The 115,343-nt window shown below is 42.7% G+C and carries 111 protein-coding genes and 1 tRNA gene (2 of these 112 running past the window's edge); 48 read left to right on the top strand and 64 right to left on the bottom strand.

All coding sequences use genetic code 11. From position 1 onward, the window contains the following. Window positions 1-362: the final stretch of a bifunctional (p)ppGpp synthetase/guanosine-3',5'-bis(diphosphate) 3'-pyrophosphohydrolase gene (locus PSU72_RS06710; protein WP_300431538.1), read on the top strand. Its footprint begins 1,858 nt before the window's first position; the window shows 362 of its 2,220 coding nt (coding positions 1,859-2,220); its start codon lies off the left edge, out of view; it ends in the stop codon at window positions 360-362. 18 nt (window positions 363-380) lie between these two features. On the opposite strand, the gene PSU72_RS06705 is transcribed toward PSU72_RS06710, so the two are convergent. The 17 genes from PSU72_RS06705 to fmdA form a co-directional block, all read right to left on the bottom strand. Beyond that, window positions 381-1,328, bottom strand: a complete 948-nt coding sequence (locus PSU72_RS06705) for a response regulator transcription factor (RefSeq protein WP_300431537.1) — start codon at window positions 1,326-1,328, stop codon at window positions 381-383. Then, window positions 1,321-4,767, bottom strand: coding sequence for an ATP-binding protein (locus tag PSU72_RS06700; protein ID WP_300431536.1), 3,447 nt, complete (start codon window positions 4,765-4,767; stop codon window positions 1,321-1,323). Before PSU72_RS06700 ends, PSU72_RS06705 begins: the two co-directional genes overlap by 8 nt. 124 nt (window positions 4,768-4,891) lie before the next feature. Further along, window positions 4,892-5,473: a HupE/UreJ family protein gene (locus tag PSU72_RS06695; protein ID WP_300431535.1), complete on the bottom strand. Its 582-nt coding sequence runs from the start codon at window positions 5,471-5,473 to the stop codon at window positions 4,892-4,894. Between the two features lie 10 nt (window positions 5,474-5,483). Beyond that, window positions 5,484-6,119: an urease accessory protein UreG gene (gene ureG, locus PSU72_RS06690; RefSeq protein WP_300431534.1), complete on the bottom strand. Its 636-nt coding sequence runs from the start codon at window positions 6,117-6,119 to the stop codon at window positions 5,484-5,486. Further along, complete coding sequence (locus PSU72_RS06685) at window positions 6,116-6,829, bottom strand: urease accessory protein UreF (RefSeq protein WP_300431533.1); 714 nt, start codon at window positions 6,827-6,829, stop codon at window positions 6,116-6,118. Before PSU72_RS06685 ends, ureG begins: the two co-directional genes overlap by 4 nt. Then, window positions 6,822-7,319 carry an urease accessory protein UreE gene (ureE, locus tag PSU72_RS06680; protein ID WP_300431532.1) on the bottom strand — a complete coding sequence of 166 codons (498 nt, stop codon included), beginning with the start codon at window positions 7,317-7,319 and terminating at the stop codon, window positions 6,822-6,824. Before ureE ends, PSU72_RS06685 begins: the two co-directional genes overlap by 8 nt. Before the next feature lie 43 nt (window positions 7,320-7,362). Continuing rightward, the gene (ureC, locus tag PSU72_RS06675; protein ID WP_300431531.1) at window positions 7,363-9,066 is read right to left on the bottom strand and encodes an urease subunit alpha; all 1,704 of its coding nucleotides are present in this window, start codon (window positions 9,064-9,066) and stop codon (window positions 7,363-7,365) included. 10 nt (window positions 9,067-9,076) lie between these two features. Continuing rightward, complete coding sequence (locus PSU72_RS06670; protein ID WP_300431530.1) at window positions 9,077-9,385, bottom strand: urease subunit beta; 309 nt, start codon at window positions 9,383-9,385, stop codon at window positions 9,077-9,079. A gap of 11 nt (window positions 9,386-9,396) precedes the next feature. Beyond that, on the bottom strand, window positions 9,397-9,699 hold the full coding sequence (gene ureA / locus PSU72_RS06665; protein WP_013148061.1) for an urease subunit gamma: 303 nt from the start codon (window positions 9,697-9,699) through the stop codon (window positions 9,397-9,399). An 82-nt stretch (window positions 9,700-9,781) separates the two neighbouring features. After that, window positions 9,782-10,672, bottom strand: coding sequence for an urease accessory protein UreD (locus PSU72_RS06660; RefSeq protein WP_300431529.1), 891 nt, complete (start codon window positions 10,670-10,672; stop codon window positions 9,782-9,784). A gap of 37 nt (window positions 10,673-10,709) precedes the next feature. Next, entirely contained in the window at window positions 10,710-11,399 is a 690-nt protein-coding gene (urtE, locus tag PSU72_RS06655; RefSeq protein WP_013148059.1) for an urea ABC transporter ATP-binding subunit UrtE, read from the bottom strand. 51 nt (window positions 11,400-11,450) lie between these two features. Further along, window positions 11,451-12,194, bottom strand: coding sequence for an urea ABC transporter ATP-binding protein UrtD (gene urtD / locus PSU72_RS06650; protein ID WP_300431528.1), 744 nt, complete (start codon window positions 12,192-12,194; stop codon window positions 11,451-11,453). Next, on the bottom strand, window positions 12,191-13,381 hold the full coding sequence (urtC, locus tag PSU72_RS06645) for an urea ABC transporter permease subunit UrtC (protein ID WP_300431527.1): 1,191 nt from the start codon (window positions 13,379-13,381) through the stop codon (window positions 12,191-12,193). The genes urtD and urtC overlap by 4 nt, the downstream gene beginning before the upstream one ends. 18 nt (window positions 13,382-13,399) lie before the next feature. After that, entirely contained in the window at window positions 13,400-14,317 is a 918-nt protein-coding gene (urtB, locus tag PSU72_RS06640) for an urea ABC transporter permease subunit UrtB (protein WP_300431526.1), read from the bottom strand. Window positions 14,318-14,418: 101 nt separating this feature from the next. Next, window positions 14,419-15,663 (bottom strand): urea ABC transporter substrate-binding protein, encoded by a 1,245-nt coding sequence (gene urtA, locus PSU72_RS06635; protein WP_300431525.1) that lies wholly within the window; start codon window positions 15,661-15,663, stop codon window positions 14,419-14,421. Window positions 15,664-15,782: 119 nt separating this feature from the next. After that, window positions 15,783-16,121 (bottom strand): zinc ribbon domain-containing protein, encoded by a 339-nt coding sequence (locus tag PSU72_RS06630; protein ID WP_300431524.1) that lies wholly within the window; start codon window positions 16,119-16,121, stop codon window positions 15,783-15,785. 11 nt (window positions 16,122-16,132) lie between these two features. Beyond that, window positions 16,133-17,356 (bottom strand): formamidase, encoded by a 1,224-nt coding sequence (gene fmdA / locus PSU72_RS06625; RefSeq protein WP_300431523.1) that lies wholly within the window; start codon window positions 17,354-17,356, stop codon window positions 16,133-16,135. A 240-nt stretch (window positions 17,357-17,596) separates the two neighbouring features. On the opposite strand from fmdA, the gene PSU72_RS06620 reads away from it, so the two are divergent. After that, a complete protein-coding gene (locus PSU72_RS06620) occupies window positions 17,597-18,013 on the top strand; it encodes a surface-adhesin E family protein (RefSeq protein WP_300431522.1) in 417 nt (138 codons plus the stop codon). A 114-nt stretch (window positions 18,014-18,127) separates the two neighbouring features. On the opposite strand, the gene PSU72_RS06615 is transcribed toward PSU72_RS06620, so the two are convergent. Continuing rightward, entirely contained in the window at window positions 18,128-19,267 is a 1,140-nt protein-coding gene (locus PSU72_RS06615; RefSeq protein WP_300431521.1) for a porin, read from the bottom strand. Between the two features lie 252 nt (window positions 19,268-19,519). Between PSU72_RS06615 and PSU72_RS06610 the strand changes: the two genes are divergently transcribed. Beyond that, window positions 19,520-20,083: a hypothetical protein gene (locus PSU72_RS06610; protein ID WP_300431520.1), complete on the top strand. Its 564-nt coding sequence runs from the start codon at window positions 19,520-19,522 to the stop codon at window positions 20,081-20,083. Window positions 20,084-20,146: 63 nt separating this feature from the next. Here PSU72_RS06610 and PSU72_RS06605 read toward each other — a convergent pair whose 3' ends face one another. The 16 genes from PSU72_RS06605 to PSU72_RS06530 all read right to left on the bottom strand — a co-directional run bounded on the left by PSU72_RS06605 (window position 20,147) and on the right by PSU72_RS06530 (window position 32,780). Continuing rightward, a complete protein-coding gene (locus PSU72_RS06605; protein ID WP_300431519.1) occupies window positions 20,147-20,533 on the bottom strand; it encodes a hypothetical protein in 387 nt (128 codons plus the stop codon). A 100-nt stretch (window positions 20,534-20,633) separates the two neighbouring features. Then, window positions 20,634-21,398: an MBL fold metallo-hydrolase gene (locus tag PSU72_RS06600; RefSeq protein WP_300431518.1), complete on the bottom strand. Its 765-nt coding sequence runs from the start codon at window positions 21,396-21,398 to the stop codon at window positions 20,634-20,636. Window positions 21,399-21,414: 16 nt separating this feature from the next. Then, entirely contained in the window at window positions 21,415-22,188 is a 774-nt protein-coding gene (locus PSU72_RS06595; protein WP_300431517.1) for a TatD family hydrolase, read from the bottom strand. Window positions 22,189-22,269: 81 nt separating this feature from the next. Continuing rightward, a complete protein-coding gene (locus PSU72_RS06590) occupies window positions 22,270-22,641 on the bottom strand; it encodes a PilZ domain-containing protein (RefSeq protein WP_013148046.1) in 372 nt (123 codons plus the stop codon). A 60-nt stretch (window positions 22,642-22,701) separates the two neighbouring features. Then, a complete protein-coding gene (gene holB / locus PSU72_RS06585) occupies window positions 22,702-23,706 on the bottom strand; it encodes a DNA polymerase III subunit delta' (protein ID WP_300431516.1) in 1,005 nt (334 codons plus the stop codon). 14 nt (window positions 23,707-23,720) lie between these two features. Next, window positions 23,721-24,326, bottom strand: coding sequence for a dTMP kinase (gene tmk / locus PSU72_RS06580; protein ID WP_300431616.1), 606 nt, complete (start codon window positions 24,324-24,326; stop codon window positions 23,721-23,723). A gap of 24 nt (window positions 24,327-24,350) precedes the next feature. Then, window positions 24,351-25,346 (bottom strand): endolytic transglycosylase MltG, encoded by a 996-nt coding sequence (gene mltG, locus PSU72_RS06575; protein WP_300431515.1) that lies wholly within the window; start codon window positions 25,344-25,346, stop codon window positions 24,351-24,353. Continuing rightward, a complete protein-coding gene (gene pabC, locus PSU72_RS06570) occupies window positions 25,343-26,167 on the bottom strand; it encodes an aminodeoxychorismate lyase (protein WP_300431514.1) in 825 nt (274 codons plus the stop codon). Before pabC ends, mltG begins: the two co-directional genes overlap by 4 nt. Window positions 26,168-26,310: 143 nt before the next feature. Then, entirely contained in the window at window positions 26,311-27,543 is a 1,233-nt protein-coding gene (gene fabF, locus PSU72_RS06565; RefSeq protein ID WP_300431615.1) for a beta-ketoacyl-ACP synthase II, read from the bottom strand. 139 nt (window positions 27,544-27,682) lie between these two features. After that, a complete protein-coding gene (acpP, locus tag PSU72_RS06560; protein WP_013148035.1) occupies window positions 27,683-27,919 on the bottom strand; it encodes an acyl carrier protein in 237 nt (78 codons plus the stop codon). 109 nt (window positions 27,920-28,028) lie between these two features. Then, window positions 28,029-28,769 carry a 3-oxoacyl-ACP reductase FabG gene (fabG, locus tag PSU72_RS06555; RefSeq protein WP_300431513.1) on the bottom strand — a complete coding sequence of 247 codons (741 nt, stop codon included), beginning with the start codon at window positions 28,767-28,769 and terminating at the stop codon, window positions 28,029-28,031. A gap of 44 nt (window positions 28,770-28,813) precedes the next feature. Further along, window positions 28,814-29,740 carry an ACP S-malonyltransferase gene (gene fabD / locus PSU72_RS06550; protein WP_300431512.1) on the bottom strand — a complete coding sequence of 309 codons (927 nt, stop codon included), beginning with the start codon at window positions 29,738-29,740 and terminating at the stop codon, window positions 28,814-28,816. A gap of 76 nt (window positions 29,741-29,816) precedes the next feature. After that, the gene (locus tag PSU72_RS06545) at window positions 29,817-30,767 is read right to left on the bottom strand and encodes a beta-ketoacyl-ACP synthase III (RefSeq protein WP_300431511.1); all 951 of its coding nucleotides are present in this window, start codon (window positions 30,765-30,767) and stop codon (window positions 29,817-29,819) included. Further along, entirely contained in the window at window positions 30,764-31,819 is a 1,056-nt protein-coding gene (plsX, locus tag PSU72_RS06540; protein WP_300431510.1) for a phosphate acyltransferase PlsX, read from the bottom strand. Before plsX ends, PSU72_RS06545 begins: the two co-directional genes overlap by 4 nt. Window positions 31,820-32,025: 206 nt before the next feature. Further along, window positions 32,026-32,205: a 50S ribosomal protein L32 gene (rpmF, locus tag PSU72_RS06535; protein WP_013148030.1), complete on the bottom strand. Its 180-nt coding sequence runs from the start codon at window positions 32,203-32,205 to the stop codon at window positions 32,026-32,028. A 152-nt stretch (window positions 32,206-32,357) separates the two neighbouring features. Continuing rightward, on the bottom strand, window positions 32,358-32,780 hold the full coding sequence (locus PSU72_RS06530; RefSeq protein WP_300431509.1) for a YceD family protein: 423 nt from the start codon (window positions 32,778-32,780) through the stop codon (window positions 32,358-32,360). 199 nt (window positions 32,781-32,979) lie between these two features. On the opposite strand from PSU72_RS06530, the gene PSU72_RS06525 reads away from it, so the two are divergent. From PSU72_RS06525 to PSU72_RS06505, 5 genes are all read left to right on the top strand, one after another. Continuing rightward, window positions 32,980-34,398: an acetyl-CoA carboxylase biotin carboxylase subunit gene (locus PSU72_RS06525; RefSeq protein ID WP_300431614.1), complete on the top strand. Its 1,419-nt coding sequence runs from the start codon at window positions 32,980-32,982 to the stop codon at window positions 34,396-34,398. Window positions 34,399-34,511: 113 nt separating this feature from the next. Next, a complete protein-coding gene (oadA, locus tag PSU72_RS06520) occupies window positions 34,512-36,368 on the top strand; it encodes a sodium-extruding oxaloacetate decarboxylase subunit alpha (RefSeq protein WP_300431508.1) in 1,857 nt (618 codons plus the stop codon). Window positions 36,369-36,505: 137 nt separating this feature from the next. Continuing rightward, window positions 36,506-37,087: a Maf family nucleotide pyrophosphatase gene (locus PSU72_RS06515; protein WP_300431613.1), complete on the top strand. Its 582-nt coding sequence runs from the start codon at window positions 36,506-36,508 to the stop codon at window positions 37,085-37,087. 121 nt (window positions 37,088-37,208) lie between these two features. After that, complete coding sequence (locus PSU72_RS06510; protein WP_300431507.1) at window positions 37,209-38,672, top strand: DUF4139 domain-containing protein; 1,464 nt, start codon at window positions 37,209-37,211, stop codon at window positions 38,670-38,672. Between the two features lie 94 nt (window positions 38,673-38,766). After that, window positions 38,767-39,480 carry an SAM-dependent methyltransferase gene (locus PSU72_RS06505; RefSeq protein ID WP_300431506.1) on the top strand — a complete coding sequence of 238 codons (714 nt, stop codon included), beginning with the start codon at window positions 38,767-38,769 and terminating at the stop codon, window positions 39,478-39,480. Here the strand turns inward: PSU72_RS06505 and rnhB are convergent. The 15 genes from rnhB to rpsB all read right to left on the bottom strand — a co-directional run bounded on the left by rnhB (window position 39,469) and on the right by rpsB (window position 54,220). Then, a complete protein-coding gene (gene rnhB, locus PSU72_RS06500; protein WP_300431505.1) occupies window positions 39,469-40,053 on the bottom strand; it encodes a ribonuclease HII in 585 nt (194 codons plus the stop codon). The two genes, PSU72_RS06505 and rnhB, sit on opposite strands and share 12 nt — an antisense overlap. Further along, window positions 40,054-41,187 carry a lipid-A-disaccharide synthase gene (lpxB, locus tag PSU72_RS06495; RefSeq protein ID WP_300431504.1) on the bottom strand — a complete coding sequence of 378 codons (1,134 nt, stop codon included), beginning with the start codon at window positions 41,185-41,187 and terminating at the stop codon, window positions 40,054-40,056. Window positions 41,188-41,196: 9 nt separating this feature from the next. Next, window positions 41,197-41,979: an acyl-ACP--UDP-N-acetylglucosamine O-acyltransferase gene (gene lpxA, locus PSU72_RS06490; RefSeq protein ID WP_300431503.1), complete on the bottom strand. Its 783-nt coding sequence runs from the start codon at window positions 41,977-41,979 to the stop codon at window positions 41,197-41,199. 3 nt (window positions 41,980-41,982) lie between these two features. Next, window positions 41,983-42,459 carry a 3-hydroxyacyl-ACP dehydratase FabZ gene (gene fabZ, locus PSU72_RS06485; protein WP_013148020.1) on the bottom strand — a complete coding sequence of 159 codons (477 nt, stop codon included), beginning with the start codon at window positions 42,457-42,459 and terminating at the stop codon, window positions 41,983-41,985. A 66-nt stretch (window positions 42,460-42,525) separates the two neighbouring features. Beyond that, a complete protein-coding gene (gene lpxD / locus PSU72_RS06480) occupies window positions 42,526-43,563 on the bottom strand; it encodes a UDP-3-O-(3-hydroxymyristoyl)glucosamine N-acyltransferase (protein WP_300431502.1) in 1,038 nt (345 codons plus the stop codon). A 48-nt stretch (window positions 43,564-43,611) separates the two neighbouring features. Then, window positions 43,612-44,115, bottom strand: coding sequence for an OmpH family outer membrane protein (locus tag PSU72_RS06475; protein ID WP_300431501.1), 504 nt, complete (start codon window positions 44,113-44,115; stop codon window positions 43,612-43,614). 105 nt (window positions 44,116-44,220) lie between these two features. Beyond that, window positions 44,221-46,569: an outer membrane protein assembly factor BamA gene (bamA, locus tag PSU72_RS06470; protein WP_300431500.1), complete on the bottom strand. Its 2,349-nt coding sequence runs from the start codon at window positions 46,567-46,569 to the stop codon at window positions 44,221-44,223. A 4-nt stretch (window positions 46,570-46,573) separates the two neighbouring features. Then, on the bottom strand, window positions 46,574-47,962 hold the full coding sequence (rseP, locus tag PSU72_RS06465) for an RIP metalloprotease RseP (protein WP_300431499.1): 1,389 nt from the start codon (window positions 47,960-47,962) through the stop codon (window positions 46,574-46,576). Beyond that, the gene (gene ispC, locus PSU72_RS06460) at window positions 47,959-49,176 is read right to left on the bottom strand and encodes a 1-deoxy-D-xylulose-5-phosphate reductoisomerase (protein ID WP_300431498.1); all 1,218 of its coding nucleotides are present in this window, start codon (window positions 49,174-49,176) and stop codon (window positions 47,959-47,961) included. The genes rseP and ispC overlap by 4 nt, the downstream gene beginning before the upstream one ends. Beyond that, entirely contained in the window at window positions 49,166-49,993 is an 828-nt protein-coding gene (locus tag PSU72_RS06455) for a phosphatidate cytidylyltransferase (RefSeq protein WP_300431497.1), read from the bottom strand. Before PSU72_RS06455 ends, ispC begins: the two co-directional genes overlap by 11 nt. A gap of 64 nt (window positions 49,994-50,057) precedes the next feature. Further along, window positions 50,058-50,816, bottom strand: a complete 759-nt coding sequence (locus PSU72_RS06450) for an isoprenyl transferase (protein ID WP_300431496.1) — start codon at window positions 50,814-50,816, stop codon at window positions 50,058-50,060. A 72-nt stretch (window positions 50,817-50,888) separates the two neighbouring features. Then, window positions 50,889-51,458, bottom strand: a complete 570-nt coding sequence (gene frr, locus PSU72_RS06445; protein WP_367186080.1) for a ribosome recycling factor — start codon at window positions 51,456-51,458, stop codon at window positions 50,889-50,891. 93 nt (window positions 51,459-51,551) lie between these two features. Beyond that, window positions 51,552-52,268, bottom strand: a complete 717-nt coding sequence (gene pyrH, locus PSU72_RS06440) for a UMP kinase (RefSeq protein WP_300431493.1) — start codon at window positions 52,266-52,268, stop codon at window positions 51,552-51,554. A 181-nt stretch (window positions 52,269-52,449) separates the two neighbouring features. Further along, window positions 52,450-53,325, bottom strand: a complete 876-nt coding sequence (gene tsf / locus PSU72_RS06435) for a translation elongation factor Ts (protein ID WP_300431492.1) — start codon at window positions 53,323-53,325, stop codon at window positions 52,450-52,452. A 148-nt stretch (window positions 53,326-53,473) separates the two neighbouring features. After that, window positions 53,474-54,220 carry a 30S ribosomal protein S2 gene (gene rpsB, locus PSU72_RS06430; protein WP_013148009.1) on the bottom strand — a complete coding sequence of 249 codons (747 nt, stop codon included), beginning with the start codon at window positions 54,218-54,220 and terminating at the stop codon, window positions 53,474-53,476. Window positions 54,221-54,617: 397 nt separating this feature from the next. Between rpsB and PSU72_RS06425 the strand changes: the two genes are divergently transcribed. From PSU72_RS06425 to PSU72_RS06415, 3 genes are all read left to right on the top strand, one after another. Next, window positions 54,618-55,469 carry an HDOD domain-containing protein gene (locus PSU72_RS06425; protein WP_300431491.1) on the top strand — a complete coding sequence of 284 codons (852 nt, stop codon included), beginning with the start codon at window positions 54,618-54,620 and terminating at the stop codon, window positions 55,467-55,469. 74 nt (window positions 55,470-55,543) lie between these two features. Continuing rightward, window positions 55,544-56,371 (top strand): type I methionyl aminopeptidase, encoded by an 828-nt coding sequence (gene map / locus PSU72_RS06420; protein ID WP_300431490.1) that lies wholly within the window; start codon window positions 55,544-55,546, stop codon window positions 56,369-56,371. A 4-nt stretch (window positions 56,372-56,375) separates the two neighbouring features. Beyond that, window positions 56,376-59,042: a [protein-PII] uridylyltransferase gene (locus PSU72_RS06415; protein WP_300431489.1), complete on the top strand. Its 2,667-nt coding sequence runs from the start codon at window positions 56,376-56,378 to the stop codon at window positions 59,040-59,042. 98 nt (window positions 59,043-59,140) lie between these two features. On the opposite strand, the gene PSU72_RS06410 is transcribed toward PSU72_RS06415, so the two are convergent. The 5 genes from PSU72_RS06410 to PSU72_RS06390 form a co-directional block, all read right to left on the bottom strand. Continuing rightward, window positions 59,141-59,419 carry a cupin domain-containing protein gene (locus tag PSU72_RS06410; RefSeq protein ID WP_300387802.1) on the bottom strand — a complete coding sequence of 93 codons (279 nt, stop codon included), beginning with the start codon at window positions 59,417-59,419 and terminating at the stop codon, window positions 59,141-59,143. A gap of 212 nt (window positions 59,420-59,631) precedes the next feature. After that, window positions 59,632-60,255 carry a trimeric intracellular cation channel family protein gene (locus PSU72_RS06405; RefSeq protein WP_300431488.1) on the bottom strand — a complete coding sequence of 208 codons (624 nt, stop codon included), beginning with the start codon at window positions 60,253-60,255 and terminating at the stop codon, window positions 59,632-59,634. A gap of 10 nt (window positions 60,256-60,265) precedes the next feature. Beyond that, window positions 60,266-61,951 (bottom strand): choline dehydrogenase, encoded by a 1,686-nt coding sequence (gene betA, locus PSU72_RS06400; protein WP_300431487.1) that lies wholly within the window; start codon window positions 61,949-61,951, stop codon window positions 60,266-60,268. Window positions 61,952-61,996: 45 nt separating this feature from the next. Then, window positions 61,997-63,469, bottom strand: coding sequence for a betaine-aldehyde dehydrogenase (gene betB, locus PSU72_RS06395; protein WP_300431486.1), 1,473 nt, complete (start codon window positions 63,467-63,469; stop codon window positions 61,997-61,999). A 160-nt stretch (window positions 63,470-63,629) separates the two neighbouring features. Continuing rightward, window positions 63,630-64,568: a TorF family putative porin gene (locus PSU72_RS06390; RefSeq protein ID WP_300431485.1), complete on the bottom strand. Its 939-nt coding sequence runs from the start codon at window positions 64,566-64,568 to the stop codon at window positions 63,630-63,632. A gap of 388 nt (window positions 64,569-64,956) precedes the next feature. Between PSU72_RS06390 and PSU72_RS06385 the strand changes: the two genes are divergently transcribed. From PSU72_RS06385 to PSU72_RS06305, 17 genes are all read left to right on the top strand, one after another. Then, window positions 64,957-65,979, top strand: a complete 1,023-nt coding sequence (locus PSU72_RS06385) for a GlxA family transcriptional regulator (RefSeq protein WP_300431612.1) — start codon at window positions 64,957-64,959, stop codon at window positions 65,977-65,979. A gap of 200 nt (window positions 65,980-66,179) precedes the next feature. Beyond that, window positions 66,180-67,169: a choline ABC transporter substrate-binding protein gene (locus PSU72_RS06380; protein ID WP_300431484.1), complete on the top strand. Its 990-nt coding sequence runs from the start codon at window positions 66,180-66,182 to the stop codon at window positions 67,167-67,169. 251 nt (window positions 67,170-67,420) lie between these two features. Next, on the top strand, window positions 67,421-68,674 hold the full coding sequence (locus PSU72_RS06375) for a sarcosine oxidase subunit beta family protein (RefSeq protein ID WP_300431483.1): 1,254 nt from the start codon (window positions 67,421-67,423) through the stop codon (window positions 68,672-68,674). Window positions 68,675-68,716: 42 nt separating this feature from the next. Then, window positions 68,717-69,016 carry a sarcosine oxidase subunit delta gene (locus tag PSU72_RS06370; RefSeq protein ID WP_300431482.1) on the top strand — a complete coding sequence of 100 codons (300 nt, stop codon included), beginning with the start codon at window positions 68,717-68,719 and terminating at the stop codon, window positions 69,014-69,016. Then, the gene (locus PSU72_RS06365) at window positions 69,013-72,045 is read left to right on the top strand and encodes a sarcosine oxidase subunit alpha family protein (protein WP_300431481.1); all 3,033 of its coding nucleotides are present in this window, start codon (window positions 69,013-69,015) and stop codon (window positions 72,043-72,045) included. Before PSU72_RS06370 ends, PSU72_RS06365 begins: the two co-directional genes overlap by 4 nt. Next, window positions 72,038-72,676, top strand: coding sequence for a sarcosine oxidase subunit gamma (locus PSU72_RS06360; RefSeq protein ID WP_300431480.1), 639 nt, complete (start codon window positions 72,038-72,040; stop codon window positions 72,674-72,676). The genes PSU72_RS06365 and PSU72_RS06360 overlap by 8 nt, the downstream gene beginning before the upstream one ends. A gap of 4 nt (window positions 72,677-72,680) precedes the next feature. Beyond that, window positions 72,681-74,087, top strand: a complete 1,407-nt coding sequence (locus PSU72_RS06355) for an L-serine ammonia-lyase (RefSeq protein WP_300431479.1) — start codon at window positions 72,681-72,683, stop codon at window positions 74,085-74,087. A 72-nt stretch (window positions 74,088-74,159) separates the two neighbouring features. Beyond that, window positions 74,160-75,437, top strand: a complete 1,278-nt coding sequence (locus tag PSU72_RS06350; RefSeq protein ID WP_300431478.1) for a serine hydroxymethyltransferase — start codon at window positions 74,160-74,162, stop codon at window positions 75,435-75,437. A 63-nt stretch (window positions 75,438-75,500) separates the two neighbouring features. Then, window positions 75,501-76,091 (top strand): DUF5943 domain-containing protein, encoded by a 591-nt coding sequence (locus PSU72_RS06345; protein WP_300431477.1) that lies wholly within the window; start codon window positions 75,501-75,503, stop codon window positions 76,089-76,091. Between the two features lie 10 nt (window positions 76,092-76,101). After that, the gene (locus PSU72_RS06340; RefSeq protein ID WP_300431476.1) at window positions 76,102-78,180 is read left to right on the top strand and encodes an NADH:flavin oxidoreductase; all 2,079 of its coding nucleotides are present in this window, start codon (window positions 76,102-76,104) and stop codon (window positions 78,178-78,180) included. Between the two features lie 14 nt (window positions 78,181-78,194). Next, entirely contained in the window at window positions 78,195-80,120 is a 1,926-nt protein-coding gene (locus PSU72_RS06335) for a (Fe-S)-binding protein (RefSeq protein ID WP_300431475.1), read from the top strand. Further along, window positions 80,117-81,247, top strand: coding sequence for an electron transfer flavoprotein subunit alpha/FixB family protein (locus PSU72_RS06330; RefSeq protein ID WP_300431474.1), 1,131 nt, complete (start codon window positions 80,117-80,119; stop codon window positions 81,245-81,247). The genes PSU72_RS06335 and PSU72_RS06330 overlap by 4 nt, the downstream gene beginning before the upstream one ends. A gap of 18 nt (window positions 81,248-81,265) precedes the next feature. Then, window positions 81,266-82,051: a hypothetical protein gene (locus PSU72_RS06325; protein ID WP_300431473.1), complete on the top strand. Its 786-nt coding sequence runs from the start codon at window positions 81,266-81,268 to the stop codon at window positions 82,049-82,051. 33 nt (window positions 82,052-82,084) lie between these two features. Further along, window positions 82,085-83,392 (top strand): aromatic ring-hydroxylating dioxygenase subunit alpha, encoded by a 1,308-nt coding sequence (locus tag PSU72_RS06320; protein ID WP_300431472.1) that lies wholly within the window; start codon window positions 82,085-82,087, stop codon window positions 83,390-83,392. Further along, the gene (locus tag PSU72_RS06315) at window positions 83,392-84,531 is read left to right on the top strand and encodes a hybrid-cluster NAD(P)-dependent oxidoreductase (RefSeq protein ID WP_300431471.1); all 1,140 of its coding nucleotides are present in this window, start codon (window positions 83,392-83,394) and stop codon (window positions 84,529-84,531) included. The genes PSU72_RS06320 and PSU72_RS06315 overlap by 1 nt, the downstream gene beginning before the upstream one ends. A gap of 99 nt (window positions 84,532-84,630) precedes the next feature. Continuing rightward, window positions 84,631-85,869 (top strand): glycine betaine/L-proline ABC transporter ATP-binding protein ProV, encoded by a 1,239-nt coding sequence (gene proV / locus PSU72_RS06310; protein WP_300431470.1) that lies wholly within the window; start codon window positions 84,631-84,633, stop codon window positions 85,867-85,869. Beyond that, complete coding sequence (locus PSU72_RS06305) at window positions 85,866-86,711, top strand: proline/glycine betaine ABC transporter permease (RefSeq protein ID WP_013147983.1); 846 nt, start codon at window positions 85,866-85,868, stop codon at window positions 86,709-86,711. Before proV ends, PSU72_RS06305 begins: the two co-directional genes overlap by 4 nt. Window positions 86,712-86,766: 55 nt before the next feature. Here PSU72_RS06305 and PSU72_RS06300 read toward each other — a convergent pair whose 3' ends face one another. Then, window positions 86,767-86,979, bottom strand: a complete 213-nt coding sequence (locus PSU72_RS06300; protein WP_041359905.1) for a DUF3820 family protein — start codon at window positions 86,977-86,979, stop codon at window positions 86,767-86,769. A 192-nt stretch (window positions 86,980-87,171) separates the two neighbouring features. Between PSU72_RS06300 and PSU72_RS06295 the strand changes: the two genes are divergently transcribed. The 19 genes from PSU72_RS06295 (at window position 87,172) to mqo (ending at window position 106,795) form a co-directional block, all read left to right on the top strand. Next, entirely contained in the window at window positions 87,172-87,441 is a 270-nt protein-coding gene (locus PSU72_RS06295; protein ID WP_041359372.1) for a hypothetical protein, read from the top strand. 174 nt (window positions 87,442-87,615) lie between these two features. Next, window positions 87,616-89,319 (top strand): GspE/PulE family protein, encoded by a 1,704-nt coding sequence (locus tag PSU72_RS06290; RefSeq protein WP_300431469.1) that lies wholly within the window; start codon window positions 87,616-87,618, stop codon window positions 89,317-89,319. A 15-nt stretch (window positions 89,320-89,334) separates the two neighbouring features. Beyond that, window positions 89,335-90,561: a type II secretion system F family protein gene (locus tag PSU72_RS06285; protein WP_300431468.1), complete on the top strand. Its 1,227-nt coding sequence runs from the start codon at window positions 89,335-89,337 to the stop codon at window positions 90,559-90,561. Between the two features lie 23 nt (window positions 90,562-90,584). Further along, window positions 90,585-91,055, top strand: coding sequence for a hypothetical protein (locus tag PSU72_RS06280; RefSeq protein WP_300431467.1), 471 nt, complete (start codon window positions 90,585-90,587; stop codon window positions 91,053-91,055). A gap of 35 nt (window positions 91,056-91,090) precedes the next feature. Next, complete coding sequence (locus PSU72_RS06275; protein ID WP_300431466.1) at window positions 91,091-91,666, top strand: prepilin-type N-terminal cleavage/methylation domain-containing protein; 576 nt, start codon at window positions 91,091-91,093, stop codon at window positions 91,664-91,666. Between the two features lie 78 nt (window positions 91,667-91,744). Beyond that, complete coding sequence (locus PSU72_RS06270; RefSeq protein ID WP_300431465.1) at window positions 91,745-92,224, top strand: prepilin-type N-terminal cleavage/methylation domain-containing protein; 480 nt, start codon at window positions 91,745-91,747, stop codon at window positions 92,222-92,224. A 63-nt stretch (window positions 92,225-92,287) separates the two neighbouring features. After that, complete coding sequence (locus tag PSU72_RS06265) at window positions 92,288-92,767, top strand: Tfp pilus assembly protein FimT/FimU (RefSeq protein WP_300431464.1); 480 nt, start codon at window positions 92,288-92,290, stop codon at window positions 92,765-92,767. Further along, window positions 92,757-93,371 carry a type II secretion system protein gene (locus tag PSU72_RS06260; protein WP_300431463.1) on the top strand — a complete coding sequence of 205 codons (615 nt, stop codon included), beginning with the start codon at window positions 92,757-92,759 and terminating at the stop codon, window positions 93,369-93,371. The genes PSU72_RS06265 and PSU72_RS06260 overlap by 11 nt, the downstream gene beginning before the upstream one ends. After that, complete coding sequence (locus PSU72_RS06255; RefSeq protein WP_300431462.1) at window positions 93,355-94,314, top strand: type II secretion system protein; 960 nt, start codon at window positions 93,355-93,357, stop codon at window positions 94,312-94,314. Before PSU72_RS06260 ends, PSU72_RS06255 begins: the two co-directional genes overlap by 17 nt. Then, the gene (locus tag PSU72_RS06250; RefSeq protein WP_300431461.1) at window positions 94,311-94,763 is read left to right on the top strand and encodes a hypothetical protein; all 453 of its coding nucleotides are present in this window, start codon (window positions 94,311-94,313) and stop codon (window positions 94,761-94,763) included. Before PSU72_RS06255 ends, PSU72_RS06250 begins: the two co-directional genes overlap by 4 nt. 124 nt (window positions 94,764-94,887) lie before the next feature. Next, window positions 94,888-98,007 (top strand): DUF6701 domain-containing protein, encoded by a 3,120-nt coding sequence (locus tag PSU72_RS06245; protein ID WP_300431460.1) that lies wholly within the window; start codon window positions 94,888-94,890, stop codon window positions 98,005-98,007. A 31-nt stretch (window positions 98,008-98,038) separates the two neighbouring features. Beyond that, the gene (locus PSU72_RS06240; RefSeq protein WP_300431459.1) at window positions 98,039-98,977 is read left to right on the top strand and encodes an agglutinin biogenesis protein MshI; all 939 of its coding nucleotides are present in this window, start codon (window positions 98,039-98,041) and stop codon (window positions 98,975-98,977) included. After that, window positions 98,974-99,765, top strand: coding sequence for a PilN domain-containing protein (locus PSU72_RS06235; protein WP_300431458.1), 792 nt, complete (start codon window positions 98,974-98,976; stop codon window positions 99,763-99,765). Before PSU72_RS06240 ends, PSU72_RS06235 begins: the two co-directional genes overlap by 4 nt. Continuing rightward, window positions 99,762-100,487: an MSHA biogenesis protein MshJ gene (locus PSU72_RS06230; RefSeq protein ID WP_300431457.1), complete on the top strand. Its 726-nt coding sequence runs from the start codon at window positions 99,762-99,764 to the stop codon at window positions 100,485-100,487. The genes PSU72_RS06235 and PSU72_RS06230 overlap by 4 nt, the downstream gene beginning before the upstream one ends. After that, window positions 100,484-100,915 carry a hypothetical protein gene (locus tag PSU72_RS06225; protein ID WP_300431456.1) on the top strand — a complete coding sequence of 144 codons (432 nt, stop codon included), beginning with the start codon at window positions 100,484-100,486 and terminating at the stop codon, window positions 100,913-100,915. Before PSU72_RS06230 ends, PSU72_RS06225 begins: the two co-directional genes overlap by 4 nt. A gap of 23 nt (window positions 100,916-100,938) precedes the next feature. Continuing rightward, window positions 100,939-102,708, top strand: a complete 1,770-nt coding sequence (gene mshL, locus PSU72_RS06220; protein ID WP_300431455.1) for a pilus (MSHA type) biogenesis protein MshL — start codon at window positions 100,939-100,941, stop codon at window positions 102,706-102,708. A 3-nt stretch (window positions 102,709-102,711) separates the two neighbouring features. After that, window positions 102,712-103,617, top strand: coding sequence for an AAA family ATPase (locus PSU72_RS06215; protein WP_300431611.1), 906 nt, complete (start codon window positions 102,712-102,714; stop codon window positions 103,615-103,617). Between the two features lie 27 nt (window positions 103,618-103,644). Then, window positions 103,645-104,916, top strand: coding sequence for a tetratricopeptide repeat protein (locus PSU72_RS06210; RefSeq protein ID WP_300431454.1), 1,272 nt, complete (start codon window positions 103,645-103,647; stop codon window positions 104,914-104,916). A gap of 322 nt (window positions 104,917-105,238) precedes the next feature. Beyond that, complete coding sequence (gene mqo / locus PSU72_RS06205; RefSeq protein WP_300431453.1) at window positions 105,239-106,795, top strand: malate dehydrogenase (quinone); 1,557 nt, start codon at window positions 105,239-105,241, stop codon at window positions 106,793-106,795. A gap of 88 nt (window positions 106,796-106,883) precedes the next feature. Here mqo and rlmB read toward each other — a convergent pair whose 3' ends face one another. After that, window positions 106,884-107,633 carry a 23S rRNA (guanosine(2251)-2'-O)-methyltransferase RlmB gene (gene rlmB, locus PSU72_RS06200; RefSeq protein WP_300431452.1) on the bottom strand — a complete coding sequence of 250 codons (750 nt, stop codon included), beginning with the start codon at window positions 107,631-107,633 and terminating at the stop codon, window positions 106,884-106,886. Between the two features lie 64 nt (window positions 107,634-107,697). Continuing rightward, the gene (gene rnr / locus PSU72_RS06195) at window positions 107,698-110,178 is read right to left on the bottom strand and encodes a ribonuclease R (protein ID WP_300431451.1); all 2,481 of its coding nucleotides are present in this window, start codon (window positions 110,176-110,178) and stop codon (window positions 107,698-107,700) included. Between the two features lie 87 nt (window positions 110,179-110,265). Here rnr and PSU72_RS06190 point away from each other — a divergent pair. Further along, window positions 110,266-110,350, top strand: a tRNA-Leu gene (locus PSU72_RS06190). A 261-nt stretch (window positions 110,351-110,611) separates the two neighbouring features. Here the strand turns inward: PSU72_RS06190 and PSU72_RS06185 are convergent. The 7 genes in view from PSU72_RS06185 to PSU72_RS06155 are tightly spaced (at most 16 nt apart) and all read right to left on the bottom strand, a layout consistent with a single transcriptional unit that may run on beyond the window. Further along, on the bottom strand, window positions 110,612-111,112 hold the full coding sequence (locus tag PSU72_RS06185) for a type II secretion system protein (protein ID WP_300431450.1): 501 nt from the start codon (window positions 111,110-111,112) through the stop codon (window positions 110,612-110,614). After that, complete coding sequence (locus PSU72_RS06180; protein WP_300431449.1) at window positions 111,099-111,500, bottom strand: type II secretion system protein; 402 nt, start codon at window positions 111,498-111,500, stop codon at window positions 111,099-111,101. Before PSU72_RS06180 ends, PSU72_RS06185 begins: the two co-directional genes overlap by 14 nt. Beyond that, entirely contained in the window at window positions 111,500-111,982 is a 483-nt protein-coding gene (locus tag PSU72_RS06175; RefSeq protein WP_300431448.1) for a type II secretion system protein, read from the bottom strand. The genes PSU72_RS06180 and PSU72_RS06175 overlap by 1 nt, the downstream gene beginning before the upstream one ends. A gap of 16 nt (window positions 111,983-111,998) precedes the next feature. After that, on the bottom strand, window positions 111,999-114,056 hold the full coding sequence (locus PSU72_RS06170; RefSeq protein WP_300431447.1) for a secretin and TonB N-terminal domain-containing protein: 2,058 nt from the start codon (window positions 114,054-114,056) through the stop codon (window positions 111,999-112,001). Continuing rightward, window positions 114,053-114,598, bottom strand: a complete 546-nt coding sequence (locus PSU72_RS06165; protein ID WP_300431446.1) for a hypothetical protein — start codon at window positions 114,596-114,598, stop codon at window positions 114,053-114,055. Before PSU72_RS06165 ends, PSU72_RS06170 begins: the two co-directional genes overlap by 4 nt. A 5-nt stretch (window positions 114,599-114,603) precedes the next feature. Continuing rightward, window positions 114,604-115,191: a type 4a pilus biogenesis protein PilO gene (pilO, locus tag PSU72_RS06160; protein WP_300431445.1), complete on the bottom strand. Its 588-nt coding sequence runs from the start codon at window positions 115,189-115,191 to the stop codon at window positions 114,604-114,606. Then, on the bottom strand, window positions 115,179-115,343 hold the end of the coding sequence (locus PSU72_RS06155) for a PilN domain-containing protein (RefSeq protein ID WP_300431444.1). Its footprint extends 375 nt past the window's final position; the window shows 165 of its 540 coding nt (coding positions 376-540); its start codon lies beyond the right edge, outside the window; its stop codon occupies window positions 115,179-115,181. Before PSU72_RS06155 ends, pilO begins: the two co-directional genes overlap by 13 nt.

Genomic DNA, 115,343 nt, shown 5'->3' with positions numbered 1-115,343 from the left:
TCATTGTTGGCTACCTCACGCGCGACCATGGGGTAACGATTCATCGTAAGGCATGTACATTTATCGCACGATTACCAGAGGAACGGCACGATCGCGTGCTCAATGCCCAGTGGGGTAACTCTCAGAGTGTCCGCTCGGACGTGGATATCGAAGTGGAAGCACATGACCGTCAAGGCCTGCTTCGAGACATCAGCGACCTATTTGCTCGTGAAAAAATCAACGCCACCAAGGCCAACACAATGAGTAGGAATCATCTGGCGTTAATGCAGTTTTCGATCGAGATCTCTGATTTGGAACAACTAAGCCGCCTACTGGGCTTGATACAGCAGGTGCCAAATGTTATCGCAGCACGGCGGCGATAATCTATGGTTTGATTTTGATTACTTTATAGTACGAATTTTGCTAGAGGCTAATGCCGCCGCCGCAGTTCTTGTTTCTACGCCTAACTTAACAAACACATGCTCTAAGTGTTTATTGACGGTGCGTGGGCTGGAGCCAAGAATGTCACCAATATCGCGGCTGGTTTTACCTTTGGTGGCCCAGTACAAAACTTCTGACTCTCGGCTGGTTAACTTAAATATTGTCATCAATGCCTCTATCTGAGCAGCATCAGACTCTTCTCGCAGCAAAATTACCCACTGTTCACTATCGTTAAGTTCTGCTGGAACAAAGTTCAAACGCCCTCTTGGTAAAACAATCGTCAAGAGTGGTATGTCAGCTTGCGTTTCTCGAGCGAGTGATACTTTTTCAATCCAAGATAATACTTGTGGCGGCGTTTTGGATTGAAAATGCGCATAGTGCTCTGGAAAATATCGCTGCATCCACTCTCTTGCTAGCGGCGTTTGCCATACAACCTTGCCATTACTTGGCGTAATGGCAATAGCAGCCTGACCAAATGCATCTAAGGCCCCACGCGCCTGACTCATTAATCGCGAAGTTTGCATGTGTGCATCAATTCTTGCGAGTACCTCTATTGCACGTATAGGCTTCGTAATATAATCCGTCCCCCCCGCCTGAAACGCTGCAACCACATGCTCAGACTCAGTGAGCCCGGTCATAAAAATGATTGGAATATGACGAGTATTAATATCTGCTTTTAGCTTTCTGCAGACCTCAAAACCATCCATGCCAGGCATGATAGCATCGAGCAATATAATGCCAGGTTGCGCTTCTATCGCTGCCACTAGGGCGGCTTCGCCGTTATTAGCGACTAATACAGTAAACCCTGATTCATCTAATGCATCGTGTAACACCGCTAAGTTATCGGGCACATCATCGACGATGAGCACAATAGGCGCACCGTCTCTGCTTGGCTTAAGGTTACTCATAAGTGTTAATCTCTTCCACAAATTTCTTCATGGCAGCTAACTGGAACTGTTGCGCAAACTTTCTCATCGCAATAGCAAATACTTTATATTCGACATCTAAACTCTCTATTTCATCTATTTTTTTAGAAATACCCCGAACATACCCTATTTTCATTAACGCTAACAACTCATCTAGATAGATTTTAGGTGGTGCAACCAATACAGGCGTAGAGTTTGGCTCTTCGACAGGCAATAGCTGATTTTCTGACGCGGTAATCCATTCTAAATTAAGTTGTTTACCTAGCCAATCTAACAACTCAGATAGCTCTACAGGTTTTAATATAAAGTCTTCGGCACCTATGCCTGCAGTATTCTCTAAACCTTTATCGAAAGCATTGGCCGATACAATACCAATTGGCACATCAGACTGCCGTACTTTACGTATGACATAACTTGCTTCCCAGCCATCCATCATAGGCATTGCAAGATCCATTAAAATCAGATCAGGGTTAAATGTTGTGTGTTGTTCAAGGCACTCTAGTCCGTTGGCGGCTTCGGCCATTTCAAACCCTAGCGGCTGGAGCAGAGTAACTAACATTTCTCTATCAATATACTCATTATCTACCACCAGTATTTTCTTTCTTGCGCCAACATAGCCAATACGTTGGGCGGCTAATACTGCTTCTATTTCTTGAGTTTGGTGTATTTGTGGTAAAAATAACTTAATTTTAAATATGGTACCTTTCCCTACCACGCTGTTCACACTGATTTCACCGCCCATTAATTGCGTTAACAACTTACTGATAGTGAGGCCTAAACCCGTGCCGCCTATTCTATCGTTGGCAGCTGCGCTACCTCTTGCGAACGGTTCAAATACAGTATCAATTTCATCGGTTTGTATGCCAGGGCCAGTATCTTCAATCTCAATTTGCACAAGTTCACGTGCATATTGCACCCGAAATACCACGCCGCCATGTTGAGTAAACTTGACGGCGTTACCCAAAATATTAATGAGTATTTGGCTTAAGCGTTTTTGGTCAGCACGCACCATTTTTGGCAGCTCGCTTGTCACTTCATAGGCAAAATTAATACCTTTGTTACGCGCTTGCAATTCAAACATACTGACTATTTGCTTAATAAACTCTGGAAATCTTAACGGTTTGATATCAAAAGTGAGTTTGCCGCCTTCAATACGGGCAATATCTAATGTACCTTCAATGAGTGATAGCAAATGTTCGCCGCTACGACGTATCACACGTATCGCTTGTAAACGACTATCTGGAATAGACGTATCGTTATCTAACAATTGCGCATAGCCTAAAATGCTATTGAGTGGCGTACGAAGTTCGTGGCTAATACCGGTAATGTAGCGACTTTTAGCTTGGTTAGCTTGATCTGCAACCTGTCGTGCAAGTTGAAGCTCAGCATCGGTTTTTTGGTGCAGCTCTATTTCACGTTGCAATAAACCTGTCTGACGGTTAGATTCTTCTTGTGCTACTCGTCTGCTTTGACCAGTCAATACCAACCACCAAGCAATAATGGCGCTTGCAAACACAAGTGCGGAAAATATCTTCAGATAGCCAGAACGTAATTGTGGCAATAAGCTAGCAGCGGTTTGCGCCAGCACTTGGCTTTCATGGTAATAAATTAGCCATAGCAAGGTAGCTAAAAAAGTTAAGGTAATACTCATCAAAAGTAAGTAGGCACTTAAACCAGAGTTCAGATAGGTCCAAAGCGTTTTAGGTAATACTTTCTTTAGGGTAGCTTCCCATTGGGTAGAAAATTTGGCATCAGGCTTGCAAGCATCATTACAACGTGCATCTAGGCAACAGCATAGTGAACAAATATAGCCTTGATATGCTGGGCAATGCGCCATATCTGGCGTTTCATATTCGCGCTCACAAACGGTGCATTTAGCGATACGCGTCGTTGGGCTAAAGACAATTGGTTTGCGCGCAATATAGTATTTACCCTTGGTAAGCCAAGCAATTATTGGAGACGCAATCAAGGCGGTAAATAATGCGATAAAAGCAGAGAATGCTTGAGGTACAACGCCAAAAACACCTGAAAACGCAGTGATAGAAAACAACGAAGCCAGCAACATAGCACCCACGCCCACAGGGTTAATGTCGTATAAATAAGCGCGTCTAAATTCAATGCCCTTCGGGCTTAAGCCAAGTGGCTTATTGATGACTAAATCAGCCACGACAGCAGCAATCCATGCAATAGCGATGTTTGAATATAAAGCCAATACCTGCTCTAATGCTTTAAATACATCTAACTCCATTAATACGATTGCGATACTGGCATTAAAAACCACCCAAACCACGCGCCCTGGATGGCTATGTGTTAACCGAGCAAAAAAATTAGACCATGCAAGTGAACCTGCATAAGCATTGGTCATATTTATTTTGACTTGGGAAATCACAACAAATAACGCAGTCATACCTAAAGCTAATTCTTTTGAGCTAAATAAATACTGATAACCCACTAAATACATTTGTGTAGGATTAGTTGCCTGTAAAAATGACATGTCACTTTGAATCACCAGATAAGCCAGTAAAACACCTGCTGACATTTTTATCATGCCTACAAATACCCAACCAGGTCCAGCCGTCAGCACGCCTAAATTCCATCGCCAACGATTTTCAGGTGTTTTTTCAGGCATAAAGCGAAGAAAGTCTACCTGCTCACCAATTTGGGGAATTAAGGCCACCCCTACCGCAGTTGCAGCACCAAAAAGAAGCAGATTAAACTCACCGCGCTCGCCAGATGCACCTGCAAAGAGCATCATGCGAGAGATTACTTCTGGATCTTGATAAAGGATTGCAATAAAAGGCATGCACATGAGTATCAGCCAAATAGGCTGTGTGAACATCTGAATTCGATTGATTAATGTAACGCCGTGAATCACAAAAGGAATGACGACCAGTGCGCTAACTAAGTATCCGAGGTAAAGAGGTAAATGAAAATATAGCTCTAGTGCATAAGCCATAATGGCGGCTTCTAATGCAAATAAAATAAACGTGAAAGAGGCGTAAATAAAAGATGAAATGGTGGAGCCAATGTAGCCAAAACTAGCGCCACGGGTGAGTAAATCCATGTCTAGGCCATATTTAGCCGCATAAAAGCTAATAGGTAGCGCGGTCAAAAATATAATGACACCCACAGCTAAAATCGCCCACAGCGCATTTACTGCGCCGTAATTAACCGCGATAGTGCCACCAACGGCCTCTAAGACCAGAAAAGAAATGGCGCTTAAAGCGGTATTTGAAACGCGAAAAATTGACCACTTACGAAATGATCGAGGTGTAAAGCGAAGGGCAAAATCCTCTATCGATTCATTCGCCACCCATGTGTTGTAGTCCCGGCGTATTTTAATGATGCGCTGCGTTGGCTTGGCATTTTCTGGCGGCGCCAATGACAAATTATTAGGGTTCAATTCAACATCCGATTGCATCAATATTCATAAAGTATATTGTTGTAAGCAACAAACATACCTTGGGATGATATCTCCCTCATATATTTAAAACCTAGATATTTAAAACCTAGATGCTTAGAACCTAAGGCAGATAAATACCCGACTAACCTAATAATAAGTAGCCACCTACCAACAGCAATAACCAAGCAAAAGAGTTGTTAAGCACATGAGCCATCTTAACGCGCTGAGATGCCATCAAAAGGCCTAGGCTATGTAGCATAGCCGTTGCGACTAACATTCCACCTAACGCAGCTAAACTTGATTGTGATTGAAGCTCTATACCATGCGCCAACCCATGAAATAAGGCAAATAGAGCTGTAATACTCAATTGCATCATCTTGTTTATTGGCAAGCTCATCATCAAAAGTACGCCCATCGCCATGACACTGGCGGCAATCGCGGTTTCTGCGAAGGCGAAATTTAAACCTGATAAACCCAATACAGCACCCGTCGCCATGATGGCGACAAACGTCAGTGGCAGCTGCCAGCGTGCTTTGCCACCCAACTTAGCGGCCCATACACCAATTGCCAGCATCACCAGTAAATGATCCCAACCTGTGAATGGGTGCATAAAGCCTGCATATGCACTGTCTAAACCATGTCCTGCTAAACCATGCCCAGGGTGCGCGCTAGCGATTCCAGAAAACAGTGAAAATAAAGCCGCTATTGTGATTTGTTTTTTCATATCATTACTCCTAAAGCATTAAGCCTTGCTTTTCAATAAATTTAACGATTTCTTCTAAACCTTGCCCAATTTTTAAGTTAGTAAAAATAAACGGGCGCTCACCTCTCATACGCTTTGCATCTCTGTCCATCACTTCTAAAGAAGCGCCAACCATAGGCGCTAAATCAATTTTATTGATAATAAGTAAGTCAGACTTAGTAATGCCCGGGCCACCTTTGCGTGGAATTTTTTCACCCGCGGCAACATCAATCACATAAATAGTTAAGTCTGAAAGTTCTGGGCTAAATGTTGCCGCAAGATTATCACCACCACTTTCAATAAACACAATATCTAGCGCCTCAAAACGTTCGCACAATTGCGATACCGCCTCTAGGTTCATAGAAGCATCTTCGCGAATCGCGGTATGTGGGCAACCACCAGTTTCTACGCCAATAATGCGATCTGGCGTGAGCGCTTCATTACGTGTTAGAAACTCGGCATCTTCTTTGGTGTAAATATCGTTAGTGACCACGGCAATGTTATAAACATCACGTAAACGCTGACACAGTGCCAATGTTAAAGCCGTTTTGCCAGAGCCTACTGGCCCACCTATGCCTACACGTAAGGGTTCTGATTGAGTATTGGGTTTTATTTTCGTAGGGGTCATGATCTGAATAATCGACTATATTGGGTTTCATGGCGACACCCAGCAACGCTGAGGCCGGGAACAAAGTTACTAATTGCAAAATCTTCTAAGCACATCGCTTGTGCGACACATTCTGGTAGAGACTCCCCTACTTCCAGCAGGATTCTTTGGCCAGCCACCTGCCCAAGCGGCACAGCTTTCATGGCTGCACTGACTTGATTTTCCACCCAAGACCAAGCGTAGGCATGTAACAAATCTTGTGCAGAAATATGCCAATGATAGGCAATGCCTGCATATATTGTAGGAAAAGCTGGGGTTTCGAGCGCATTGATTTTTTCTAGAAACTCTAATGGTAACGACCCAACATCATTTAATAAGCGACGCAGTGAATAGCCCATTTGACGGCTCTCTGCTAGCGCTTCAGCGGTATCACGGCCAGCTTGAAATTTTGCATCCCAGTCACTAATGGCAGCCATATCATCAGCCTGCCAAGCTTGATATATGCGATATAAAATTGGCAGTTCATAACGCTGTTGATAGATATCTAGCACATCGGCTATCCAAGTTTTAGCGCTTGCTTGATGGGTTACATCACCACACTCAATGGCCCATTCTAAGCCTTGTGAATAGCTGTAAGCTCCGACTGGCAGCATGGGGCTGGCAAGTTGCAGCAAACGGCTTAACGCAATATTGGGTGCAATATGAGTCGCGATATTCGGTTGCTTAAGCATTTGGTTTCAACCGTTTAGAGGGCAAACGCTGATAATTGTCATCATCCCCACCATGTCTGTGACCGCCACCGTAGGCGCCAGCTTCAGGCTCAAATGGAGCAGTTTGATCTGTAGTGATCATGCCCAAACCCACTAACATTTCATTTAACACGTGATCTTGCTCCAATCGCAGCCAGCCGTCACCCACTTGCAAGGGTACATGCCGATTGCCTAAATGATAAGCGGCGCACATTAAGGCTTGCGGCGTTTTGGCGGTGACATCGGTAACGGCTTGTGGTGCAGCAACAATTTCTACAACATAGCCATCTTCGGTTTCAAGTAAATCACCGCCACGCATGATAGTTCCACGATCAAGCAATAATGCGGCTTCACGACCTGATGATAAAGTCACACGTAAGCGACTTCTTTGGCGTAAATCAAAAGGTAGCACCAATTGATCATCGACTTTGCTTTGCTGAAAATGAGCAAGACGTTTGTTAATATTAATCATCAAATAAACCCAGAAATAGACCTAGAATAAAACCAGAATAGACCTAGAATAAGAAATAGCGCTGTGCCATAGGCAAGATACTTGCTGGTTCACAAGCAAGTAAAATACCATCAGCTCGAACAATATAGGTTTCAGGGTCTACATCAATTTTTGGCATATAGCCGTTATGTATCATGTCTACTTTTCTGACAGTGCGCGTGCCTCGGACCGGTACTAGCGTCTTATTTAAATTAAGCGCAGCCAAAGCCGGATTGTGCAAAGCCGCTTGCGATACAAAAGTGACGGAGGTTTTAAGCCCTCCACCATAGGCGCCGAACATATGGCGATAATGCACTGGTTGTGGCGTAGGAATAGATGCATTCGGGTCACCCATCGCAGCAGCAGCTATCATTCCACCTTTTAGAATAGTGGAAGGTTTCACCCCAAAAAACGCTGGTCGCCACAGAACCAAATCTGCTAACTTTCCAACTTCTATTGAGCCTACGGTATCGGCAATACCATGCGTGAGCGCAGGATTAATCGTATATTTGGCAATATAGCGTTTCACACGAAAATTATCATTGCTAGCTGAATCTTCAGCTAGGGCGCCACGCTGTATTTTCATTTTATGTGCAGTTTGCCAAGTACGAATAATCACCTCCCCCACGCGCCCCATGGCTTGCGAGTCAGATGACATCATAGAAAATGCGCCTAAATCATGCAAAATATCTTCTGCGGCAATAGTCTCGCGACGAATACGACTTTCGGCAAAAGCAATGTCTTCTGCAATGGCTGGGTCTAGATGATGGCAGACCATGAGCATATCCAAGTGCTCATCGATAGTGTTGACCGTAAATGGACGCGTAGGGTTAGTGGATGACGGCAGCACATTAGCGTAACCAGCCGCTTTAATAATGTCTGGTGCATGACCGCCGCCCGCGCCTTCGGTATGAAAGGTATGTATGGTGCGGTCTTTAAAGGCTGCAATCGTCGTTTCTACAAAGCCAGATTCATTCAAAGTATCCGAGTGAATCGCCACTTGAATGTCCATTTCCTCCGCCACATTCAAGCAGTTATCAATCGCAGCAGGTGTAGTACCCCAGTCTTCATGCAGCTTTAATCCAATGGCACCAGCTTCAACTTGTTCACGCAACGGCTCTGGCAAGCTCACATTACCTTTACCTAAAAAGCCCAAGTTCATCGGAAATGCATCTGCCGATTGCAACATACGGTGAATATGCCAAGGGCCTGGTGTACAAGTGGTTGCAAAAGTCCCAGTGGCTGGGCCTGTGCCACCGCCCAACATGGTTGTCACGCCAGACATCAAAGCTTCTTCGATTTGTTGCGGACAGATAAAGTGAATATGTGTATCCACCCCGCCTGCAGTCACTATCATGCCTTCGCCCGCAATAATCTCTGTGCCTGCGCCCATAGGAATCGTCACAGCTGACTGAATATCAGGGTTACCCGCTTTACCAATGGCAGAGATTCGTCCATTTTTAATGCCGATGTCGGCTTTAACAATACCCCAGTAGTCAATAATCAATGCGTTAGTAATGACCGTATCAGCAACGTCTTTAGCACACAACTGACCTTGACCCATACCATCACGAATGACTTTACCACCGCCGAATTTAACTTCTTCGCCATAGAGCGTGTAATCTTTCTCTACTTCTATCCAGAGTTCGGTATCGGCTAGGCGCACTTTATCGCCCACAGTCGGACCAAACATCTCGGCATAGGCACGCTTGTCTATGTTTATACTCATGGTTTTACGCTCATTTGAGTGACCCCATCACTTTACCTGCGAAGCCATATACTTTTCTTTCGCCAGCCAGCGCCACTAACACTACCGTACGCGTTTGACCCGACTCAAAACGGACAGCCGTACCTGATGCAATATTTAACCTAAAACCATAAGCCGCTTGTCTATCAAAACTCAAAGCTTCGTTAGTTTCAAAAAAGTGATAATGCGAACCGATTTGTATTGGTCGGTCACCCATATTAGATACGTCAATTGTCACAGTGGCTCTGCCAGCATTTATTGTGATGTCACCGTTAGCGATTTTCATTTCACCTGGAATCATTTGAGCAGCCTTTACGGAATTGGATGGTGAACGGTGACAAGCTTAGTGCCATCTGGAAAAGTTGCCTCGATCTGAATGTCCGGAATCATCTCAGCAATTCCTTCCATCACATCATCACGTGTCAGCAAAGTTGTGCCGTAGCTCATCAACTCTGCGACGGTTCTGCCGTCGCGCGCACCTTCCATAATGGCGGCTGAAATAAGGGCAATCGATTCTGGATAATTAAGCTTTAAGCCTCGCGCCTTGCGACGTTCTGCAAGTAAGCCAGCAGTAAAGATGAGAAGTTTATCTTTCTCTCTAGGGGTTAATTCCATACATTCAATTCCATGCAAAAACTCTCTTTTTAATCGGCATTAGTCTATTATTGTGAGGGCACAAGTTACTTTTTAAAAAAATTTAGGTGTTCCAAATTCGCGGTCTTGTCGCTTCTAGACCTGCATACCAAGGGCGTAAAATCTGCCATAACGACTCAAAATATTGCCTTGCACATTGTGCTGACTGACCGATATATCTTGCAGAAAAAATTTCTGGCATCGTAGTCACACCATATCTGGCCTGCATATCTAAGGCTAATTTAGGCTGTATTTCTCTACATGCCGCTAACACTCCATCTGGAACTTTACCTGCCGCAATCACAAAACTTGCTGACACTGCATTACCGTGTAAACCCACTATCGACTGCATGACTTTTTGTTCTGGCTCCAAAAAGCTAAGCTCATTCCAAATCAATTTACCATTTCTACGAATACTCAAATTTTGATGCAAGTGACCCGTTTGCCATACTTCTTTTTGTGCCTGGCGACCAAAACACAATACTTCCCAACCAGCATACTTAGCTTCAGCATCTAAACTAACCTCAGAGTTAAACTTAACTTGAGCACCATCAAACAAAATATTCTCTTGTGGTAACCATTCAAAACAGGTGTTTTTTCCTAGATTGAACTTCAAATACTGGCAAGCTTGTTGCCCATTGGCTTTATACCATTTACCTGCGCCAGGCGTAGTGAGTAAAGCATATGCGCCCTGATTAAGACTCACATTAAGTGTGAGTGAGTCTCCGCCAGCTACGCCACCTGGCGGGTGCACCACCACACCATGACACACCGCATCACCTTCTGGGTGCAAAGATTTTTGCAAAACCAGTGGGCCTACGTGCAAGTTTTTAGCTAAATAACTGCGATCATGTCGTTTAGAAAAATCTAAACTTAAGCTTGCTTCCCAGCACTTGAGTGCAGGCTGCTCTTGAGCTAATGGGCTAGTGCTTTGTAATATTGTTGCGTCATCCATCACTCCATGATGCCATAAATTTTTTGCATAAAATATTTTAAACTGACAAATAACCTTTAATTTTAGCAGCATCTACATTATCGCGAGTATCTTCATGAATGAACTTACCTTTGTCTATCACAATAATGCGATCTGCAATTTCCATGGTAAAGCTCAATACTTGCTCGGAAACGATAATGGTAATTTCTCGCATTTTACGAATCTCGTTCAAGACTTTAGCGATGTCTTTAATGATAGACGGCTGGATTCCTTCAGTTGGTTCATCTAGCAACAATACTTTAGGATTAGTCACCAGCGCCCGAGCAATCGCGAGTTGCTGCTGCTGTCCCCCAGATAGATTACCGCCCTTGCGTTTACGCATGTCGTATAACACAGGAAAGAGCGCATAAATATCTTCTGGAATCTCACGCGTTTTAGACTTTTCTAACCCTGTTTCAATGTTTTCTTGCACTGTCATATTAGGGAAAATCATACGTCCCTGTGGTACATAAGCTAAACCTTTGGCAACTCGCTGGTAGCTATCATTCCCTTCTAAGCTAACACCGTCGACAACAGCTTTTGTTGTTTTGCTTGGCAAAATACCCATCAGTGATTTAAACAGCGTAGTTTTACCCATGCCGTTACGACCCATAATAGCAAGCGTTTCATTTTTATTAGCGGTAAAGTTAAGTCCATGTATCACTTGGCTTTGACCATAGCTTACTTGCAGATTTTCAATTTCAAACATATCAAGTTTCCTTAATGGGCTGGATTACTGGCTTGTATTAATAAACTGGACTTAATGTCCAAGATAAACTTCAATCACTTTTTCATCTTCTTGTACTTGGTCCATAGGACCTTCAGCCAAGATCTTTCCTTGATGCAGCACAGTGACTTTATGAGCGATTTTCTTTACGAACTCCATGTCATGCTCAATCACCAATACTGAACGGTTATTGCTGATTTTATTAAGCAACTCAGCCGTTTGATCACGCTCTTTAGCACTCATTCCAGCGACAGGCTCATCTAACATTAACAACTGAGGATCCTGCATCAACAGCATACCTATCTCTAACCATTGCTTTTGACCATGGCTCAATAAGGCAGCCTCCATATCTAAAAAATTAGTGAGCATGATTTCTTCTGCAATTTTAAATACTTGCTCTTTCACCTCTGCCGTACGTTTAAAGAATAAGCTACCCCAAACGCTACGACCTTTAGGATAGGACACCTCTAAATTTTGATACACCGAAAGGTTTTCATAAATTGACGGTGTTTGAAATTTACGCCCAACCCCTTCGCGAACAATTTCATGCTCTGAAAGCTTAGTTAGCTCTTTATTCATAAATTTGATAGAGCCGTTAGTCGATTTAGTTTTACCACAGATTAAATCTAATACCGTCGTTTTGCCTGCACCATTTGGCCCAATCACGACACGAAGCTCATTTTTATCTATGTACATTGTCAGATTATCGACCGCCTTAAAGCCATCAAACGATACCGTTAAATCTTCAATGGCTAACACAAAGTCTGTATTACTCATGCTTTCGCTCCCTTAATGTTAGTCACATCAATCTCTTTCACTGTTTTTTTACCGGCATCAATTTTTGTTGAATCGGTGACTGCTGCAGTAGTCAACCTAGACTTTTTTTTAAAGAAGTTAAGTTTATGGCTATATTTAGCCCAAACTCCAGCTAAACCGTCAGGAAAAAACATCACTACAGCGATAAACAATCCACCCATGATGAAAAGCCATAGCTCTGGGTAACTTTCTGAAAAGAATGTTTTACCAAAATTCACAAATAACGTACCGTAAACCGCACCAATTAAAGATGCCCGACCACCCACCGCACAGAAAATAACCATTTCAATGGACGGCACAATACCTACAAAAGATGGCGACATAAAGCCAACTTGTAGGGTAAACATGGCTCCACCAACTGCTGAAATCATCGCGGCTAGACAGAAAATGAATATTTTAAAGTTTGATACGTCGTAACCAGAGAAACGTACACGCTCTTCTTTATCACGCATAGCTAATAACAACATACCGAATTTACTGTTCAACACATATTTTGAAAGCAAGATTGCACCAAACAACAGAAAGCCATTGAGGTAATACAAAATGTATTTCGCGCTATCGTTACGTGTATCCCATCCCCAAACAGTTTTAAGATCAGTAATGCCATTCACACCACCAGTAAAACCTTGTTGACCTACAATCAAAATACTTAATATAAGGGCAATAGCTTGCGTGATAATCGCGAAGTAAACACCGCCTACACGACGTTTAAACATCGCAAATCCGATTAAATAAGCAAATAAAGCGGGGATTGTCAGTATGATCAGTATCGTTAATGGCAAGCTCTTGAACGGCTCCCAGAACCAAGGGAGAGATGTGATTTGATTCCAATCCATAAAGTCAGGAATACCAGGGGTTGTTTGTATTTTGGTAGTAATAGGGTCTGATGCCTCAAGCTTCATAAACATCGCCATGCCATACCCGCCTAAACCAAAAAATATGCCTTGCCCTAAGCTTAAAATACCGCCATTACCCCATAGCAATACCAAGCTCACTGCTACAAAAGCGTAAGTGAGGTATTTGCCAACCAAATTTAACCTAAAGATATCTACGCCTAGCGGCAACACTACAAAGATAATTGCGGCAAGTACAGCTAAGCCAACCAGCCCTTCTTTGCCACCAACTAATTTACTTAAGGATGCGTTCATGTGGATTCTCCTGTCTGTTTACTTACGAAGCTTAGAAGCAAACAAGCCTTCTGGTTTCATCATTAATATGCCAACAATCACTAATAAGGTAGAGACCTTACCCATAGAGCTGGTCATAAAAAATTGCAATATAGATTGTGCTTGCGCGATACCAAATGCTGAGGCAATCGTACCCATCAAGCTAGCTGCGCCACCAAACACCACCACCATGAAGCTATCTACAATATAAAGCGTACCTGTTGTTGGTCCGGTAGAGGCAATCGTGGTAAATGCAGCACCTGCAACACCAGCGATTCCGCAACCTAAGGCAAACGTCACGCGATCTACTTTTTGCGTATTGATACCCACTGCGCCAGCCATTACACGGTTTTGAACCGTTGCACGGACTCTAAGGCCCCAGCGAGAACGGTACATAAACAGGTAAACGCCAGCAGTCACAAACAGTGCAAGCACCATTACAAAAACTCCGTTAATCGGTATGTCAATATCAGGTGTAGGCTTAAATGAACCCAACATCCATTCAGGTAATTCAGCACTGACTTCTTTTGCGCCAAAGGTCGAACGAAATGATTGCTGCATGACTAGACTCAAACCCCATGTCGCTAATAGCGTGTCTAGTGGGCGCTTGTAGAGATGCCGAATCATAATAAATTCAATGAAATATCCCAGCGCAAAGGCCAGAATAAATGCCAAAATAATGGCAAAAACAAAGTAATAATTAACGAAACCATACGTCGTTGCGACTTTAGAAAGCATGACTGTGGTGTAAGCTCCGATGGTCATAAACTCACCGTGTGCCATATTGATTACACCCATTTGCCCAAAAATAATGGCTAGGCCAAGTGCCATCAGCAGCAATACCGTAAACATACTCAGGCCAGAAAATCCCTGCATTACCATGATATTGCCTATATCTGCCATCGAATATCCAAACATACGGCCTCCTACTTAATCGCTACTAAGATAAAAACTGCTTTAACATTCAGATGGCAGCAGCTTATTCACTAAGCTGCTGCATCTTTCAAACTAACTCACTATTATTGATAACCTTTTGGAAATGGATCTGGTTTGATGTAAGCAGAGGTGTATACCACTTTAGCTTGACCATCTTTGCCCCATTGACCAATACGTAACTTGGTTGTTAAGTGATGGTTTTTCTCAACAGTAACAGCACCTTCAGGAGCGTCTTTAAATACATAGCCTGGTAATGCTGCTTGTACTTTATCTACGTCAAAGCTACCAGCTCGCTCAACTGCCGCTTTATATAACCATGGGCCTAAGTAAGCAGCTTGTGTTACATCACCAATCACAGATTTTTCACCCCATTTTTTCTTAAATGCTTCTACAAATTTAAGATTTTCTGGATTTGTTTGTGATTGGAAGTACTTCATTGCTGAATAGAAACCAGCTAAGTTTTCACCGCCAATGCCTAATACTTCATCTTCTGTTACAGAGATCGTTAACATGGTTTGTTTAGTTGAATTTAAACCTGCTGCATTTAATTGTTTAAACCATGCAACGTTACTACCACCAACCACTGCTGCGTAAATCACATCAGGTTTTTTCAGTTTGATTTTGTTAATCACAGAACCAAATTGCGTGTCACCCAAAGCAATGTACTCTTCACCCACAACTGAGCCATGCAAATGTTGCTCAATATGTTTACGTGCAATTTTCATTGAAGTACGTGGCCAAATGTAGTCAGAACCGATTAGGTAGAAAGTTTTAGCTTTTTTCTCTTTAGCAATCCAATCTAAGCCAGCAAGAATTTGCTGTGTCGCTTCTTGGCCTGTATAGAAAACGTTTTTAGATTGCTCTAAACCCTCGTAGAAAGTTGGGTAGAACAATAGACCATTTTCTTTTTCAAACACTGGCAATGCCGCTTTACGTGATGCTGATGTCCAGCAACCCATGACCGCAGCTACTTTGTCTGAAGCCAGTAGTTTTTTTGCTTTTTCAGCAAAGGTTGGCCAGTCTGATGCGCCATCTTCTTGAATCACTTCAATCTTACGGCCCAAAATACCACCCATGGCATTAATTTGCTCAATCGCTAACTTCTCAGCTTGAATAGAGCCTGTTTCACTAATGGCCATCGTGCCTGTAGCAGAATGTAAAATACCAACTTTAACTGTCGTGTCTGTTACCGCTAGACCCGTAGTCATCACTTTGGCTGTTGAAGTGTCAGCAGCCAAAGCTGTGTTAGTTAAGATACCTGCTGAAAGCAGTGCCGCAGCTAGCGCGCCACCAACTTTCATAAAGTTACGCCTATTTAAAGTACTCATCACTCTGTCTCCTCATTTAAAAATCAAAAAAACCACAATTAAAATAAAACTAAACTCACCAACTTTTTACTAAGTTTTTATAGTGCTTTTGCACCAATTAAACAGCGCTCTTGCACTAATTAATGCGATAACATCCAAGGTCTTGCTGTCTTTTTAGTTTGCATTTGCAAAGCCGCTTTGCCTGTTTCTGGGTTCACCTTTGTGCTTGTTTTGCACGTGTGAGAACCAGCACAGCCACAACTTGAACGTTTTGCTACTTTCGGGTCATGCGCAGATTTTTCATTTCGTTCATGTGCTACACGCTGTGTTCTATCCATTACTGCTAAGCGAGGTGCTGAAAGAATGCGTGGGCTTTCGCAACCACATTCATCACAAAACGCAGGCTCACTAGACTCACTCATTTTTCTAAGTGCAGTAAAAACACCGCAGGTATCACATTCATATTCATACACTGGCATGCAAATGCTCCTTAGCTGGTTTTAGCGGTATCAATGCCCTGTTTCACCATGACTTTTGGTCCGTCCGCATTTGGCTTCATATCGAAGTCAAATATCTCTGTTGGTAGCCATAAAGTGGCACAGGCGTTAGGAATATCCACAATGCCGCTGATGTGACCTTCTACTGGCGCAGTGCCTAAAATAGAGAGGGCTTGTGCGCCGGTGTAGCCAAATTTCTTCATATACTCAATGGCGTTTAAACAAGCTTGGCGATAAGCCTCATTCACATCTAAGTAAAGTTGCTTGCCTTGCTCATTTACTGAGATACCTTCAAAAATGATGTAGTCTTTATAAGTTGGCGTAAGCACGCTAGGTTCGAAAATTGGATTCTTAATGCCATATTTCTTCACGCCCTCTTTAATCAAGCTGACTTTAATATCTAAATAACCTGCCATCTCAATGGCACCACAGAAAGTAATTTCACCATCGCCTTGTGAGAAGTGAAGGTCACCCATAGAGAGCCCGCCATCTTTCACATATACTGGGAAATAAACCTTTGAACCTTTGGTTAGGTTTTTAATATCGCAATTGCCGCCATGTTCACGTGGTGGCACAGTGCGAGCGCCTTCTAAAGCTGCCTTTTTGGCGGCTTCACCAGACATTTTGCCCATCACAGCTGATTTTTGATTGGGAGGTAATGCTAAAGCTGGTTCACGATCAGGTTCTGTTGCAATCAAATCACCCTCACGCTTATTCCATGTGTCTAATAACTCTTTTGAAGGTAAGCAGCCGATTAAGCCTGGGTGCATAATGCCAGCGAATCTAACATTGGGTACGTGACGTGAAGTCGTATAAATGCCATGAAAATCCCAGATGGATTTACGCGCTTCAGGGTACTGATCTACTAAAAAACCACCGCCATTTTCTTTAGCGAAAATACCGTTAAAACCCCACTGACTATCTTCAAAAGTACCCACATCTAATATTTCAACTACCATTAAATCGCCTGGCTCAGCACCTTCCACACCAATTGGGCCGCTCAAATAATGTACTTGTGTTAAATCCACATCGCGTACGTCATTAGCACTGTCGTTGTTGCCAATTTGGCCCCCTGTCCAGTCCATACATTCAACACGAAACTCGTCGCCCGGTTTAACCATGGCGATCATAGGTAAATCAGGATGCCAACGATTATGAATCTGGCCTTCCTGCTCCCAAGGTTTTTTATCTAAATCTAATTTAACTAACGTTTTCATTGGCACCCTCCAGCTTATATTTCAATTAAATTCACAAGTAAACAAATCTGCACAGTTAAATGCTTCAATCAATACCAACTTGCAGTGATATAGCGTTTTGCAATGGTGTTAGATTAAGTGCTTGGGGGATGGAATGAAATACGTCAAATTGCGTAGGTAATTAATAGCTAATTAACACTTTTATAAGATAGATTTGTGCTAATTTAATACCAATACTTTAATGCGGAACGATTCAACTCTATGATTAAAAAACAACTTCTAATGGGTGCTGTTTTGTTAACAATATCTATCAATACAATGGCTGTGGAGTGGGATTCCATTATTAAGAAGGCCGATTATGAGATTTTTGTCGATATTGATTCTTACAATGTTGCGAATGGCTTTCCCTACTTTTTAACTAAAACTATTTTTAAAAAGAGCCAATCATTGACTAGCAACAAAAGTTTAATCAGCTATCAATATGTAGTTAAAAATACCCTGTTCAATTGCAAACAACCCTTGTTCAAGGTCACTTCAATTGACTTTTACAGCCAGAAAAATAAATTATTATCGTCAGAAAAATTAACACCTGAATTTAGACCTATTTCTTTTGGTTCAGATGAATATGCCGTTGCTCAACTCGCCTGCCAAGTTCATCAAATGGTAGGTGGTCAATAAGGCTAGTAATTTTTAACCAATAATCATCAATAAGCAGTGCAATGCAATTAGAAAAGGCGCAGCAACATAAAATGTTACCGCGCCTTAGCATTATCTTAGGAGATAAATTCTGGTTTAAAACTGAAACTGCATAGACACATTAATCGCATTTACATTGCTTGCACCATCTGTTTTTGTATCCGAGTACACAGCTGTAATTAATGCGTTGTACGGCGCAATAACGTAATTAGTGCCAACTTCGTATTTTTTCACATCAATATTGGTGTCTGGTTGAAATGTTTGATAGCGAACAAATGGCATAAACTTACCCCAACCCACTTGTTCATTAAACAAGTAAGCTGCGCCTGCTGAGTAGGCAGTACCTTGCTCGCTTAAGAATACGTCATCAGTATCGTAGTCATAGTAAGCTGCCTCTAGTGAAGCTGTACCTGGACCCACATCTTTTTTCTCTAATAAGAAATCCACACTGTATGAGCTGTAATCACCAGCTTTAGTTAAACTAATAGCACCATCAGATTTTTGTCTACCTGCAATACCAATAGCTAAAATATCTGCTGCGCCAAAATAGTTACCTGTTCCATAGTAACCTGGTTCAGCATCCCAGAAGTCAACCTGTAACCGACCTGCATACATGAGTTTGTCATCCGCATTTAGTGCTTTTGCCGCCGCACTAGATTGTGATTGAGCGCCTACACCACTAAATCTGAAAATATTTTCGCCTTCAAATGCACCGAATGAATAGCCAATTTTGTTATCCATGGCACTACCAACAATTGCTACACCTTCATCACGACCAATAATGCCGCCGTTCCACCCGTAGCGTGAGGCAATGTTAGACCAATATCCACCACCCATTGAGTAATACGGTCCAGCCATGTTAGCGCGATCACTTGGTGATAAGAATCGACCTGCCCAAATAGCGATTTCTGGTGTCATTTGCAACTGGACGTTAGCATCAATAATTTCCCAGCTTTCACCATTACTTTTTTCAGTGTTCAACATACCTTTAATGTATTTGTTAAACGAACCTGATAAGTACAAACGTGCACTGTCTAAAGTAAAATCGTTTGAACGACTTCCATTAGCGGCAGCGTCTTCAACCGAGCTATAACCACCGCGCATACCAAAACCAACGCTCACAGACTTATCTTCACCAAATGAAATAGTTCCGCCAGCCTGCGCACTCATGGCTGGTAGCAACAGCGCAGCACTTACAGCAGTTGCTAATAGGCTTGTCTTAAGTTTAAATGTCATTACAACTCTCCATTAATAAAAATATTTTCAATAGATACAAAAAATTATCGTTTTGATCTGTAGTTCTGGCAGATTATTTCCTGCATATTTCCGCATCACTTTTAAAACATGTTGCTAGATTAACGAGACTCTAATGACTGTGAAATACGCAATATTGCGTAGGTGATAGCTAAGTGTTGATTTGAAAAATGTGCTAACTTTGCTAACAATTCGATGTTGTTTAAATTGTTTACTGGTGAAGGGTTAGCAGAGATGATGCATAGTTATGCAAAAAGATGGATTCAAACGAGTGTGCTATTGGCTACATTGTTACTAAGCGCCTGTGGTGAGCTTGCTTATAAACGTGGCGCCACAGCTAATGATTTAGAAGCTATGAAGAAAACTTGTACGTCGAAAGACTCTTCCAAAGTGGCCGTTGCAAAATGTATGGCTGATAATGGATGGACTGTTCAAAACCTAGATGGAACAGAGCCCATAGCCTCAATGCAAAATGAACCTGATCCTGTGATAGAAGCCACTGAGAATAAAGATAATCGCCAAACAGCAAAACCAGCTGTTGTTAGCAAGCCCAATACTGCCAGCGTAGAAAACCCCTCTCCAGAAAAAAAGAAGCCTGCTGACCCTATGGATACCTTCAAAATAAGCTCATGGTGGAAGTTAGGCGGCAGCCCTGACAATCTAAAGAGCTCAATTCAAGAATGTGTCAAATCACTTGGAGAAGCTCATGAACCGAATGTGGAAAGCAAAAAAGTAACTAGAGGCTTATTGCTGTGTATGCAAAAGAAAGACTGGCATGGCTTACGTGATAAACAGTAAGTTACAATAAATAAAGCCGAGAATTATCTCGGCTTTATTTATAAAAAACGCACGTATTTAATGTTATCTATTATTAAAAAATGCAATATTCATGACTTTGTCGTTTACAAAAGTAATCTCTGTTTCTTTGTAAGCATGTTTTGGATCATATTTAACTAAGTTTTTGTAGTACCACATTTCTACGTTTACACGTTTAGAGTCTTTCTCATCAGCACCTACTTTGCCCAGAAAGCCTGTAGCACCAGCGGGTTTGACTGATAGTTCTTTTTTAAATGGGGCGCCTAATTTATCAGAAATCACCTTTTTAGTTTTACCGCTAAATGAGTTAAGAAACTGATCTTCGGTATAAGTTTTACTGGCAGAAGCTGCATTAACTTGGCTTAAGCTTACGGTGACTAACATTGCTGCAGTTAGTAATACTTTAACGGTTTTATTGATGGTGGATTGCATTGATTAAATCTCCTAAACGACTTGTAATTATCTCACTTATAGCTTTTTTACGCACTAATAGAACGTTTAAGTTTAACGTTCGTAAACAACTTTCGCTGACTCAATCAGCAAATACTTTTAATCCATCATAACCAACAAATACATTTTTTGGCAACCGTTCACTTAAGGCTGCAAATTCAAGTTCATGCGTCATATGAATCAAATAAGTTGAATCAGCTTGAATAAGACTGGCGTAGTGCAAGCTTTGTTCCAAATTAATGTGCGTGTAGTGTGTTGTATATCTAAGGCAGTCTAATAATAGAACTTTTAAACCTTGCAGTAAGGCCAACGAGGCCTCAGGAATGCTTGATACATCAGTCAGGTAAGCTATGTCACCGATTCTATAACCATAAATATCACTATTTCCATGCTTAAGTGGAATTGGTATGACAGTTTGTTCAAAAAGCTGGAATGGTGCGCTGATTATATGCGTTTTTAATACAGGTAAATCCCAAAAGTTACTGGGTTCACGCAAGGTGTAGCCAAACTTATCAGCGATATGTTGCATAGCATCGTGGCTACCATAGAGCGGGATCTGCGTGCGTTGAATTTGACAAAACGCTCGCAAATCATCAATGCCATGTAAATGGTCAGCATGAGTGTGGGTATATAGCACGGCATCAATGCTGTTAAGCTTTTCCCTAAGTGCTTGCTGACGTAAATCAGGCCCTGTATCTATTAAGATCGACTTGCCATTTTCCAGATGAATAATGCTGGAACAACGCGTGCGATTGTTGCGAGGGTCAGTTGAAGCGCATGTGGGACATTTGCAGCCTATCATAGGCGTTCCGGCGCTTGATCCTACCCCTAACATCGTCAATTGCATAAAATTTTATCTGTAGCTAGTTAGCTACAGCGTGCCTAAATAAACGGAAGAAATTATTGGTGGTAGCTTGTGAAACTTCTTCCAAAGAAATACCGCGCAGCCGAGCAATCTCTTCTGCCACATGCTTTACGTAACTTGGTTGATTGGTTTTGCCGCGATAAGGCATGGGCGCTAAGTATGGAGAATCTGTTTCCACCAACATTCTGTCTAATGGGACTTGCCTTGCAACCTCTTTAATCGTGAGTGCATTTTTAAAAGTCACAATGCCTGAAAATGAGATATAAAAGCCCAATTCAATCGCTTGCAGTGCCACATCTAGATTTTCAGTAAAACAATGCATAACGCCGCCCACCTGCTGCGCATTCTCTTCACGCATAATACGCAAAGTGTCTTCAGCTGAATTACGTGTATGAATAACTAAGGGCTTTCCACAGGCAATAGCTGCACGAATATGTTTACGAAAACGTGTACGCTGCCATTCTAAGTCGCCGGTTAATCTAAAGTAGTCCAACCCTGTTTCACCAATTGCGATAATCTTTGGATGATCTGCAAGCTTCAGAAGCTCATCCACACTGGGTTCATCAATATCTTCGTAATCTGGATGCACGCCAACTGACGCATAGAAGTTATCGTTAGCTTCAGCCAAAGCCAGTACTTGCGGAAAATCTGGCAGCGTGACTGATATGCACAATGCATGCCCCACTTCATTTTCTTGCATTGCCTGTTTGATAGCAGGCAAGTTTTCTAGAAGTTCAGGGAAATTAAGATGGCAGTGGGAATCAACAAGCATGTTTGGTTTTCGTAATTACTTCACGTAAATAAATTTATAAGTGGCGTCGAAACTACGATGCGAATTGCACCGTAATTAGTATTACATCGTATGTGTTGCGCGAGATGATTTTAATGCGCTTCCAAGTAAGCCTTCAATTTTATTTTTAGCTTCAATACCGCCATCTTTGTCGCTAAACTGCACACCAACACCTTGTGGCCGGCCCGCTTGAGCCGCTGGTGTAACCCATACCACGTGACCTACAACCTTAAGTTTCATCGGATCATCAATCAAACTTAACAGCATAAAAACTTCTTCGCCAATTTTAAAGGGCTTGTTAGTGGGGATAAATAACCCGCCACCTTTAACATACGGCATATAAGCAGCATAGAGCGCTACTTTCTCCTTAATTGCGAGCGATAAAACGCCTGGTTTTGGAATGTTATTAGTATTTTCTGCTAGGTCTTCAGCCATTATTGATCTCTACAAATACTAGTTATAAATGTCGTCTTTTGAGTTTAATTGAAAGTTTAACTAAAAAACTCGAGTGTATTCAAGAAGTAAGCTTTCCATTTGCAATTCATGATTCAAAGGATGCAGCGCTAGTTTACGCAGTGCTTCAATTTTCTTTTGCAACTGAAACAAGCTACTCAAGTTTACCTTGTCTGCTAACACTTGCAAAGCTGTGGTATGCATTGCATGGTAACGTACTTGGCGAGATAACCGCATTGCAACAATATCATAAATCCATTTTTGCAAGGCAATTATGCCCGACTCCACTGAGCTCGCAATTAATGTAGGCGCAGCAATATGTGGCTGTAACTTGCTACCAAGGGCTAATAGCCGCCATATTTCACCTAGTTGCGAGAATTGTAATTGTTCATTAAACACTTTAATTGGCGAGCCATCTAAGTAAGCAAGCTGCTCTTTAGCATTTTGCACGCCTTGTTCACTAAGCCATGCTAGTGATTGCGTATCAGTAGGCATAGGCATGTTTATTTTTTGGCAACGACTGATAATAGTTGGTAATAACCGCTGTAGTTGATGTGCCACTAGAATGAATACAACACCCTCCGCAGGCTCTTCAAGCATTTTAAGTAGCGCATTGGCTGAAGCCAAATTAAGTGCTTCTGCAGGGTGAATAAGTACGATACGCGCCCCATCACTACGGTGGCTAGACATACTTAGAAAGTCACTTAAATCGCGGATCTGCGTGACAGAGATTTGTGTTTTCTTTTTGGTTTTCTTTGCGGAGATGCCTTCTTCATCGGCCTCAGATTCTTGTTCTGGGCTTAAAAGACGGAAGTCTGGGTGGCTTTCTTCTTTAAACCAATTGCAACTTGAACAAGCACCGCAAGCGTGCCCTAAGTCATCTTGATGCGCACATAAAAGCGACTGACTAAGCTCTCTAGCGAAGTCATATTTACCAATACCAGCTCGACCATGTAATAACAAAGCATGTGCTCTACGCTTGTCATCTTGGTTTACAAGCTGCCAAGTTTTGGTTTGCCATGGGTAAATTTTTACTTTTGAAATCATTTATTTTATATTAATCATAATGTTGAAACTATTTCTTCAACTGATCGTTTAACTTCTTCCAAAGGCCTGTTAGCATCAATCACTCTAAATCTTCTTGGATTTTCTTTAGCACGCCGCAGATAAGCATTCCTAATACGTGCGAAAAAATCTGCGTTTTCACGCTCAAATTTATCTGGCTCGCGAGCATTGGCTAGTCTTTGTATGCTGACCTCTACTGGTACATCAAACAATAGTGTGACATCTGGCTGCAAATCTCCCTGCACCCATTTTTCTAAAAGTTGAATCTTATCCACATCCACGCCTTTTGCACCGCACTGATAAGCGTATGTGGCATCAGTAAAACGGTCGGACAGCACATAAGCCCCTCGTAACAATGCGGGCGCTATCACGTTAGAAATATGTTCACGCCTTGCAGCAAACATTAGTAGCGTTTCAGTTTCAGCATGCATATTTTCATGCAGTAAAAGCTCACGTAATCGCTCTCCTAGCGCTGTTCCGCCTGGCTCGCGGGTTGATACTACTTCGTGTCCACACGCTTGAAGAGTAGCGATAATGCTGTCGATGTGCGTGCTTTTTCCCGCACCATCCATGCCTTCTAAAGTGATAAATTTAGGTTTAATGAGTTGATTAGTCATAAAGATTGCTTATTTTTTTAATTGATACTTCACTACCGCTCGGTTATGTTCTTCCAAGCTGCTTGAGAATGCATGGCTACCGTCGCCCTTACCCACAAAATACAAGGCTTTAGTATTGGCTGGATGCAAAGCCGCCTCAATAGAAGCTAAGCCTGGCATGGCAATTGGCGTGGGAGGCAAGCCGTTGCGTGTGTAGGTATTATAAGGCGTGTCAGCAATTAAATCTTTCTTGCGAATATTGCCGTTATATTGTGCGCCCATACCATAAATAACGGTTGGGTCGGTTTGCAATCGCATCCCTATACGCATTCTATTGATAAACACTCCCGCAATCATTGGACGCTCAGCCGCCTTGCCAGTCTCTTTTTCGACAATGGACGCCATAATCAATGCTTGGTAACTATTTTTATACGGCAATCCTGTAACACGCTTACTCCAAGCATCATCAAGCTTATTTTTCATCGCATCATAGCTGCGTTGTAGCACAATGGTATCTGCAGTATTGCGATCAAAATAATAGGTATCTGGAAAAAACAAACCTTCTGCCACGTTATATTCAGACCCTACTTTTCTTAATATTTCAGATTCAGAAAGTACGCTAATCGTTTGTTTTACCGCATCATTTTTTTCAAGCTTACTACGCATTTGCGCAAATGTTCGCCCTTCAATGAACGTTACACTACCTTGGGTTGCCTTACCATGATTCAGCGAAAGCAATAATTGATAAGGTGTTACGTTTCTGTTTAAGGTGTAATCACCCGCTTGCAGATATGATTCTTTGTGTAGTACTTTTGCAATCATGATGAATCGCCAAGGCTCCGTTAATACGCCCTGCTGCACTAACTGATTAGCAATACTTTTTAAACCACTTTTAGGCTGAATAGTAATTTCTTGGCTATTTGGCTGTAGTTTTAATGACGAAACTGCATAATAAGCCAGCCATCCCGCCAACGCCAAACTCACCAATAAGCTTAAAAACAACCACTTTTTTATTCGCTTGATCATGTCTTCAATGCATCTCTAATATTTTTAGCTAAATTTTGTACTGGGAATTTTTTATGATCAATTTTACTTACTGATAGCGCGCCATATAAACTATTGCAGATAATAACTTCATCAGCCATAGCCATTTTGGTAAACAGTAACGGTTTAACCTCGACTTTTAAGCTGAGTGTACTGGCAAGCCAAATAATTCGTTGCCTTGTGATACCTGCAACACCGCAAGCACTTAAGTCTGGCGTAATTAATATATTATCAAAACGTGCGAAAATATTGCTCATCGTGCACTCTATAGCATTGCCTTGTTGGTCCAGCATTAAGCCATCGAATAAGCTTTCATCATTCCACTCCATGCGTGCTAACACATTTTCAAGCCGATTAAGATGCTTAATGCCTGCAAGCTTATTTTGTTCTGGTAATCGTGTTTCACACAGGTGTAAATTCACACCTTTTACGAAAATATCCGGCGCATATTTAGGAATAGCCGATTTAATAACAACACGGGTCGGATTGGTAATCGCTGGCGGCGCATAACCACGCGCGCCCTCACCTCTGGTAACGATGATTTTAGCTACTTCTGGCTGATTTTCAGTCACTGAAAACAGCTGCTGCATATCACTAATCAGCAGCTCTGCACTTGGACAAACAATACCGATCGCCGCGCAATCTGCCACCAACTTTTGATAATGTAATGGCCAATTGTCCGGCTGACCACTACGAATTAACATCGTACGAAAAACGCCATCGCCATAAGCAAAACCACGATCTAACGGTGAGATTCCTTGGTTAAAGTCACCGTTAATCAAATAAGTATTTTTATGATTCATAAGCCCTAATTAAACCATAGCAACAGCCAATTACATAGTAGAAGCTACCTTACTACGAAGCAATTGGAATAAAAAAGCCTGCGAAATAAAGTTCGCAGGCTCGTTATAGCTTTAAAGAATTATCTAAACAGTTAAAACTATAGCTATACCTTCTTAAACACCAGACTACCGTTAGTACCACCAAAGCCAAAGTTATTCTTTAACGCATAGGTGATTTTCATATCGCGCGCTGTGTTTGCACAATAGTCTAAGTCACACTCCGGATCTTGATTAAAGATATTGATAGTTGGTGGTGACACTTGATTGTAAATAGATAGCACAGTAAATACTGATTCTAAACCACCAGCACCACCAAGCAAGTGACCTGTCATGGATTTAGTTGAGTTAACCACTAGGTTTTTAGCGTGGTCACCAAATGCCGCTTTAATCGCATTGGTTTCGTTAGAATCGCCTAACGGCGTAGACGTGCCGTGCGCATTGATGAATTGAACTTCACTAGGATCTATTCCAGCGTTGTTCATCGCATTACGCATCGATCTACGCGGCCCATCCATGTTTGGAGCGGTCATATGATAAGCATCTGCGCTCATGCCATAACCACTTAATTCAGCATAGATTCTAGCGCCACGTGCTTTGGCATGCTCATACTCTTCAAGTACTAAAACACCAGCGCCCTCTCCAATAACAAAGCCATCACGGTCTTTATCCCAAGGGCGACTAGCAGTTGCAGGATCGTCATTTCGAGTAGATAACGCGCGTGAAGCAGCAAAGCCGCCAACACTTAAGCGCGTAATAGCAGCTTCTGCTCCACCAGCAATCATCACGTCGGCATCACCATATTCAATCATGCGTGAAGCGTCACCAATCGAGTGCGTACCTGTTGTACAAGCCGTCACAATCGCTACGTTTGGACCTTTTAACCCGAACATAATCGATAAATTACCTGAGATCATATTAATAATCGTGCCAGGAATAAAAAATGGTGAGATTTTGCGTGGGCCTGATTCTTGATAAAGAATGTCTGTATCTTCAATAAATTGCATACCACCAATGCCAGAACCAATCGAAACGCCGATACGCTCAGCATTCTCTTCTGTCACTTCAAGACCTGAATCCTTAAACGCCTCAATTCCTGCAGCTAAGCCGAATTGAATGAATGTATCCATGCGTCTAGCGTCTTTCGCTGAAATAAAATCTTCAGCATTAAAGTTTTTTACTTCACCGGCAATAGTTGAAGAAAAAGCGCTAGCATCAAATTTGGTAATTTGTGTAATGCCAGATTTACCAGCAATAATGTTATCCCAAGCAGTTTTAACACCAATACCTACTGGTGAAACCACACCAAGACCTGTAACAACGACGCGACGTTTATTTATAGCATTAGACATAAGAAGAGTCTCTTAGAAATGATTAACCCAGAAACCTTTTACAAAAAATTGTTAAATGATTTCTGGGTTTTGCAGCAATTGCAAGGCGTTAGCCACTAATAACAGTGCTCTCAACGCCTATGTGAATTTATTTTAAGTTCGTATTGATGTAATCAATCGCTAGTTGAACTGTAGTGATTTTTTCTGCTTCTTCATCAGGAATTTCACAATCAAACTCTTCTTCTAGTGCCATTACAAGCTCAACGGTATCGAGCGAATCAGCACCTAAATCATCTACAAATGATGATGAGTTTTTCACATCAGCTTCATTTGCACCAAGTTGCTCAGTAACAATTTTTTTAACACGTTGTTCGATGTCAGACATCTAAATACCCCTTTAAATTAAAAATAGCCATATATAAAATCTATATGTAAAAATATAGTACAGCTAAGACGATATTCTACCAAAACTCAAGCAGAATATAAAAAAACTTTTACACCATTAACATGCCGCCATTCACATGAATTGTTTCACCAGTAATATAGGCTGCATTTGGTGAAGCAAGAAATGCCACGGTAGCCGCAATCTCTTTTACGTTACCTAAGCGCCCTGCTGGAATCCTTGCAAGCATTTTAGTGGTCACTTCTTCAGGCAATTCAGCCGTCATATCGGTATCAATAAAGCCTGGTGCTACACAATTTACAGTAATGCCGCGACTACCAACTTCTGCGGCTAATGACTTGGTAAAGCCTGTCATGCCAGCTTTTGCGGCTGCATAATTTGTTTGTCCTGCATTGCCCATATGTCCTACTACAGATGAAATGCTGATAATACGACCTGTACGAGCTTTCATCATTGGGCGCAATACGGCTTGGCTCATGCGGAAAACAGAAGTCAGATTAGTGCTTAGGACGTCATCCCAGTCTTCATCTTTCATGCGCATCAATAGCGTATCACGAGTGATCCCCGCATTATTCACCAAAATGCTCACATCACCATATTTTTCACTGATTGTTTTTAATATCATTGCGACCTGTGCAGCATCATTGACGTTTAAGGCAATGCCTTCGCCTTTGATATTTGCGCTAGCAAAAGTGCTGCTGATTGAAGCTGCACCATTATCTGAGGTTGCTGTTCCAATAACAATCGCACCTTGTTCGCCAAGTGCTTGTGCAATAGCAGCACCAATGCCACGACTCGCACCAGTGACTAAAGCAATTTGTCCAGTTAACATGTTAAGCCTTTGTATAAATTATATTTTTATTAAATAGAACTATCTTAGAGCTGGCTTTGAAACTCATTCAAAGTCTCATTAGTAGTCAGCGCTATGCATGACAACTCAGCCACTATCCGTTTAGTCAAACCCGCTAGAACCTTGCCAGGACCACATTCTGCTGCCTGCGTTATGCCTTGTGCATGAATGGCTTGTACAGTTTCTACCCAACGCACGGGACTATATAACTGGCGCACCAGAGCATCTTTAATTTTTACTGCATCTTGGTATGCTGCAACATCTGCATTTTGTATGACTGAGATTTGTGGCGCATTTACCGTTACATTTTTCAAGTATTCTGCAAGCTTTACTGCAGCTGGTTTCATCAGCGCACAATGAGATGGCACACTGACAGGCAATGGTAATGCACGTTTAGCGCCTTTCACTTTTGCTAATTCCATACCGCGTTCTACAGCTGCTTTATTGCCGGCAATGACTACCTGTCCCGGTGAGTTAAAATTTACCGCCTCAAGCACTTCATTTTGCGCGGCTTCTGCACACACTTCACGCACTAGAGCATCATCTAAACCCAATATTGCCGCCATCGCACCAACACCAGCAGGAACTGCGCTTTGCATTACCTCAGCGCGGTAGCGAACTAATGGAAGCGCATCAGCAAATGATAAAGCGCCAGATGCAACCAAGGCCGTATACTCACCGAGACTGTGACCAGCTAAAACGCTTGGAAGCTTGTCAGTAGAGGCTTGCCAAACGCGCCAAGTAGCAATGCCAGCAATCAGCATAATAGGTTGAGTATTAGTTGTTTCGTTAATAGCCTCATTAGGCTCAGTAGTCATAGACCAGAAATCAAGACCCAGAATATCTGAGGCTTCGGTAAATGTATCGCGAATAATAGCTGACTCGCCAAAACCATTCATCATACCAACTGATTGAGAGCCTTGCCCAGGAAATATAAATGCAAATTTATTCATAATATTTTTACTGCTAATTTATTTTTATATAGTTACTTACAGCAACTGGTGAACCGACAATACTTCTGGCACGAAGTTAATACTTAATTAAGGCAGAACCCCAAGTAAAACCGCCACCAAAAGCTTCCATTAAAATAGTTTCACCACGTTTAATACGACCATCGCGCACTGCCGTGTCTAACGCTAATGGTATAGATGCAGCGGAGGTATTACCATGCTTATCCACGGTAACCACTACATTATCCATGCTCATATCTAGTTTCTTGGCAGTAGCTTGCAAAATGCGAATGTTCGCTTGATGCGGCACTAACCAATCAATATCGGATTTTTGCATGCCATTGGCTTCTAGCGTTTCATCCACAATCGCATCTAAAGTATTCACAGCCACTTTAAATACACCATTGCCTTCCATCACAACGGTATCGCGACCATTTGGATCTTCGTTGCGAGGTACGTGCAACATTTTTTCATAATTTCCATCAGCGTGCAAATGCGTAGAGATGATTCCCTGCTCTTCGCTTGCTTGCAGAATGACCGCACCTGCACCATCGCCCCACAAGATGCAATTACCGCGATTGGTCCAGTCAACAATTCGTGAGAATGATTCAGCGCCAATCACTAAAGCACATTTAGCAGCGCCAGCTTTTATAAAGTTATCGGCTGTAGCGATTGCATAAACAAAGCCACTACAAACAGCTTGAATATCAAATGCAGGGCAGCCGGCAATACCAAGTTTATTTTGCAATATCACCGCAGTGCTCGGAAAAATCTTATCTGGCGTTGTGGTAGCAACAATAATTAAATCAATATCGCTAGCTTGAATACCTGCAGCCTCAATGGCATTACGTGAAGCATGCAATGCTAAATCGCTTGTAAATTCGTCATCTGCAACAATGTGACGTTCGCGAATACCAGTACGTGAAAAAATCCATTCATCCGTGGTATCAACCATGCTTTCCAAATCAGCATTGGTAAGTATTTTTTTTGGGAGATAGCTCCCTGTTCCTGCAATTCTGGAATTCGTCATTCGTTGTCCGAGCTATTTGTATTAGCGAAAGCAATCTGTTGAGATTGTATATGCTCAATTTCTAATTGTTCAGTAATGCGCTTGAGAACGCCACTGCGAGATTCTTCAACGGCAGTATGAATGGCATTTAAAAACGCGATGCTATCTGCCCCACCATGGCTTTTCACCACAATACCACGTAAACCTAAAAAACTCGCGCCATTATAATTGCGCGGGTCCATACGGTTTTTAAAAGCTTTTAATACTGGCATTGCAACCAAGCCCATTAGCTTGGTCAGCCAGTTACGTTTAAATTCCTGTGCAAGAAAACGACTCATCATTTGCGCCAAGCCTTCAGAAGCTTTTAACGTGATATTGCCAACAAAGCCGTCACAAACAACGACATCGGTCGTACCTTTGAAAATATCATTGCCTTCTACGTTACCGTAAAAATTAAGGTGGCTTTTGTGCAATAACTCGCCTGTTTGCTTAACAACCTCATTGCCTTTAATATCCTCAGACCCAATGTTTAGCAAGCCTACTGTTGGCTTTTCTTTATGTTCTACGCAAGAAACCAACATACTTCCCATGACAGAAAATTGTAATAATTGTTCCGGCGTGCAATCAGCATTTGCGCCTAAATCCAGTATATAGGTTTTACCTTTTTGGCTAGGGAATATGCCTGCGATAGCTGGTCTATCAATTCCTGGTAAGGTTTTTAGCACGAATCTTGCTGTTGCCATCAAGGCACCTGTATTACCGGCACTGACACAAGCTGATGCTTCACCGCTTTTAACCAAGTTAATGGCAACGCGCATGGAAGAGTCTTTTTTATTTTTTAACGCGCTCTGAGGCTGCTCATCCATGGTCACCACTTCGCTAGCATGATGAATACGTAAGCGTGTGCTTGTTGTTGCTTTGCGCGCTTTCAACTCAGCTTCAATAGCATCGCTTAAGCCAACCAATACGATATTAAGCTCATCGTCATCTTTAAGCGCTTTAAGCGCGGCTGGTATTGTTACATGCGGGCCGTGATCACCACCCATTGCGTCAATTGCGACAGTTATGTCCATAGCTCTACTCGGTTTTTAAGGGGCTAATGCGTATGCATTGAATTCAAAATTCATTTGCGCCACGCATACACCAACGCCGCACCAGTACTGGAGCGGCGTCAATGATATCAATGCACTATTTAACAAATTTATCTTTATATTTAATCTAGTAAACTTAATCGAACTGATTGAATTTAATTAGACTTAAAAGAAATTAAATAGGGTAATTATTCGCCTTTTGATGGCATAACTTTACGACCACGGTAGTAGCCGTTTGGGCTAATGTGATGACGTAAATGAGCTTCACCTGTTGTAGGCTCCACTGCTAAAGCTGGGTTAGTTAAAAAGTCATGTGAACGGTGCATACCACGTTTAGATGGTGACTTTTTGTTTTGCTGAACTGCCATAATAAAACTCCAATAAAATGATTAAAACATCATCTCAATTACATACAAACTGATGCACAAATATTGCGTTGCATCGCTAATTTAAGATTACGTAAAACTTCAAGCCCGCTACTATAATATAAAACCTAGCTTTTGTCAGCTTTTAATACGCTTTAGGACTTAATTAACCCCTTAAGCACTGCAAATGGATTTGGCTTCTCGCCACTTTGTGTCGTTAGCTCAGTACAACCCTCTTCATGCATAGGTGCAATTGGCATGGCCATGATGATCTCATCTTCAATTAAGGCGATTAAATCCATCGCTTTATTCGCCTGCTGCAGGTCGTAATCATCACTATTATCAATATCAACCGCTTCCACATCAGTATCACTTACTTCGCCAATTAAATAGTTGAAATTTAAATTGATATTAAGTGGCATAGCATTTAAGCAGCGTTGACATGCTGCGGTAAGGCTGGAGAGTATAGTCAACTGAAGAATATGCTGCCCAGCTTCATTAGTTTTACCTTGCAGCACATAGCTTATCAAGCCTGTGTGGTTTATTTTTGTAGGGTTTGTTAAATTTGATGATTGCATTAACTCCTCTAACCTAGGGCAGTCTTGAAGAGACAGCTCACCTTCTATACGCTCGTTTTTTTTCGAAAAAGCAATGTTGTCTATTAATAATGTGTTCTGACTCATTTTTTAGTACTCAAAATTTAGTGTTGGGGATTTAGCTATAGCGATACACATGTTACAATTGCTGGGTTTGAGTATCAAATTTAAGGGCTGTAACGTGTTCAAAAAAATTCTTGTAGCTAACCGTGGTGAAATCGCAGTGCGTATTGTACGCGCTTGCTCAGAAATGGGCATTAAGTCTGTCGCGATTTATGCGGACGCAGATCGCCAAGCTTTGCATGTTAAAAAGGCAGATGAAGCTTACAACATAGGCGCAGACCCAGTTGCAGGCTATTTAAACGCTCATAATATTGTCAATCTTGCAGTTGCTTCTGGCTGTGACGCGCTGCATCCTGGCTATGGTTTTCTGTCTGAAAATCCTGAGCTAGCTGAAATATGCGCGCGCCGCGGCATTAAGTTTATTGGACCAAACGCATCAGTAATTCGTCAAATGGGCGATAAGATTCAAGCCAGAAACGCCATGACAGGTGCTGGTATTCCATGCACTCCAGGTAGTGACGGCAATTTAAAAGACTTAAATGAAGCCGTAGCTTTAGCTGCAAAAATTGGTTACCCCGTGATGTTGAAGGCCACTAATGGTGGTGGCGGTCGCGGTATTCGTCGTTGTGATAGTGAAAAAGAATTATTAGGTAATTATGACCGCGTGATTTCAGAGGCAAGTAAGGCTTTTGGTAAACCTGAAGTATTCTTAGAAAAATGTGTTGTGTCACCACGCCACATTGAAGTACAAATTCTGGCCGACTCGCAGGGCAATGTGATTCACTTATTTGAGCGCGATTGTTCGATTCAGCGTCGCAACCAGAAACTAATTGAAATTGCACCTTCACCACAGCTTACACAAGCTCAGCGTGATTATATTGGTGGCTTGGCTGTAAAAGCGGCAAAAGCTGTTGGTTACGAAAATGCAGGTACTGTAGAGTTTTTATTAGACTCAGATAATACGTTTTACTTCATGGAAATGAACACGCGCTTGCAAGTTGAGCACACCGTGACTGAAACCATTACTGGTATTGATATTGTACAAGAACAGATTCGTGTTGCTTTTGGTTTACCCTTGCAATATGAACAAAAAGAAGTGCAGTTCCGTGGCTACGCGATGGAGTTTCGTATCAATGCAGAAGATCCAAAAAATGACTTCCTGCCTAGCTTTGGCAAAATTACACGATACTATGCCCCTGGCGGCCCTGGTGTGCGTATGGATGCTGCGATTTATAGTGGTTATGTCATTCCGCCCTATTATGATTCTATGTGCGCCAAACTGACTGTCTGGGCGCTAGACTGGGAAAGCGTTATTGAACGCGGTCGCCGCGCGCTGGATGACATGTTGATTTATGGTGTGAAAACCACCATTCCATATTATCAAGAGATTTTAAAACATCAAGATTTTAGGGATGCTAACTTTAATACCAGCTTTGTTGAGTCACATCCTGAACTCACCAATTATGCAAATGAAATTCCGCCAGAGATGATTGCTGCAGCGATTTCAGCCGCGATTGCTGCACATGAAGGAATTTAAGTTATGTAGGTCGGGGTTTAACCCGAGTTGCTAAGCTAAAGCCCTACACGCATAAATAGTTAATCAATATAAAACATATAGTTAAACGTAATAATTAAAGTAAAGAGTTAAATATGAGCCAAACACCAAAAGTACACGTCACCGAGCTTGTTTTACGCGATGGGCATCAATGTCACATTGCAACGCGCATGCGCACCGAAGATATGTTGCCTATTTGCAGTAAGTTAGATGCGATTGGCTTTTGGTCGCTTGAAGCTTGGGGTGGTGCTACTTTTGATGCTTGTGTGCGCTACTTAAAAGAAGATCCTTGGGAGCGTTTACAGAAATTACGTAAAGCGCTGCCAAACTCACGCATTCAAATGCTTTTACGCGGTCAGAATTTGCTTGGTTATCGCCATTATTCTGATGATGTAGTACAAGCTTTCGTGCAGAAATCTGCTGATAACGGTGTTGACGTGTTCCGTGTTTTTGATGCGCTCAACGACACACGCAATTTAGCAGTTTCTATTCAAGCTGTAAAAAAAGCGGGCAAGCATGCTGAAGGTACCATTAGCTATACAACAAGCCCTGTGCATGATGTAGCGCATTTTGTCGGCATTGCTCAAGAACTTGAGGCGATGGGCTCAGATACCATTGCCATTAAAGATATGGCGGGACTACTTACACCACAAGCTACTGTTGATTTAGTTAAAGCCTTGCGTGCAAACGTAAACTTGCCTATTCACATCCATAGCCATTCAACAAGCGGCTTAGCTAGTATGAACTTGCTGCGTGCACTTGAAAATGGCGCCGTCATGATTGATACCTGTAGTGCAGCATTCTCAGAAGGTGCAAGTCACCCAACAACTGAAAGCATGATTGCTGCGCTGCAAGGTACCGAGTTTGATACAGGATTGGACATTGCCGCAGTGCAAGAAGTCACAGCCTATTTCCGTGAAGTGCGTAAAAAATACTGGCAGTTTGAAAGCGAATTCTCAGGTGTTGACACTCGCGTACTATTGAATCAAGTGCCAGGCGGCATGATTTCAAACCTGAGCAATCAATTAAAAGAGCAAGGTGCACTAGACCGCATGGATGCTGTGCTGGCTGAAATTCCTCTAGTACGCAAAGACCTTGGCTACATTCCATTAGTAACGCCAACTTCACAAATTGTTGGTACACAAGCGGTACTTAATGTGATGACAGGTCAACGTTACAAATCTATTACCAATGAAGTTAAAAACTACTTCTTAGGTCAGTACGGTAAAGCGCCAAGTGCGGTGAATGCAGAAGTCAGAAAACTAGCAATCGGCGACGCAGAACCAATTACCTGCAGACCTGCTGATTTATTAACACCTGAAATGGCAAAGCTCACCAGTGAATCTGAACGCTTTGCACAATCCGAAGAGGACGTGCTGACATTCGCAATGTTCCCAGATATTGGTAAAACTTTCTTGCAAGAGCGTATTGCAGGTTCACTACAACCTGAGCCACTGCTTGATAAAGCCGCGGTAAATGCTTCTGCATCACGCTTTGCTCCAAGTGAATTTAAAGTCACATTGCATGGCGAGACGTTCCATATCAACCTTACTGGCAGCGGCCACGCGGGTGAAGAAAAACGCCCATTCTATGTTTCTATCGATGGCATTGCTGAAGAGGTTATTGTTGAAACTTTGAGCGAGATCGAGGTTTCAGGCGGTGTTAACAATGGTACCGGCAAGAAAAAAGCGACTTCTGGCACAGCTAAAAGTGGCCGCCCACGCCCTACACATGCGGGTCATGTCACTACATCAATGCCAGGTACAGTAGTTGCGGTTAAAGTAAAAGCGGGTGATAAAGTCACAGCTGGCGACGGTGTACTAGTAATTGAGGCAATGAAAATGGAGAATGAAATTCAAGCTGCCGCAACTGGCATCGTAGTTGCAGTGCATGTAGTTAAGGGTGACTCTGTGACTCCCGATGAATCATTGCTTGAAATTCAACCTGAGTAAATGCTTTAAAATTTAACCTTAAAGCCGACAGAGTAACCCTGTCGGCTTTTTATTTATCTGGTTATTTATATAGAATCAATCATCAATAAAACACAAATAAAATACTAATCAAACACGAATAAGCTATGAAAAAAACGATGAAACCAACGCTAATATTAGCCTCTTCCTCCGAATTCAGACGGGAACTTTTGCAGAAGCTACAAATTCCATTTAGCAGCATTTCGCCACGCGTGGATGAAACTCCATTTGAAAACGAAAAGCCACATGAAACAGCTTTAAGGCTAGCACAAGATAAGGCTAGGAAAATTGGGGCTGATTATCCGCATGCTCTAGTGATAGGCTGCGACCAAGTTGCGACATTAGATGGCGAGCAACTAGGCAAGCCGCTCAATCATGCCAATGCTACAAAACAGCTAAAATCGATGCGTGGGCGTGAAGTCACTTTCCACAGCGCGCTTTGCTTATACAATGCTGCTACAGGTAATATGCAAGCCGAAGTTGTGCCTTATATAGTACGTTTTAGGCAACTAAGTGATGAACAAATCGAAAATTACCTAAATAAAGAGCAACCCTACCAATGTGCAGGTAGTGCAAAATCTGAAGGCTTAGGCATTGCCCTTATGGAGCGCATGATAGGTGAGGACCCGAATGCATTAATTGGTCTACCACTTATCAAGCTAATTAACATGTTGGAAAACGAAAATATTTCGGTTTTATAAATAACTTAAAAAATTATTTTAATAATTTAACCCTTTTTGCTGCTTGCCACGTTTAATGAATCATAGCGTATTGAATTTAACACTCACACGCTCATCATTTAACTAATTTTGGAGATTAAATATGTCACGTAAACACCAGCCAATGAAGCACAAGCTCATTTTGCTCGCTACACTTTCTACAATGTATACAGGAGCATTTGCGATGGATTTGGATGAAACGCGCAGCACATTAAACGATCAGCAAAATGTAGCCGTCACCATCTACAACGGTGATCTAGCACTCGTCAAAGATACTCGACATGTGAAGCTTAAGACTGGCTTAAATGCTTTAGCGTTACGCGATGTGAGTGCGCAAATTCGCCCAGAAACCGCGCTGTTACGCAGCATCAACGCCCCCGGCAGTCTGACTTTATTCGAGCAAAACTTTGATTTTGACTTACTAACACCGCAAAAACTACTTGAGAAATATGTAGGTAAGTCTGTCAGCATTGTGAAAACTCATCCAACAACTGGCGCAGAAACTACAGAAAAAGCCACTGTACTTTCAGCCAACAACGGCGTTGTACTGCAAATTGGCAATCGTATAGAAACAGGTATTCCAGGCAGAATTGTTTATGATGACGTACCAGAGAATCTACGTGATAGACCAACGCTAGTTACACAAATCAATAACAAAGGCGCAACAGACCAAACAATTGAACTGAGCTATTTAACTGGCGGACTTGGCTGGAAGGCAGACTATGTAGCAGAGTTAAGCCCGAAAGAAGACAGTATTGACTTGTCTGGCTGGGTAACGCTCACAAACACGAGTGGCGCTAGTTACAAAAATGCTAAATTGCAATTAGTGGCTGGTGATGTTAATCGAGTGCAATCCCCACAAGTGTTTCCTATGGCAAAAGCAATGCGTGGAGATGTAATGATGGCAGAAGCTGCTGCACCGATGGCAGAAGAATCCTTACTCGAATATCATCTCTATACCTTAGATCGTCCAACCACTATTGCTGAGAACCAAACCAAGCAAGTCGCCCTGCTCTCTGCATCGAATATACCAGCACGTAAAGAGTTAGTCTTACGTGGGGCAGATTATTACTATCAAAGCAGCTATGGCGACCTTGGCACTAAAATGAAAGTCGGCGTATTTGTTGAGTTTGATAATAAAGAGGCGTCAAAACTAGGTATGCCATTACCTAAAGGCATATTGCGCGTTTATAAGAAAGATAACGCAGGAAATGCTCAATTTGTGGGTGAAGACAACATCGACCATACGCCTAAAAATGAAGTAGTACGTTTAAAATTAGGTGAATCGTTTGATGTAACTGCTGATAAAAAGCAAACTAACTTCAAAGTACTGCCTAACCCACAAAAAGGTCACAATTCGTATGAAAGTTCGTATGAAATTGTCTTAAAAAATGCGAAGAAAGAAAAAATGACCGTTGTCGTACAAGAGCCTATTTCTGGCGATTGGACTATTACTTCTGAAAGTCAGCCTCACAAAAAGGTGAATAGTCATTTAGCAGTTTGGAAAGTGGAAGTTCCTGCTGAAAGCAATACGACATTAAGCTATAAAGCTGTTGTTAAATACTAAATCCATCTGTAAAAACTCCTTTCACCTTAAGTATGGAGGGAGTTTTAAATGACAGACTCAATACCAACCATAAAAATACAGTGAAATCAACAACATGCTAAAACTAGGCACACTCTACTTAATCCCAGTCACTCTTGGAGAAGACAATATCACCAAAGTGTTGCCACCTGATGTCGTAAGCATTGCACAGCAACTGGATACATTTGTGGTGGAAAGTGAAAAATCAGCACGGCATTTCTTAAGCACGATTAAAACGGCTAAACCAGTCCGCGAACTCACGTTAAACTTGCTTAACGAGCATACTGAAGACAAAGCTTTACCTGATTTATTAAAACCACTCTTAGCAGGTAAAGATGTAGGTTTAATGAGTGATGCAGGCTGCCCTAGCGTGGCAGACCCCGGCGCAAAACTAGTCGAATTAGCTCACCAAAAAGGGATACGTGTTGTACCTTTTGTCGGGCCAAGCTCAATATTATTAAGCATAATGGCCTCTGGCCTTAATGGTCAGCAATTTGCGTTTCTAGGTTATTTACCAGTCGACAAAACACAACGTAACCAAAAACTAAAAGAAATTGAAAAACGCTCTATCTCACACAAAGAAACACAGCTATTTATAGAAACACCATATCGCAACCAACACATGCTAGAAGCCATATTAAGCGTCTGCCAGCCCAATACAAGGCTGTGCGTAGCATGTGATATTAGTTTAGAAAATGAAATGATCGCCACTAAAACGATAGCTAATTGGAAAAAATCACCGCTGCCAGATTTGCATAAACGGCCAACGGTATTTTTGTTACTGGCTTAAGCGCCTCACGGGTGCATAGCTAAGCCTATGCACTGGTGTAACTCCATGTGCATTCAACATTTCCAGATGAAATGCCGTAGGGTATCCCTTATGCTGTGCAAAGCCATACTGCGGATAAATTTTATCTAGCTCATACAACTCGGCATCTCGCGCCACTTTGGCAAGTATAGACGCGGCGGAAATAGCTTGTACTTTGCTATCGCCTTTCACTATAGCTTCGCATGGCAGGCTGATTTTTGGGCATTTATTGCCATCTACTTGTACTAAATCAGGGGTGATGCCGAACTGCGTTTGCATGGTTTCTATGGCGCGTTTCATGGCTAACAAGCTGGCTTGTAGGATATTGATTTCATCAATCTCTTGGGCGCTGCAACTGGCAATTGCCCAAGCCAGTGCGTGTTGTTTGATTTCAACGCTGAGTAAATTACGTTTCTTTTCAGAGAGTTTTTTAGAGTCTGCCAAACCTATGATTGGTCGGTCTGGATTTAAAATGACTGCAGCCGCATAAACCTCACCAGCTAAAGGCCCTCGTCCAGCTTCATCTGCACCACAAATTAACACTGCTGCTGACATTTAGGACAAGTAAGCAAGAATAGCATTTGCAGCTTTTTCTGCAGTATTCTGTTTTAAACTATAGTGAATCTTAGTAAATTCAGTTTTAATTTCCACAATATTGTCAGCGTCGCTCAACAGCTTAATAGTTGCCTCTGCAAGCTTTTCAGGCGTTGACTCATCTTGCAATAACTCAGGCACTACAAACTTTTCAGCTAATACATTAGGCAAGCCTACATAAGGTTGCAAGCGCATGCGCTTAAGAATTTGCCAACTTAATTTAGACATCCGATAAGTAATCACCATTGGCTTTTTTAACAGCGCTGCTTCTAATGTGGCTGTACCTGAGGCTACAATCACAACATCTGCAGCTTCCATTGCATCATGCGCATGACCGAATAATATTTGAATCGGTAAACTTTCATTCTCATGGAAGATAGCCAACTCAAAAATCTGCCTAGTTTCTCGTGTAATAAGTGGCACTAAAAACACTGCATTAGGAAAGTCTGCATAGATTAGTTTTGCAGTCTTAACAAATAATTCCGCATGTTGCTGCACTTCACTTTGACGGCTACCAGGCAACATAGCAATCACCAAGGCAGATGGTTTTAACTTTAAGCCCTCGCGTGCTGCAGTAGTATCAGGCTCCATCGGCAATATATCCGCTAACGGGTGGCCAACGTAAGTAACAGGTATACCTGCATGCTGATACAACGCAGGCTCGAATGGAAACAATGCCAAGATATGTGACACGGCATGTTTGATTTTCTTGATTCTATTTTTACGCCAAGCCCACACAGATGGACTGACATAATGAATAGCGGTAATACCTTTGTTCTTTAATTTTTTTTCAAGCCAAAAATTAAAGTCTGGGGCGTCAATACCGATGAATAAATCAATCCGATTCGCGAGTAAATGATTCAGTAATTGACGGCGTAATCTAAGCAGCCCAAACAGATGTTTGATAACTTCTACATACCCACGTACGGATAATCGCTCAATAGGAAAAAGCGACTGGGCGCCCTCTCCCATCATTTTGGGTCCTGCGATGCCGACAAATTCAATATCAGAGCGCTTTAACTTTAACGCCTGCATAAGATGACTGCCAAGCAAATCACCTGAAGCTTCTCCAGCTACAATGCCTATTCTCACCATAATGATAACTTAACGGACGATGCCGCGCGTTGAGACATTCAAGAAATCAGTCAGTAGGCCGATTTCGGGGGTTGTAACTTGCATCGCTGCAAGTTCAATTTTAGCTTCTTCTAAAGTAAGCCCATTGCGATATAAAGCTTTATACGCACGTTTGATTTGCAGGATGCTGTCAGCACTAAAGCCACGACGCTTCAAGCCCTCAGCATTAATGCCATGTGGTTTAGCATCATAGCCTGCAGCTGTTACATAAGGAGGAATATCTTTGAACACTACCGAACCTACAGCGGTAATCACATGCGAGCCGACTTTACAAAACTGATGAATCAGCGTGAAGCCGCCCAAAATTGCGTGATCTGCAATATCAACATGGCCAGCAAGTGACGAGTTATTCGCGAGAATTGTATGATTACCAACATCACAGTCGTGCGCAATATGCACGTAGGCCATAATCCAATTATCGCTACCAATTTTAGTCGTGCCTTTATCTTGAATTGTGCCGCGATTAAACGTACAAAACTCGCGAATAGTATTATTATCCCCTATCTCTAATAACGTCGGCTCATCTATGTACTTCTTATCTTGAGGCGCTTCACCAAGTGAAGAATATTGAAATATATGGTTATTTTTGCCGATTGTTGTCGGGCCATTAATAATCACGTGACCGGCTACGCGTGTACCCGCATCAATTTTGACGTTCGGGCCAATAATGGAATATGGGCCAATTTCTACACTAGGATCAAGTTCTGCCTTGGCATCAATGATTGCCGTTGGGTGGATTTTTGTTACTTGCATCTCTTATTTTTCTTTTTTTTCTATCGTTTTTAAAATACACATCATTTCCGCCTCGGCAACTACTACGCCGTCAACACGCGCCACACCAGAGTATTTCCATATACCTTTTAAAATACGATCAATCTTAACGTTTAGAATAACTTGGTCGCCTGGAGATACTGGTTTTTTAAAGCGAGCGCTATCTATACCCGCAAAATAATAAACAGAATCATCGCTCGGTTTTGCACCCATTGTTTTAAATGACAGTACTGCAGCAGCTTGTGCCATGGCTTCTACAATTAACACGCCAGGCATGACAGGGTGGTGAGGAAAATGACCTGGGAAGAAAGGTTCGTTAATAGTCACGTTCTTTAATGCAGTGATTTCTTTACCTAACTCCAATGAAACAATGCGATCTATCAGTACAAAAGGATAACGATGAGGTAGATGTTCAAGGATTTCATGGATGTCCATGCTGGTAGATTCGATATTAGTGGTCATTATTGCCTCAACTTACTTCTGATAGATTATGCTTCTTATAGATGATGACTATATTTTATATAGTGCTTAATTATTAGATTTTAACAGAGCTAGCGCTTTTTCAAGCTGTTTAATTTTATCTGATAGATCATCTAAATGACGAATTTTTGCTGCAGTACTTAGCCATGCTTTATGTGTTTGAAATGGCATGAGCGCTGTATAGGTGTCTGCAGCAGGTAATGAACGTGTAATCATACTACCAGGCGAGATAGTAACGTGGTCAGCAATCTCCAAATGCCCCAATATCATAGCCGCGCCACCAATCTTACAATGCTTACCAATTTTTGCGCTACCAGCAATGCCGGTGCACCCTGCAATCACCGTATGCGCACCAATCACGCAGTTGTGACCAATCTGAATGAGGTTATCCAACTTTACGCCCTCTTCAATAATCGTGTCATCTAATGCGCCACGATCAACCGTAGTATTGGCGCCTATATCAACATCATTATGGATGACAACTCGCCCAACTTGTGGGATTTTTAGCCATCTACCAGCTTCTTCAGCATAGCCAAAGCCATCTGAACCGATAACTGCACCTGAGAATATATGGCAATTTTGCCCAATAACACAATGGTGTTTAATCGTGACATGCGGCTCTAGGCGGGTATTGTCGGCAATGATTACGTCATTTTCAATGATGCAGCCACTACCAATAATGACATTATCACCTAACACGACATTAGCCCCTATCACAGCTAATGTTGAAACACTGCATGATTCTGGAACAGTAGCACTTGCATCAACAACTGCACTTGGCGCAATACCTAAAAAATGTTCTGCTGGTGGATTTAAAAATGCTGATACCTTAGCAAAATACGCATAAGGGTTTTCCACGATAATTCTTGGTATTGAAGTTAATTCAGCGTCTTTTTCTCTTAGAACAAAGGCGCTGGCTTGGCTAGCAGACAGCGCTTTTAAATATTTCGCATCATTAATGAAGCAAATGTCGCCAGAACTGGCATTTTGTAGAGAGGAAACACCTGAAATAATGGTCGCATCATCACCGACAATACGACCACCTAATGCATCTACGATATCACTAAGCGCGTAATTTTTACCCATAACTATTACCTTAAAAATTACTTATAGTGATTAAAGACTGACTTTAAACTATTTTTTACCTAACAATTTCAATACTTTATCAGTAATGTCGATTTTATCCGCAGCATAAGCAACGCCGCTGTACATCACTAAATCATAGCTCTCAGCTTTAGCTACGGACTGCACGGCTTTGTTAATGCGATCTTGTAAACTGCCTAACTCTTCGTTCTTACGTAGATTAATGTCTTCACGTAACTCACGTTGCTTGCGTTGAAACTCTGTTTTAATATTTTGCACATCGCGCTCTTTACTGCGACGATCTGCCTCTGCAGTAGTCAAACCGTCTTTATCTAATGCAGACTCTAAGTCCTTGATTTGCTTAGCCATACGGTCTAATTCTTGCGAACGCGGACTAAACTCTTTCTCCAACTTTTTACCACTCTCAGCAGTTTGCGGTGCTTCTTGTAGAATTTTGTCTACTTGCACGTAACCCACCTTCAACTCTGCAGCATGCACGTTCATGGCAAAGGTCATCAAACTTGCTATCACTAATTTTTTCAAGATACTGCTCACTTAAAATCTCCTAGAACGACTACTTTTATTTATTTAGATATTATGCCACAAGGCTCTACAACACAGCATCACGATTATACTAACTTACAGCAATAATCCACGAACCTAGAATTGAGAGCCCAACTGAAATTGTATGCTCTGGGTATTATCCGTAGACTTGCTATTCAATGGTTTAGCATATACTAGCTTTAATGGCCCAAACGGTGAAAGCCAACTAATACCAAGTCCTGTTGAATAACGAAGATCACTTAAACTGTATGAAGAGTCTGATCCCCAGACATTACCAGCATCAACGAAAGCACTTAATCTAAATTGTTTAGAATCTTTTAAACCAGGCACAGGCAGAAACAACTCAGCATTACCTAATAAACGTTTCGTTCCACCTACAGCAAAGCTTGTTTGTGTAATGGGGTCAATGTCTCTAGGACCTAATGAGCCATTATCGTAGCCTCGTACCGAGTTTACGCCACCCATAAAGTAATTTTTAAAGAATGGGAAGTTTTTATTGCCATAAGAATCTGCATAACCTATTTCACCGTTCAGCATAAAGGTAAAGTCTTTATAAACATTCTTGAACCATGCTTGTTTATAATCAATTTTGTAGTAGTTCAAATCTAGTACAGGTAATGAAATTTCAGCACTTAGCTTTTGTAATACACCATTATTAGTAAACATAATGCTGTCGCGGGTATCGTGAGCCCACCCACCAGATACAACTATAGAGTTACTGCTACAGCCTGTAGTATTTCCACAGAATTTTTGATATTGGATTGGACTGTTTGTATTTAAATCTACTGTTGTAAAATCTGCAGCAAGACCGAAGTTAATACCATCACGCTCATTCAAAGGAATACCAAATCGAACACCACCTCCATAAGATGAGGTGTTATATGATGCAACATTGAGTGAGCTTGTATCCACATCACGACGGTATATATCAAATCCTCGGCTTACGCCATCTGGTGTGAAATAAGGGTCTGTATAAGAGAGTGAATATGTAGTATTGACCTTACCCGTATTAATTTGAGCACTAACACGGTTACCAGTCCCAAGGAAATTGTTTTGGTTAACGGTAATACCTAATACCACACCTTCACTACTAGATAAACCTGCACCAAACTGGATACTGCCAGTAGACTTCTCGGTAACGCTAATATTTAAATCCACTTGATCCGTGGTGCCTGGTACAGCGGGTGTTTCTACATTCACGTCAGAAAAGAAGTCTGTGCGAATTAAACGTTCTTTTGAGCGATTAATTTTATCAGAAGCATACCAAGCCGACTCTAGCTGGCGTACTTCACGGCGAAGCACCTCGTCACGTGTTCTAGTATTACCTGCAATATTAATACGTCGAACATACACGCGTTTACCGGGGTCTACAAAGAAAGTAAATGCAGCAGTATGCTGCTCTTTATTGACTTCTGGCACAGGGTTTACGTTTGAAAACGCATAACCTTCATTGCTTAGCCTGTCACTAATTGCTTTGCTAGACTCAGTGATTTTTTCACGACTGAATGTATCGCCCTTTTTAACTGTGATCAGTTGCTGCACTTCAGCATCAGGCAAAATAGTATCGCCAGCCAATTTCACTTCTGAAATTGTATACTTTTCACCTTCAGTCACGTTTACTGTGATGTAAATATCTTTTTTATCTGGTGTAATAGAAACTTGTGTTGAGTCGATATTAAATTCAAGATAGCCGCGATTCAAGTAAAAAGAACGTAACGCTTCTAGGTCTGCGTTAAGTTTTTGTTTGGAATATTGATCATCTTTATTCCACCAACTCATCCAATTAGGCGTCGTGAGTAAAAATTCAGCGCGTAAATCATCCATGCTAAAAGCTTGGTTACCCACGATATTGATGCTGCGGATTTTTGAAACTGCACCTTCTTCAATATCAAAACGCACCGCCACGCGATTACGCTCTAATGGTGAAACAACAGCTTTGACCGTTGCACCATATTTACCTTGAGATAAATATTGACGCTTCACTTCCTGCTCAGCTCTATCTAATTGCGATTTATCAAAAATCTGACCTTCAGCAATGCCAATCTGCTTCAAGCCTTCTTTCATTTTGTCGGTTGGAAATGACTTATTACCACTAAAATCGATTTGTGCGATTGACGAGCGCTCTTGCACAGTCACTACTAAAACATCTCCTTCAGCTTCTATACGCACATCTTTAAAAAACCCTGTGTTGTATAGTGATTTAATGGCTTGCGAAGCAAGGTCATCATTCATGGTTTCGCCAACTTTAACTGGCAGATAAGTAAACACGGTACCAGCCTCGGTACGCTGCAAACCTTCTACGCGGATGTCTTTTACAACAAAGGGTTCAAGCGCCAATGCTGAATTTGCAAATAATCCAGAAACTAACATTAGAACAGACTTAAGTTTAAGGTTCTTGAAAATATGGTCTGTATTTTTTGAGTGTTTTAATTTTTTTAATGCCATGCAATCAGCCTGTTATTAATCTGTTTATGTCGTTGTAAAACGCTAAGATCATCATACAACCTAGCAGTAAAAAACCAACTCTTTGCCCAATATTTAAGGCAAAATCAGAAGTTGGCTTTCCAGTAAAAATTTCAACTATATAATACATCAAATGCCCGCCATCTAATACTGGTATAGGTAATAGATTCAGAACTCCTATACTGATACTAATCAGCGCTAAAAACCCTATGAACACATTTAAGCCCATTTGAGCACTCTGCCCAGCATAGCTAGCAACAGTCAATGGCCCACTTACGCCTTTTAGTGACGTTTGCCCGGTGAGCATTTTCCCCAACATTTTTAGTGTAAATACTGAAATGTCCCAAGTTTTTTCAGTGGCTTTCATCAGTGCAACAGATGGACTGTAGTGAGTAGTCACAAAAAGTTTATCTTGTTCAGCTTTATCCATTTTAAATGCAACACCAATACGACCAAATGTTTTACCGTTTTCAGTAAATGACTCAGGCTTAACAGTGATGTTTAACACGTTGGAATTTCTTAAAACTTCAATATCTAATGTTTTGCTAGGATTACGTCTAACGTCTTGTACAAAATCCTCCCAAACGCTCACTTTGGTTTTATCGACACTTAGTACCAAATCATTCGCCTTTAAGCCAGCCAAAGCGGCGATACCATTTTTAGTGACTTCACCTATTTTCGCTGGAATATCTGGTTGATTAACAGTTAAGCCTGATGCGGTTAAAATATCCTTAGCAGCGGCTTCTGGGTCAATATTTGATAAATTTAGTAGATGAGTACGAACCTCTTGATTGCTATTTACTGCTTCAATTTCTGCACTATTATTTTTCAGCGATTCATTTAAGAGTATCCAGCTGACTTCTTGCCAAGATACTACCTCTTTACCATTAATTTTTTGTATGGTTTCGCCATAGGTGAAGTTTGCAACTGCGGCTGGACTATGCTCGATTACCTTGCCTAGTATGGGCTTCATGCCTACGATGCCCATCATGAACAATACCCAATATAAACTAATGGCGAGTAATAAATTAGCCATAGGCCCTGCCAACACAATAGCGATGCGCTTAGCAACTGACTGCCTATTGAATGCGCGTGTTAGCTCCGCTTCAGAATATGTTGCTGGTAGTGACCCTGATGTTAATTCTGCGGACACCTCACGCTCATCAAGCATTTTCACGTAACCGCCTAATGGAATTGCGGCAATCAAAAACTCAGTTTTATCTTTTCCAAAAGACTTAATCCATAGTGGTTTACCAAAGCCGATGGAAAATTTCAGTATCTTTACACCACACCATTTAGCCACTTGATAATGACCGTATTCATGTACGGTCACCAATATGCTCATGGTTAACAAAAAGGTGAGCGCCATTATCATAATGCGTTAATCTGTTTTCTAGCCGCTAGTCTTGCATACGCATCGACAGCCACGAGCTGCTCTATAGACTCTACTTGTTCAACATTAGAAGCTGCCAAAACGGCTTCAATGGTATTGGGAATATCCATAAAACCAATTTTTTCAGCTAGAAAAGCTTCAACAGCAACTTCATTGGCAGCATTCAAAATAGCGGGTGCTGTGCCGCCCATATTCAAGGCTTCATAGGCTATACGTAGACAGGGGAAACGAATTAAATCTGGTGCACAGAAGTCCAATCTTGCTGTGGTTAGCAAGTCTAAACTACTCACTCCGCTAGCAAGCCTGTCTGGATAACCTAATCCATAAGCAATTGGTGTACGCATATCAGGGTTACCAAGCTGCGCTAAAACACTGCCATCAATATACTCCACCATCGAATGGATCACGCTTTGTGGGTGCACTACTACATCAATTTGATTTGGCAATGCATTGAATAACCAATGTGCTTCAATAACCTCCAAACCTTTGTTCATCATGGTGGCTGAATCTACCGTAATTTTAGGCCCCATCACCCAGTTTGGGTGATTTAAAGCCTGAGCGCGCGTAACAGTTTTAAGCTCTTCCAAGCTGGCATTACGGAAAGGTCCGCCAGATGCGGTTAGTAGCACACGCTTTACACCTAAGCTGCTTAAGGTTGCATTCGACAAGCTTTTTGTACGTTGATGCGGCATCACTTGAAATATAGCGTTATGTTCACTATCAATAGGTAGCAAACTAGCACCGCCATCAATCACCGCTTGCATAAACAGATTGCCAGCCATGACTAAGGTCTCTTTGTTCGCAAGTAAAATACGCTTACCGGCCTTTGCGGCTGCCATAGCCGGATGTAAGCCTGCAGCACCAACAATCGCCGCCATGACAATGTCTACTTGCTCATGTGCAGAAATGTCATTCAGTGCGGCTTCACCATGCTTCACGATGGTTTTTGAGCCTATGCTCTTTAGTTCAGCACCTAACTCTACAGCAGCAGCTTCTTGCAACATCACCGCATATTCTGGTGCATAGGTATTGCACAGCGCCAACATGGACTTAACGTTGCTATTAGCAGCTAAAGCAAATACGTTAAAGCGGTCTGGATGTTGGGATATAACATCTAAGGTTTGCAGACCAATGGTGCCAGTCGCGCCAAGGATTGTTACATTCTGCATTTGGTGACCTACAGATTTAGCGCACATGTAGTTGCAGGCTTGAAAATAAAGGATAGTAAATATAAAACAACACCAAAGGTAAAGTCGGTATTAGGCCATCGATTCTATCTAAAACACCGCCATGCCCTGGTAATAAATGACTACTATCTTTCACACCTGCTTGGCGTTTTAACAGCGACTCAAATAAATCGCCCATGACACTCAATACCACAATCAGCCATAAGCCAACAATAAGCCAGCGACTATAATGCATGTAATAACAAAACACTAGGCCATAAATAGTTGCGGCTAATATTGCACCAGCAACCCCTTCCCAAGTTTTTCCCGGGCTAATTTCAGGAGCAAGTTTATGACGGCCGAAACGCTTGCCTGCGAAATAGGCGGCAATGTCTGCCAGCCAAACGATAGCAAGCACCCCAAGCAACAGCCACGGACTTTTACTTTGCAAGCCAATTAATCCTATCCAAGTGGCCAATAAGAGTATCAAACCTAAGCATGCCATGAGTAATTTTTGATTAATTTTTTTTCGAGAAATTAGCCAAATTGGTGAAAATACAATCCAAAACAAAGCTGATAATTTCAGCAAACCATCTATGATTTTATCGCGATATAACGCAAAAGACGTATCAATTGTAAAAATCAATAACAATCCAATTGCTAGCGCAAAGCTCACATAAATATGCGTTTCTTGCTTATTGAGCTTAATGAGTTTGGCCCACTCCCAAACGCCAACTAGTGTCGCCACTAGCGTAAAACAAGTCCAAACCATTTTAGAGGCTAAAAACAATACCATTAGGAAACCAATGGTTAAAATGACAGCTGTGATGACTCTAGTTTTTAGCATAAGTATAAGTTGTGATTGTTGAAATTAGCGCTTTGTGAATTCTTTTGAAATAAGGTTAGCGCGATTAAGCTTTAGGTTCAACCAACTGCTCGCTAGTACGGCCAAATCGACGTTCACGGTTTTGGTAAGATTGAATAGCCAAATTAAAGGCCACCTCATTGAAGTCTGGCCACAGCGTATCCGTAAAATATAACTCGGTATAAGCCAGTTGCCATAAAAGAAAGTTACTAATGCGCGTTTCGCCACCAGTACGTATAAACAAGTCTGGCTCTGGTGCGTAACTCATGGAAAGATAAGGGGTAAGGTGATCTTCTCGATAAAAACCTGTGAGTTGCGGTGTCGCTAATTGCATTTTGTTAACGGCCTGCAAGACATCCCAACGACCACCATAATTAGCGGCAATCGTTAATACCAACCCTGTATTACTTGCAGTTAACTGCTCAGAAGCCTCAATTTGAGCCACTAATTCTGCATCAAAGCGGCTGTGGTCACCAATCATAATAAGCTTGATATTGTTTTGATGTAATTTTGCAACTTCACGCTTAAGTGCGTGCATGAACAATCCCATCAGGTATGAGACTTCTTCTGTTGGTCTGCGCCAATTCTCACTACTAAAAGCGAATAGTGTTAAATACTCGACTTTTAGTGTTACGCAATACTTAACAAGATCACGCACAGTTTCCACTCCGCGTTTATGACCTGCAACTCTAGGTAAAAACCGCTTACGAGCCCAACGGCCATTACCATCCATAATAACGGCGATGTGCTTAGGAATTTCGGCCGCAGTCGGAATAGTTTGGGTCGCGCTAGTAAAAAAACCCACGTGGGCTCCAGTCGATTTGAGCTGACTCTTTAAATTGATGAATAGTTTGCAAGTGTATATTCGCTATTTTTCTTACACAGCCATCAATTCAACTTCTTTAACTTGCAACATTTTATCAATTTCCGTCACAGCTTTGTCGGTTGCTTTTTGAACATCATCTTGCGCGCGACGCTCTTCATCTTCAGAAATTTCTTTATCTTTTAGTAATTTTTTCAAAGTGTCGTTGGCATCACGACGCGCATTACGCACAGATACTTTAGCGCCTTCAGCTTCAGAACGTACAATTTTGGTCATATCGCGACGACGCTCTTCAGTGAGCATAGGCATAGGTACGCGAATCAAATCGCCGTTAGTTGCAGGATTTAGACCCAAATCACAATCGCGAATGGCCTTTTCAACTTTACCTATCATGCTTTTTTCAAAAGGCTGAACATGAATTGTGCGCGAATCACCCAAATTAACGTTCGCTACTTGATTGACAGCAACCATAGAGCCGTAATATTCAACCATCACATGATCCAACAAGCCTGTGTGAGCTCGACCTGTACGCACTTTGGCTAAATCAGTCTTCAATGCCTCTAAAGCTCTCTGCATTTTCTGATCTACCGTTTTTTTAATATCGTCTAACATTTCTTTCTCCAACATAATACTTATAATTTTTATACATTCACCACTATGCCGCAGCTTCAACTTTTAAAGCGAAACATTTATGCTGCAACGCTTATGGAGTCACCGCTAAGGAGTCACCATCGTACCTTCGTCTTCACCCATCACCACTTTTTTAAGCGCACCTTGCTTAAAAATACTAAAGACTGAAATCGGCAACTTCTGATCTCGACATAACGTGAGTGCTGTGGCATCCATTACTTTAAGGTTTTTATTGATAGCCTCATCAAAAGTAATGGTTTTATAGCGCATCGCCTCCGGGTTGGTTTTTGGGTCGTCGGTATAAACACCATCAACCTTCGTTGCTTTAATGACGATTTCTGCATTCATTTCCATGCCACGCAAAGCAGCAGCTGTATCTGTAGTGAAAAATGGATTACCAGTGCCCGCACCAAATATCACCACACGCCCTTCTTCCAAATAACGAATGGCTTTGCCGCGAATATACGGCTCGGCAACTTGTTCGATGTTTAACGCACTTTGCACGCGTGCGTTCAAACCAATATTTTTCATGGCGTCTTGCAGCGCCATAGCGTTCATGACCGTTGCCAGCATGCCCATGTAATCAGCCGTTGCCCTGTCCATACCTTCGGCTGCAGGTGCAACACCACGGAATATATTTCCGCCTCCAATAACTACTGCTACCTGAACACCTAAATCAACAACCTCTTTCACTTCTGTGACAATTCTAGTAATGGTGGCACGATTAATACCGTATGCATCATCACCCATTAAAGCTTCGCCAGATAGTTTAAGTAAGATGCGTTTGTAGGCTGGTGTGGCCATAATATTCCTCTTTTTTAAGTTTGCTTATTTAAGCATAAAAACCACTATTCATGGGCAAAATAAGCGCGATAATTCTTAATTTTTCGCTAAAAAAAATGGACTAAGCCACTCGCTTAGTCCATAATTTTTGAATCTAGCAATCAATCAAGCAGCGTTTGCAGCCTGATAATCACGCTTAGATTTATACTTTTGCAGCAGCAGCAACTTCCGCTGCGTAATCTACAACAACCTTCTCAATACCTTCGCCTACAGTGTACATTGTGAATGAAGCTACTGAAGCGCCTTTAGATTTAAGCAATTGCTCAATCGTCATTTTGTCATCTTTAACAAAAACTTGGCTTAACAAAGTCACTTCTTTTAAGAATTTTGCAACAGTACCGTCAGCAATTTTTTCTAACATCGCTTCTGGCTTGCCAGCTTCTTTTGCCTTTTCAATCGCAACACGACGTTCAGCTTCAATCAAACTAGCATCAATACCTGAAGCATCTAATGATTTTGGTTTAGCTGCGGCAATGTGCATTGCAATATCTTTAGCTAATGCATCGTCACCACCAACTAAATCAACTAAAACACCGATTTTAGCACCGTGAACGTAGCTAGATAATTTACCTTGTGTCGCTGGGCGCACAAAGCGACGTGGCGTAATATTTTCGCCAATTTTACCAACCAATTGAGCACGTGTTTCTTCAACAGTTGCGCCACTCATAGGCAGAGCTGCTACAGCTTCGATATCAGCGGCAGTGCTGTTAGCAATAATGCCAGCTAATTCGTTAACAAACTTCAAGAAGTCTTCATTTTTAGCACAGAAGTCTGTTTCAGAGTTAACTTCAACCATTGCACCAGTTTTACCATCAGCACTGATTGAAATTCCTACTGTACCTTCAGCAGCTACGCGACCTGCCGCTTTACTTGCTTTATTACCGAAACGTACACGTAGAATTTCTTCACCGCGTGTCATATCGCCTTCTGCTTCAGATAACGCCTTTTTACAATCCATCATAGGCGCATCAGTGCGCTCACGTAATTCTTTTACCATACTTGCGGTAATTTCAGCCATTTTAAGCTCCTAAATTTCACAAGTCACATTAGATTTATGACTTAGTTTATTGATTTTAATGTTTAATTATTATTTAGAACGTTAATTTCATCAAGTAAGTTCTAAAATTAAAAAAGGGGCTCTTAAGCCCCTTTTAAGGTGTCGCTAATTACGCAGCTGCAACTTCAGCAACTTCTGCAGTCTCTTCACTTGCTGATTTAACAAGCTCAGTAATCACAGAGTTACGGCCTTCTAATACAGCATCCGCAATACCACGAGCATACAAGCGAATTGCACGGCTTGAGTCATCGTTTCCTGGAATCACAAAAGCTACGCCATCTGGTGAGTTGTTTGTATCAACAATACCAATCACTGGAATGCCTAATTTAGCAGCTTCAGTAATCGCACCGCTTTCATGACCAACGTCAATGATGAAAATAGCGTCTGGCAACCCGCCCATTTCTTTAATACCACCGATTGAACGCTCTAATTTTTCAATTTCACGCTTGTAGCCTAAAGCTTCTTTTTTACCGAATTTTTCTAAGCTGCCATCTTCCAACATCACTTCAAAGTCGTGAAGGCGTTTGATAGATTGTTTAACTGTTTTAAAGTTAGTTAACATACCGCCCAACCAACGGTGATTCACGTAAGCGCAACCAGCACGGCTAGCTTCTTCTTTAACGATATCACGGGCTTGACGCTTTGTACCAACGAATAAGATACGACCTTTGTTTGCAGCCAATGTACGCACGTGTTTAAGCGCGTCTTCAAACATTGGTAATGTTTTTTCAAGGTTAACAATATGGATTTTGTTACGATCGCCGAAAATGAACGGTGCCATTTTTGGGTTCCAGTAACGGGTTTGATGGCCGAAGTGAACGCCGGCTTCTAACATATCACGCATAGTGACTGACATAATAATTCTCTTTTCAAAAGGGTTATATATTCACACAACTCCAAAAACACCTTAATTAACAAGCAATTACTTTAAAGTAATCGTCAAAATTTTAGGCACCCTTGATTGGGTTGTATGTAAATTTTAAAACTGCATTCAAACATTACATTTTTACAAATGCATTTCTGCCAAATTGCAGAGGCGAAATGATACCACTAAGCATATGAGTTTACTAGCTTATTTCTTCACTTTATTCAAAAGTAGATTCAGACTTAACTTAATTAACGTGAACTCAGTTGGGCGACATTTTAATTTAAAGTATAGCAATTGCAAGGTAAGCACTATTTTTTCAGCTCTTTTTATCGCATATAAACTTAATTGACTAGCGTATGTTACGAAGCTACTGAAGGAGATTGTAATGACATCAACACCCCAAGAACTTGCCTCAAAAGACATCCACACTTGGATTAGCTTTATTAGGAACGCAGAAATTCCTGTTCTTAAGCATACCGCACGAGAAATCGCACGCCTCAAAGAAGATGAGGAAAATTTAAGCGCACGCGCTATTTCTACAGCCGTTCTGAATGACCCTATGATGGTGTTTAAAGTACTGAGCTTTTCTCAAAATCATAGAGGTAAAAAACAACTGCAAGATTTAGTCCAAGCTGACCAAGCCATATTAATGATGGGAATAACGTCATTTTTCACAAATCTATCGCCTAAAGTTTTGGTTGAAGACATGTTAAAGACTAACCTTCCAGCTTTGATGCATTTACTTAAACTAGTCCGCCGCGCGCATCAAGCCGCTCATTTTGCTGCAGATTGGGCTACGCATTTGGCCGATTTACATGCGGAAGAGGTACGGACTGCGGCGTTGTTGCATGATTTATCTGAAATGTTGATGTGGTGTTTTTCGCCAGACAAAATGAATGCAATATATGCCATGCAACATGCGGATAAATCGCTACGAAGTGCAGCGGTGCAAGAAAAGGTGCTAGGCTTTAAATTACTAGATTTACAAAAAGAGTTAGTTGAAGCATTTCAGCTACCGCCACTACTTTCCAAACTCATGCAAGATGGCGCATCAAGTGAGCAGCGTGTGCGCAATGTGACACTAGCAGTGAATCTTGCACGCCACTCAGCTAACGGCTGGGATGATGCCGCCTTGCCAGATGATTACTCTGATATCGCCGAACTCTTACGCATGGATGTTGCCAAAGTAATGCGGATTGTAGGTACACCAACTGTAGCCGCTTCAAACATTCCGTAGGCATTAGCTATAAATTAAAATTATGAATAATTGCTATGCTAAAATAGGTTTAATATTCACAAGTTAGCAAGCTCATGGCAATCTCAATCAAAAATCAGCAAGATATAGAAAAAATGCGCATCGCAGGCAAGCTTGCCTCTGAAGTGCTTGATTTCATTACACCACACGTTGTACATGGCGTGACAACAGACCAATTAGACAAGCTTTGTCACGATTATATTGTTGATGTACAAAAAGCAATCCCAGCGCCGCTTAATTATGCGCCTGATGGACACAGACCTTACACTAAATCGATTTGTACTTCGATTAACCAGCAAATCTGCCATGGCGTGCCTAGCGATAAAGCACTTAAGAATGGCGACATTGTAAATATTGATATTACCGTGATTAAAGACGGTTACCACGGCGACACAAGCCGTATGTTTTATGTGGGTGAAGTCACCAGCCAAGCCAAGCGATTATGTGAAATCACTTATCAAGCCATGTGGCTAGGCATTAGTAAAGTCAAACCTGGCGCTACCTTAGGCGATATTGGTTTTGCTATTCAAACGTTTGCCGAGAAAAGTGGCTATAGTGTGGTGCGTGAATTTTGCGGACATGGAATCGGCAAAGTCTTTCATGAAGATCCTCAAGTATTGCATTACGGCAAACCTGGCATGGGGGTCGTGCTTAAAACCGGCATGATGTTTACCATTGAACCAATGATTAATGCAGGCAAACGTGACATTAAACACATGCCAGACGGCTGGACCATCGTTACTAAAGACCGCAGCTTATCTGCACAATGGGAACATACGATTTTGGTCACGGAAACAGGCTATGAAGTGATGACTTTATCTAGCGGCTCGCCAGCAGCCCCAGAGTTTGGGCAAAAACTAGAGTCTTCTCAAAAGCCAATCTAAGCAAATGTTATTGGATGATCAGAACAGTCAAGTAAATACGGAAAAGGTGTCTGAAAAGAACAATATAGCCGCGTTGCGGCAATATTTGAAAGATGGCTTTCTCGCGTTAAAAACTGATTTTCTAAAAACGCCAAATAACACTCGCCTATTTAAGCAGCACTGTAAGCTGATAGATCGCATACTTGTTAACATCTGGGAGCAAGCAGATATTGATAAGCGCTGCTGCTTAATAGCCGTGGGTGGTTATGGCCGTGGTGAGCTATACCCCTACTCTGACATTGACTTACTTATCCTATTACCAGAGTCTGATCTACACAAGCCCGATGATCTACAAGCTAATGCTAGTATCAATGCCAAGCTAGAAGTACTGGTAGGTTTATTGTGGGATATTGGCTTAAATGTTGGCCATAGCGTACGCAGTTTAAGCGAGTGTGTCCACGAAGCAGAAAAAGATATTACGGTACAAACAAATTTAATCGAATCTCGCCTAATTACCGGCGAAGCTAATTTTTATGAAAATTTTTTAGATGGAATTAATCACACACTAAGCAGCCCATCAGCAATTGCCGGCTTCTTTGCAGCCAAACTAAAAGAGCAAAACAATCGTCATGCGAAATTTAATGATACTGCCTATAATTTAGAGCCCAATATTAAAGAAAGCCCTGGCGGCTTACGCGACTTACACATGATATTGTGGATTGCGCAAAGCTTGAACATGGCTAGTGCACGCCAATCAGCAGCTAATAATATTTGGGCTTTGCTCACCAAGCAAAATATTATTTCCGCACTAGAAGCCAGACAGATTCAGCAACATCAAAGCAATTTACAATTATTACGCATACGCTTGCATTTCATCAGCAAACGTCGTGAAGACCGCTTATTGTTTGACTTTCAGAACGAATTAGCCGACTCGCTCGGCTACGTAAATACACCACGCAAACGCGCCAGTGAGCAGCTAATGCAAAGTTATTACCGCAGCGTAAAATTTGTTAGCTTGATGAACGAAGTATTGCTCAAGTCTTTTCAGCAAATTATTTCTGTTAATCCACCAATCGTAAAATCTATCAATGCGCACTTTGAGTCGCATGACCAATTATTAGAGGCTAAAACAGCAGGATTATTGCAACAACAGCCGTCAGCAATTTTTGAAGCTTTTTTATTATTGCAACAGCATCCAGAACTCGATGGGATGGGCGCGACATTGCTACGCAATATGCAAAGAGTTAAACGCTTAGTTAACCGTGATTTCAGGCAAAATATTGTTAATAAAAAACTATTCATTGAAATCATCTCGCAGCCAAGTGGCGTCAATCACGCACTTCGCGCTATGAATCGTTATGGTATTTTAGGTAGCTATATTCCAGCATTTGGCAAAATTATTGGCCAAATGCAGCATGATCTATTCCACGTATACACGGTGGACGAGCATATTCTTAATGTACTGGCTAATCTGCGCCGCTTTGCTAAGCCTGAGCTTAAACATGAGTTTCCATTGTGCAGTAGGTTATTTGCAGAGTTTGACGCACCACATTTATTATATTTAGCGGCTTTATTCCACGATATTGCAAAAGGCCGTGGCGGCGATCACTCAACTCTTGGCACGGTAGACGCGATTAAATTTTGCAAGTTACATGGGCTTTCTAAAGCAGATAGCACATTTGTTGCATGGCTGGTAGCCGCACATTTACAAATGTCCTCTACCGCACAAAAATCAGACTTATCAGATCCCAGTGTGATCGAAACATTCTCACGCTTTGTTCAAAACGAGCGTCGATTGATAGCACTGTATTTACTTACCGTTGCTGACATTCGAGGCACAAGCCCATTAGTATGGAATGCATGGAAAGCAAGGCTATTAGAAAGCCTATTCAATGCGACCAAGCACGCATTAGCTAACCAATTGCTCTATGTTCAACAAGCCATTGCAACACGTAAGTCAGAGGCTGCAGAGCGACTCAATAAGTTTGGCTTAAGTAAACACTCTTACGAGCATTTGTGGGAAAAGTTCGGCTCCAATTATTTTATTCGCCATGAAAGTGATGAAATCGCTTGGCACAGTCGCCTTCTAACGCCGCATCTGAATACGACACAACCAATTGTTCGCGCTCGTTTGAGTCCAAGTGGTGATGGCATTCAAGTAATGATTTACAGCAAAGATCAAAACGACCTATTCGCAAGAATATGTAACTTTTTTGATCGCATGGGCTATAACATTGTTGAAGCCAAGATTTACACCACCGATCACGCCTATGCTCTAGATAGCTTTATTGTTTTAGATCAATCAGGTAAGTCTGTAAGTTACAGTGGTTTATTAAAGTTTATTGAAGTAGAACTCACACAAAAACTTGATAAAACTCAACCATTAGAGTCACCACTGAAAGGCCGTATCAGTCGTCAAGTAAAACATATGCCTATTTTGGCGCAAGTCACGATTACACAAGAAGCAGATAATAATAATCACAAACTAGAAATCATCGCCAACGACCGCCCTGGCCTACTCGCCACCTTGGCGCATCAGTTCCTAATACTGGAAGTTGAACTGCATAATGCAAAAATTAACACCCTAGGTAATCGTGCTGAAGACACCTTCTTAATCTCAGCAAATAAAGGCCAAAAACTTGATGCTTTACGCATCATCGCACTGAAAGAAGCCATTACTTCAGAAATTTAATTTTCAATAGTTTGCTACCAGGTTAATAAACTAATCATTTAAGCAATAAAAAAGCCTTGAATCATCAAGGCTTTTTTAATTAACAAACTCTCACACAACTATGAGTGTTTGTAGTGTTTTTTCAATTGTTTAGTTACTTCCCAGTTTGATTTCAAACCTTTTGGAAACACAACAAAGTCGCCTGCTTTAACTACAACAGTTTCGCCACCAACTGGAGTAACGTGAATTTCACCTTCAAGCAAGTAAGCGCTTTCAGTTGCTGAATCAAAGTTCAATGGGAATTTTGATGGTGCGCAATCCCAGATAGACCAGCTAGAAACGCCTAGCTCTTTTAATTTAGCTTCAGATGGGTTATGGTCAATGATGATTTGAGTCATTTTTTAGTCCTATATAAAATGGTTTGATTTAAAAACAAATGCCGCAAGAGGCGGCATTAAAAAATTTGGCGAAAACTACTTACTAAACGCCATCTAAATTGCAACAAAAATGCATTTGTCACGACTGTATCGCACGATTATAACAACCAACACAATTATCGTCAAAACTAATAAAAATTAAATTGGCTTTAATTTTTATGTAACAACACGATTTAAAAAGGTAATTTAACCTGGTATTTTATTGAGATTATTCTTAAAGCAGTTGTAAAAAAAATGGCGACTAGCGTGCTAGGAAGCTCATCTATACCTAAGTATAGGCATATTAAGAATACCGCGCTTCCTAGCGCAGCACATGTTGCGTAAAGCTCGTTGCGACGAAAGACATTGGGAATCTCGTTGCAAATAATGTCGCGAATAACTCCGCCAAATACGCCTGTGACTACGCCCAGCAGCATTGAGATGTAAAAATCACAACCTACTTGGTGAGCCATACTGGCGCCTACTGTGCTAAATAAACCAAGACCAAGCGCATCTAATGTGACAAAAATTTTGGTAACCGTTGGATTTTCATAAAACATGGTTGAAAGTGGCGCGGATGCTATTGCAAAACCTAGCAGCATTAAAGCGTAGCCTGAGTGTTGCATCCAATACAATGGATAATGCCCTATCATCAGATCACGCACTGTGCCTCCACCAAAGGCGGTAATCATACTCACGGTGTAAACACCGATAAGGTCCATACCTTTTTTGCGTGCTTCTATAATGCCAGTAAATGCAAAGGCTAATACACCTAGCAGCTCGACCAAAGCTAGCGCATGGATTTGAGAGAAAATCACTTAGTATTTGTTAGGTGTTTAAAGCTTCATCAGCATTGCGATGGAGTGGATGAATAAACACGGGTACAACTTTAGCTGAAAGTGCTTTGCGACCACGAATATTGTCTGATATTTTTTCAGCCATCATAATGGTAGGCGCATTCAGGTTGCCTGTGACAATTTCAGGCATGATAGACGCATCAACCACGCGCAAGCCTTGCAGGCCATGCACTCGACCTTCTGTATCAACTACAGCCATTTCATCATAGCCCATCGCGCATGAACAGGACGGGTGATATGCCGTTTCACCGTGCTGGCGGACGAATGCATCTATTTCCGCATCGGTCTGCACACCTTCACCTGGTGAGATTTCTCGACCTACATAAGGCGCAAGCGCGGCTTGTTTCATGATGTTACGCGTGATGCGCACCCCTGCACGAAACTCTCTTTTATCTTGTTCGGTAGACATGTAATTAAACAAGATGCTTGGGTACTCAAGCGGATCTTTCGAACGGATATGCACGCGCCCACGGCTAGGCGAGCGCATGGAACCCATGTGTGCCTGAAAACTATGAACCTTAATTGGATTACTGCCATCGTAATTAATCGCTACGGGCAGAAAATGATATTGGATATTGGGCCAAGTGAAACTATCGTCACTGCGAATAAAACCACCCGCTTCAAACTGATTGCTTGCGCCAATACCAGTGCCAAAAAATAGCCATTCAGCACCAATTAAGGGCTGATTGTAAAGTTTTAAGGCTGGCGCTAATGACACTGGCTGCTTGCATTCATATTGCTGATAAATTTCCATGTGGTCTTGCAAATTTGCGCCAACTCCGGGCAAATCATGCACCAAAGGAATATCTAAATCACGCAACAAAGCTGCTGGACCAACGCCTGAGCGCTGCAATATGGGTGGCGAGGCGATGGCGCCAGCACATAACAACACTTCGCGTTTAGCATTGGCTTGTTGCGGCTTACCATCATGCAAGTAGACTACCCCAGTTGCTCGTTTACCCGTAAACAAAATACGATCAGTAAGTGCATGTGTAATGATGGTAAGGTTTTTGCGATCAATTGTTTGGTCTAAATAGCCACGCGCAGTGCTAGAGCGCCTACCCTGTGGTGTGGTTGTACGATCCATAGGGCCAAAACCTTCTTGCTGGTAACCATTTAAATCTTCAGTACGAGGATAACCCGCCTGCACGCCAGCTTCTACCATTGCCGAATAAAGCACATTATTACCACTTTTTGGCGTGGTGACACTGACCGGACCACTACCGCCATGATAATCATTCGGGCCAATGTCTCTTGTTTCAGCCTTTTTAAAGTATGGTAAACAATCAAAATAAGACCAATTCTCCAAGCCCTTACGCTTTGCCCAGCCATCGTAATCTAAAGCATTACCACGGATATAACACATGCCATTAATCAAGGATGAACCGCCTAAGCCTTTGCCACGACCACATGAAATTCGCCGATTATCCATATTCGGTTCTGGTTCAGTTTCATAAGCCCAGTTATAACGACGACCTTGTAAGGGGTAAGCTAAGGCTGCAGGCATTTGCGTGCGAAAATCTAAGCGATAGTCAGGTCCGCCTGCTTCTAGCAAGAGTACCGTTACATCAGCATCTTCAGTCAAGCGCGTTGCTAAAACGTTACCTGCAGAGCCTGCTCCGATAATGATGTAATCGAATTCTGAATTTTTACTCATGACTTTCCTTAAAGACCGTACTTTCAATCAACTTGTAATCAATCACTAAAACACAGACGTATAGTTACCCAACTCCACTTGTATCGATTTGACGCGCGTGTAGTTTTGCAGCGTCATTAAGCCATTCTCGCGCCCTACGCCAGATTGTTTATAGCCGCCAACCGGCATTTCAGCAGGCGACTCTCCCCATGTATTAATCCAACAAATACCTGACTGAAGCTGATGAATTACACGGTGCGCACGACTGATATTTTCCGTAATCAAGCCTGCTGCAAGGCCGTAGTCAGTATCATTAGCACGGCGGATCACTTCGTCTTCATCGTCATAAACGAGGATGCTCATCACTGGGCCGAAAATTTCTTCACGTACAATCGTCATATCGTCAGTGCAATTGGTAAAAACGGTTGGCTGAACATAAGCGCCATTGGCATAATCGCCAGTAAGCTCACGCTTTCCACCAGCTAATAGGCGCGCACCTTCTTTGATGCCTGAATCAATGTAACGTAGCACATTTTGCATATGAGACTGGCTAACCAATGGACCAAAATTAGTGTTGTCATCTTGCGGGTCACCAAGACGGACACGCGCTACACGCTCAACAATTTTTTGCTCGAATTCTTGGATATTAGAGCGATGCACAAACACGCGAGTGCCATTGGTACACACTTGGCCAGAACTATAGAAGTTAGCCATCATCGCCACATCTGCAGCTTTATCCATATTGGCATCTGAGAAAATAATCAAAGGTGACTTTCCACCAAGCTCCATCGTCACATCTTTTAATGTTGAGCTTGAAGCGCTCGCCATCACTTTTTTACCTGTCACAGTGCCGCCAGTGAAGGATATTTTCTCAATACCTGCATGTGCCGTTAACCATGCGCCAACTTCGCTGCCGCTACCATTCAGCACATTAAAGACACCATCTGGCAAACCAGCTTCGGTATAAATTTCAGCTAACTTTAAGGTGCTCAGCGGCGTGACTTCGCTGGGTTTGAAAATCATTGCATTGCCAGCGGCTAGAGCTGGCGCTGATTTCCATAATGCAATTTGAATGGGGTAATTCCATGCGCCAATGCCAGCAACCACGCCTAGCGGCTCTCTGCGGGTGTAAGCAAAAGCACTTTCACGCAATGGAATTTGTTGGCCTTCAAGTGCCGGGACTAATCCAGCGTAATATTCAAGCACATCAGCGCCCGTGACGATATCGACATAACGCGTTTCAGAAAGCGGTTTGCCAGTGTCTAAGGTTTCTAACTCAGCTAGCTCATCATTACGCTCACGTAAAATCTCTACTGCGCGTCGTAAAATACGAGAACGCTGCATTGCCGTCATCGCAGCCCAAACACGCTGACCTTGACTGGCACTGGCAACAGCGGCATCAACATTGGCTTCAGAGGCCACTTGCACCTCAGCCAAAACTTCACCATTAGCTGGATTGACCGTCTGGAATGTTTTGCCGCTAGTAGCCTCTACGTAACGACCGCCAATATATAGTTTTTGTAAGTTAAAACGTGGCAATTGCTTCTCCAAACTAAAGTTGATGAGTATTAAACAATAATAAAAGCCTAAAGAACTAAGCACCACTTAAATTACGACTTAAAATTAATTAAAACCGACTAACATTAAAAAAGGACGCCTAGGCGTCCTTTTTTAATCAAGCTAATTTGCAAAAGTACTATTACCAGCTACGTTTAACAAAGAACGTAAACTTACGGTCGTTGATCGATTTGCCATTGTCATCTGTGTAATACGCAAGCTGTACGGAACATTGCTCTTCACCAAAGGTGCCAGTGTAATTAAAACCTGCATTAAAGCCTTCAAGCGGTTTCCCAGCAGTTGGTAGTGAGAAGTTTCTGTTCAAACCAATCAAATAGTCTTTTTGGTTTAAACAAATATCGTTAGAACGTTGATATCCAACTTTTGCAGCTAAGTTTAAACCTGCAAAAGGCAAAGTATTAGCATATTTAAACTCATGATATTCAACACCACTAGTGTCGTCAGCGGCATTAATCGCATTAGCTGGGCTTACGAAGGGCAATGTTGGATCACGCTTTGTGTTGCCAATACCATACCAATCAGTAAAGGCATGGTAGAACGTGTAAGTAAAGCCATAAGCAGCAATATTTAAATTACCTTCGAAAGTGTCTTGATTTCTGTTATGGTAAGATTTTTCACCTTCTGGATACCATACATAATTACCGCCAATACCCAGCGTAACTGGACCAAATGCATGTGTGTATCCGCCATACCAATCAGTTTCCACATGATTACCAGAACCTAATGGGTTTCCACTTGGGTCGACGTTGGTAACAGTCCCTGCACCACCTAGAGTCAATGGGTCTGTAGTTGAAAACCAAGCACCTAAGTAGAAACCACTACTGTGTGCCCAATCAACACCGCCTTGCAACGCAGGACCATCACCCCAGTCATTACCACGGCTGATGTAATTAGAATACACCCCAAGGTTGTATGTAAGTGTATATGGAGGTGCAGCTTCAGCTGGAGCTGCCGCTACAGCAACTTCTTCTGCCGAAGCATACGCACAGTTTAATAAAATTGGTGCTGCGCATAGTGCGCTCACCACGTGACGATTTGTAATCCAACTCAGCGCTTTCATTTGACTCTCCCAAAATATTCAAAAGATAAAACCAAACTGACTATTTATAAAAATTATATTCAATTATGCAATTTCATTATCAAAGAATACTTCAGAAAAAAATTAGTAATTACGACATTAACCATAGCAAAAACGCCGAGCTGGTTTTTTTATATTAGGATTGGAAATATAATCAATTCAATTATGTTAAGTCTTTAAATGCAATCGAATCTTAGCTGACGTTGAGATTTTGTCATGATGTCTTTCCGTAGAAAATAATATCTATAATTATTATTTCAAAATATTATTTTCAGGACTATTATTGCCTAAAGCTTAAGAAAAATGTGGGATTGAAATAAAGTATACAAATTGTTAAACATTCATTGTGAGTCATCGTGATTGGGGTCGTATGTCTTGTAAAGAAATGTCACAGGTCAGGCATGTTGGGTTCTTGACCCTCAATAATTTCTCTATGATTGCATTTTCGAATGCGATTGAAATTCTTCGCATGGCTAACTACCTGCTTGGCCAAGAAGTGTATCAGTGGTCAGTCATCACACCAGACGGTTTGCCTGTTGAGGCAAGTAATGGTTTATCTTTTGCCAAAACCACCATGTTAGATAAAATTGCTATGCCAGACATGTTGCTGGTTTGTGGTGGTGTGGATGTACAAACTGCCGTCAATTCAAGCGTTATCAAGTTAATCACGCAAGCTAGCAAGCAAAATGTATGGTTAGGCAGCTTATGTACTGGCAGTTACGCACTGGCAAAAGCTGGTGTGCTAGATGGCTATAAGTGCACGATTCATTGGGAAAACATGGCGAGCCTGCGTGAGAAGTTTCCGTATATCACTTTTATGGAAGAGCTCTTCGTGATTGATCGTGACCGCTGCACATGCGCAGGTGGAACAGCGCCGATAGACTTAATGCTAGCTTTTGTTTTTGCACGATTTGGCAAAAATCTAGTAGCCGAGATTTCAGATCAATTCATGGTAGTGCGTGCAAGAGACAGTAAAGATCAGCAGCATATTCCGGTTGCTGCCCGTGTTGGATATAGCCATAAAGCTTTAGTTGAAGTATCAGCTTTAATGGAAGCCAATATTGAAGAACCATTACCGCTGGATGAACTGGCACGATTGGCAGGATTATCTCAGCGCCATTTACAGCGTATGTTTAACCACACGCTTAATATGAGCCCGATGCATTATTATTTAAATCTTAGGTTAAGGCGTGCTAGATCGTTGCTTTTACAAACTGAGATGTCGATTATGAGCATTACTGTCGCCTGTGGATTTCAGTCCTCATGTCACTTCAGCAAGTCATACCGCACGCTGTTTGGCTACTCACCAAGCAAAGAAAGACGCAAGAACCAACATACACCTGCCATACACTCACTTACCAGCAACACCAACATGCATATAAGTCATACATAAAATGACTTTTCACGCGCTGTGATTCACATGTCGTGATTTAACAAGATTCTGTCGTAATTCTTTATTTAACTGTTGACTACTCGCTATATTTTACTACTTGTAACAGAACTTTCTTATTAGTGAGAGTTTTAGTGCGATAACTAGTGTGGTTTCACCATGCTGTCTTCTTTGGGTACTATCAATATTACGTAGGAGTTAAAATGAATCACTTTGCAAAATCAGTTTTAATCGCCGCACTATTCCCTCTCGCCTTTACTGCCTGTGGCAAAAAAGAAGGTGAAGTTTCCACTCCTACGGCCACGGCAGAAGCATCAAGTACTGGCGAAGCCGTCAGTTGTAGCGCAGTAAAATTTGCTGATATTGGCTGGACTGACATTACCGCAACCACCGCCCTCTCCTCTGTTGTTTTAGAAGGTTTAGGTTACAAACCGGTTTCAACCATTGCTTCTGTACCCATTGCATTTGCCGGTATTAAAAAGAGTCAGATTGACGTTTTTCTTGGTTATTGGTCGCCTTCAATGACACCTATTGTTGAACCATTTCTTAAAGATATTAAAGTGCTTGAAAAACCTAACTTGGTTGGCGCGAAATATACTTTAGCCGTACCAACTTATGCCTATGAAGCTGGTTTAAAAAGCTTTACTGATATTGCAAAATTTAAAGATAACCTTGAAGGAAAAATGTATGGCATCGAGCCAGGCAATGATGGTAATAAAATCATTGCAGATATGATCACTAAAAATGCATTTGGCCTTAAAGATTTTAAAATGGTTGAATCTAGCGAAGCTGGCATGTTGACTGAGGTCAGCCGCTCAGTAAAAAACAAAAAATGGATTGTGTTCTTAGGTTGGGCACCTCACCCAATGAATGTTCAACAAGACATCACTTACCTAAGTGGTGGTGACGATTTCTTTGGTGCTAACTACGGCGAAGCCAAAGTGTATACCGTGACGGCAACTGATTTAGGGTCGCGTTGCCCAAATGTGAATAAACTCGTCACCAATTTAGAGTTCAATCTAGACATGGAAAACCAAGTGATGTTGCCAATCATGGATAAAACCGCACCGAATGTTGCGGCAAAAGCATGGCTAACTAAAAACCCTGCTGTATTAGACAAATGGTTAGATGGCGTTAAAACACTAGACGGAAAACCAGGTTTAGAAGCTGTGAAAAAATACTTAGGCGTTTAAACGCAAGTCATTAAAAAAAGCCATAACAGTTAAGTGCTGTTATGGCTTTTTTGTTTTTACATGTTGGGATTTTTAACTAAGCACCAACCCTCGATAGCCATTATTCATTAACTCTTGTTTATATATCTTGGCTTAAAACGTCACATGTCGTAAAAAGCCAAGAAATAGTCTGATGTAGCACATTAAACATAGCGCTGAAACAGCAGAATAACGCTTAACAACTAATGTTTTAAACGATTGCCGGAGGCCGCTTGAAAAAAGATTATTCCATTTGGAAACTACTCTCACAAGGGTTAAAACATCACGAGGGATGGACGCCTGCTTGGCGCAGCCCTGAAGTTAAATCTTCGTATGACGTAGTGATTATTGGTGCAGGTGGTCATGGTTTAGCCACTGCTTACTACCTTGCTAAAGAGCATGGTATTAAAAATATTGCAGTGTTAGAAAAAGGCTATTTAGGTGGCGGCAATACTGCGCGTAACACCACAATTGTCCGCTCTAATTACCTTTGGGATGAAGCAGCGATGCTTTATGAGCACTCACTAAAATTATGGGAAGGATTGACCGAAGACATTAACTATAACGTGATGTTTAGTCAGCGCGGTGTATTCAATCTAGGTCATACGCTGCAAGACATGCGTGATATTGAGCGCCGCGTGAACGCCAATAATCTAAACGGAATTGATGCTATGGCATTGAATGCGCAAGAAGTGAAAGACCGCATTCCAATGATTAATATTTCTAAGGACACGCGCTTTCCAATTATGGGCGCAAGTTTTCAACCTCGCGCTGGCGTCGCTAGGCATGATGCTGTCGCTTGGGGCTTTGCCCGTGCTGCGAGTAATTATGGTGTTGATATCATAGAAAACTGCGAAGTAACTGCGATGGATATCGTCAACTCGCAGATTAAAGGCTTGCAAACTAGCAAGGGTTATATTTCAACATCAAAAGTTGGCTGTGTGACAGCTGGTCATTCATCAGTGATGGCAAAAGCTGCTGGTATTCGCATGCCGCTTGAGAGTCATCCGCTACAGGCGTTTGTTTCAGAATCTCTCAAACCGATATTAGATACCGTTGTAATGTCTAACGCGGTGCATGGCTATGTCAGCCAATCAGATAAAGGTGAGCTTGTGATTGGCGCAGGGATTGACCATTACACCAGCTATGCTCAACGCGGCAGCCCACATGTGATTGAACATACGGCAGCAGCGATTATCGAGTTATTTCCAATGTTTTCACGCGTGCGCATGAACCGTCAATGGGGCGGCATTGTTGATACTACGCCTGACGCTTGCCCAATTATCAGTAAGACTAAAGTCAAAGGTTTGTACTTTAATTGCGGTTGGGGTACAGGTGGCTTTAAGGCAACGCCAGGGTCTGGCAACGTATTTGCCCACACCATTGCACATGATGAACCACACCCATTAAACGCCGCTTTTACGCTTGACCGTTTCCATACAGGTCATTTGATTGACGAGCACGGTGCAGCCGGTGTTGCGCACTAAATTTATGTTGCGCATTAAAGCTTAAGCTAAAAAGGAAAAATCATGTTTGTTATTAAATGCCCACATTGTTTTGAAGCAAGAGAAGAAGAAGAGTTTAGCTATGGTGGCGAAGCCTTTGTTGCACGCCCTGAATCACCAGAAACTGAAAGCGAAGAAAATTGGGGTGATTATTTATTTATGAAACGAAACCCAAAAGGCTGGCACTGGGAAATGTGGGGGCATAGCACGGGTTGTCGTAAGTTTTTTGTATTAAAACGCAATACCGCTAATCACACCATAGTAGGTGCTTGGACATTAGCTGAAGCTCGTAAAATTTATGATGCGGAAGAGGCAATAGCATGAGTAACAGAATCAATCATAAAAATAGTCGCGTTGATTTAAACCGCCCTCTTACATTTACGTTTGATGGTCAAACTTATCAAGGCTTTGCAGGTGACACCCTTGCTTCAGCCCTGCTTGCCAATGGCGTTAAAGTGGTTGCGCGCAGCTTTAAATATGGCCGCCCTCGGGGCATTATTGGTTCTGGCGCAGAAGAACCTAATGCACTAGTACAAATTGACGTGGGCGCACGTACCACACCAGATTTAAAAGCCACGCAAGTGGAATTATATGATGGCTTAGTGGCTGGACGCACCAGCGGTTGGCCGTCATTAGCATTCGACCTTAAAAGTGTAGGCGGTAAATTCTCACGCTTTATGCCTGCAGGCTTTTACTATAAAACTTTTAAATGGCCAACTAAGCTTTGGCCGTTCTATGAAGACATTATTCGTCGCGCGGCGGGTTATGGTAAATCACCAGTTGAAGCTGATACTGAAACTTACGACCATCAACATCATCATGTAGATTTACTCGTGGTTGGCGGTGGTGCGACTGGCTTGCTTGCCGCGCTACTGGCTGGTCGTAGTGGCTTAAAAGTTTTATTGGTAGATGATCAACCTGAGCTTGGCGGTTATTTACTCTCTATGCCGAATGTATTGATTGGCGGTGTAAATGCAAGTACATGGTCAGCTAACATCATCAATGAGCTGCAAAGCTTGTCTAACGTAACAATTCTTTCTCGCACCACGGCTTTTGCCTTGCATGACATGAACATGATTCAAGCGGTAGAGTTGCTGCAAGATCATCTGCCTCACGCAGTAAGAAAAAATGCGCAACGGCGCGAACGTTTGCATCGTATTCGAGCGTCTAAAGTAGTGCTGGCAACTGGTGCTTTTGAGCGACCTCTAGTATTCGGCAATAATGACCTACCAGGCATTATGACGGCATCGGCATTATCCACATATTTAAACCGCTACGGTGTTGCTTGTGGCAAAAATGCAGTGATTATGACGAGCAATGATTCAGCCTATCAAGGCGCTGCTGACTTGGCTGCCGCTGGCATTGTAGTGACCATAGTTGATACAAGGGAGCAAATCAATCCTGAATGGGCGGCTAAAACCAATCAACTAGGCATTAAAGTGTATGCTGGTTACGGCATTAGTGAGGCCATTGGTTCAAACGCTGTGCAAGGTGCGCAACTGGTTAAATTAGGTAGCTTAAAAAATGTTGCCACAGCTAAAGGACCGTATGTGCCATGCGATGTTTTAGCCAGTTCTGGCGGCTTATCCCCTACGGTGCATTTGTTCTGCCATGATGGTGGTCGTCCACAATGGGACGATGCACGACTAGCTTTTGTAGTTTCTGCCAATGGTCGTGCCAAAGACGGTATTTTCTGTGTAGGCGCAATTACAGGTGTGTTTGCCTTACAAGAGGGTTTAGCCAACACACATAACACCTTAGCTGAACTTTTAGCCGGCTTAGGTAAAACCATCAACAGCTCGGGATTAGTGTTAGAAACAGATGAAATTTCTGTCACTCCAGCACGCCGTATCTTCCATGTGCCTGATGGTAAAGATGGGCATGGCGCAAAGGCTTTTGTAGACTTCCAGAATGATGTCGCTGCCACAGATATTCACCTAGCTGTGCGTGAAAACTACCGCTCAATTGAGCATATTAAACGCTATACCGCCCTAGGATTTGGTACGGATCAAGGTAAGTTATCTAACGTCAATGGCTTTGCCATTGCCGCTGAAGCTTTAGGAAAAACGATTCCAGAAGTTGGCACAACCACTTACCGCCCTGCTTACACGCCAGTGTCATTTGGCGCTTTAGCTGGCGCGCATGTTGGTGACACTTTCGAACCTCGCCGTTATACCGCAATGCAAACAACGCATGAGCAATATGGTGCGGAGTTTGAGCCTGTAGGTCAATGGATGCGTCCTTGGTACTTTCCTAAACCGGGAGAAGATATTCATGCAGCAGTTAATCGCGAATGCTTAGCCACACGTAATAGCGTGGGTATGCTGGATGCTTCAACCTTAGGAAAAATCGACATCCGCGGTAAAGACGTACGTGAGTTTTTAAACCGTATCTATGCCAATGCGTGGTCACAACTTGCAGTAGGTAAGTGTCGTTACGGCTTGATGTTAGATGAAGCTGGCATGGTGATGGATGATGGCGTAACAGCTTGCATTTCAGACACACACTTTTTAATGACCACCACCTCAGGCGGCGCAGCCCGCGTGATGACTTGGTTAGAAAAATGGCACCAAACTGAATGGCCAGAATTAGAAGTCTATATGACTTCTGTGACTGACCATTGGACAACTGCTGCTTTAGTTGGCCCAAAAAGCCGTGAAGTTTTAGCTAAACTTTGCACTGACATCGACCTATCAAAAGATGCATTCAAATTTATGGATTGGCGTGATGTCACAGTCGCTGGCGTGCCTGCTCGCGTGTTCCGTATCAGCTTCTCAGGCGAGTTAGCTTATGAAGTCAACGTCGACGCAAGTTATGGCGATTACATCTGGAATGAACTTATGAAGGCAGGTAAGGAGTTCGACATTACGCCATATGGTACTGAAACCATGCATGTATTGCGTGCAGAAAAAGGCTTCATTATCGTTGGGCAAGATACGGATGGCTCTGTCACACCGTTTGACTTAGACATGGCGTGGGCAGTTGGTATGAAAAAACCTTATAGCTTCCTAGGTAAACGTTCGCTTGCTCGATCTGATACTAGCCGCACTGACCGTAAACAATTGGTTGGTTTGCTGCCAGAAGACCCGAATGTCGTCCTTAAAGAAGGCGCACAACTGATTAATTCGTCAGACATTACGCCACCAGTCGCCATGTTAGGTCATGTAACGTCTAGCTATCACAGTGCATTTCTTGGTCGCTCTATCGCCATGGGCTTTGTGATTGATGGCATTAAACGTCGCGATGAAGAAGGCAATAATATTGTTTACGCATGGGCAGAAGGTAAAGCCGTTAAAGTGAAAATCGTTTCATACGTGTTTGTTGATGCAGAAGGAGCGCGACATAATGCTTAACTCAACTACTAATAACACCTCGGAATTCAAGCCTGTTATGCAGTCACCATTGCATCCATTTGGTTTAGCTGCAAAACAAGAGAAAATCAATGACAGCAAAGGCGCTTGGGCTAATGAAATCCCACTATTAGGCTACATCAGTCTGCGTGGAAATTCGCAAAATGCGGCATTTGTGAGCGCAGTAAACTCAGCATTAAACATCACGTTGCCAACACAAGCTTGCAGCATGATAAATGCTGCTTGGGGATCAATCCTCTGGCTTTCTCCAGATGAATGGTTAATCACTTGCAAACGCGATCAACGTGCGTCTTTTCAACAATCATTAGAAGCTGCATTGGCGGGCATTCACAGCCAAGTGGTTGACAACTCTGGTGGATATACCACGGTTCTACTTAAAGGTAAAAACGCCAGCGATGTGTTGCACCACTGCACGGTGTATGACTTAAACATGCTCCAAGCAGGCAAGGTAGTAGGCACTACTTTTGGCAAACTGAGCTTATATGTACATCAGCATGAAAATGGTTATAGCCTTGTATTTCGCCGTAGCTTCGCCGATTACATCTGGCGCTATCTCGAACGCAGCGCCCTGCCCTATGGCTTTGGCATTGCTCAACTAAACGACGGGCAGTAACAGCATGAACTACAGCGTATTCGAAGTTTTTCGTATCGGGATTGGCCCATCAAGTTCACATACTGTTGGGCCGATGATTGCAGTAAACCGTTTTCTTTTAGAGATTGAAAAACGTGGCCTCATTAAACAAGTCGCTGAAGTTCAAATTCACCTATTTGGCTCACTGGCACTCACAGGTAAAGGTCATGGAACAGACTATGCCGTCATTGCTGGCTTGGTTGGCGCATTACCCGATCAAGTTGACCCAGCAAGCATCATCCCGCTAGTTGAATCGATTAAGGAAACTGGTCGTTTAATGTTAATGAATACCATTGAAATTCCATTTGATTTCAATAAGCATTTGGTTTTTCATAATCATCAATCATTACCGCAACATCCTAATGGCATGATATTGCAGGCATTTTATGATGATGGAGATTCACTGCATCGCAACTCCTACTTTTCAATTGGCGGCGGCGCAGTGTTGGATGAACAAGAAATTCTCCGCACCACAAAAACCAGTACCATCGTTAAAGAAACTCCAGCTTCTACGCCGTTCTGGTTTGATAACGCAGCAGATTTGCTGCGCATGGGAAATGAAAAAAACCTGTCAATTGCCGAGATCGTGTGGGGCAACGAATTAAGATACCAAAACGCACAAGAAACACGCAGCAAGCTGCTTCGCGTTTGGGATGTCATGAATGCTAGCATTGAGCGCGGACTGGTGACAGAAGGCATGTTGCCCGGTGGATTAAAAGTAAAACGCCGAGCGCATTTACTCTACAAACAAGCCAGCACTGTGGGTGGCAAACTATCGTCAGATTTCCAATCCATGGACATGGTGAGTGCTTTTGCTATTGCGGTGAATGAAGAAAACGCTTGTGGTGGACGCGTTGTTACTGCGCCAACCAACGGCTCTGCTGGCGTAATACCGGCAGTGTTAAGTTACTTCACACGCTTTTGCCAACAGCAAAGAACCAAAACTGAAATAGAAGACAACATTATTAAGTTCTTACTCACCGCAGCGGGCATAGGCATGCTTTATAAAAAGAATGCCTCAATATCAGCAGCTGAAATGGGCTGCCAAGGTGAGATTGGTGTTTCCTGCTCGATGGCGGCAGCGGGTTTAGCTGCTGTACTTGGTGCCAATAATGAGCAAATTGAAAATGCTGCTGAAATCGCCATGGAGCACAATTTAGGCATGAGTTGCGACCCGATTGGTGGCTTGGTGCAAATTCCATGTATTGAGCGCAACAGCATGGGCGCAGTTAAAGCCATTAATGCGGCACGCTTGGCGATGATGCATGAAGGCGGCCACATTGTTTCATTAGATGCAGTGATTGAAACCATGCGCCAAACGGGAGTGGATATGCAATCAAAATACAAAGAAACAGCGCTTGGCGGATTAGCTATAAATGTCGTCGCTTGCTAGTCATTAATTAAGTCCATGTCCTGCCAAAATCATATCTTACTGTATTAGAAAATACACTTAGAAAGAGTCAAAATGAACCAGACTAAAGCACCCTTCTTTTCAGCCTCACTTGCCGACGCTGACCCTGCTATACAATCTGCAGTCAATGAAGAGCTATATCGACAACAATCTCAAATTGAGTTGATTGCTTCTGAAAATATAGTCTCTCGTGCGGTGCTTGAAGCGCAAGGCACAGTGCTCACCAATAAATATGCAGAAGGCTACCCTGGTAAACGCTATTACGGTGGCTGCGAGTTTGTAGATAAAGTTGAAACCTTGGCAATCGACCGACTAAAACAACTATTCGGTGCTAAGTTTGCCAATGTGCAGCCACATTCTGGTGCACAAGCCAACGGTGCAGTCATGTTAGCCATCGCAAAGCCTGGTGATACTATTTTAGGCATGTCACTGGATGCTGGCGGTCACTTAACCCACGGCGCCAGACCTGCCCTTTCAGGTAAATGGTTTAATGCAGTGCAATACGGCGTTCGTCGCGAAGACTATCGTTTAGATTATGACCAAGTTGAAGCGCTAGCGAACGAGCATAAACCTAAAGTCATTATTGCTGGTTACTCAGCCTATCCACGAGCTGTGGATTTTGCACGCTTCCGTGAAATTGCTGATAGCGTAGGCGCAACTTTGATGGTTGATATGGCACACTTTGCTGGCATTGTCGCAGCTGGCCGTCACCAAAATCCAGTTGAACATGCGCATATCGTGACATCAACCACACACAAAACTCTACGCGGCCCTCGCGGTGGTGTGATACTGACTAACGATGAAGACTTGATTAAAAAAGTGAACTCAGCAGTTTTCCCAGGCTTGCAAGGCGGCCCGCTCATGCATGTGATTGCAGGTAAAGCCGTTGCCTTTGGTGAAGCACTTCAACCTGAATTCAAAACGTATATTGACCGAGTATTGGCTAATGCAAAAGCATTGGGTGAAGTATTAGTTGCAGGCGGAGTTGACCTCGTAACAGGCGGCACAGACAATCACTTGGTCTTGGTCGATTTACGTCCTAAAGGGCTAAAAGGCAACCAAGTTGAGCATGCATTAGAGCGTGCAGGTATTACTTGTAACAAAAATGGTATTCCATTTGATGACGAAAAACCAACCGTGACTTCTGGCGTTCGTTTAGGCACACCAGCTGGTACTACACGAGGCTTTGGCGAAGCTGAATTCCGTCAGGTTGGTGAGTTAATTTTACAAGTATTTGACAGCTTAAAAAACAATCCGGATGGCGACGAAGCGACAGAAAAACGCGTGCGCAGCAAAATATTAGCGCTTTGCGAACAGTTTCCAATTTACTGATTTCAGCGAAAGCGTACAGTTAGAAAGTTTATAGTTAATTGATTGATGCACAGGAGAAATTAAATGAAACATTCCACTCCTATCAATAATGAGAATAACATTAGTGAAGCTAACGTAGCGCCCATGAGTTATGTTCCGCGTGATTTTTTCACGAATAACCATCTAACCATAGAAGATGCTATTGGTTTTAATGAGTATGCTGAAGTGCTCTATGAAGCAGGCTATAAATCTGCATATCATTGGTGTGAAAAAGAGGCCAAATTAAATAACCTATCTGGTATCGCGGTATTTGAGCATTATTTAAATCGCTTGTCTCAACGTGGCTGGGGAGTATTTAGTTTTGAATCTGTGAATGCCGATACTGGTAATGCTGAAGTAAAACTTGAGTACTCTTCTTTTGTGCTATCACAACCAGAAAAACCTGGAAAACTCTGCAATATGTTTGCTGGTTGGTTTGCTGGCGCAATGGATTGGTGCACCACACGTAAAGGACATTACGCCTACACCAATTGTGAAGGTATTGATTGTGCAGCCCAATACTGCTCACAATCAAAATGCGGCGACAGCTCAGAAAGCTTCTGCATTTTCACCATCAAACCATCAGTTGCAAATCTAGCAGCTACAAATCTAGCTGTTACAAATCAAAAAGTCTGATTGGAACACTATGCGCTACCCGCATCTTTTTACACCGATTACCCTCAATAAATTAGTGTTGCCTAACCGCATATACAGTACTGCACATGCCGAGGTATATGCTGAAGCTGGCGGCATGCCGGGTGAGCGTTATATTAAATACTACGAAGAAAAAGCCAAAGGTGGCTTAGGTTTAGCCATCTGCGGCGGCTCTAGCCCTGTGTCTATCGATGTGCCACAAGGTTCATGGAAACCCGTTAACCTGACTACTGACCGTGTCATTGAGCCGCTTTCTCGCTTAGCTGAAGCTATGCATCGCCATGGCAGTAAAATCATGATTCAAGCCACGCATATGGGCAGACGTTCAGCTTACGCAGGCGAGCCTTGGCCGCACCTTGTTTCACCAAGCGGCGTACGCGAACCTGTGCATCGCGGTAACGCAAAAGCCATCGAGATTGAAGATATTCACCGCATTATCGGCGACTTTGCAGCAGCAGCAAAACGAGTACAAGCCGCTGGTATGGATGGCATAGAAATTTCTGCGGCACATCAACATTTAATTGATCAGTTCTGGAGCCCACGTACTAATCAACGCACTGACGAATATGGTGGTAGTTTAGAAAACCGCATGCGCTTTGGCATGCAAGTGTTAAATGCAGTACGTGATGCTGTAGGTGCCGATTTTTGCGTAGGTTTACGCATGTGTGCCGACGAATTTCATGATGACGGTTTAGACCCAGAAACCCTTAAAAATATCGCGCAAATCATGTCTGAAAGTGGCTTGATTGATTTTATTAGCGTGATTGGTTCAGGCGCGGATACACACAACAAAGTAGCTAACTGCATGCCTTCTATGGCGCTACCACCTGAGCCTTTTGTCCATCTAGCGGCTGGCATTAAATCTGTATCAAAAGTACCTATTTTGCATGCGCAAGGCATACGCGATGTGACGCAAGCCGAGCGTATTATCGCCAATGGTTTAGTGGATATGGTGGGCATGACTCGCGCACATATTGCTGACCCGCATATGATAGTGAAAATACGCGATGGTCGTGAAGACCAAATCAGGCAATGCGTAGGCGCTAACTATTGTATTGATAGACAATATTTAGGGCAGGATGTGTTATGCGTCCAGAACGCTGCCACTTCACGTGAATCTACCATGCCGCAAGTGGTGAGCAAAAGCAAAGGTGAAAAACGCCGCGTCATCGTGGTTGGTGCTGGCCCTGCTGGATTAGAGGCGGCGCGCGTTTCAGCTGAACGTGGTCATGAAGTGATTCTATTTGAGCGAAATGCATCCGTTGGCGGGCAGGTTAATCTAGCCGCAAAGGCACCACAACGCGAACAAATGGCAGGCATTATTCGCTGGTTTGATATGGAAACAAATCGCTTAGGCGTAGACCGCAGACTAGGCGTTGCAGCAGATGCAGCGATGATACTTGCTGAAAAGCCAAGCATCGTCGTATTGGCTACTGGTGGCAGCAGTCATAGCGGACAAGTCCCTGCTTGGGGCGTGGCAGAAGGTTTGGCGGTGAGTTCATGGGACATTTTGTCAGAACGTGTAGCGCCTGGCAAAAATGTACTGATTTACGATGGCATAGGCACACATGCAGGATTTGGTACTGCTGACTTTATGGCAAGTCGCGGTAGCCAAGTGGAAATCGTCACACCAGACCCTAAAGTGGCTGACGATGTGGGCGGCACGACATTTCCTATTTTCTATCGTCGTTTATATTCTCAAGGCATCATCCCTACCCCAAACTTTTGGCTAGATAGTGTGTATGCAGAAAAGGATAAAGATGGGCGCGATAAAAAGATTGCCGTCTTAAGAAATGAATACACTGAAACGCTGGAAGAGCGCGAGGTCGATCAAGTGGTCATTGAGAATGGCTCTACACCTAATACTGAACTGTACTGGGCATTAAAAGAGCTTTCAAAGAATCACGGTCAAACTGATATTAAAACTCTTTTTGACGCCGAACCTCAACCCACACTTGGGCAAAAACTGAATGATGGCGAGTTTCTGCTTTTCCGCATTGGCGATTGCGTATCCATGCACAATATTCACGGCGCTATCTACGACGCGCTGCGCCTCTGTAAAGATTTCTAGCAAAGATTTTCATAGTGTCTATTCAACACCTCATTACCTTACTTTTTTGGCTTGCTACGGCAACACTGCTGGCTGGGCTGTGGCGGCGTTCGCAGCTATGGCGTCAAGGTCAGTCTGCGGATTTCTCGTGGATCAATCTACTTGCAATTCCAAAACGCTACTTTGTCGATTTGCATCATGTCGTATCGCGTGAGCCTTTTATCGCACGCACTCATGTTGCAACGGCTGGTGGCGCTGTTGCAGCGTTGATTCTAGTAGCTATCAACTACGGCTTAATGCTGTATTGGAATGTGCTTAACTGGGCAATATTAATCGCTACCGCCATCATGCTGGTAGGTGTGTTTTTTGTATGGTTGCGCCGTCGCAATGCGCCTAGCCGACTATCTCGTGGTGCTTGGAGTCGGTTACCCTACTCACTTGCGGCCTTTGCAATTGGCTTGTTGGTTCTAAGTTTACCCGTATCTGTTCTAGCAGGCAGTGTTGCCGTATTGGCATTGATATTATTAATGGCGGGCTCAGCAGAGTTGGCACTAGGCATAGGTTTGGGCGGGCCGATGAAGCACGCGATTGCTGGGCTACTGCATTTAGCTTTCCATCCTCGCCAGCAGCGTTTTAATGGTAAATTATCTACTGCGCTTAAACCAATCGCTTTAGATGTTATCACTTTAGAAAACCAAGAATTCGGCATCAGCAAACCTTCAGACTTCAAATGGAATCAATTATTGGGTTTTGATGCATGCGTGCAATGCGGAAAATGCGAAGCTGCTTGCCCCGCCTTTGCTGCTGGGCAACCACTTAACCCTAAAAAACTCATTCAAGATTTGGTCGTTGGTTTTTCTCATGATGAAAAATCCAGCCATGATAAAAATTCCAAAGGTACAGACGCTAAGTTTGCAGGCAGCCCTTATCCTGGCATGCCTATTGGCGAGCATTCTGGCAGCATACACGCACCCATAGTGCCTTCATTAATTGAAGCAGAAACTTTATGGTCATGCACAACTTGTCGCGCTTGCGTACAAGAGTGCCCGATGCTCATCGAACACGTAGACGCAATCGTCGGTTTAAGGCGTAACCTAACACTGACAAAAGGTGAGCTTCCGGGTAGCGCACCACAAACATTGGAAAACTTACGACAAACAGCTACAGTGGGCGGGTTCGACCGTAAAGCTCGCTATTATTGGGCGGTCGATTTAAATGTTAAGACGATTGCACCTAATATACCTGTAGACATATTACTGATCGCAGGTGAAGGCGCTTTTGACATGCGCTATCAGCGTACTTTACGAGCTTTAGTCAAACTACTCAAAGCCGCAAAAGTAGATTTCGCCTTAATGGGTGAATATGAGCGTGACACAGGCGATACCGCAAGGCGGCTTGGCGATGAAGCAACGTTTCAGAAACTCGCGAAACTCAATATAGAAACATTAAATTCACTCTCGTTTAAACGCATCGTCACCGCAGACCCACATGTTCTTCATAGCCTTAAGAATGAATATGCTGCGTTTGGTGGAAATTACGAGGTATTACACCACTCAACACTTTTAGCGCAATTGGCTGCTAGCGGTCAGTTGAAACTAGGTAAGTCAGATGAAACACGCAAGCTGACGTATCATGACCCTTGCTACTTAGGTCGCTACAACGGCGAAACTGAATCGCCCCGTGCCTTACTAAAAAGTATTGGTATTCAGGTTAACGAGATGGAACGTTCAGGTATGCGTGGTCGCTGTTGCGGCGGCGGCGGCGGCGCCCCATTAACGGACATTCCTGGCAAGCAACGTATTCCTGACATTCGCATCGCCGATGCGAGAACCATAGGTGCGGAAGTTGTTGCTGTAGGATGTCCGCAATGCACGGCTATGCTAGAAGGTGTCGTTGGCAATCGCCCTGAAATATTAGATATTGCACAATTGCTTGCGTCTACTTTGGAGCTGGAATCATGAGCACCAGCAAAGCAAAACGTATTAACCCAAATCGCATACTTAATACCACTCAAAACGGTATTAAACGCATTACTTTGTCGGCGCCTGAAGTTGCTGAAAACATCCCAGAAGTTAAACCGCTTCGCACACCCACTAAGCCCAAAAACTTCTACTTAACTGTGACCCATGCGGATAGAGGCATGCTTGATGATCATGCCCATCAAGTGATTGCCTCCGCAGCGATTTTGGCTGATAAAGAAACCACCGTTGTGGCCTTAGTATTGGGTGAACTGCGTGAAGATATTGCCAGTCTCGGGGCAGATAAAGTGATTGTTATGCCTGAGTTTGATTATCAAGTTTTTCAGCCAGATGCAGAATTGGCATGTGTTTTAAAGGTGATTGATTCGCTACAGCCTTCACGGATTTTCATGCCTGATAATATGATTGGTGACGGCGAGTTAGGTAGAAGGTTAATTGCCACACAACCGTCCAAATCTGCTGCCACACATGTGATTGAAATAGATGCAAAACATGTAGCGAGTTATCAAGCTGGCGGCAGTCTTTTAGCGTTTGCTGATTTACCAGAAATTATATTATTAGCCGCTAATACCGCAGAAACCAACTTACCTTTTGTAGCATCGGCGATACCTGACGAACAGTTAAAATCCACAAGCTACACATTTAAAGAGTCAAACAGCGACTATAAAAACTTAGGCATGCTACCCGTCGCCTCAGCGACGATCGCTTTGGAGGAAGCCGACTTTATCGTTTCTGCAGGTAATGGCGTGAGCAATGTGGCGACATTAGAAACTTTAGCGCGTTCGCTAGATGCTGCAATAGGCGCCAGCCGGGTGGCAGTGGATGACGGAAAGTTTCCGCGTGACAAGCAAATTGGCGCGAGTGGTAAAACTGTCAGTGCAAGCGCTTATCTGGCGATTGGCATTTCTGGCGCAGTGCAGCACCTACAGGGCATAAAAGACTGCCGTCATGTGATTGCCATCAATCGTGACAACAGCGCCCCCATTGTGAAGCGTGCAGATCTTACGGTGATTGGTGATGCGGAAGAAATCATGCAAAGCCTCATTTTAGCTATCGCTGAGGCTAAACAAGCCACGTCTAATCAAACTATGTCTAATCCAGTGAATTAACGAGATGAGTTCTATTCAATGAATATTATTAAGCACATTACAACATTGGTTTCAGCTGGCCGACATCCTGTGAGCGGAGAGCCACGCCACTGCCATAACGATAGCCTTGCTATGACTATCGGATTAGACATGGCAAAATCAATCTCAGCAAAACACCATGTACTGCATGCAGGCAACCCAGACAACAAAGCCTTAAGCGAGTACTTAGCGCTTGGTGCTGGTCAAATCGATGTGATTCCCATCTCAGACGATACTGATGTCGTAGATTGCTTAGCGACTCAATTAAACCACGCCGACCTAATTTTAACAGGCAGTCGTGCGGAAAGTGGTGAGGATAGTAGCTTATTACCTTATTTATTAGCTGAAAAAATTGGCATACCGTTAGTAGTAAATGCATTAGCCATTAAAGTGAAGGCTAACACTATTGAGGTGCTTCAATTCTTGCCTAAGGGAAAACGCCGTCATGTCACAGTGAAGTTGCCAGCAATTATTGCAATTCACCCGCTAGCACCCGCTAGTTTGAAGTTTTCATATGCGCGTCAGATTTCAGGTGCAATAAAAACATTGCTAGTGCCTTACACCTCAACTTCAACAAGTGTCCATAAGACGCAGTGGCAAACACTAGCGTCGATACGCAAACCAATCAAACTAAAAGCACCTGAAAATAAATCAGGACATGACCGCATGATGTCAGCCATTTCGAGTGAAAGCAAAGGTGGCGCTGTCGTAAATAATGGAAATTCTGTCGAAAAAGCACAAGTTATTCTGGGCTATTTGCGTGAACATCGTCTTATCAACTTTTAATGTAATTGAACGAAAATTAAGCTAGGAAATTTCATGACTATTTCATCAGACATCCAAAAAATGATTACAAATCGTCTCAAAGGACATTCACTCAATGCGCCGTTTTATTTGAACTCTGATATTTTTAATTTAGATGTCGCTGCGATTTTTTCCCAGCATTGGATCTATGTAGCAGTAGAACCAGATATTGCAGAGCCAGGTGATTACATTACGGTTGATGTGGGCAGTAATTCAGTGATTATCGTGCGCGACGATGACATGAACATTAAAGCGTTTCACAATGTATGCCGCCATCGTGGCTCACAATTATGTGACGATGCCAAAGGTAGCGTAGGCAATATAGTGTGCCCGTATCACCAATGGACTTATGATCTAACTGGCAAACTTATCTACACCGAACACATGGGCGAAGCCTTTAACCCGAATGACCACAACCTAAAATCTGTGCATGTGGGTAACGTAGCTGGTTTGATTTTCATCTGCTTGGCTGATGAAGCTCCTGCTGATTTTGAAGAAATGCGTGCTGCGATGGAGCCGTATATCGCACCTCACCGAGTTGCGGATTGCAAAGTGATTTGGCAAGAAGATATTGTAGAAAATGGTAACTGGAAGTTGACCATGGAAAACAATCGCGAATGCTATCACTGTGTGGCAAATCATCCTGAACTCACCATTTCACTTTATGAGTATGGCTTTGGTTATCAACCATCACCTGCTAACGCAGAAAAAGTACAAGAGTTTCGCGACCTGATTGAGACAGAAGGTAAACGTTGGGAGTCATGCGGACTGCCTTCTGCTGAAATCGATTTACTAGATTCATGCGCAACAGCTTATCGTACGCAACGCCTGCCACTTGATAAAGCAGGTGAATCACAAACCATGGACGGCAATGTCGCATGTCAAAAACTATTGGGCGATTTAACTCAACGTAATTTGGGTGGATTGTCGTTTTGGACACAACCCAACTCATGGCATCACTTTATGAGTGACCATATTGTGACCTTTAGTGTATTACCGATTGATGCAGAACACACCTTATTGCGCACCAAATGGCTGGTACATAAAGATGCAGTTGAAGGCGTAGATTACGAAACTAAAAAAATCACTGAGGTATGGCAGGCAACCAATAAACAAGATTCAACTTTAGTCGAGCGTACACAACGTGGTGCCAATAGCGAATGGTACGAGCCAGGACCTTACTCGCCCTATACAGAAGAGTTAGTAGAAAAATTTACTAATTGGTATATACAACGCTTAGAAGCAACACTGGAAAAACCTGAGTTCATCAAGAAACAAGCTGCGGCTAACTCTAAAACCGTGCCGATAATGGTGTGTCGCTAATGAACTCAAGGAATACGCCTCAGCTTTGGGCAGCTAACTTGCCACAATGGGATGGCGACAAGAACAATGTTCTAGTTTGCTGCCAGATTAGGCAAGAAACGCATGACGTTAAAAGTTTCTTCTTTACGCCGCAAGAAGCCAGCGTATTCAAATTTCTACCTGGGCAATTTATCACCCTAGAGCTAACTATTGATGGCGAAATCATCAATCGTAGTTATACGATTTCATCTTCCCCAAATCGCCCACACGTGATTTCGATTACCGTTAAACGTAAGCCTAATGGCATCGTATCAAATTGGTTACATGACAATATGAAAGTTGGCACGCCAATATCGGCGTTAGGGCCAACGGGCGATTTCACTTGCGTGCTTCACCCTGCGCAGAAGTATCTATTTTTATCAGGCGGCTCTGGTATTACGCCGCTTATGTCGATGGCACGCTCTTTTCATGAGCTAGCCGAAGATGCTGATGTTGTATTTTTGCATAGCGCAAGATCACCAATAGACATCATTTTTAAGCATGAGCTTGATTTAATGGCGTTCAATCAAACGCATTTCCAACCAGCATATATTTGCGCAAAAGTCGATAAATCGCCCAATTGGCGTTTACAGCCTGAGTTTATCACTGAGGGAATGCTGACTACAGAGAACCTAAAACTTAGTGCTCCAGACTTTCTAGAACGTGAAGTGTTTACCTGTGGCCCAGCGCCGTATATGGCTTCAGTGCGGAATTTACTCGCAACTGCAGGCTTCAACATGGCGCATTACCATGAAGAAAGCTTTACTTTTGACGAACTGCCAGTTGAAACGCAAGCAGCTGTTCAAGCTGAAGAAAACGCTCATCATAAAGAGACAGAATCACACCACAATAATGCACAAACTTTTTCAGTTGAATTAAGCAAAAGCGGCACGACCATTCAGTGCGCACCAGACCAGTTTGTTCTAGATGCTGCGCGTGCAGCAGGCCTAAGGCTGCCATCATCATGCAGTAAAGGCTTGTGCGGTACTTGTAAAAGTAAGTTAGTTTCAGGTCAGGTGGATATGAAACATGGCGGCGGTATACGTCAGCGTGAGATAGATCAGGGTATGTTTCTACCCTGCTGTTCTAAACCTTTAAGTAATTTAGTGATAGAAAAGTAGCGTGATAGCCGAATAGATAATCGAGAATTAAATTTTAGGTTAAAACCATTATTTAGCATTTTAGGAATAGCTTCATTTTTGTAGTAAAGGGGAAATAAGATGGGGGTCATACAATCTGCAAATGCACCGACGACTGAAGCAAAAGTGGTCGTCAGAAATCTGCATAAAGTGTTTGGTAATAAACCTGAAGTTGCGTTACAGATGTTGAAAGAAGGATTGCATAAAGATGAAATCCTTAAAAGAACTGGACAAGTAGTTGGTGTACAGGACGCCTCTTTCGAAATTAACAAAGGTGAAATCTTTGTCATTATGGGACTTTCTGGTTCAGGAAAATCCACCTTAATTCGACTACTTAATCGACTCATCGAGCCGACTGCCGGCAATATTATTGTTGATGGCGAAGACGTCGCAGCAATGAGCAAAGACAAGCTGCTAAATTTACGTCGCAAAGACATGAGCATGGTTTTTCAGTCTTTCGCCTTACTACCGCACCGCACTGTAGTCGAAAATGCAGCATTTGGATTGGAAATCGCTGGAGTCAACCTTGCTGAACGTGAGCGTCGCGCCATGGAAGTGCTAGAGCAAGTTGGCCTTCATACTTTCGCCAAACATTTACCCTCCCAACTCTCTGGCGGCATGCAGCAACGTGTAGGACTTGCGCGCGCACTTACCGTGAACCCTTCGCTCATGTTAATGGATGAAGCGTTCTCGGCTTTAGACCCTTTACGCCGTACTGAAATGCAAGACGTACTAATGAAGTTACAACAAGAGCAAAAACGTACCATTGTTTTTGTTTCACATGACCTTGATGAAGCGCTTCGCATCGGCAACCGTATTTGTATTATGGAAGGTGGCCGCGTAGTACAAGTCGGCACTTCAGAAGACATTCTCCAAAGACCAGCAGATGACTATGTAAAAGCATTCTTTACTGGCGTGGATGTTAACAAATACCTCACAGCCAAAGATGTTGCACAAAAAGAAGAAGTCACCATTTTTGATCGCCCTGATGATTTGGTAGCGGGATTCAGTGCAGCACTTGCTCGCATGCGTTTGTTTAACCGTGATTATGCTTTTGTACTAGATGAACTGCAAAAAGTAGTAGGTGTAGTTTCTGCAGAGTCGTTGACCAACTGTATGAATCAAAAAGGGAAGAAACTGCGTGATGCGTTATTGCCCGGAGACTTTGCTATTCCAGGTAAAACGCCTGTGAATGAAGTCCTGAATAAAGTAGTTGGCTGCGCCTGCCCGCTCCCAGTCATTGGTTACAGCGGCGAGTATCTTGGTGCAATCACTAAAACAGTCTTACTGCGCAAACTATATAAGGAGAAAAAAGCATGAGCTATAAAATCCCTCTAGGTGAATGGGTTGCGGGTGCGGTAGGCTGGCTAGAAGTTAATGACCATGGCCTATTTAATGGCATGGGTGCCATTATCAATAGCTCAACCGCAGGTATTGAAAATGGCTTGCAAGCCATCCCTTTTTGGCTGTTCGCCATCCTATTTATAGCAATAGGCTACTGGCGACTTGGCTGGAAGTTTGGTTTATTCTGCGCGGCATCACTCTGGTTAATTGACAATATGGGCTTTACCGCTCAAACATTAGTTACACTTGCGCTCATCATATCCGCCACATTAATTAGCCTAACGGTAGGTATTCCGCTTGGAATTTGGGCGGGCAGGAATGATAAAGCTGAAGCCACTATTCGACCCGTTTTAGACTTTATGCAAACTATGCCAGCATTTGTTTACTTAATTCCAGCGGCGATGTTTTTTGGTTTAGGTCGAGTACCAGGCGTGATTGCCACCGTTATTTTTGCGATGCCTCCAGTGGTTCGACTTACGTCACTAGGTATTCGTCAGGTAAATAAAGAGCAAGTAGAAGCCGGTATTGCTTTTGGTTGCACGCCAACACAATTGCTTATGAAAGTACAAATACCAAGCGCGATGGCAGCCTTGTTTGCTGGCATCAATCAAACCATTATGATGGCATTATCCATGGTGATTATTGCCTCTATGGTAGGCGCTGGAGGCTTAGGTAATGACGTGTTATCTAGCATTTCACGCTTAGATATTGGCTTGGGATTTGAAAGTGGCTTAGGCGTAGTGTTGCTAGCCATTATGTTAGATAGAATTACTGAAAGCTTTGGGGTAAAACGAAAAGCGAATAATGGTTCGAAGTAATTCCATGCAGTAGTATTTGAGCTAATTAATGATTAAAAACTGCAGGAATTTGACCTTAACTTTTGCGTAAAGGCTCAAGTAATGGTGATAAACCGTTATGGTCAATTTCTTGCATTAAAGCCAACAATCGACCTAATTCATTTTTAGGAAAACCTTCACGCGCAAACCAATTAAGGTACTGTCCAGGCAAATCTGCAATCAGCCTGCCTTTGTATTTACCGTACGGCATATTTGTTGTGACTAAGCGTTGTAAGTCGTCGGGATTCATATTCACTTTTACATTGGTTTTGTTGGCATTATAACCCGAGCTAAAACAACAATCTGTTTTACATCCATAGGCTTTTTGCAGCATAATTATCCATATTATTGATGTTTTGATACATCAACCCAAGCCGCAGGATAAAGACCGATGATAAGCTTAAAATCAACAGTAATACCCCTATTCATTTTGCTGTGCCTAATGACCTCAATCCCAGTACTGGCCAAGGATGTTGCTCTAGAGCAAGCCAGCGTCACGGCAGCACGACAGGATTACGATAAAGCTCAAACAGCTTATGATGACGTGAGCTATGCGGTCAATTTACAAGAAAGTCGCATCAAAGATGAGCAGGCGCGTTTAAAAGAGCTACAAGATGAACAAGCCGCAAAAAAAGTGAAACTAACAAATGCAAAAGCATTACTAGAGCAAAAACAAAAGCTGTTAGACCGCGCATGGAATAGCAGTAAATAGTAGCGTCGCGTTTGTTCACTTAATATGAGCAACAACCTGGCTCTTAACGGAGTCGGAATTTACCATCACCAGTCAGCAACTTAGATTTCAAGGCAAAACCCCTCTTTATTCTCACAATTGAATTGTTATCAGCCCGTTTATATTTGAGCCTGTACGAATATAAATGAGGTTTAAATGGCACGTCCTGAAAAGATTCGCCTTGGTGAGATTCTAGTTCAGCAAAATTTAATTACCGCTGATGATCTAGAAAAATCACTGGATGAGCAAAAACGCACCGGTCGCAAGCTGGGTCGTATTTTTGTGGATAAAGGCTACGTCACAGAAATGCAGATTTCTGAGGCTTTGGCGCGTCAGTTAAAAGTACCATTTATCGACTTGCAGCAGTTCAGCACCAAACCTGAAGTCATCAACAAATTGCCCGAAGCGCAAGCACGCCGCCTACGCTGTGCAGTGCTTACAGACAAAGGCAGCAGCTACTTAGTTGGCATGGTAGACCCTACCGACCTATTTGCTTATGACGAATTAGTACGTTTGCTACACAGAGATATTGAGCTAGCCGTTATTCAAGAAAGCGCGCTACTACTTCTGATTGATCGTAACTATCGACGTACTGATGAAATTTCAAATCTAGCTTTAGAGTTAGGGCAGGATTTAGGCGAGTCAGCGATTGATTTTGCCGCGATGGGTATGGGTGGCAGTGCTGAAGAAGCGCCTGTTGTTAAGCTATTGCAAACCATTTTTGAAGATGCCGTGCAAGTTCGCGCTTCTGATATTCATATCGAGCCACAAGAACAACGGCTACATATCCGCTTTAGAATTGATGGCGTGATGCATTTGCAAACCGAGGCAGATTTAAAAATCGCTTCAGCCTTGGCATTGCGGTTAAAACTCATGTCAGGCTTGGATATTTCAGAAAAGCGCTTGCCACAAGATGGTCGATTTGCAGTTAAAGTAAAAAATCAGCCAGTTGACGTGCGTATTTCATCGATGCCAACGCAATATGGCGAAGCGGTTGTAATGCGCTTATTAATACAAAATACCAGCGGATTCTCTTTAGAAAAACTCGGTATGCCTGCTGATATGCTGGCACGCTTCCGCAAGCTGATTCATCGACCTAGCGGTATGGTGCTAGTCACAGGGCCAACGGGTAGCGGAAAAACCACCACACTCTACGCCGCCCTGAATGAGCTAAATTCCACTTCAAACAAAATTATCACTGTTGAGGACCCAGTTGAATATCGTTTATCTGGTATTAACCAAGTACAAGTAAATGACAAGATCGATTTAACTTTCTCACGTGTGCTGCGTTCAACCTTAAGGCAAGACCCTGACATTATTTTAGTCGGCGAAATGCGCGACCAGGAAACCGCACAAATTGGCCTAAGAGCCGCCATGACAGGTCACTTGGTGCTTTCTACCCTGCACACGAATGATGCTATTAGCACGCCTATTCGTATGATCGATATGGGTGCACCACGTTACATGGTCGCGATGTCGATATTAGCTGTAGTGGCTCAACGCCTGTTGCGATTAGTGTGTGAAGGCTGTGCCGAAACTTACACACCAGAACCATTCGAGCATGCATGGCTAAAACATGAGCTTGGTAATACTGTAGAACAACATCGTTATGTGCATGGTAAAGGTTGCAGCATGTGTAACGGTACAGGCTATCAAGGTCGGGTAGGTGTTTACGAGCTGCTAGAAATGAATAACCAACTGATTGACGCCGCTAGCAACCACGACCCTAATCATTTTATTAAGCTTGCCAGAGAACACATGGCAGATAAAACGCTGCGTAAAAGTGCCGTAGATTTAGTGATTGCAAAACGCACAACCATTGCCGAAGCCATGCGCATCAGCAATCAGTTTGAAGAATAGGGTTAGGAAAACTAGATGCCATTTTTCACATACAAAGGTCGCGATAAACAAGGCGCTTTAGTGCAAGGCGTATTGGAAAGCCCAGATGGCAACACGCTAGCGAGCCAGCTATTTGGCCTTAATATTACACCTATAGAAATTCTGGCTAAAGAATCCATTTCAGGTTCAAAGAACATTTCGATTCAACTGTTTGAAGAGAAAATCGAAACCATAGATGTGATGTTGTTTAGTAGGCAAATGTATACCCTACTAAAAGCTGGCATCCCGATTATGAATGCGTTAAACGGTTTGCAGGCTTCTACTAAAAACCAAGCTTTTGCGAGTGTCATTGGTAATATTCGTGAAAGTTTAGGCAGCGGACGCGAGCTTTCATCAGCCCTATCGCAGCATCCAAAAGTATTTTCTAGCTTTTATATCAACATGGTGCGCGTAGGTGAAACCACGGGTATGTTAGATACCGTGTTCTTGCGCTTATTCGATCACCTTGAATTCGAACGCTTTATGCACGACCAAATAAAATCTGCTCTACGCTACCCTACTTTTGTAGTCATAGCGATGGGTATTGCTATCGTTGTGGTGAATCTATTTGTGATTCCAGCATTTGCCAAAGTATTCCAGAGCTTTGGTGCTGAACTACCTTTAATGACCAGAATTTTATTAGCATTTTCAAATTTTATGGTCGCCGCTTGGCCATATTTATTGGTGGGCATTATTGGCGCCGTCTTTTTATTCCGCTCTTATATCGCGACTGCTGTCGGAAAATTCAAATGGGATAAATTTAAACTTGGTACACCACTTGCTGGCAAGATTATTCATAAAGCCACCATGTCTCGATTTGCCAGAAGCTTTGCATTAGCCAGCAAAAGTGGCGTGCCTATTACCAGTGGATTAAAGCTAGTGGCACAAACTGCCGATAACGATTATATCGCGAGTAAGATTGAGCAAATGCGAGAAGGTGTCGAGCGCGGCGAAAGTATCTTACGTACTGCAACGAACAGCGGAGTATTCAACCCAATTGTATTGCAGATGATAGCCGTTGGCGAAGAGTCTGGCGCGCTAGATGACTTGATGCAAGAAGTCGCGGATATGTATCAGCGCGATGTGGAGTACGAGATTAAAACACTTGGCGCACAGATTGAGCCGATTTTGATTGTGTTCTTAGGCGTGATGGTGCTGATATTAGCGCTGGGTATTTTCTTACCGATTTGGGATTTGGGCAATGTGGCGCTACACAAAGGCTAAATCTCAAACTGTAAAGATTTAAGGTGGCTGCGCATTTATCAAGGCATGCCCCAAGTACGCATCGTTTCGACTTTGCTGTCACGGTGACTGTGATTGCGATACTGGCGACCTTGTTACTAGGTTATTTAAACAAGGCGCAACAAGATATTGAAAGACTGATTGTTGAAACAGAGTTAAATAGTTTTCGCTTAAGTTTAGCTGAGGCTTGGGTGCACAAAAGCATCAAAAATCAGTCTATGGACAGCGCAGCATTACAAAACAGCAACCCAATGTTGCTAATGGCTGAAAAGCCAAAGAACTACATAGGAGAGTTTTCAGAGGCGCCGAGTAACAAGAAAGAAATTTGGTATTTTGATACCTCAAAGAAACAGCTGGTTTATGTATTTAATGATGGCAGCCTTGCTAAATATAGCTTCAGCAAAACATCTGGGCAGGCAAAAGCCTCATTATTAACAGTAGGTGGTTTAGATTTAGTAAAAAACGTACAGAAGTAAATTGATAGATTTTTATTTTTAAAGGACACACCATAATGAACAACACTAAACACTTCAGCACATTTAATCTAACAAAGATTAAGCATGCCAAAGGTTTCACCTTAATTGAATTGATTGTGGTGATTCTAATTCTAGCTATTTTGGCAGCCATAGCATTGCCGCGATTTACCAACTTACAACGTGATGCACGCATAGCCAAGCTCAATGCAGCCCGAGGCAGCGTTGCAGCTTCTTCGGCTTTAGTACATGCCACCATATTGGCTAGAAACAACTTGGCTGACCCAGCCACTTGCCCAGGCGGTGGCGGTATAGCCAACAATACAAGCAATGTTTGTACCGAAGCTGGAGTGATTGCAGTTGTATTTAGTTACCCAGATGTAACAGCCATTGGCACTGCAGGTTTGTTATCAGCGGCAGGCTTAACCACTTCATTCAACCCTACTATTGCTGAGCTCAACGGTGATGGCTATAACTATACCTCCACCGGTACAGTTGCCACCTTTCAAATTCAAGGTGCACCAACACCAGCGAGCTGCCAATTTACCTACACAGAGCCAGCCGCAGCCAATAGTTCACCAGTCATTACACCTGCTGTGACAACAGGTTGTTAATGTTATAGATTTTTTTAGTTGATTTAGATGTAACGCGTAAATGTAGTCTAATTTTTATATTTTTTAGGAGTAATTAAAATGAAACAGAAAAAATTTGGTTTTTCAAAAACAGGCGCAGGTCAATCGGGTTTTACATTGGTTGAGTTAGTCGTGGTGATTGTAATTTTGGGCATATTGGCTGCTACGGCTTTGCCTAGGTTTATTAACTTAACTAATGATGCACGTGTTGCATCAGTTAATGGTATGGCGGGTGGAATACGCTCTGCTGTAAGTGTTGCTCAAGCACGCTACTTTGCAACAGGAAATAATGCAGCCACAACAGTTACAATGATTGGCAATGCAACTGCCGTAGACGTTGGTGCGGGTACAGGAATTCCAACTGGAACTGCTACTGGTATTGGCGGTGCAATAACTTCTGTTGATGGATTTACTGTAGATTACACGGCTCCAGCTGCAGTTACATTTCGTCCGACCAATGGGGGAAGCGCAACATGTCAAGCCAGCTACAATGGCACTACTGGCGTAGTTGTAGTAACAGCCTCTGTCGGCGGTTGTTAGTTTACAGTCTCATGAATAGAGCGAGCAACGGCTCGCTCTAGGGATAGCTAGCTAAGGCACACCATGCAGCAAGAATCTGGATTCACCATAGTCGAGCTTGTCGCTGTGATAGTGATTACGGGCATTATTGCCGCTATTGCAGCGCCTCGCTTTATTGGCGTAGATGCTTTCGATGCACGTGGTAGTTTTAGTACCTTGGTTTCTGCTTTACGTTACGCACAAAAAACCGCAATCGCGCAGAGAACGACGGTATGTATGAGTGTTGATACAACAACAAAAATTGTGACTTTAACTTATCGTAATTCAGCAGATTGCAGTTTAGCTTCAACTGGCACTGTGACTGATCCTGCTACTCAAGCAGCCTACTCAAAAACATTGTCGAATAATGTAACTATCACTGCACCTGTTAGCACCATAGGTTTTGATGGTTTGGGTAGACCTGTACCTAACGCTACAGCTACCTTTACCATTACAAATGCCGTTGTACCAGGCGAATCAATACGTGTGATAACTGTGGAAGCGGAAACTGGCTATGTCCGCTAATCGAGAAAAACGGTTTCAACTTGGCGTCACATTAGTCGAGCTGGTCGTGTTTATGGTCATTGTTAGCGTAGCTTTGGTTGGCGTACTTAAAGTGCTTGAAATCACTAATAAAGGCAGCGTCGATCCGCTAGTGCGTAAACAAGCGATTTCTATTGCAGAATCACTTTTACTAGAAATAGAACAACAACCATTTACCTTATGCGATCCAGAAGACCCTAATGCCGCAACCGCCGTAACAACCGCTGACTGTACTGGTGGGGCAGCTTCATCTCAAGATAAAGGCGGTGCGGCACTTACTAGCCCTACCCCAGGCACAGAAAGCCGTTACAGTGCTACAGAACCTTTTGATAATGTAGCAGATTATGGTGGATTTACCATGCCAGATGCTAACTGTGCTGGTATCTGCAGCTTAGGGAGTGGCGCTCCGCTAGCTGGGTTAGCTGCTTACAACGTCACCGTAGCTGTTACTCGTGTAGGTGGTGCAGCGCCTTTTGCTAGTTTCCCATTAAGTGCAGTATTAAAAATTACCGTGCGTGTGACAGGGCCAGCGAATACCGATGTCACATTAACTGGTTATAGGTTTAGATATGCGCCCAACATTTAAAGCATTTCAGCAGACTGAAACTCCTTCTCCCCGACAGGGGGAAAGTTGGAATGGGGGTAGAACATTGGATATTGAGAGTATCTACCCCCTCCCTAAACCTCCCCCTGCAAGGGGGAGTGAGTTTCAAGCTGGCTTTACCTTAGTCGAAATGGTCGTAGTCATCACTATCGTTGGGATTCTTGCGGCAGGGGCAGCTTTATTTATTCGCAATCCTACCCAAGCCTTTATTGATAGCGAAAATCGCGCCAATTTAACAGACCGCGCTGATACCGCGTTGCGTCGCATGGCGAGTGATATTCGCAATGCTTTGCCTAACAGCGTACGCGCCACCACCAATGGTGTAAATAGCTTTATTGAATTTGTACCGGTTAAAGCTGCTGGCAGATATCGTGCTTCAGCTGGATCTTCCCTAGCTGACAACCCGCTGGATTTCGATCATGTTGCCAGCGCTGCTGACCCAGAGACTTTTGATGTACTAGGTGCTAAGGTCAACGTGGACGCGGGTGATCAACTGGTAATTTATAACCTAGGCATTGTAGGCTCTGATGTGTATGAAAACACCGCCAACTCTAACAGACATACTTTAGAAACCACTGGCTTACTCGGCACATTAAGCTTTAGTGGCGGTACTTTTCCCTTAGCTTCACCCTCTAGCCGATTTTTTGTAGTTTCAACACCCGTTTCGTATGTTTGCGATATGGCGAATAACGTGCTTTTGAGATATAGCGGCTACGCCATTCAAGCTAACCAGCCAACAACTGTAGCTGCGCTTAACGGCCTTGGAACCGCCAGAATACTGGCAAACGGCTTAACCACATGCCAAGTGAATTATGTCCCTGGCGTTTTACAAAGAAGTGGCGTTATCACAATCAATCTTGGGTTTACACAAGATGTTGCAACGGTGACTTTAATGCATCAGGTAAATGTGGTGAACTCGCCATGAAGCCAATCAAACAACAAGGTTTTCTACTCCCTGCTGCAATATTTATATTGGTGATATTAGCTGCCTTGGGCGCTTATGCCTTGAATATTACTAGTGTGCAACAAAATACTTCTTTGCAAGATACGCAAGGCACTAGAGCCTACCAAGCGGCTCGAGCGGGAGTTGAATGGGCTGCCTATCAAGTATTAAATCCAGGCAGCACCGCTTTAGTAAACTGCCCTGCTAGCCCTACCGCGCTTAATATTGATAACTTTGTTGTTAGCGTTAGGTGCGCAAGATCTGCCGATTTTTTTGAGCAAGGCACAGACCATACTATTGCCATGTATGACATTAGCTCGACTGCAAGCTTTGGCGCAGTTGGAACGATTAACTTCATTCAGCGACAAATACAACTTACCGTAAGCAAATGCCTAGGAACGGACGAAACACCTAACTACCAATGTAATTAGCATTCAATAGATCAACTGGCAATGTAGTTAAATAAGGCCTAAAACTCCATTTGATTAGCCATTTAACACACAAAGCTTAATTGCATAATGAACCAGTCTGCCAAAAATGGCCTAGGGGTTCAGTTTGACTGCTGAGAAAATTAAGATCAATACCATACAAGCAAGGTTTAAAGCCCTGCTGTGTATACGTTTAACTCCAAATTTCGTCAGTCCTTTCTTTTTCTTGCTGCTGTTGTGTGGAAGCGTTCATAGCGCTAATGCCACGACAATTGAGTTCAACAACGCGGGTGGCACTTCTAGCACCAATGGTCTGCACTTTTATATTGAAGATACAACGCATATACAAGTAAAAAGGCTGAATAATACTGGTCAAGTTTATGCACCAACAGCTCTACCCCCCAGTACCAGCTTAGACAATGGTATATTTTTACGTGCCAATGGAAAAATTTACGGCCCTGGTCATAATGTCACAACATTTGAGCCAACAGGCGGCATGTATAACAGCTACTCTATCTCCACACCCGTTCCTATCAATCCTCCATCGAATGGCGACCAGCAGATATCAACGGGTAACTTTGGCATTACATCTGGCCCACAAGTGAACGTTATTTGGAAATATACGACGCCATTAGACTTTTTAACAGCCGAAGTCACGTTGGTAATACCTGCCAGTTATGCGGTGAGTGCTGTTAATCCTGTACGTTATTATCATGCGTTCGATACTTACCTTGGTGGCAGTGATAACGGATGTGGCTTACGTTACACCGACAGTAACGGGAAACAGGTGATTGGTACCTATCCGCCTACAGGTTCTACATGTCCGTCTACTACAACTATTCCAGCTGGTGTTTCAGTTGTAGAGTCATTTCGTGAGCGTAGCGGATTAACATTCTCTAACTACTGTGCTTCAGGCTGGAGCGAGTTTTGGACTGGTTCGAATTGTTCAGTATTGCAATCTGCTAATATGAACAATACGATATCGGCTAGCTATCAAGATACAGGTATTGGTATTCAATACACGTTTATTGCACCCGGCACCTACACATTCAGTTATGACTTTGTAGTAGGCTCACCTAATGTACCACCATATGATCACCTAGAAATTCGTCACCCAGGTTCGGCCAATTTATGTCCAGTAGATTTAACCGTACTGGCTTGCACATCTTCTACAGTGCCATGCCCTGCGGCTAATGTTGTTAATACCGGTACGCTTACAGGAAGCATTAAAACCACGCCAACGGTTCCTACCATTACTCAAACACCAACCGTTTTTACATTAGGTTCAAGCGCTCCTACTGCAACGGTTTCGTTGCAAGGCTCTGGCGCAGGCGCCTACACGCTTTCTACAACTGGATTGAGCACAACCCCACTTAACGGCACAAAATGCTGGGACACTTCAACCAACACAGCAAGTTGCACTTATGTAGTCAACAACACACCATGCGTTAAAGGTTTTGAGTGTATTGAAACAGGTGTCACTTATAACAACTTAACTAGTTCCCCTAGCGCACGCAATCCTTTATATACAAAAATTACCGCGACTGGATTTAAGTTTGATGTAGTGGCATTACAAGATTTAGGTGTGACTGCCACAAGTTATACAGCTTCATCAGGTGTCACAGTTGAATTATTTGACGACATTGCCAGCCCTCAACCAGCATGCAGTGCCTACGCATCACCCATTGCAAGCCAAGCTATTACATTTGCAGCGGCAGACGCTGGTCGTAAAACCGTGCCGACTAACTTTACGGTTGCGAACGCCTATAAAAAACTACGTTGCCGCGTTAAAGATACCAATGTGTCAGTCTACGGTTGCTCATCCGATGATTTTTCCGTAAGGCCGCAGAGTTTTACTTTGTCGCAAACAGGTTTGGGTAGCTCACCCATAGCCGCAGGTACTAACTTTGCACTCACAGCAGCATCTGGAGTAAATGGCTACAACGGTATACCAGAACTTTTACCAACAAATACTAAAGCTGCAAATGCTGCCGCAGGTGCTCAATCCGCTATTGGTACAGGCATGCTGACCTTGGCTGACGTTTCAAATACCATTGTGACGGACTCTGCAAATAATGTATTTCCCGCCGCCAGCGGCTCTCCAGCATCTGCCGCATTAAGCTTGCGATACCATGATGTAGGCTATTTAAACTTTAACACTGGTGCGGTGGTTGATGACTCTTATACTGGCATAGACCAAACGACAGACTGCATCACAGGCAGTGGCTCAAATACGCTCACTTCTGGCAAATATGGCTGCGAAATTTGGAGTAGCGCGCTATCTGATATTGGCCGCTTCAAACCAGATCATTTCAGGCTCACCAGTGCTATGACTAGCGCTTGCAATGCAGGTACAACAGCCACTACCGCTGATGACTTTACCTATATGAGCGATCCACATCTTTCCATTAGCGTTGCTGCCAAAGCCGAAAGCTCACAAAACATCACGGCAAGCCGTTATGGCAATAGCTGCCCAACAGCAGGTTCTTGCAGGCTGACGTTAACAACACAGAATAATGCAACGCAAATTGATGCCAGCCGCTTACAACCAGCTGCCAGCTTGCCTTCTGGCACAAATATTGTAGGAACAGGTGCGACCTCTACCTACCAAAGCACCACTTGGGTGAATGGTACTTATACGGTTAGCGGAGCAACTTATCAATACAATCGCGGCGCTACTGCAGACGGCCCTTATGATAATTTCAACATTAACTTTTCCGTAACGGACCCTGACGGCGTTGTCTTTAGTGGTGCATCAAAAACCGCTGACTCTAGAATCCGTTTCGGCAGGTTATTTATACCCAACGTTTATGGTTCTGAATTATTACCATTACCTGTGCCAGTAGAAGCAAAATACTGGAACGGCACCTCGTACGTCAGAAACCAACAAGATAGCTGCACTATCCTTCCAGCCTCAAGTATTTCGATGAGTAATTACAAAAACAATCTGACGGCTTGCGAAACGCAGCTTGGTTATAGTGTTGGTAGTGGCGCATTAACCAACGGGGTTTCTAAAACACTAAGGTTAACTAGACCAGGCTCTGGCAACAATGGCACGGTAGATTTAACCTTAAATCTTGGCAGCGTAGGTGCGTCACCTAAAGATAAAACTTGCACAGGTGCTGCAGAAACTGGCGCCATTGCTAGTGGACTATCATGGTTTGGCACCAACACAACATCGCGAGCAACATTTGGTATTTATAAAACGCCAATTATTTACCTTCGTGAAAACTTTAATATTCCTTGAACGCAAATCACCCTTCTATTGAGATACTGACATGAAATTATTTTCCAAGAAAAAATCACCAGGCTGGTTTGCACTGCGTACCTCGGCAATAGGCACTTGCGTGACCCATGTTATTCATACTGAAGCTAAACCCACCGTTGAGTTTAGTACGATTCAGCAAGAAAGTTTAAAAGACGACCACGCTGTTAAGTCGATGGCTACAAACTTAAGCATGGCTAACCTGCACTGCTCACTATTACTTGCACAAAGTGAATATCAACTATTTCAAATTGAAAAACCTAACGTGCCTGCCGATGAGCTAAAACAAGCCATTAGCTGGAAGCTAAAAGACATGATTGATTATCCTGTAGATCAGGCCACGATAGATGTGATTGATATTCCATCTGACCCCAATAACGCGAATCGGCAATCTTACGTGTATGCCGTTGCGGCTAAAAACAGTGTGATTGGCGACTATATGACGCGACTCATTGATTATGCAGGTTCAGGCTTAGAGGTGATTGATATTCCAGAACTTGCGCAACGCAATATCGCCGCTTATTTAGAACAAGAAGGTCGTGGACTGGCCATGCTCTCTATCAACAGTCATGGCGGCCTACTGACCTTTACATCAGGTGGAGAGCTTTACCACTCCAGACGAATTGAAATAAACAGCAAGCAACTGTACGACGACAATAGTGAACTAAAATCCAGTGTTTTTGAGCGCTTATTACTAGAAATTCAACGCTCACTCGATAATTTTGAACGCCAATTTCCCTATATCACTATCAATCGCCTTGTATTGGCACCTTTTATGGGTCGTGAAGACTTTTATGATTATTTAAAAGCCTATCTGTATATACCGATAGATCGGTTTGATTTGTCCGACGTATTTGAGTTTAAAGACCAAGCCAGTCTGGGCGATTTATCCATGCAAGCAAGCTTGCTACCAGCCTTAGGCGCGGCATTGCGAGGAGGTTCCTCATCATGAGTCAGCAGATTAACCTACTAAATCCCTCTCTTATCAAACAAAAGGATTTTCTAAACCCTAATACTATAGTGATAACGCTTGGGGTTTTATTGGCGTTTATGTTGGGGTATTACGGCTATGCGCAGAAACAATTGTCTACGTTAACAGCGCAGCGTAGCCAAATAGCTCAAGAACTATTGGCAACACAAGCGACATTGCAGCAAACGACTTTGTTACATACACCACATACGGCAAGCAAAGCTTTGGTAGAGCAAATTACACAACTGGAACAAAAAGAAGCCATGCAACAGCACATTTTGCAGACTGTGAATCAAAGTTCAGCGACACCTGAAAAAGGTTACGCGGCTTTGATGCGCGCCTTTGCAAAACAAAGCTTAGATGGCTTATGGTTAACCAGCTTTAGTATAGATAGCAAATCGGAGCAGCTCAATATCAGCGGCCGCACGCTACAAGGCGACCTTGTACCAGAATATATTGCAAGATTAGGCAATGAACCTGCATTAAGAGGTAAATTATTCTCAGCTTTGAATATGAGCCTGTCAAAAACTACTGGTGCAACTAGCGCAACACCAGTCGCAGTTATACCTACAACGACTTCAGCTAACACCGCTGCGTCTATCATTAAAAATGGAGTATCTGCACTAACAGTTAATAACACTGTTCCTACAGCAACCATTCAGAATAACGAACCTAAATATATTGAATTTTCATTGCAATCTATTGACGATAAATCAGCAGCCAATAACGCTGACAGCAAATCTGAGAACAAGGCTGGAGGCAAGCTTTGAAAAAGTCATGGCTAAGCTTAAGCACTAAATTTAATGCGCTGAATAGACGTGAGCGTTGGATGGTAGCTTGTGCGCTATTTGCAGTGGTATTTGCTGCGATTAATAGCTTATTAATCAGCCCAGTATTGGCTCGCCAAAAAGTAATAAGCAGCGAACTTGCGACTGACCAAGCGCAAATTCAAAACTTAACCCAACAAATTAGCGTTTATACAAACCTAGCTGTGATTGACCCAGATGCGAGCAATAAGCAACGTTTTACCGAGTTAAACAGTCACCTAAAAATCCTAGAAAACCAATTAAGTGGCTTACAAAATACGCTCATCAGCCCAGACAAGATGCCTGAGTTGCTTCGCAGCTTGTTGAAAAAGAATGGCAAGCTCCAACTGGTTGAACTAAAAACACTACCCACTAAAGGTTTACTTGAAGCTGAATCTGTAGATAAAAATACTGTAGCATCGCCAGCTGAGAATAGCAGCACAAGCAAATTAGATACAGGCAAACAAGACTCACCTGTTTTCAAACACGGCGTAGAAATTACCGTTGAAGGTCATTACTTAGACCTGCTCGAGTATGTCTCTGATTTAGAGAAAATGCCTTGGCATGTACTTTGGAGCAAAGCTTCATTAAACGAAGAACAGTCAGTAAGCAATGTATGGCCTACCAACCGCTTAAAACTCACGGTTTACACTTTAAGTTTAGATAAAACATGGTTAAGCATATGACATTAAATACCGACAAACACCTAGCGCACCCGACGCACAACCCACTGAAACTATTACTTAGCGTTTCATGCGGTATGTTTCTGCTGATGATGGAAGGCGATGTAAATGCCGAGGCGTTAAAAGACCCTACTCAGCCGCCCACAGCGTTATCAGGTGAAATTAGCAATGAAAATGGTCAAGCAGCCGGCCCTGTGTTGCAATCTGTGATGATAGGTTCGCAATATCGCGCAGCCATTATTAATGGCCAAAAGATCATGTTAGGTGGCAAGTACGAAAGTGCAACCTTAATTAAAATAAACGAACGTGAAGCTGTATTACGTAATTCTGATATGTCGACCCAGACTCTGGCAATGGATTATTCAATGGTAAAGAAAACTAGACCAGCAGTTCTGACTAAACCAATAGCGCCGTCTAAAACAAAAAATTGAATGAAGTAATCGAGAACAACATCATGCAAAAATTACCAATACGATTATCAGCATTACTTACTTTAATACTGAGTCAGGCAATGTTGCTAAGTGGCTGCGCTACTACTGAACCTCAGCATAGCGCCACACTCGATAAGATAAAAAATGAGTTAAAACAAGCTGCAGAAGTCAAAGCACCAACAGCCACACCTAAAGCGATTAATGATGCACTATTACCGCCTTTAAAAATTGCCATGCCTAGAGCTTCAGCCAAACAACTTGAACAACGTTTTGATTTAGTCATCAGCAACGCACCTGCCAGCCAAGTGTTGATGGGTATTGTGAGTGGCACGCGTTACAGCATGCTGGTTTCCCAAGATTTAACTGGTATGATTTCAGTCAACCTAAAAGATGTCACCGTGTTTGAGGCGCTAGATTCGCTGCGTGAGTTGTATGGTTATGAATACAAAGTAGAAGGCACACGTATTTTTATTGAACCTCAGTCAATCCAAACCCGTGTTTTTCAAGTGAACTATATTGTCGGTCAACGTAAGGGCTCATCTGACACTCGCGTGACCTCTGGCTCCGTGAGCGATGGCACTAGCTCTGGTCAAAGTACAGGCTCAACAACAACGACCAATTCAAGCGGCTCATCTAACCGTGCATCGATGATTAGCAGCAGCATTGCTACAACCACTAATAATGATTTTTGGAAAGATTTAACAGACTCTCTGAATGGTATTGTAGGTAATGAGAATGGTCGTCGTGTAGTCGTCAACGTTCAATCTGGTGTCATTATGGTACGTGCCATGCCAGCTGAAGTCCGCAATGTGGAAGCCTTCTTACGCTTAATGCAAGTCACCATAGAGCGCCAAGTGATATTAGAAGCAAAAATTATGAACGTGCAACTGAATGACCAATCTCAAAGTGGAGTGAACTGGTCTGTATTCGGTAAAAGTGGCTCTAACACTGGCATTGTAGGTAATTTGAATGCCAATACACAATTAGCCAGTTCTGGTAATGGTAATCTGCTGAGCGGTGACTTAGGTGCATCGTCTGGCAACGTGATTGCCAACGCAGCAACAACTGCGCTTGGCGGCCCGTTATTTGCCGTAGCTTTACAAGGTGCTAATTTTGCCGCCCTGCTCTCATTCTTAGAAACACAAGGTGATGTGCAAGTGCTTTCTAGCCCTAGAATTGCGACGATTAATAACCAAAAAGCAGTACTTAAAGTCGGTACAGATGAGTTTTTTGTCACTGGAATTTCATCGAACACGACCGCCTCAACTGGCGCAACAACCACATCGCCAGAAGTGACGCTACAACCTTTCTTTTCAGGTATTGCGCTAGATGTAACACCGCAAATTGATAAAGATGACAATATCATCTTGCATATGCACCCTTCCATCAGCCAAGTCACGACCGTGAATAAACAGTTGAATCTTGGCGGCGCGTCTGGTGCTATCAACCTACCACTTGCATCTAGTAACGTCAGCGAAACCGACAGCATCGTGCGCACCCATGACGGTCGAGTGATTGCTATTGGCGGTTTAATGACAGAAAGCTCAATCAGCAATAAGTCTAAAGTACCAGGCTTGGGTGATATTAAAGGTGTTGGCAATGCCTTCCGCCAAAAAGGTTCAACATCTAGCAAAACTGAATTGGTGATCTTGCTTAAAGCCACTGTTGTACAGGGTCAAGACAGCTGGAGTAATGATGCTCTATCTAGCCAAAAACGTATAGAAAACATGCAACGTAGCGACTATATGCAAAACACTGGCAACGTTGCACAAACGTCGACTGTGAGCGAATAGATGATGTACTTAAAACACTTTGGCTTAAGTGAAGCGCCTTTCAGCATTACACCTGATACCAGCTTCTACTTTGCATCGCATAGCTACCAAGAAGGCTTGAATACTTTGCTATTTGCCATTCTTTCTGGTGAAGGCTTTATCAAGATTACAGGCGAAGTTGGCACAGGCAAGACGCTGCTATGTCGCAAACTGATGTCTAGCCTAGATAGCAGCTTTAAAGTTGCTTATGTACCAAACCCTTATTTAGAGCCGCAATCATTATTGATGGTGTTAGCACAAGAGTTAGGCATCGACCTACCTAGTGCAGTTACCCAGCACGCAGTATTGACCGCATTGACACAAGCTTTGCTAGATTTTGCCCGCAATGGTATCAAAGTAGTGGTTTGCCTTGATGAAGTTCAAGCGATGCCCATAGAAACACTAGAAGCCTTGCGCTTACTCAGCAATCTTGAGACCGAAAAAAGAAAATTACTACAAGTGGTCATTTTTGGTCAGCCAGAACTTGAAGATAAGCTTAACCATGCTTCTATCAGACAGTTAAAACAACGCATTACTTTTGAATATCAGTTGGATAGGTTAAGTCGCGATGAGATGCACTATTACCTAAATCACCGGTTAATCATTGCAGGTTATCAAGGTAGCCGCATGTTTAGTGGCGCCGCTCTAACACTCTTATATTTAAAGTCTAACGGTGTGCCTAGATTAGTGAATATATTGGCGCACAAAGCGCTATTAGCCGCTTATGGCAAAGGTAAACAACAAGTAGGCTTAGTCGAGGCGTTTGCAGCAATTTCAGATACCAAATCGATAGAGTCAACATGGAGAAAGTTACGCTTACATGGCTTTAGCCTATCTCTATTTTTATGTATTTGCGGCAGTGCGTTTTTGGTTTTACCGAAATTTAGTTAACAAATCTATTACTATTGAAGACTGAACATGAGCTTAATTAATCAAATGCTAAAAGACCTGGAACAGCGCGGCGCTGGGTCTAATGACGCGAAAGAAATGATTATATCCAGTCCCAGCGAGGCTCTACAGCCAGCTGTAATCACACCTTATACGAGCCAGCACTATCAAGCTAAGCATGGCGTGCCGTTTCTCAAGATTAGTGGGCTAATGGTATTATTAGCTGGTGGCGCTTATTTGTGGGTACAAAGCGCACCTGCACTATCTCACAGTATTGATCAGTTAAAAGTACAAACACCACCACAAGTTGTGATGAATGCTGACCCTAAAGCAACGGCAAAACACCTAGAAGAGATTGAAGCTATTGCTGCTGTTCAAGCGCCAGATCCAGCGTCGCCTCCACTATTTGAAAGCACACTTAAATACACACCGATAGCCGCACAAACCAACAAGCTTGAAAAGTATCCTCAAAAAGATAAAGTTATCGCAAATGTAATGCCTGCTGAGCAGTTAACTAACAATCTAAATAATACCAATCAAGCAACTAAGCCAGTTGAACCAGTAAGTTCAGTTCAACCGATAGAACCTGCAAATAATGTAGTGGGTACTAGTAATTCAGCTGTAACTTCAAAGCTTGTTGTTGCAGCAAAATCACCCGCACACTCAAGCAATAGCAGCATAGTCAAACAAATCAGCCCTGAACAAAAATCAGGCAATTCATATCGCCAAGCCTTGGCTAACTTGCAACAGGGCCGCGTAGCCGAAGCCCAAAGTAATTTAGCTCAAGCCCTCGAAGCTAATCCAGCGAATCAAGAAGCTAGACAAACGCTTGCAGGCTTATTGCTAGACAATAATCGCAATGATGAAGCCAGAGCTACACTTGCCGCAGGCCTTGCAATTGCGCCCGAGCAAACGAATTTTCGTATGGCGCTAGCTAGATTACAGATAGAGTTGGGTGACAAATCTGCTGCGCTGACTACTATGGAACAAGGCCAGGCCTATGCAAACAACAATGCTGACTACCAAAGCTTTTTAGCGACCTTACTTCAACGCGCTAACCGTCATGATGAAGCTATCAGTCATTACAAAACGGCGCTGAATACAGCATCTAATAATTCCAGTTCCGCAAACTCACTAGTGGGTCTTGGTATTTCACTACAGGCGACAGGTAAGCTAGAAAACGCACAAGAAGCTTTTACGCGGGCGCAATCCGTTGCAACACTTAGCCCAGAACTTGCGCAATTTATAGATCAACAACTGAAGCAAATTAACCAACGCTTGCAAAACTCAGCAAGCAAGTAAAACTTATTATTAAGAATTACCTAAAGTCTACAACAGCATAGTCTTATACAAGACAGTGCTGTTTCATTACGATTCAACCCTGAAACGCTCAATATTAGCTTATAAAGCTATCAATCAAGATTTGATTGACTTTCCTTTATTCTAGCCACTTGCCAGCTCATTAATATTCCACAAAAATCAAATTTTTTACTGTAAAATTCATACCATAGTAATTAAGTTGTGCTGGTGCACAATTGATTAAAACCTACATTCAAAATGCTAAAGCCTGTCGACTACAGGCTTTTTTGTTGACCAAATCTTGAAGAAAATTGATAACGACTGAATGACAACAGCAAATAAAATTGATGTGCTATTAGTAGGTGGCGGCGTGATGAGCGCAACGCTAGGCGTTTTGCTTACTCAGTTTGATCCTACGCTTAAAATCAGGATGGTGGAGCAACTAGCAGAGGTGGCGTTAGAAAGCTCAGATGCGCTGAATAATGCTGGTACGGGGCATGCGGGTTATTGCGAGCTTAATTACACGCCACAAGGTGTTGACGGTAGCATTGCCATTGGGCGTGCTTTAGAAATCAATGCAGCATTCGAAGCTTCTCTACAGTTTTGGTCGCATTTGGTTGAAACCTCAGCCCTACCCGATCCGAGTCAATTTATTAGCAAAATTCCGCATTTAAGCCTTGTTTGGGGTGTAAAAAACAGTGCGTTTTTAAAACAGCGCTACGCCCTACTTAAGCAGCATCATTTATTTGAGCACATTCAATTTAGTGATGACTTTGCTCAATTGCAACAATGGATGCCGCTTATCATGACAGGCAGAAATGCAGACGAAAAATTAGCTGCGACCTATGTTGAAAATGGCTCAGATGTAGATTTCGGCTCACTCACACGCCATTTAGTTGACTACTTAAAAAAACAACCAAATTTTAGTTTGCAGACCAATACGCAAGTTAAAAATCTTAGCAAAATAAAAGACCGTGCCAAAGATGACACGTGGCATGTCAAACTGCATGATTTCACCACCAAGCATACACAAACCGTTAGCGCTAAGTTTGTGTTTTTAGGTGCTGGTGGTGGCGCACTGCCATTGCTACAAAAGGCCAATATTGATGAAAGCAAAGGCTATGGCGGCTTTCCTGTGAGTGGCCAATGGCTTATTTGCAACAACCCTGAAGTAATCAAGCAGCATTATGCCAAAGTGTATGGCAAAGCTGCGCTTGGCGCACCACCAATGTCTGTACCGCACTTAGATACACGCGTGATTAACGGCAAGCGCGCTTTATTGTTTGGGCCATTTGCTGGCTTTACCACTAAATTTCTAAAAGCAGGCTCTAAGTTTGATTTAGCAAAATCTGTCAAAGCCAATAATCTTAAAGCCATGCTAGGCGTAGGTAGACACAATTTAGCACTGACTAAATATCTCTTGAAAGAAGCTACCCAAACGCATGAGCAACGGATGAATGCGCTACGCGGCTTTTTGCCCAATGCGGTAAATAGTGATTGGACGCTTGAAAACGCAGGTCAACGTGTACAAATTATTAAACAATGCAACGAAAAATGGGGGAAATTAGAATTTGGCACTGAAATAGTAGCCGCCAAAGATGGTACTTTAGCGGCTTTACTAGGCGCATCACCGGGGGCATCGGTCAGCGTTAAAGCCATGATAGACGTGCTTGAACGCTGCTTTAGTCAGCAAATGAAGAGTGTCGCTTGGCAACAAAAAATGAAAACTTTAGTGCCAAGTTACGGTGAATCGCTGATTGATGATGCAAGTTTATTGAAACAAGTAAGGAAACGTACTCTTACAACACTCAAACTTAATAGTGACTTCTCAAACTTAGTAAGTGCAGAGGTTTTTTCAGAAGCTAAAACGAGTATTAATTAATACCATGTTGGCAGGCATAGGAATATTGTAGGAGGGTTTTGTAGCCGCTAAAAAACGGTTCGCGGCTACAAACCACTCCTACTAAGTACTACTTTAAGCTACGCTGACGCCTAGCTTCATACAAACAGATTCCGCTCGCAACGCTCACGTTTAAACTTTCAACCGAGCCATACATTGGAATTGTCATTAGTGCGTCACAGGTTTCTGCGGTTAAACGTCTAATTCCGTCACCTTCCGCACCTAACACAATCGCAATTGGGCCATCCAGCTTAGTATTTAGCAGCGTACTTGGTGCGTCCATTGTAGTACCAATCACGAATACGCCAGCCTCTTTCAGCTCACGTATCGTTCTTGCCAAGTTAGTCACTGCAATAAAGGGTACGGTTTCTGCTGCACCACAGGCAACCTTACGCACAGTCGCGTTTAGGCCAACTGCACGATCTTTAGGGGCAATGACGGCATGCACGCCCATCGCATCAGCCACACGCAAGCAAGCACCCAGATTATGCGGGTCTTCTACACCATCCAAAATCAGGAAGAACGGTGGTTCTGTCAGGTCAGACTCTAAAATATCGTGTATATCTTTATATGGAATAGGCGTATCAACCACACGTGCAATCACGCCTTGGTGACGACCGTTCATACCTGCCATGCCATCTAAGCGGCTACGTTCGACTTCCATCGTACGTACGCCTGCTGCCTCTGCCATCTTCAGCAAGTCTTTCATACGTGCGTCCATACGGTCGCGATCAATCAAAATCTCTTGCACACTAGCACCGTGTTGGCGCAAACGGCTTAATACGGCATGAAAGCCAAATAAAATACGGGCATCGCTCATTTCTTTACCTTATGGTTAATTCTTAACAGTTGATTCTTACTATATGATTATTAACGTTAACTAATTAACGCTTACTTGTCTTTTTACTGGCTTTTTTTGATTTAGTCGGCTTAGGTGGATTCTTTCCAGCCGTTTTACTCACCACTTTTGAACTGGATTTTGACTTAGGCTTAACGCCCAAAGTTAATTTTCCACCTGTTTTTGATGCAGTTCTGGACGTGTTTTTAACAGCCGGCTTATCGCCAAACTTGTCACCAAATTGCGTGCTGGATTTTACAGGTTTTCTATCGCCACCGCGCAATTTATTAGTCACGCCCTCTTTTGCAGATTCAACTTCAATACCATCATCCAATACATTGTTTTTATTCACTAAAACAAAATCTATTTTAGTTGTTTCTAAATCTACGCGCGCTACTTTAATGGTCAGTCTATCGCCTAAACGATACCGTACACCTGTCCGCTCGCCCGCCATCTCATGTCGAGCTTTGTCGTAATGGAAGTAATCATTGCCGAGTTCAGTCACGTGCAATAAACCTTCTACATACACGCCATCCAACGCAACAAATAGGCCAAAGCTGGTCACACCAGCCACGGTACCTTCAAACACTTCCCCAATCTTATCTTGCATGTAGAAGCATTTAAGCCAATTAGTCACATCACGTGTAGCATCATCAGCACGACGCTCCGTCATAGAGCAATGCACGCCTAAATCTGCCCAACTACCAGCTTTGTATTTATCGCCATTTAAAACAGCTTTAATTGCTCTATGAATCAGCAAGTCAGGATAACGACGTATCGGAGATGTGAAATGGGCATAAGCCTCATAAGCTAAACCGAAATGTCCCAGATTATCCGGGCTATAAACAGCCTGCTGCATAGAACGCAGCAACACCGTTTGCAATAACTGTGCGTCAGGGCGCTCTCTAATTCGCTCCAAGAGCTTGCCGTAGTCTTTCGCATGCGGTGTGTCACCACCACCTACTCCAAAGCCAAACTCAGCCATAAATGCACGTAATAACTCTAGTTTTTCAGGAGTTGGCCCTTCATGGATGCGGTACAACGCAGGATGCTCATGCGACTTCAAGAAGTCCGCCGCACATACATTGGCAGCCAACATGCATTCTTCAATTAGCTTATGCGCCTCATTACGTGTGCTCGGCACAATACGCTCGATTTTGCCTTGCTCATTAAACTCCATAATGGTTTCTGATGTCTCAAATTCTATTGCGCCGCGTTTTTGACGCTGCACCAACATCAATTTGTAGACACTATTGAGATGCTGCAAATGTGGCATCAACCATGCGTATTCTTGCGCAAGCTCGCCTTCAGGGTTTTGCAATATTTCATGCACCTTGGTGTAAGTCATACGTGCTTGTGAACGCATCACAGAAGGATAAAACTTATATTGCTTCACAATGCCCGCGCCATCAACTTGCATGTCACAGATCATACAGAGACGTTCAACATCAGGATTAAGCGAGCATAGGCCGTTGGAAAGCGCTTCTGGCAACATAGGAATCACGCGTCGCGGAAAATACACAGAGTTTCCGCGGTCATAAGCGCCTTTATCCAAAGCGTCGTTCGGCTTAACGTAAAAACTCACATCGGCAATCGCCACTACCAAACGCCAGCCCTTGCCTTGCGGCTCGGCATAAACCGCATCATCAAAGTCACGCGCCGTTTCACCATCAATAGTAATCAACGGCATTTCACGGCAATCGATACGGCCTTTATAATCTTCAGGTTGAACTAAGCGCGGATAAGCTTCGGCCTGATTAGTCGCTTCACGACTAAATTCATGCGGTAAATTGTGCTTACGTAATGCAATCTCAATTTCCATGCCGCTATCAGCATAATTACCTAAGATTTCAACCACTTTACCCATAGGCTGCGCTAAGGAAGACGGCTGTCCAGTTAATTCAACCATCACAACTTGCCCAGCTTTAGCGCCCATATCCAAGTGATACGGAATCAAAATATCCAAGTTGATGCGTTTATCTTCAGCTGCAACGATTGTCACGCCGCTAGTCTGCATTACACGTCCAACAAGCTTTTGCGTACGGCGTTCAAGTACTTCAACAATCTTACCTTCAGGTCTACCTTTTCTATCTAAGCCACTCATGCGCACCATAGCGCGGTCGCCGTGCATTACTTGCGACATTTCTTTAGGGCTTAAGAATATATCTTCGCCACTTACTTTTGTTTTGTCATCAGGAATTAAAAAGCCGAAACCATCAGGGTGACCTTGAATCACGCCTGCAATCAAATCCAGCTTGTCGGCGATACATAATGCGCCTTTTCTGTTTTTAATAATCTGACCTTCACGCTCCATTGCGTTCAAGCGCTTATTAAAAATGATTCGCTCATCTTCACTAATATCTAACAATAGATAGAGCTGTTCCACACTGAGTGGAATGCCTTGATCGCTCATCGTAGTGAGAATAAGCTCACGACTCGGCAATGGTGTGTCGTATCGACCCGCTTCACGCTCTGCGTGCGGATCAGAACTTCTATTAGTTTTGTTTTTGTTACTATTTTTTGTCATTGACAAAGCTTACCTTTAATATAAAATTCACCGCAACTATTAGCCTAAGCCTGAATCTTAGCGGTGTAATGGCTAAACCATATAGTTGCCCAAATGGCGGAATTGGTAGACGCGCATGGTTCAGGTCCATGTGCCTTCGGGTGTGGAGGTTCGAGTCCTCTTTTGGGCACCAATTTCAGAAAAAATCTTTACACTTCAATATGTTATAAAAATCTCTTGCTAGTATCGTATGGTGACACAAACATGTGACCCATTGTACTATGAATCAAGCAAGCCATCTATGGGAAAGCCGTCACGGCATTTACTACATTAGGATGGCACACGGGGATTTAGAAATTAAACTCTAACTTAAAACTCGAGATCCGTTGATGGCAATGAAATTGCCTATATATGACACTTCAAAGTGTGGGGGTGATTCTTGCCCAACTTCAGTTTATTTTGAGATAGATAAAGGAACATAAGCAAAATACCATTCTCCATAGTATTTTTTATTTTCAAAATGGCGGTACATCAATCTAAAGTTCTTAGTTTTGTAGGGTTTTGCAGCGGACAAGCTATAAACGCCCATTACGCCGCCGCTAGGTGCTTCAAGAATGCCCCATCCTTCCCTTTGAGTAACGGGGTCTGAATAAAGTTTACGTAAATAACGTTTCGTTTGAGGAAATCGCACATCTTTTAGTAAAGCCTCCAAATTGGGCGGATATTGTTTTACTACACCCGGGGTTTGATTGTAATAGTTGCCAATCGCTTTGCGGATAGTGTCTCCAACTTTAAGTAACTCTTGTTCTCGTTCACGCTTTCTAGCTTCGCTAAATTTTGCGCCAGCTGCGGCTAAAGCATAGCCTACGACCATGATCAGAATAAGCAATCCGACCAATAAATATCCAGACTGATACCTACTTGAATGACTCGATTGATATTTACCAATCAGCATAGTTACTACCATCAGATGCAACATCTTGCGAACCGCTGTGAATGTCGTAAATAGTGCCTTTCGTTTCAATATCTAGCGGCGGCGAGAGTAGCCAAGTAACAGCACTATCGGTAATCGGGTCGATTGGAATCGCTCGCAAGTACTTGTATTGCACTAGATCTTCTAGCGAGTCAGGATAAGCATTTTTATCGCTGTAAAACTTATCAATCGCTTCTCGCATCACGATTAAATCATTTTTGAGGATTTTCTCTTTAGAGCGGCTCATAGAATCAAAATAGCGTGGAGTGACTAAGCTAAGTAGCGTGGCAATAATGGCGAGTACTACTAGTATTTCTATTAAAGTGAATCCATTTTTTTTGCCAGTATTTTTCATAACATCTTTTTTCATCACCAGTCACTATAAGCTTGTTGATTGATACCAACTTCATGAGAAAGTGAGTATACGTCGTAAACATCCTCACCCTTTTCTGGTTTGTCATAAGAGCTGCCATAACTGCGTTTACCCCATGTTTCATCTGCGCTAGCCGTGGCGTCTGTGGCAAAGGGGTCGCGTGGAATATTACGCATAAAAAATATTTTGCGTTTTTTTGTATCCTGTATATTTTCCACGCCTATGACTAGTTGCTGCAACGAGGCAGGATAGCCAGATTGATCAACAGACTTCTTAATTAAACCGTCGTCAGACGCCTGTTTATAGGCATCTATCGCGTCCCTAATCTGCCATAGCGCCCTTTTCAACTCTTGCTCTTTATTACGTTGCGCAGTGAGTTGCATCAATGGCGAAGCGGCAGTCAATAGTAGCGCCAATAAGACTAAGGCAACCAACAGTTCTATCAGCGTAAATCCTTTATGATTAGGTATAGCTCTCATCACCGTTGACTGAGTCTTACTGCGCTTTATAAACAGTGCCGCCACTGTTCGTTTCTGTAGTTTTACCGACATTTCCATTCGCGTTTGCATCGACGTCAGGCTGCAGCAACTGATTAGCAAAGTCTTGATCAACTTGTGCACGTTCAGTTTGAGTATTTTGCGGTGTCGCAACTTGCGCTTGCACAGGCTCGGCTACTGCAGACTGTTGCTCTAGTGCCTTAGTACTACGTCCACTGGCATGATTAACACCTGATGGAAACAGCGTATAAACTGCATTAGCTGGTGCAATATTGTGCAAAATTCGCGGCGTAATTAGCAACACAATTTCATTTTTACGCCTGTCATTATTTTTATCTGAAAATAATCTGCCGATGAAAGGCAGGCTAGATAATCCAGGTACTTTATTAGAGATATTTTGGCTATCATCTCTAAATAGACCCGCCAAAATTTGCGTCTCGCCATCTTTTAGCTGCAGAACGGTATTGGCATTGCGACTACCGATGGTATAAGCCAGCACGCCTGAATCTGTTTTCACTTGATCTGTTACGTTGCTGACTTCTAAACCAACCTTAATACTCACCCGATTCTGCAACAATATGGTTGGCTCCACATCTAGCTTAATACCAACATCGATATAGCTCACTGTTTGCGAAACAAAGCCTGTGGAATTGGCAATACTGGTGAGCACAGGTATTTTGTCGCCCACGTGTATTTTTGCTTTTTCTCTATTTTTGACACGAATTTGTGGGTTTGCCAGTAAGTTGGTATCTGTATTTTGTTGCAATAAATTCAGTGCGAGTACTGGGTCACTCACACTAAACACCCCAAGTCCAGAGTTAAAGCTTTTAAGCTCTGCAATGGTTAATCTGCCTGGTGTAGCAGTCACTACGCCATCCGTAGCAGTCGATTTACCCTGCACGCCAACACTCATTTGCGTTGGATATTTAATGCCGATTGCCTCCAAATTCTTACGATTGATTTCCATCACTTCAACTTCAAGCATCACTTCTGGCTCCAGCATGTCTTGTGAGGCGATGAGTTTTTCAGCAATCTGAATAGCCTCAGCGGTATCACGCATGATGAGCGTATTGAGCTTTTCATCGATGTAAATATCTTTAGATTTGACGACGGTTTTAATCATATTCATGGCGCGCTTAGCATCCATGCTATTGAGATAAAAACTGCGCACATATTGCTCTTGGTATTCTTGACTGCGGCTTAAGGGATAAATCAGCAATGTGTTGTCATTCAATACTTTTTTTCCAAGTTGATTAGAGGTCAAAATCACTTTAATCGCATCCTCTATGCTTGAATTTCGCACAAAAATACTGGTATTGAGGTCAGTTCTTAATTCTTGATCGTAAATAAAATTAATATTGGCAGTTTTACCAATCAGTTCAAACACCGTTTTAATCGGCACATTTTTTAATTCCAAAGTAATTGGTTTTTTGTAAGCAGTTTTAATTTGCGGTATAGCTGTTATTTTTTTATTCTGCTTACTCTCTATTTGTTCAAATAAGTTTCGCGCGCCTTGGTCATTTGCGTCTTCCGCTAATATTGATCTCAGTATATTCAAAGCAGTATCGTCATCATTTTTGTCAAATGCGGACTTTGCGTTCGTGAGCATCATGGCGTGATTCTGCAATAAACTTATTTGACGCAAGCCGTCTTGCGCGCGCTGATTATCTGGCGCCAAAACTAATACTTGCTGATATGCAAACTCTGAATCACTTAATAGATTAAGCCGACTTTTATCGTCTGCTGTTTTAAGCAAAGTGTTAATTTGCGAGGACTGTTGTATCTTGAGATTAGTGCGGTATTGCGCATTTTCTGGATATGATTTCACCAACTGTTGCAACTTGGCTATACCTGTCGCTGTATCACCTTTTAATATTAGTTGGTTCGCTTCTTCGTAGGCCGCGCTATCTTGCGCTTGCATATTACTGCCGGCTGGCTCTTGGGTTGCATTTAAGCTAGCGCAACTAGTGAGCAATATTAAGCAAGCTAGCAGTACAATAAAATGACCTGACACTAAGCCTTGCATAATACTTTTATTCAAACGATATAAATTCAACTGTTTGCTCCAATTTCCATCTGTATTTCAAATTTTAGGGGGATATTTTTAAGTGTCATTGTGGGTGGCGTGATGGATTTAACTTTCCAAATATCTTCAATCACATCACCTGATTTCACAGCATGGCTTTTTTCGCCATCAATCAAAAAAACCACCAATGTGCCGTCTTGTATAATTTTTCCAGCATAAACAAATGGATTAACTGGCAAGGTGATGGCAGGCTCGGCATTCATATCTGGGTTATTTTGCATAGCCACAAAAGGAGTAAAGATGTTTTTTGGCACATCAATATCTAGCGACCTTTGAATCAAGTGCGTAGTAAGCGTAGCCAATGGCAAGTCATCTTGTTTGATTTCTTCAGCGCCTGTTTGATTGAGTGCTTGTTTGCTGAGCTTTACTTTCTTATCGCCATTTAAAGTCATCGCGCTTTTATCCGCTTTCACCACAAGATCATCAGCTTCTTCTTGCTGCGAAATCCACACGGTGGCCGCTATCGTCAATAACAAAGCCAACCAAACGCCATATTTTTTTATCAATACCATGGTCGCTACTGCTGCGCTTTTTGCAGATATAAAGTGAACTGAACTTGCGCATCTACTAGATCTGTTACAATGTCTTCGCGCTTAAAGCTAATGTCATTCAGCGCAATAGACGGCAAGTTATTCAGTACTTGATTAATAAATTGCCTAATTTGCATATAGCTACCCGTTAATGGCAATTTGATTTGGTACTGTATGAGCGGAGAGACTGAAAGTGGCTGCTCATATTCCACCTTATTGATGACTAAGCCATTGTCAGTAGCCACGCGAAGAATCTCGCTAATCTTGCTACTCGCTTCGGTTTGCGTAGGCAACACATCATAAAAAATTCTGGTAATGTCGGATGTATCATTATTGGTGCGATTGCTAACATTATGTTTTGGATTAGCTTTAACTGCGGCCACTTTCATTTGTAACTGTTGCAATTGCTGTGCTTTAGGCGCTGCGACAATGATGAGATAGCTTACACTTCCAATAATGAGTAAAAGCCCAGCCAAGCCTTTCCAGCCTAATGTTTGCCAGAAAAGTTGCCTAACTTTGTATTTAAAAACCTGAACCAAGTGATTCGGTCGCAAAGCTAAATTTAGACTTTCCATGCTGCACCAACCACAAATCTAATCACTGTCTGCCCACTAATATCAGTCGTTTCTTGTGACTGTAATACCACCTCTTTAAGTACTCGTTGCTGCGTTAACTCTCTCACGTAACGCATCATGCTGCCTGTATCTAAGGCCAAAGCCGTAATATG

This window comes from Methylotenera sp. (assembly GCF_029945535.1).
Taxonomy (GTDB): domain Bacteria; phylum Pseudomonadota; class Gammaproteobacteria; order Burkholderiales; family Methylophilaceae; genus Methylotenera.
The sequence above is the reverse complement of the archived record's forward strand: the minus strand, read 5'-3'. Positions and strand labels throughout refer to the sequence as shown.

Excerpts from the sequence above, each read along its gene's own strand:
- PSU72_RS06180 (WP_300431449.1), bottom strand. The coding sequence starts at position 111,500 with ATGAAAAAAGATGTTATGAAAAATACTGGCAAAAAAAATGGATTCACT.
- holB (WP_300431516.1), bottom strand. The coding sequence starts at position 23,706 with ATGATTTCAAAAGTAAAAATTTACCCATGGCAAACCAAAACTTGGCAG.
- PSU72_RS06260 (WP_300431463.1), top strand. The coding sequence starts at position 92,757 with ATGTCCGCTAATCGAGAAAAACGGTTTCAACTTGGCGTCACATTAGTC.
- PSU72_RS06695 (WP_300431535.1), bottom strand. The coding sequence starts at position 5,473 with ATGAAAAAACAAATCACAATAGCGGCTTTATTTTCACTGTTTTCTGGA.
- PSU72_RS06610 (WP_300431520.1), top strand. The coding sequence starts at position 19,520 with ATGATGCATAGTTATGCAAAAAGATGGATTCAAACGAGTGTGCTATTG.
- acpP (WP_013148035.1), bottom strand. The coding sequence starts at position 27,919 with ATGTCTGACATCGAACAACGTGTTAAAAAAATTGTTACTGAGCAACTT.
- PSU72_RS06305 (WP_013147983.1), top strand. The coding sequence starts at position 85,866 with ATGAGCTATAAAATCCCTCTAGGTGAATGGGTTGCGGGTGCGGTAGGC.
- PSU72_RS06210 (WP_300431454.1), top strand. The coding sequence starts at position 103,645 with ATGAGCTTAATTAATCAAATGCTAAAAGACCTGGAACAGCGCGGCGCT.
- fmdA (WP_300431523.1), bottom strand. The coding sequence starts at position 17,356 with ATGAAAACGTTAGTTAAATTAGATTTAGATAAAAAACCTTGGGAGCAG.
- pabC (WP_300431514.1), bottom strand. The coding sequence starts at position 26,167 with ATGAATCATAAAAATACTTATTTGATTAACGGTGACTTTAACCAAGGA.
- PSU72_RS06380 (WP_300431484.1), top strand. The coding sequence starts at position 66,180 with ATGAATCACTTTGCAAAATCAGTTTTAATCGCCGCACTATTCCCTCTC.
- tsf (WP_300431492.1), bottom strand. The coding sequence starts at position 53,325 with ATGGCTGAAATTACCGCAAGTATGGTAAAAGAATTACGTGAGCGCACT.
- rseP (WP_300431499.1), bottom strand. The coding sequence starts at position 47,962 with ATGATAATGGCGCTCACCTTTTTGTTAACCATGAGCATATTGGTGACC.
- PSU72_RS06630 (WP_300431524.1), bottom strand. The coding sequence starts at position 16,121 with ATGCCAGTGTATGAATATGAATGTGATACCTGCGGTGTTTTTACTGCA.
- map (WP_300431490.1), top strand. The coding sequence starts at position 55,544 with ATGGCAATCTCAATCAAAAATCAGCAAGATATAGAAAAAATGCGCATC.
- urtE (WP_013148059.1), bottom strand. The coding sequence starts at position 11,399 with ATGTTTGAAATTGAAAATCTGCAAGTAAGCTATGGTCAAAGCCAAGTG.
- PSU72_RS06385 (WP_300431612.1), top strand. The coding sequence starts at position 64,957 with ATGTCTTGTAAAGAAATGTCACAGGTCAGGCATGTTGGGTTCTTGACC.
- PSU72_RS06670 (WP_300431530.1), bottom strand. The coding sequence starts at position 9,385 with ATGATTCCAGGTGAAATGAAAATCGCTAACGGTGACATCACAATAAAT.
- urtB (WP_300431526.1), bottom strand. The coding sequence starts at position 14,317 with ATGTTTGGATATTCGATGGCAGATATAGGCAATATCATGGTAATGCAG.
- PSU72_RS06270 (WP_300431465.1), top strand. The coding sequence starts at position 91,745 with ATGAAACAGAAAAAATTTGGTTTTTCAAAAACAGGCGCAGGTCAATCG.
- PSU72_RS06590 (WP_013148046.1), bottom strand. The coding sequence starts at position 22,641 with ATGGCTGAAGACCTAGCAGAAAATACTAATAACATTCCAAAACCAGGC.
- ureE (WP_300431532.1), bottom strand. The coding sequence starts at position 7,319 with ATGATTAATATTAACAAACGTCTTGCTCATTTTCAGCAAAGCAAAGTC.
- ureA (WP_013148061.1), bottom strand. The coding sequence starts at position 9,699 with ATGGAATTAACCCCTAGAGAGAAAGATAAACTTCTCATCTTTACTGCT.
- PSU72_RS06255 (WP_300431462.1), top strand. The coding sequence starts at position 93,355 with ATGCGCCCAACATTTAAAGCATTTCAGCAGACTGAAACTCCTTCTCCC.
- mqo (WP_300431453.1), top strand. The coding sequence starts at position 105,239 with ATGACAACAGCAAATAAAATTGATGTGCTATTAGTAGGTGGCGGCGTG.
- PSU72_RS06340 (WP_300431476.1), top strand. The coding sequence starts at position 76,102 with ATGCGCTACCCGCATCTTTTTACACCGATTACCCTCAATAAATTAGTG.
- PSU72_RS06235 (WP_300431458.1), top strand. The coding sequence starts at position 98,974 with ATGAGTCAGCAGATTAACCTACTAAATCCCTCTCTTATCAAACAAAAG.
- PSU72_RS06660 (WP_300431529.1), bottom strand. The coding sequence starts at position 10,672 with ATGGATGACGCAACAATATTACAAAGCACTAGCCCATTAGCTCAAGAG.
- PSU72_RS06390 (WP_300431485.1), bottom strand. The coding sequence starts at position 64,568 with ATGAAAGCGCTGAGTTGGATTACAAATCGTCACGTGGTGAGCGCACTA.
- rpsB (WP_013148009.1), bottom strand. The coding sequence starts at position 54,220 with ATGTCAGTCACTATGCGTGATATGTTAGAAGCCGGCGTTCACTTCGGC.
- PSU72_RS06300 (WP_041359905.1), bottom strand. The coding sequence starts at position 86,979 with ATGAATCCCGACGACTTACAACGCTTAGTCACAACAAATATGCCGTAC.
- betA (WP_300431487.1), bottom strand. The coding sequence starts at position 61,951 with ATGAGTAAAAATTCAGAATTCGATTACATCATTATCGGAGCAGGCTCT.
- oadA (WP_300431508.1), top strand. The coding sequence starts at position 34,512 with ATGAGCCAAACACCAAAAGTACACGTCACCGAGCTTGTTTTACGCGAT.
- urtD (WP_300431528.1), bottom strand. The coding sequence starts at position 12,194 with ATGAGTAATACAGACTTTGTGTTAGCCATTGAAGATTTAACGGTATCG.
- lpxD (WP_300431502.1), bottom strand. The coding sequence starts at position 43,563 with ATGGGTAAAAATTACGCGCTTAGTGATATCGTAGATGCATTAGGTGGT.
- PSU72_RS06320 (WP_300431472.1), top strand. The coding sequence starts at position 82,085 with ATGACTATTTCATCAGACATCCAAAAAATGATTACAAATCGTCTCAAA.
- PSU72_RS06425 (WP_300431491.1), top strand. The coding sequence starts at position 54,618 with ATGACATCAACACCCCAAGAACTTGCCTCAAAAGACATCCACACTTGG.
- rnhB (WP_300431505.1), bottom strand. The coding sequence starts at position 40,053 with ATGTCAGCAGCAGTGTTAATTTGTGGTGCAGATGAAGCTGGACGAGGG.
- PSU72_RS06225 (WP_300431456.1), top strand. The coding sequence starts at position 100,484 with ATGACATTAAATACCGACAAACACCTAGCGCACCCGACGCACAACCCA.
- proV (WP_300431470.1), top strand. The coding sequence starts at position 84,631 with ATGGGGGTCATACAATCTGCAAATGCACCGACGACTGAAGCAAAAGTG.
- PSU72_RS06455 (WP_300431497.1), bottom strand. The coding sequence starts at position 49,993 with ATGCTAAAAACTAGAGTCATCACAGCTGTCATTTTAACCATTGGTTTC.
- PSU72_RS06240 (WP_300431459.1), top strand. The coding sequence starts at position 98,039 with ATGAAATTATTTTCCAAGAAAAAATCACCAGGCTGGTTTGCACTGCGT.
- PSU72_RS06330 (WP_300431474.1), top strand. The coding sequence starts at position 80,117 with ATGAGCACCAGCAAAGCAAAACGTATTAACCCAAATCGCATACTTAAT.
- PSU72_RS06215 (WP_300431611.1), top strand. The coding sequence starts at position 102,712 with ATGTACTTAAAACACTTTGGCTTAAGTGAAGCGCCTTTCAGCATTACA.
- PSU72_RS06620 (WP_300431522.1), top strand. The coding sequence starts at position 17,597 with ATGATTAAAAAACAACTTCTAATGGGTGCTGTTTTGTTAACAATATCT.
- fabD (WP_300431512.1), bottom strand. The coding sequence starts at position 29,740 with ATGAATAAATTTGCATTTATATTTCCTGGGCAAGGCTCTCAATCAGTT.
- plsX (WP_300431510.1), bottom strand. The coding sequence starts at position 31,819 with ATGGACATAACTGTCGCAATTGACGCAATGGGTGGTGATCACGGCCCG.
- urtC (WP_300431527.1), bottom strand. The coding sequence starts at position 13,381 with ATGAACGCATCCTTAAGTAAATTAGTTGGTGGCAAAGAAGGGCTGGTT.
- PSU72_RS06515 (WP_300431613.1), top strand. The coding sequence starts at position 36,506 with ATGAAACCAACGCTAATATTAGCCTCTTCCTCCGAATTCAGACGGGAA.
- PSU72_RS06365 (WP_300431481.1), top strand. The coding sequence starts at position 69,013 with ATGAGTAACAGAATCAATCATAAAAATAGTCGCGTTGATTTAAACCGC.
- PSU72_RS06265 (WP_300431464.1), top strand. The coding sequence starts at position 92,288 with ATGCAGCAAGAATCTGGATTCACCATAGTCGAGCTTGTCGCTGTGATA.
- PSU72_RS06285 (WP_300431468.1), top strand. The coding sequence starts at position 89,335 with ATGCCATTTTTCACATACAAAGGTCGCGATAAACAAGGCGCTTTAGTG.
- PSU72_RS06175 (WP_300431448.1), bottom strand. The coding sequence starts at position 111,982 with ATGAGAGCTATACCTAATCATAAAGGATTTACGCTGATAGAACTGTTG.
- ureG (WP_300431534.1), bottom strand. The coding sequence starts at position 6,119 with ATGACCCCTACGAAAATAAAACCCAATACTCAATCAGAACCCTTACGT.
- PSU72_RS06415 (WP_300431489.1), top strand. The coding sequence starts at position 56,376 with ATGTTATTGGATGATCAGAACAGTCAAGTAAATACGGAAAAGGTGTCT.
- PSU72_RS06165 (WP_300431446.1), bottom strand. The coding sequence starts at position 114,598 with ATGGTATTGATAAAAAAATATGGCGTTTGGTTGGCTTTGTTATTGACG.
- fabZ (WP_013148020.1), bottom strand. The coding sequence starts at position 42,459 with ATGACCACTAATATCGAATCTACCAGCATGGACATCCATGAAATCCTT.
- PSU72_RS06275 (WP_300431466.1), top strand. The coding sequence starts at position 91,091 with ATGAACAACACTAAACACTTCAGCACATTTAATCTAACAAAGATTAAG.
- PSU72_RS06325 (WP_300431473.1), top strand. The coding sequence starts at position 81,266 with ATGAATATTATTAAGCACATTACAACATTGGTTTCAGCTGGCCGACAT.
- PSU72_RS06185 (WP_300431450.1), bottom strand. The coding sequence starts at position 111,112 with ATGCTGATTGGTAAATATCAATCGAGTCATTCAAGTAGGTATCAGTCT.
- PSU72_RS06505 (WP_300431506.1), top strand. The coding sequence starts at position 38,767 with ATGCTAAAACTAGGCACACTCTACTTAATCCCAGTCACTCTTGGAGAA.
- PSU72_RS06705 (WP_300431537.1), bottom strand. The coding sequence starts at position 1,328 with ATGAGTAACCTTAAGCCAAGCAGAGACGGTGCGCCTATTGTGCTCATC.
- ispC (WP_300431498.1), bottom strand. The coding sequence starts at position 49,176 with ATGTGCGCTAAATCTGTAGGTCACCAAATGCAGAATGTAACAATCCTT.
- mltG (WP_300431515.1), bottom strand. The coding sequence starts at position 25,346 with ATGATCAAGCGAATAAAAAAGTGGTTGTTTTTAAGCTTATTGGTGAGT.
- PSU72_RS06295 (WP_041359372.1), top strand. The coding sequence starts at position 87,172 with ATGACCTCAATCCCAGTACTGGCCAAGGATGTTGCTCTAGAGCAAGCC.
- ureC (WP_300431531.1), bottom strand. The coding sequence starts at position 9,066 with ATGAGTATAAACATAGACAAGCGTGCCTATGCCGAGATGTTTGGTCCG.
- PSU72_RS06315 (WP_300431471.1), top strand. The coding sequence starts at position 83,392 with ATGAACTCAAGGAATACGCCTCAGCTTTGGGCAGCTAACTTGCCACAA.
- lpxB (WP_300431504.1), bottom strand. The coding sequence starts at position 41,187 with ATGGTGAGAATAGGCATTGTAGCTGGAGAAGCTTCAGGTGATTTGCTT.
- PSU72_RS06595 (WP_300431517.1), bottom strand. The coding sequence starts at position 22,188 with ATGCTTGTTGATTCCCACTGCCATCTTAATTTCCCTGAACTTCTAGAA.
- PSU72_RS06345 (WP_300431477.1), top strand. The coding sequence starts at position 75,501 with ATGAAACATTCCACTCCTATCAATAATGAGAATAACATTAGTGAAGCT.
- pyrH (WP_300431493.1), bottom strand. The coding sequence starts at position 52,268 with ATGGCCACACCAGCCTACAAACGCATCTTACTTAAACTATCTGGCGAA.
- PSU72_RS06355 (WP_300431479.1), top strand. The coding sequence starts at position 72,681 with ATGAACTACAGCGTATTCGAAGTTTTTCGTATCGGGATTGGCCCATCA.
- pilO (WP_300431445.1), bottom strand. The coding sequence starts at position 115,191 with ATGGAAAGTCTAAATTTAGCTTTGCGACCGAATCACTTGGTTCAGGTT.
- rpmF (WP_013148030.1), bottom strand. The coding sequence starts at position 32,205 with ATGGCAGTTCAGCAAAACAAAAAGTCACCATCTAAACGTGGTATGCAC.
- fabG (WP_300431513.1), bottom strand. The coding sequence starts at position 28,769 with ATGTTAACTGGACAAATTGCTTTAGTCACTGGTGCGAGTCGTGGCATT.
- lpxA (WP_300431503.1), bottom strand. The coding sequence starts at position 41,979 with ATGCAAGTAACAAAAATCCACCCAACGGCAATCATTGATGCCAAGGCA.
- PSU72_RS06290 (WP_300431469.1), top strand. The coding sequence starts at position 87,616 with ATGGCACGTCCTGAAAAGATTCGCCTTGGTGAGATTCTAGTTCAGCAA.
- PSU72_RS06370 (WP_300431482.1), top strand. The coding sequence starts at position 68,717 with ATGTTTGTTATTAAATGCCCACATTGTTTTGAAGCAAGAGAAGAAGAA.
- PSU72_RS06410 (WP_300387802.1), bottom strand. The coding sequence starts at position 59,419 with ATGACTCAAATCATCATTGACCATAACCCATCTGAAGCTAAATTAAAA.
- PSU72_RS06685 (WP_300431533.1), bottom strand. The coding sequence starts at position 6,829 with ATGCTTAAGCAACCGAATATCGCGACTCATATTGCACCCAATATTGCG.
- PSU72_RS06510 (WP_300431507.1), top strand. The coding sequence starts at position 37,209 with ATGTCACGTAAACACCAGCCAATGAAGCACAAGCTCATTTTGCTCGCT.
- bamA (WP_300431500.1), bottom strand. The coding sequence starts at position 46,569 with ATGGCATTAAAAAAATTAAAACACTCAAAAAATACAGACCATATTTTC.
- rlmB (WP_300431452.1), bottom strand. The coding sequence starts at position 107,633 with ATGAGCGATGCCCGTATTTTATTTGGCTTTCATGCCGTATTAAGCCGT.
- PSU72_RS06600 (WP_300431518.1), bottom strand. The coding sequence starts at position 21,398 with ATGCAATTGACGATGTTAGGGGTAGGATCAAGCGCCGGAACGCCTATG.
- PSU72_RS06360 (WP_300431480.1), top strand. The coding sequence starts at position 72,038 with ATGCTTAACTCAACTACTAATAACACCTCGGAATTCAAGCCTGTTATG.
- PSU72_RS06605 (WP_300431519.1), bottom strand. The coding sequence starts at position 20,533 with ATGCAATCCACCATCAATAAAACCGTTAAAGTATTACTAACTGCAGCA.
- PSU72_RS06350 (WP_300431478.1), top strand. The coding sequence starts at position 74,160 with ATGAACCAGACTAAAGCACCCTTCTTTTCAGCCTCACTTGCCGACGCT.
- PSU72_RS06545 (WP_300431511.1), bottom strand. The coding sequence starts at position 30,767 with ATGACGAATTCCAGAATTGCAGGAACAGGGAGCTATCTCCCAAAAAAA.
- PSU72_RS06250 (WP_300431461.1), top strand. The coding sequence starts at position 94,311 with ATGAAGCCAATCAAACAACAAGGTTTTCTACTCCCTGCTGCAATATTT.
- urtA (WP_300431525.1), bottom strand. The coding sequence starts at position 15,663 with ATGAGTACTTTAAATAGGCGTAACTTTATGAAAGTTGGTGGCGCGCTA.
- PSU72_RS06615 (WP_300431521.1), bottom strand. The coding sequence starts at position 19,267 with ATGACATTTAAACTTAAGACAAGCCTATTAGCAACTGCTGTAAGTGCT.
- PSU72_RS06530 (WP_300431509.1), bottom strand. The coding sequence starts at position 32,780 with ATGCAATCATCAAATTTAACAAACCCTACAAAAATAAACCACACAGGC.
- PSU72_RS06700 (WP_300431536.1), bottom strand. The coding sequence starts at position 4,767 with ATGCAATCGGATGTTGAATTGAACCCTAATAATTTGTCATTGGCGCCG.
- rnr (WP_300431451.1), bottom strand. The coding sequence starts at position 110,178 with ATGACAAAAAATAGTAACAAAAACAAAACTAATAGAAGTTCTGATCCG.
- mshL (WP_300431455.1), top strand. The coding sequence starts at position 100,939 with ATGCAAAAATTACCAATACGATTATCAGCATTACTTACTTTAATACTG.